This window comes from Microcoleus sp. F4-D5, from assembly GCF_036704885.1.
Taxonomy (GTDB): domain Bacteria; phylum Cyanobacteriota; class Cyanobacteriia; order Cyanobacteriales; family Microcoleaceae; genus Microcoleus.
Genome location: NZ_JAUBSX010000024.1, coordinates 1 through 91778 on the forward strand (window position 1 = coordinate 1; position 91778 = coordinate 91778).

General features: G+C 46.4%; 75 protein-coding genes and 1 pseudogene. 42 read left to right on the forward strand and 34 right to left on the reverse strand.

Features of this window, described 5'->3' with window-relative positions; genetic code table 11:
* A partial coding sequence (locus QUA80_RS13505) for a calcium-binding protein (RefSeq protein ID WP_333425217.1) occupies positions 1 to 735 on the forward strand: 735 nt, incomplete at its 5' end.
* Positions 736 to 856: 121 nt separating this feature from the next.
* Here the strand turns inward: QUA80_RS13505 and phnE are convergent.
* The 3 genes from phnE to QUA80_RS13520 all read right to left on the reverse strand — a co-directional run bounded on the left by phnE (position 857) and on the right by QUA80_RS13520 (position 3638).
* Positions 857 to 1651 (reverse strand): phosphonate ABC transporter, permease protein PhnE, encoded by a 795-nt coding sequence (phnE, locus tag QUA80_RS13510; RefSeq protein WP_333425219.1) that lies wholly within the window; start codon positions 1649 to 1651, stop codon positions 857 to 859.
* A 115-nt stretch (positions 1652 to 1766) separates the two neighbouring features.
* Entirely contained in the window at positions 1767 to 2507 is a 741-nt protein-coding gene (locus QUA80_RS13515) for a phosphonate ABC transporter ATP-binding protein (protein ID WP_333425221.1), read from the reverse strand.
* 156 nt (positions 2508 to 2663) lie between these two features.
* Positions 2664 to 3638 (reverse strand): phosphate/phosphite/phosphonate ABC transporter substrate-binding protein, encoded by a 975-nt coding sequence (locus tag QUA80_RS13520; RefSeq protein WP_333425223.1) that lies wholly within the window; start codon positions 3636 to 3638, stop codon positions 2664 to 2666.
* Between the two features lie 225 nt (positions 3639 to 3863).
* Between QUA80_RS13520 and QUA80_RS13525 the strand changes: the two genes are divergently transcribed.
* The 3 genes from QUA80_RS13525 (at position 3864) to QUA80_RS13535 (ending at position 5805) form a co-directional block, all read left to right on the forward strand.
* The gene (locus QUA80_RS13525; RefSeq protein WP_333425225.1) at positions 3864 to 4850 is read left to right on the forward strand and encodes a threo-3-hydroxy-L-aspartate ammonia-lyase; all 987 of its coding nucleotides are present in this window, start codon (positions 3864 to 3866) and stop codon (positions 4848 to 4850) included.
* Positions 4851 to 5186: 336 nt separating this feature from the next.
* On the forward strand, positions 5187 to 5492 hold the full coding sequence (locus tag QUA80_RS13530; RefSeq protein WP_333287426.1) for a small RNA NsiR4-regulated ssr1528 family protein: 306 nt from the start codon (positions 5187 to 5189) through the stop codon (positions 5490 to 5492).
* Positions 5493 to 5574: 82 nt separating this feature from the next.
* Positions 5575 to 5805: a hypothetical protein gene (locus QUA80_RS13535; protein WP_333425227.1), complete on the forward strand. Its 231-nt coding sequence runs from the start codon at positions 5575 to 5577 to the stop codon at positions 5803 to 5805.
* A 235-nt stretch (positions 5806 to 6040) separates the two neighbouring features.
* Here the strand turns inward: QUA80_RS13535 and QUA80_RS13540 are convergent, their stop codons facing one another.
* Positions 6041 to 6958: an NAD(P)H-dependent glycerol-3-phosphate dehydrogenase gene (locus QUA80_RS13540; protein ID WP_333425228.1), complete on the reverse strand. Its 918-nt coding sequence runs from the start codon at positions 6956 to 6958 to the stop codon at positions 6041 to 6043.
* A 93-nt stretch (positions 6959 to 7051) separates the two neighbouring features.
* Positions 7052 to 7492: an NUDIX hydrolase gene (locus QUA80_RS13545; protein ID WP_333425230.1), complete on the reverse strand. Its 441-nt coding sequence runs from the start codon at positions 7490 to 7492 to the stop codon at positions 7052 to 7054.
* A gap of 237 nt (positions 7493 to 7729) precedes the next feature.
* On the opposite strand from QUA80_RS13545, the gene QUA80_RS13550 reads away from it, so the two are divergent.
* Both QUA80_RS13550 and QUA80_RS13555 read left to right on the forward strand, forming a co-directional pair.
* Positions 7730 to 8650: an alpha/beta hydrolase-fold protein gene (locus QUA80_RS13550; RefSeq protein ID WP_333425232.1), complete on the forward strand. Its 921-nt coding sequence runs from the start codon at positions 7730 to 7732 to the stop codon at positions 8648 to 8650.
* A gap of 11 nt (positions 8651 to 8661) precedes the next feature.
* Positions 8662 to 10341: a phosphatidylglycerol lysyltransferase domain-containing protein gene (locus QUA80_RS13555; protein WP_333425234.1), complete on the forward strand. Its 1680-nt coding sequence runs from the start codon at positions 8662 to 8664 to the stop codon at positions 10339 to 10341.
* 173 nt (positions 10342 to 10514) lie between these two features.
* Here QUA80_RS13555 and QUA80_RS13560 read toward each other — a convergent pair whose 3' ends face one another.
* The 4 genes from QUA80_RS13560 to deoC form a co-directional block, all read right to left on the reverse strand.
* Positions 10515 to 11741, reverse strand: a complete 1227-nt coding sequence (locus QUA80_RS13560) for a glycosyltransferase family 4 protein (RefSeq protein WP_333425236.1) — start codon at positions 11739 to 11741, stop codon at positions 10515 to 10517.
* A gap of 26 nt (positions 11742 to 11767) precedes the next feature.
* Positions 11768 to 13339 (reverse strand): MFS transporter, encoded by a 1572-nt coding sequence (locus tag QUA80_RS13565; RefSeq protein WP_333425238.1) that lies wholly within the window; start codon positions 13337 to 13339, stop codon positions 11768 to 11770.
* 228 nt (positions 13340 to 13567) lie between these two features.
* Positions 13568 to 14443, reverse strand: a complete 876-nt coding sequence (gene recO, locus QUA80_RS13570; RefSeq protein WP_333425240.1) for a DNA repair protein RecO — start codon at positions 14441 to 14443, stop codon at positions 13568 to 13570.
* A 232-nt stretch (positions 14444 to 14675) separates the two neighbouring features.
* Entirely contained in the window at positions 14676 to 15377 is a 702-nt protein-coding gene (gene deoC / locus QUA80_RS13575) for a deoxyribose-phosphate aldolase (RefSeq protein WP_333425242.1), read from the reverse strand.
* A gap of 425 nt (positions 15378 to 15802) precedes the next feature.
* Here deoC and QUA80_RS13580 point away from each other — a divergent pair, with 425 nt between their 5' ends.
* A complete protein-coding gene (locus QUA80_RS13580; RefSeq protein WP_333425244.1) occupies positions 15803 to 16165 on the forward strand; it encodes a hypothetical protein in 363 nt (120 codons plus the stop codon).
* Positions 16166 to 16516: 351 nt separating this feature from the next.
* On the forward strand, positions 16517 to 17539 hold the full coding sequence (locus QUA80_RS13585; RefSeq protein WP_333425246.1) for a tetratricopeptide repeat protein: 1023 nt from the start codon (positions 16517 to 16519) through the stop codon (positions 17537 to 17539).
* A gap of 91 nt (positions 17540 to 17630) precedes the next feature.
* Here the strand turns inward: QUA80_RS13585 and QUA80_RS13590 are convergent, their stop codons facing one another.
* The 3 genes from QUA80_RS13590 to QUA80_RS13600 all read right to left on the reverse strand — a co-directional run bounded on the left by QUA80_RS13590 (position 17631) and on the right by QUA80_RS13600 (position 20523).
* Complete coding sequence (locus QUA80_RS13590) at positions 17631 to 18377, reverse strand: hypothetical protein (protein ID WP_333425248.1); 747 nt, start codon at positions 18375 to 18377, stop codon at positions 17631 to 17633.
* 575 nt (positions 18378 to 18952) lie between these two features.
* Complete coding sequence (locus QUA80_RS13595) at positions 18953 to 19675, reverse strand: pyridoxine 5'-phosphate synthase (RefSeq protein ID WP_015178362.1); 723 nt, start codon at positions 19673 to 19675, stop codon at positions 18953 to 18955.
* Positions 19676 to 19737: 62 nt separating this feature from the next.
* Positions 19738 to 20523, reverse strand: a complete 786-nt coding sequence (locus QUA80_RS13600) for a nucleotidyltransferase domain-containing protein (RefSeq protein WP_333425251.1) — start codon at positions 20521 to 20523, stop codon at positions 19738 to 19740.
* Positions 20524 to 20899: 376 nt separating this feature from the next.
* On the opposite strand from QUA80_RS13600, the gene QUA80_RS33790 reads away from it, so the two are divergent.
* Positions 20900 to 21049, forward strand: a complete 150-nt coding sequence (locus QUA80_RS33790; protein ID WP_445302233.1) for a hypothetical protein — start codon at positions 20900 to 20902, stop codon at positions 21047 to 21049.
* On the opposite strand, the gene QUA80_RS13605 is transcribed toward QUA80_RS33790, so the two are convergent.
* Positions 20981 to 24448: a HEAT repeat domain-containing protein gene (locus QUA80_RS13605; protein WP_333425253.1), complete on the reverse strand. Its 3468-nt coding sequence runs from the start codon at positions 24446 to 24448 to the stop codon at positions 20981 to 20983. The two genes, QUA80_RS33790 and QUA80_RS13605, sit on opposite strands and share 69 nt — an antisense overlap.
* A 428-nt stretch (positions 24449 to 24876) precedes the next feature.
* Between QUA80_RS13605 and QUA80_RS13610 the strand changes: the two genes are divergently transcribed.
* From QUA80_RS13610 to QUA80_RS13625, 4 genes are all read left to right on the forward strand, one after another.
* A complete protein-coding gene (locus tag QUA80_RS13610) occupies positions 24877 to 25737 on the forward strand; it encodes a Tab2/Atab2 family RNA-binding protein (RefSeq protein WP_333425255.1) in 861 nt (286 codons plus the stop codon).
* 261 nt (positions 25738 to 25998) lie between these two features.
* The gene (locus tag QUA80_RS13615; protein WP_333425257.1) at positions 25999 to 27294 is read left to right on the forward strand and encodes a TldD/PmbA family protein; all 1296 of its coding nucleotides are present in this window, start codon (positions 25999 to 26001) and stop codon (positions 27292 to 27294) included.
* Positions 27295 to 27423: 129 nt separating this feature from the next.
* On the forward strand, positions 27424 to 28380 hold the full coding sequence (locus tag QUA80_RS13620; protein ID WP_333425259.1) for a GDSL-type esterase/lipase family protein: 957 nt from the start codon (positions 27424 to 27426) through the stop codon (positions 28378 to 28380).
* Between the two features lie 14 nt (positions 28381 to 28394).
* Complete coding sequence (locus QUA80_RS13625) at positions 28395 to 29093, forward strand: haloacid dehalogenase type II (protein ID WP_333425261.1); 699 nt, start codon at positions 28395 to 28397, stop codon at positions 29091 to 29093.
* Between the two features lie 236 nt (positions 29094 to 29329).
* On the opposite strand, the gene QUA80_RS13630 is transcribed toward QUA80_RS13625, so the two are convergent.
* Positions 29330 to 31102 carry a GmrSD restriction endonuclease domain-containing protein gene (locus tag QUA80_RS13630; RefSeq protein ID WP_333425263.1) on the reverse strand — a complete coding sequence of 591 codons (1773 nt, stop codon included), beginning with the start codon at positions 31100 to 31102 and terminating at the stop codon, positions 29330 to 29332.
* 361 nt (positions 31103 to 31463) lie between these two features.
* Positions 31464 to 31763: a DUF4058 family protein gene (locus QUA80_RS13635; protein ID WP_333425265.1), complete on the reverse strand. Its 300-nt coding sequence runs from the start codon at positions 31761 to 31763 to the stop codon at positions 31464 to 31466.
* 258 nt (positions 31764 to 32021) lie between these two features.
* On the opposite strand from QUA80_RS13635, the gene QUA80_RS13640 reads away from it, so the two are divergent.
* The 3 genes from QUA80_RS13640 to QUA80_RS13650 all read left to right on the forward strand — a co-directional run bounded on the left by QUA80_RS13640 (position 32022) and on the right by QUA80_RS13650 (position 36404).
* Positions 32022 to 34835: a chloride channel protein gene (locus QUA80_RS13640; protein ID WP_333425267.1), complete on the forward strand. Its 2814-nt coding sequence runs from the start codon at positions 32022 to 32024 to the stop codon at positions 34833 to 34835.
* Positions 34836 to 35037: 202 nt separating this feature from the next.
* Positions 35038 to 36159: a glycosyltransferase family 4 protein gene (locus tag QUA80_RS13645; RefSeq protein ID WP_333425269.1), complete on the forward strand. Its 1122-nt coding sequence runs from the start codon at positions 35038 to 35040 to the stop codon at positions 36157 to 36159.
* An 11-nt stretch (positions 36160 to 36170) separates the two neighbouring features.
* Positions 36171 to 36404: a hypothetical protein gene (locus tag QUA80_RS13650; protein WP_333237650.1), complete on the forward strand. Its 234-nt coding sequence runs from the start codon at positions 36171 to 36173 to the stop codon at positions 36402 to 36404.
* Positions 36405 to 36523: 119 nt separating this feature from the next.
* Here the strand turns inward: QUA80_RS13650 and QUA80_RS13655 are convergent, their stop codons facing one another.
* Positions 36524 to 37459, reverse strand: a complete 936-nt coding sequence (locus QUA80_RS13655; RefSeq protein ID WP_333425270.1) for an exopolyphosphatase — start codon at positions 37457 to 37459, stop codon at positions 36524 to 36526.
* A gap of 66 nt (positions 37460 to 37525) precedes the next feature.
* Between QUA80_RS13655 and bioF the strand changes: the two genes are divergently transcribed.
* From bioF to QUA80_RS13685, 6 genes are all read left to right on the forward strand, one after another.
* Positions 37526 to 38698 (forward strand): 8-amino-7-oxononanoate synthase, encoded by a 1173-nt coding sequence (gene bioF, locus QUA80_RS13660; RefSeq protein WP_333425272.1) that lies wholly within the window; start codon positions 37526 to 37528, stop codon positions 38696 to 38698.
* Positions 38699 to 38964: 266 nt separating this feature from the next.
* Positions 38965 to 39114, forward strand: coding sequence for an arginine synthesis PII-interacting regulator PirA (gene pirA, locus QUA80_RS13665; protein WP_172185012.1), 150 nt, complete (start codon positions 38965 to 38967; stop codon positions 39112 to 39114).
* 1025 nt (positions 39115 to 40139) lie between these two features.
* Positions 40140 to 43058, forward strand: a complete 2919-nt coding sequence (locus tag QUA80_RS13670) for an ATP-binding protein (RefSeq protein ID WP_333425274.1) — start codon at positions 40140 to 40142, stop codon at positions 43056 to 43058.
* 17 nt (positions 43059 to 43075) lie between these two features.
* Positions 43076 to 43447, forward strand: a complete 372-nt coding sequence (locus QUA80_RS13675; protein WP_333425276.1) for a response regulator — start codon at positions 43076 to 43078, stop codon at positions 43445 to 43447.
* A gap of 86 nt (positions 43448 to 43533) precedes the next feature.
* Positions 43534 to 44871 (forward strand): response regulator, encoded by a 1338-nt coding sequence (locus QUA80_RS13680; protein ID WP_333425278.1) that lies wholly within the window; start codon positions 43534 to 43536, stop codon positions 44869 to 44871.
* Between the two features lie 152 nt (positions 44872 to 45023).
* Complete coding sequence (locus QUA80_RS13685; RefSeq protein WP_333425280.1) at positions 45024 to 46418, forward strand: ATP-binding protein; 1395 nt, start codon at positions 45024 to 45026, stop codon at positions 46416 to 46418.
* A 347-nt stretch (positions 46419 to 46765) separates the two neighbouring features.
* Here QUA80_RS13685 and QUA80_RS33795 read toward each other — a convergent pair whose 3' ends face one another.
* Together QUA80_RS33795 and QUA80_RS13690 are read right to left on the reverse strand one after the other, a co-directional pair.
* The gene (locus QUA80_RS33795) at positions 46766 to 46948 is read right to left on the reverse strand and encodes a transposase (RefSeq protein WP_445302234.1); all 183 of its coding nucleotides are present in this window, start codon (positions 46946 to 46948) and stop codon (positions 46766 to 46768) included.
* Positions 46949 to 47099: 151 nt separating this feature from the next.
* Positions 47100 to 47294, reverse strand: a complete 195-nt coding sequence (locus tag QUA80_RS13690) for a hypothetical protein (protein WP_333425282.1) — start codon at positions 47292 to 47294, stop codon at positions 47100 to 47102.
* 171 nt (positions 47295 to 47465) lie between these two features.
* Between QUA80_RS13690 and QUA80_RS13695 the strand changes: the two genes are divergently transcribed.
* A complete protein-coding gene (locus QUA80_RS13695; protein WP_333425283.1) occupies positions 47466 to 47816 on the forward strand; it encodes a hypothetical protein in 351 nt (116 codons plus the stop codon).
* A 333-nt stretch (positions 47817 to 48149) separates the two neighbouring features.
* Here the strand turns inward: QUA80_RS13695 and QUA80_RS13700 are convergent, their stop codons facing one another.
* Positions 48150 to 49517, reverse strand: a complete 1368-nt coding sequence (locus QUA80_RS13700) for a TldD/PmbA family protein (protein ID WP_333425285.1) — start codon at positions 49515 to 49517, stop codon at positions 48150 to 48152.
* A 577-nt stretch (positions 49518 to 50094) separates the two neighbouring features.
* On the opposite strand from QUA80_RS13700, the gene QUA80_RS13705 reads away from it, so the two are divergent.
* The 4 genes from QUA80_RS13705 to QUA80_RS13720 all read left to right on the forward strand — a co-directional run bounded on the left by QUA80_RS13705 (position 50095) and on the right by QUA80_RS13720 (position 59624).
* Positions 50095 to 54375, forward strand: coding sequence for a PAS domain S-box protein (locus QUA80_RS13705; RefSeq protein ID WP_333425287.1), 4281 nt, complete (start codon positions 50095 to 50097; stop codon positions 54373 to 54375).
* A 199-nt stretch (positions 54376 to 54574) separates the two neighbouring features.
* The gene (locus tag QUA80_RS13710; RefSeq protein ID WP_333425289.1) at positions 54575 to 55414 is read left to right on the forward strand and encodes a DUF1361 domain-containing protein; all 840 of its coding nucleotides are present in this window, start codon (positions 54575 to 54577) and stop codon (positions 55412 to 55414) included.
* Positions 55415 to 55710: 296 nt separating this feature from the next.
* Entirely contained in the window at positions 55711 to 57675 is a 1965-nt protein-coding gene (locus QUA80_RS13715) for an ABC transporter ATP-binding protein/permease (RefSeq protein WP_333425291.1), read from the forward strand.
* 305 nt (positions 57676 to 57980) lie between these two features.
* The gene (locus QUA80_RS13720; protein ID WP_333425293.1) at positions 57981 to 59624 is read left to right on the forward strand and encodes an NB-ARC domain-containing protein; all 1644 of its coding nucleotides are present in this window, start codon (positions 57981 to 57983) and stop codon (positions 59622 to 59624) included.
* A 75-nt stretch (positions 59625 to 59699) separates the two neighbouring features.
* Here QUA80_RS13720 and QUA80_RS13725 read toward each other — a convergent pair whose 3' ends face one another.
* On the reverse strand, positions 59700 to 61430 hold the full coding sequence (locus QUA80_RS13725) for an NAD(P)H-quinone oxidoreductase subunit 4 (protein WP_333425295.1): 1731 nt from the start codon (positions 61428 to 61430) through the stop codon (positions 59700 to 59702).
* Positions 61431 to 61827: 397 nt separating this feature from the next.
* On the reverse strand, positions 61828 to 62757 hold the full coding sequence (locus QUA80_RS13730) for an ADP-ribosylglycohydrolase family protein (RefSeq protein WP_333425297.1): 930 nt from the start codon (positions 62755 to 62757) through the stop codon (positions 61828 to 61830).
* A 288-nt stretch (positions 62758 to 63045) separates the two neighbouring features.
* Between QUA80_RS13730 and minC the strand changes: the two genes are divergently transcribed.
* The 3 genes from minC to minE all read left to right on the forward strand — a co-directional run bounded on the left by minC (position 63046) and on the right by minE (position 65570).
* Positions 63046 to 63849 carry a septum site-determining protein MinC gene (minC, locus tag QUA80_RS13735; RefSeq protein ID WP_333425298.1) on the forward strand — a complete coding sequence of 268 codons (804 nt, stop codon included), beginning with the start codon at positions 63046 to 63048 and terminating at the stop codon, positions 63847 to 63849.
* Between the two features lie 350 nt (positions 63850 to 64199).
* The gene (minD, locus tag QUA80_RS13740; RefSeq protein ID WP_333425300.1) at positions 64200 to 65006 is read left to right on the forward strand and encodes a septum site-determining protein MinD; all 807 of its coding nucleotides are present in this window, start codon (positions 64200 to 64202) and stop codon (positions 65004 to 65006) included.
* Between the two features lie 204 nt (positions 65007 to 65210).
* Positions 65211 to 65570: a cell division topological specificity factor MinE gene (minE, locus tag QUA80_RS13745; protein WP_333425302.1), complete on the forward strand. Its 360-nt coding sequence runs from the start codon at positions 65211 to 65213 to the stop codon at positions 65568 to 65570.
* A 336-nt stretch (positions 65571 to 65906) separates the two neighbouring features.
* On the opposite strand, the gene QUA80_RS13750 is transcribed toward minE, so the two are convergent.
* Positions 65907 to 67076 (reverse strand): DUF58 domain-containing protein, encoded by a 1170-nt coding sequence (locus tag QUA80_RS13750; protein WP_333425303.1) that lies wholly within the window; start codon positions 67074 to 67076, stop codon positions 65907 to 65909.
* A 282-nt stretch (positions 67077 to 67358) separates the two neighbouring features.
* Between QUA80_RS13750 and QUA80_RS13755 the strand changes: the two genes are divergently transcribed.
* The 4 genes from QUA80_RS13755 to QUA80_RS13770 all read left to right on the forward strand — a co-directional run bounded on the left by QUA80_RS13755 (position 67359) and on the right by QUA80_RS13770 (position 73422).
* Positions 67359 to 68621, forward strand: coding sequence for a PilT/PilU family type 4a pilus ATPase (locus tag QUA80_RS13755; protein ID WP_333425305.1), 1263 nt, complete (start codon positions 67359 to 67361; stop codon positions 68619 to 68621).
* 572 nt (positions 68622 to 69193) lie between these two features.
* Positions 69194 to 70825, forward strand: coding sequence for a polysaccharide biosynthesis protein (locus QUA80_RS13760; RefSeq protein WP_333425307.1), 1632 nt, complete (start codon positions 69194 to 69196; stop codon positions 70823 to 70825).
* A gap of 668 nt (positions 70826 to 71493) precedes the next feature.
* The gene (locus QUA80_RS13765; protein WP_333425309.1) at positions 71494 to 72699 is read left to right on the forward strand and encodes a glycosyltransferase family 2 protein; all 1206 of its coding nucleotides are present in this window, start codon (positions 71494 to 71496) and stop codon (positions 72697 to 72699) included.
* Between the two features lie 528 nt (positions 72700 to 73227).
* Positions 73228 to 73422 (forward strand): hypothetical protein, encoded by a 195-nt coding sequence (locus tag QUA80_RS13770; protein ID WP_333425311.1) that lies wholly within the window; start codon positions 73228 to 73230, stop codon positions 73420 to 73422.
* Positions 73423 to 73614: 192 nt separating this feature from the next.
* On the opposite strand, the gene QUA80_RS13775 is transcribed toward QUA80_RS13770, so the two are convergent.
* The 3 genes from QUA80_RS13775 to QUA80_RS13785 all read right to left on the reverse strand — a co-directional run bounded on the left by QUA80_RS13775 (position 73615) and on the right by QUA80_RS13785 (position 77159).
* The gene (locus QUA80_RS13775; RefSeq protein WP_333425313.1) at positions 73615 to 74169 is read right to left on the reverse strand and encodes an NYN domain-containing protein; all 555 of its coding nucleotides are present in this window, start codon (positions 74167 to 74169) and stop codon (positions 73615 to 73617) included.
* Between the two features lie 193 nt (positions 74170 to 74362).
* Entirely contained in the window at positions 74363 to 75223 is an 861-nt protein-coding gene (gene murI / locus QUA80_RS13780; RefSeq protein ID WP_333425315.1) for a glutamate racemase, read from the reverse strand.
* A 145-nt stretch (positions 75224 to 75368) separates the two neighbouring features.
* Positions 75369 to 77159, reverse strand: coding sequence for an N-acetylmuramoyl-L-alanine amidase (locus QUA80_RS13785; RefSeq protein WP_333425317.1), 1791 nt, complete (start codon positions 77157 to 77159; stop codon positions 75369 to 75371).
* On the opposite strand from QUA80_RS13785, the gene QUA80_RS13790 reads away from it, so the two are divergent.
* Positions 77148 to 77318, forward strand: a complete 171-nt coding sequence (locus QUA80_RS13790) for a hypothetical protein (RefSeq protein WP_333425319.1) — start codon at positions 77148 to 77150, stop codon at positions 77316 to 77318. The genes QUA80_RS13785 and QUA80_RS13790 overlap by 12 nt on opposite strands.
* A gap of 1253 nt (positions 77319 to 78571) precedes the next feature.
* Here the strand turns inward: QUA80_RS13790 and QUA80_RS13795 are convergent.
* Positions 78572 to 79594: an alpha/beta fold hydrolase gene (locus QUA80_RS13795; protein WP_333425321.1), complete on the reverse strand. Its 1023-nt coding sequence runs from the start codon at positions 79592 to 79594 to the stop codon at positions 78572 to 78574.
* 416 nt (positions 79595 to 80010) lie between these two features.
* Here QUA80_RS13795 and infC point away from each other — a divergent pair, with 416 nt between their 5' ends.
* The 3 genes from infC to QUA80_RS13810 all read left to right on the forward strand — a co-directional run bounded on the left by infC (position 80011) and on the right by QUA80_RS13810 (position 84486).
* The gene (gene infC / locus QUA80_RS13800; RefSeq protein ID WP_006635262.1) at positions 80011 to 80547 is read left to right on the forward strand and encodes a translation initiation factor IF-3; all 537 of its coding nucleotides are present in this window, start codon (positions 80011 to 80013) and stop codon (positions 80545 to 80547) included.
* 261 nt (positions 80548 to 80808) lie between these two features.
* The gene (locus QUA80_RS13805; RefSeq protein WP_333425323.1) at positions 80809 to 83850 is read left to right on the forward strand and encodes a HEAT repeat domain-containing protein; all 3042 of its coding nucleotides are present in this window, start codon (positions 80809 to 80811) and stop codon (positions 83848 to 83850) included.
* A 159-nt stretch (positions 83851 to 84009) separates the two neighbouring features.
* Positions 84010 to 84486, forward strand: coding sequence for a Crp/Fnr family transcriptional regulator (locus QUA80_RS13810; protein WP_333425325.1), 477 nt, complete (start codon positions 84010 to 84012; stop codon positions 84484 to 84486).
* A gap of 192 nt (positions 84487 to 84678) precedes the next feature.
* Here QUA80_RS13810 and QUA80_RS13815 read toward each other — a convergent pair whose 3' ends face one another.
* Positions 84679 to 85023: a DUF4870 domain-containing protein gene (locus QUA80_RS13815; RefSeq protein ID WP_333425327.1), complete on the reverse strand. Its 345-nt coding sequence runs from the start codon at positions 85021 to 85023 to the stop codon at positions 84679 to 84681.
* Positions 85024 to 85125: 102 nt separating this feature from the next.
* Between QUA80_RS13815 and prfC the strand changes: the two genes are divergently transcribed.
* Positions 85126 to 86754: a peptide chain release factor 3 gene (prfC, locus tag QUA80_RS13820; protein WP_333425329.1), complete on the forward strand. Its 1629-nt coding sequence runs from the start codon at positions 85126 to 85128 to the stop codon at positions 86752 to 86754.
* An 88-nt stretch (positions 86755 to 86842) separates the two neighbouring features.
* Here the strand turns inward: prfC and QUA80_RS13825 are convergent, their stop codons facing one another.
* Both QUA80_RS13825 and QUA80_RS13830 read right to left on the reverse strand, forming a co-directional pair.
* Positions 86843 to 87106 (reverse strand): type II toxin-antitoxin system RelE/ParE family toxin, encoded by a 264-nt coding sequence (locus tag QUA80_RS13825; RefSeq protein WP_333425331.1) that lies wholly within the window; start codon positions 87104 to 87106, stop codon positions 86843 to 86845.
* Between the two features lie 208 nt (positions 87107 to 87314).
* A complete protein-coding gene (locus QUA80_RS13830; protein ID WP_333169902.1) occupies positions 87315 to 87578 on the reverse strand; it encodes a prevent-host-death protein in 264 nt (87 codons plus the stop codon).
* Positions 87579 to 87970: 392 nt separating this feature from the next.
* Here QUA80_RS13830 and QUA80_RS13835 point away from each other — a divergent pair, with 392 nt between their 5' ends.
* The 3 genes from QUA80_RS13835 (at position 87971) to QUA80_RS13845 (ending at position 89300) form a co-directional block, all read left to right on the forward strand.
* Positions 87971 to 88240 carry a hypothetical protein gene (locus tag QUA80_RS13835; protein ID WP_333425333.1) on the forward strand — a complete coding sequence of 90 codons (270 nt, stop codon included), beginning with the start codon at positions 87971 to 87973 and terminating at the stop codon, positions 88238 to 88240.
* 380 nt (positions 88241 to 88620) lie between these two features.
* Positions 88621 to 88845 carry a hypothetical protein gene (locus tag QUA80_RS13840; protein ID WP_333425335.1) on the forward strand — a complete coding sequence of 75 codons (225 nt, stop codon included), beginning with the start codon at positions 88621 to 88623 and terminating at the stop codon, positions 88843 to 88845.
* On the forward strand, positions 88845 to 89300 hold the full coding sequence (locus QUA80_RS13845; protein WP_333425337.1) for a hypothetical protein: 456 nt from the start codon (positions 88845 to 88847) through the stop codon (positions 89298 to 89300). The genes QUA80_RS13840 and QUA80_RS13845 overlap by 1 nt, the downstream gene beginning before the upstream one ends.
* A 174-nt stretch (positions 89301 to 89474) precedes the next feature.
* Here QUA80_RS13845 and QUA80_RS13850 read toward each other — a convergent pair whose 3' ends face one another.
* The 5 genes and pseudogenes from QUA80_RS13850 to QUA80_RS13870 form a co-directional block, all read right to left on the reverse strand.
* Positions 89475 to 89888: a PIN domain-containing protein gene (locus QUA80_RS13850; RefSeq protein WP_333425339.1), complete on the reverse strand. Its 414-nt coding sequence runs from the start codon at positions 89886 to 89888 to the stop codon at positions 89475 to 89477.
* Positions 89885 to 90235, reverse strand: a complete 351-nt coding sequence (locus tag QUA80_RS13855; protein ID WP_333425341.1) for a hypothetical protein — start codon at positions 90233 to 90235, stop codon at positions 89885 to 89887. The genes QUA80_RS13850 and QUA80_RS13855 overlap by 4 nt, the downstream gene beginning before the upstream one ends.
* Positions 90236 to 90375: 140 nt before the next feature.
* Positions 90376 to 90711 (reverse strand): DUF5615 family PIN-like protein, encoded by a 336-nt coding sequence (locus QUA80_RS13860; protein ID WP_333425343.1) that lies wholly within the window; start codon positions 90709 to 90711, stop codon positions 90376 to 90378.
* Complete coding sequence (locus QUA80_RS13865) at positions 90711 to 90941, reverse strand: DUF433 domain-containing protein (RefSeq protein ID WP_333425345.1); 231 nt, start codon at positions 90939 to 90941, stop codon at positions 90711 to 90713. Before QUA80_RS13865 ends, QUA80_RS13860 begins: the two co-directional genes overlap by 1 nt.
* 257 nt (positions 90942 to 91198) lie before the next feature.
* Positions 91199 to 91778, reverse strand: a pseudogene (locus QUA80_RS13870) (hypothetical protein); the annotation flags it as partial.

The following is a 91778-nucleotide window of genomic DNA, read 5'->3' on the forward strand; positions in this document are numbered from 1 at the left end:
GTATTCACAGGTACGATCGCATCTTCTGGGTCCGGTACTACTGCCAACACTGGTAGCGTTGCCGATTTAACTGCTGCGGGCAACACTTTCCCGATCGCATTTAACAATTTCGGTTCAGGTGCTGGCGGTTACAACTTCACCACGCCTGTGTTGTTTACCGGAGATGCTGCTGCTAACAGCGTCACTGGTACTCAGTTTGCTGACTTCATGAGCGGCGGTTCTGGTGCCGACATTTTCGACGGCGGTTTGGGTAACGACAGCATTTCCGGCGACGATGGTAATGACAGCCTCTTCGGCGGTGGCGGTAGCGATACTCTCAACGGCGGCATCGGGAATGACACTTTAATCGGCGGTTTGGGAACCAATGTTCTCAACGGCGGTGCTGGTTTGGACGTGTTTGTGTTCGGCGGAACTGCTGCTGGCGGCGGGGATTTAATTACCAATTACAGCATTGCTGATGATGTAATTAACCTCGACACAACTGGTTTTGCAGCGTTTACAACCGGATCTGGACCTTTGGGTTCGAGTTTCTACGCTTACAGCAGCACAGTTGGTGTAACTGCGCTCGAAACAACTTTAACCGGGCCGTCGATCATGGCTATCTACGACAGTTTGTCTGCATCTACTAAACTGTATTACGATAGCAACGGTTCTACTGTTGGCGGTAACAGTTTGTTTGCAACTGTCGATGTCAATTTGGGAGTTTCCGGTAATTCTGAATTGTTCTTGTTCTAAACGGCAAGAATCCTAATCTGGATATCGGCGGTATGCACAGGGACACAGCAATGCTGTGTCCCTACAATAAAAAATAAGGACACGGCATTGCTGTGTCCTTATTTTGTTTCTAAACCTGTCTTTATTTGGTTTCCAACCGCTGCCGCCATTTGCTGCTAATAACATCTATCACTGTGACTACAACTAACAGCACTAACATCATGGTTGTTGCCTTGTTGTATTCAAAAGCTTTGATATAATTGACCAATTCAAAGCCAATTCCACCTGCACCGACGACTCCCAACACCGAAGCCGCCCGGATGTTATACTCAAACATCCACAGCGTATAACCCAATGCTAGCGGCAATACTTGCGGGAAAATGCCGTATTGGGCAACTTGCAGCCAAGATGCACCTATGACTTTTAAAGATTCGACCGATCGCGCTTCTACTGATTCGATCGCCTCCTGATAAAATTTAGCTAGATAGCCGATCGTATAAATTGCCAGGGCTAAAGTACCTGCCGGCGCGCCCAAACCCGTCGCCGATACAAACAGCAATCCCAGCACAATTGAAGGAACAGAACGCACCGCATTTTGCACCAAATTTGCCAGCCATTGCAGCCACCTTGGTGCTATGTTGTGGGCGCTGCAAATAGCAACTGGCACGGAAATAACTGCCCCGATTGTCGTTCCCCAAAGCGACATTTGAATTGTCTCGATCAAAGCTTTAATTGCTACATCAATAATTTCGAGATTCGGCGGCCACAAGCGCGAGATAAAATCAGTCATGTAAGGCCAACTGCCGGCCAGGGTTGCTGCATCAATTTCTAGTCCCCGCAGGGCCCAACCGTAAATTACAATTAAGCCTGCTGCTATACCCAGATTTTTGATCCAGCCGTAGTTTTTTGAGAAATTATCTAATTTTTTTTCGGTCATTTGCGTGTATTTTGAGATTTATGTAGAGAGATGTTTTTTGTTTGGTGCAGGGGCTTTTTTTAATGAACCGCAGAGGGCGCAGAGGGCACAGAGGAAGAGTGGAGAAGAGAGGAGTTCACACTTCTACTTTGGGAGGTGTTAATTTGTTAAATTTGTCGGAGAGGTTGTGGCATTTGCCATCATAGACTATCTGACCGGCATCGAGGACGATCGCCCTTTCTGGATAAGTGCTGGCCATTCCTAAATCGTGCAATACTACAACTACTGTCATTCCTTGTTCTCGGTGCAGTTGAGCGAGGATTTCCATTACTTGCTGGGCTGCGATTACGTCTAATCCGGCAGTGGGTTCGTCAGCTAATAAAATTTGAGGAGATTGGATTAAAGCGCGGGCGATGGCAACTTTTTGCTGCTGTCCGCCGCTGAGCTGTCCGGTTTTTTGATAGGCTAGGTCTTTGAGTCCGAAATTTGCCAGCAATTCAAAAGCTCGATCGCGCTGTTTTTTCGGAAAACCCCACAGCGTCTCCCAAGTATTCAAACCTCCCAAGCAACCGCACAGCACGTTGTCGATCGCGGGTAGCTGTTTTACCAACCCGCCGCCTTGAAAAATCAAGCCGACATCGCGCCGAATTCGCCTCAGGGTGCGCGGAGTGATGAGTGTATCGTTAATCCGAATTTCTCCGGTTTTGACGGGAATTAACCCCACAAAAGAACGCAAAAGCGTGGATTTTCCCGCACCGTTCAAACCCAGCAGCGCCACAAATTCGCCTTGTTTAATTTTGCAATCAATTCCATTTAAAATCGGGCGATTTAGCGATGGTGAATAAGCTGTTTCTAATTGGTTGCATTCGATAGTCATGGCGAATATTTATTAACAAATTTGGTTGGTAATTAATTTAATGAACCAGATGGATGCAGGGAGATTTATATTGCGGTAGGGACACGGCAGTGCCGTGTCCCTACGAATTTTAGGTGCAATCTATACGTAACTGTAATTTGCAGAATTGCTATCAGATTACGGTTCGAGTTTGGCGCGCTGCAAAGCTTGGCGCAATGTTGCTAAATGGTTGGTGTGATCGACTTTCACCAAGCGCTGGGAATTGTACAAACTGCGGAACAATTGATTGTTTGCAGGTTCGTTCATTTTCATGAAAGCATTAACCAGCTTTTCCCGCATGGGTGCAGGAACGCGATCGTCAATCACAATTCCGTGGGCTGGAACTCCGGAAACTTTTTGCAGCACTCGCAACTGCTTGCCTTCTGCTGCTGTGATCCAAGGTGGTAGCAAGGCGTATTCCGATACGACTGCAACTTCTGCTTGACCTTTTAAAACTGCTTGCAAAGCGCTGCTGTAACCGTCGCCGTAGGTGACATTTCCGAAGAAACTTTCTAATCTATCCGGTCCTGAAACTAATCCTTGACCGACCAATTCTCCAACTGGGAAAATAAATCCCGAACCGGAAGTTCGAGATGTAAAAGCCATTTTTTTGCCTTTTAATTGTTCGAGAGTTTGCTTTGCCGAACCTTTCGGGCGTAGGGGACTGTCTTGGCGCACTACAAACACTGAATCGTAGGTATTTCCGCCGGAATAATCGCTGCGAACTTCGGCTAAATACATCCGCGCTTTGGCCAATTGTTCTGCTTTTAATGCTGCGCGACCTGCTACAAATGCCACATCTGCTCTGTCGGCCCTCAAAGCTTCTACAGCGGCAGTTTCGTCGCCGATGACTGCTTCTACGGGCATTCCGATTTCTTTGGAAAGTATTTGCGCTACTTGATTGGCTTTATTTTGCAAATCAGTAGCATCTCTGCGGTTGGCAAATACGATTCTAATGCGACTTATAGGAGCTTGTGCTCTCAAATCTCGATCGCCCTTCGGGGTTGTCTCGGCGATCTGCCGTTGTCCCAGTCCGATTGCATTCGCCGTCAAACCCGCTAGCAGCAGCAATCCCGCGCTAGCACCTGCTACCGCTTTTAACTTTAAATTCATTAATCGCTCTCCTATGGCAATACAAACGCAACTTTACTTTTTGATAGTAAGTTGCAATAAGTTTGATTTTAGTCTAAAGCTTTTTGAACAATTAAACGCCACAGCTAATGATAAGAATTTTTAATAGTAATATAATAAAAACTTATAATCTAACGGTAGGAGTGAAGCGGGCAATGCCCACCCTACAAATAGAGTCCTCGATCTTCCCCATCTATCTAAAAATCCATGAGTGCCAATTTTTGTGCCCAAAATCCCTTGCAAGTCTGTTTCGCCGATGTGGAGGCGGCGGCAAATCGCTTGCAGGGCAAAGCTTTCAAGACACCGGTGCTGACTTCGGAAACTTTCAACAAACAGACGAATTCTCAGGTATTTTTCAAGTGCGAGAACTTTCAGCGCACGGGTTCGTTTAAATTTCGGGGTGCTTGCAATGCTTTGATGCAGCTATCTGAAGCCGAAAAACAGCGGGGAGTGCTGACTTTTTCTTCGGGAAATCACGCGCAGGCGATCGCCCTGGCGGGAAAGTTGTTGGGAATTCCTGCTACTGTCGTGATGCCGGCAGATGCGCCAAAAGTCAAGCAAGAGGGGACTCGCGGCTACGGTGCGGAAATTATTTTCTACGATCGCACTCATGTTTCCCGCGAAGAGCTCACAGCCAAAATTGCCGAGGAACGACACTTGACAATAATTCCTCCTTATGATGACGCGCGGGTGATTGCGGGACAAGGTACGGCGGCGCTGGAATTAATCGCAGAAGTTGGGGAGTTGGATTTGCTGCTGGTTTGTTGCGGCGGCGGCGGTTTGCTGTCGGGATGCGCGATCGCGGCTAAAACATTATCGCCGAAATGTAAAGTAATAGGAGTAGAACCGGAACAAGCAGACGATGCGGCGCGATCGTTCCGCACGAAAACGCTGCAAACTGTTACTAACCCCGATACGATTGCTGACGGCGCGCGCACACCATCTTTGGGGAACTTAACCTTTCCTTTGGTGCTGCATTATGTGGACGATATGGCAACAGTTTCCGAAGAGGCAATTCGCAGCACAATGTTTTTTATGTGGGAACGCATGAAGATAGTTGTTGAACCGACGGGAGTATTAGCGGCGGCGGCTTTGTTGTCAGGTGTTGTGAAAGCTGAAAATGCGAGAGTTGGGGTAATTGTCAGCGGCGGAAATGTCGATTTGAAGGAAGCTGGTCAGTTGTTTTCGCTGTAGTTAAGTCCGCCACTTTGTTAGTTCGTCAGTCCGAAACTCCCCTAGGGTTTAAAACCCCCGGCGGACTTCCGGGCAAATGCTAAATATTCATGCAAAGGTCAAATATTCATGCAAACGCCAAATATTTGGGTAAACGCACAACATTAACAGTCCTCGACGCACTGCGACAAAGAAACTGGGTTTTTTACCGAATCTGGGGGCTGCAACGTGTCTTTTCGTAAAAAACCCGGTTTCTGGGCCCCGATGCGTAAGTCCTAATTAATATTGACAAATTTGACTAAAGTAAAGAGTTCTCTGATAAAATGCTTCCACCACAAACTTCCATCTAATAGCACAATGTCTTCAGAAACAAACTCAGCGGCTCAATCTACAACTGGTGCAGATGCGATCGATGTTGCGATCGCCTCTGGAATCGACTTTGACGGTACTCCAATTCCGCAAGCAAAATTAGACCTCTACAAGCAAGTGATGGGATTAGAAGCCGGCAGACAGCGCAGTGGCGTGTCAAATACAATGCGATCGCGCATTGTCCGAATCGGTGTCAAACATCTGCCTCAAAACGAGCTCGATCAAATGCTAGTTGCTGCTGACTTCGCACCGCTGAAAGATAAAGAAGTTGCGTTTTATTACGGGGGAAAGTAATAATTATCTACCCTTCTAGACAGATGAACAGTCATCTCTGGATCGGTCAAACTTGGAACAAATCCTAGCAGAAGGTCAGTTTATGAACACTAACGGTAGTACAGTCATCAGCAACCTCGAGTATGATTTGTTAACAGTTTTGCAAAACAAGTCGGAAGCTTTGAAAGCCTACGATACTTACATGAAAGATGCTCAGGAAATGGGATCTGAGCCTTGTGCTGAACTGTTTCAAAAATTGCAGCAAGCTGACATGGAACACGCGCAGGAAATTCGGCAGCACCTTCAAGAGGTAATGCAGAAAGGCAAGATGTAAAGCTGGTGCAACTCGCTGTGAAGTTATGAGTTAAATAGTTTGGGATTCACAACTCATCTTCAATTCCTTAAATTCTCGATCTACCGAGCGATTGAAACATCTGTCTAACCGCTAGAAAAATCCCGTTTAGAACTCTTAATTCATAACTAGCAACTTGTGAGATCGATCCTTGAAATTTGAGAGACGGGTAAGGACTTAGGCTTGGCTTAAGTCCTTATCTATCTAGCCGCACAGCTTATAAAATCTCCGGTTTCAAAGCGCGTTCCATCAGTGATAAAACGGCTTGTTCGGGAGTAATTTCACCATTTAATAAGCGATAAACTTGACTAGAAACTGGGACTTCTATTTCGCGTCGATTCGCTAGATCGATCAACACATTAGTAGTATTGACTCCCTCAGCAGTGCTCTGCAATTCGTGCAAAATTTGCTCTAGTGATTTGCCTTTAGCCAATCCGAAACCAACCCGATAATTGCGCGATAAAGGACTGTTGCAGGTAGCAAGCAAATCTCCCAAACCAGACAAACCGTAAAAAGTTTCTGCGCGAGCTCCCAAACGAACTCCCACCCGAATCATTTCCGGCAAAGCGCGAGTCAGCAAAGCAGATTTAGCATTAGTTCCTAATTGTAAACCGTCGCAAACACCGGCGGCGATCGCAAATACATTCTTCAAAGTTCCACCTAACTCAGTCCCCAGCGGGTCTTCATTCACATAAACCCGAAAAATATCGGAACTGTAAATATTTTGCACTTGTTTGGCAGCCGCTAAATCCGAACTCGCCGCTACCGTTGCAGCGGGCAATCCTTGCTGAATTTCTTCGGAAAGATTAGGCCCGGAAAGTACCACAATTGAATTGTTGGGAAACGCATTTTGCCAAATTTGAGACGGAGTGCGCGTGCTCGCGGGGTCTAAACCTTTGGTGACGGTAACTATAATTGTACTGGGGCTTAACTGTAACGCAAGCAGTCGATCGACCGTTGCTCCAACTCCTTTCATCGAAACTGCGGAAACAACAACATCCGCACCCGTTATTACAGACTCTAGATTAACAGAACTGCTGCGCGACCACAAATTAACCCGATCGCCTTTTTTGCCTCCCAGATTTGCCAGTGCCGAACCCCAAGCACCTCCGCCTAATATTGTCAAGATTCTCATTGGGAATAGGTAATTGGTAATTGCTAATTGGTAATTGCTAATTGAGCATTGGTTATTTAGTTGTTGTCACCAAAATATGACAACTGTCAACTGTCAAGTGTCAACTGTCAAACGCGGCCGCAATCCATAATGACGGTAACGCCAATAATCTTGTAAAATGCGATCGTGATCGAAACACAATCGATCCGGAATCTGCCAAGATTCAAAAAATTGTAAATTTTTAGCATCGTCGGCGGCTTGTGGTTCGCCAGTAGCGGCAGCCAAGAATACAATACTGATTGTATGTTGGCGGGCGTCGCGATTTGGGTCAGAATAAACGTAAAATTGTTCAATTAATTCTACATTCAAGCTCGTTTCTTCTAAAGCTTCGCGTTTGGCAGCCGTTTCTACTGATTCCCCGTAATCGACAAAGCCGCCGGGAATTGCCCAGCCGTAGGGAATATTGCAGCGTTCGATGAGTACGATCGGGCGGTGCGGGCGATCGGCCAATTCGATGATAATATCAACTGTAGGAGTAGGATTGTTGTATGTCACGAGTTTGTTTAAAATAAGCCTGACTTTAGCATACTAGGAATTGGGCATTGAGAATTGAGATTTGAGAATTAATGAGTTTATATGTAACATATAGCGGTTCGATCTCTCATATGAGGTACGTAGTTGGGCTTTAGCCCTCATAGTTTAAGTGGTTATATAATCTCTAAATCATACCTCATCTTTTTGAGAAAGGCTATATAATCAATCACAAATAACCGTCAACTGTCAACTAACATTATGCCTAAGTGGCTGGGAAAAGTTTTAGGTATCGGTGGCTGTACAATCCTCCTCCTCGGTGCGAGTGGATACTGGTACGTTTTTATTGCCGGAGCACCTCAGTTAGACCCTCCGAAAGTAGTGGCTGATGCTGACTTAAATTTTCAACTCAAAACATATAAAAGTGCGGCTATGAATTCAGACCGCACCTACGGCTTAATTTTGCCGCCCGGGTACGCAAAAAATCCCAAACAGCGCTATCCAGTGATTTTTTTGCTGCACGGCGGGCACGGAGACGCGCGCGCTTATCAGGACAAAGCTGCTGTTACTACTGTGCTTCACGATTTATATAAAAGCAAAAGATTGCCGCCGTCAATTGTAATTACTCCTGACGGGAACGACAAGCGGGGTACGAGTCCTTTGTGGGACCCGCAGTATTTTGACGGGCCGAACGGTAAGGTGGGAAGCGCGATCGGCTCCGAGTTAGTGTCCATCGTAAAATCGCGCTACAGAACGCTGGAAGACCCCAAATTCTGGGCAATGGGAGGACAATCTTCGGGGGGTTGGGGAGCTTTTAATATCGGTTTGCGCTACTTGAATAATTTTAATATTCTGTTCAGCCACAGCGGTTATTTTACCGATCGAAGCGGCAATGCTAACAGTCCTAAATATTTAGTGGAAAAACTTAGTGTTAAAGATAAACAGCAGTTGCGCGCTTATTTGGATGCTGGGGAAGCAGACGCAGACTTTCTGAATTCTACTCAGCAGTTTCACGAGCAATTAAACAGTTTGGGTATTGCTAACGAGTTTAACAAGTTTCCGGGAGGACACGGGATTGTCGGCCCCGATGTTGGTTGGAATTATTGGCACAAGCATTTAGCCGATTCTTTGAGTTATGTTGGAAAACAGTTTAAAATATCGCTGGCCGCACAGAAAAATTAGAAAGGTGAACTGTGTTATCCCAAAAAACTAGGATTGGACTCTGGACTGCATCATTTTTAACCGGATTGGTAGGAGTTATTAACTTGCTGTCTGCTGTAACTCCTAGTTTACCCGATCGCCGAAGTTGGCTAGAACCGTTTTTCCCTTTTCCCGTGCGTGCGGGCGGGCATTTTTTTGCAGCAGTTATAGGATTTATGCTGCTAACTCTGGCAACTAATTTGTTGCGGCGAAAGCGGATTGCTTGGTTGCTGACGGTGGGATTGTTAATCGTTTCTATTGTAATTCATTTAGTCAAGGGATTGGATGTTGAAGAAAGCTTGCTTTCTGGGGTGCTGCTGTTTCAGTTGTTGGTGATGCGAAAGACGTTCACGGCTAAATCCGATCGCCCTTCAATTGCTCGAGGAATCCGGGTTTTGCTGGGGGCTTTGCTGTTTACGCTGGCTTACGGGACGGCGGGTTTTTACATTCTGGATAGGGGTTTTCAAGTTAACGGACAAGCGGTTAATTTTGATTTAGACAGAGCTTTGTTCCAGACTTTTGCCATGTTTTTTACGGCGGACAATGCGGGGTTGGTTCCGAAAACTCAGTTTGCTAACTTTTTTGCCGATTCGATTTATGCTGTAGGTACGGTAACGCTTAGTTACGCACTTTTAATGCTGCTGCGGCCGGTGCTGCTGCGAGATTCGGCAAGTATTTCGGAACGGAATAAAGCTAAAGAAGTTGTAGCAAAATACGGGCGGACAACGCTAGCGAGACTGGCGTTGCTTCAGGATAAATCTTATTATTTTAGTCCTTCGGGAAAAAGTACGATCGCCTACGTCCCCAAAGGTAGAGGCGCGATCGCTTTGGGAGACCCCATCGGGCCTGCAGAAGACCGCAAAGAGGCAATTCTGGGGTTTCAAGAATTTTGCGATCGCAACGATTGGTATCCAGCATTTTATCAAACTTTGCCCGACGCTCTAGAAATGTATTCTAATCTCGGTTTTCGAGTCGTGCAAATTGGCGAAGAAGCTATTGTCAATCTCAAAAATTTTACTCTCAAAGGCAAGGCAAATCAAAACTTGAGAACTGCTATCAACAGACTGACAAAAGCCGGCTATCAAGTCGAATTTTACGAACCTCCTTTAAGTTCGGAATTGATGCGGCAAATGAAACTCGTCAGCGACGAGTGGCTGCAAATGGTTCAGGGTGCGGAAAAAAAGTTTTCGGTGGGTTGGTTTGACGAGGCGTATTTGCGGGAAAGTCGCGCCGCAGCCATCCACACTCCAGACGGTAGAATTAGTGCTTTTGCTAATATGATATCGGCGGGAGATGGGGTAGTTGGAGTTGATTTAATGCGGCGCCGAACTGAGGTGGAAAATGGCACGATGGAGTGTTTGTTTGCTTCGATGTTGCAGTATTGTCAAGAATTGGGATATGAAGAATTTGATTTGGGTTTGTCGGCTTTGGCGGGAGTCGGAGAAGCTGAGAAATCCGGGCGGTTGGAAAAGGTTTTAATTTATCTTTCGGATCACTTGAGCAAGTTTTATAATTTTAAGGGATTGCACAGTTTTAAAGATAAGTTTGGGCCGCAGTGGGAACCGCGTTATTTGGTTTATCCGAGTTTGGGAAGTTTGCCGGATGTTGTGGTTGCTTTGATTCGGGCAGATTCGGGCGATCGGCTTTGGGATTATTTGCGCCCGGGAAGTTAGATAATATAGCCGCTATCGTACCGGTGCGTCGCTGAAAGCATCTGCAAGTTTCATGGAACATCTCACGGCGACGCACCCTACACATTCGTAGTAAGGTGCGTCGCTGAAAGCATCTGCAAGTTTCATGGAACATCTCACGGCGACGCACCCTACAAAACGAGCCAGAAAATCTTTTATGCTAAACCCCGAACTGGTACGCGCTGCTTTTGCAGAACCTCTGCATAAAGCTTTTCCAACTCAGTAATATTCTGACTGAGAGTGTATCGCTCCATCGCCCGTTGGCGTGCTTTTTGACCCAGCAGCATTGCTAACTCAGGATGGTCGCAAAACAGCGGCAGCAAGGTTTGCAACTGACTCCGCACCCGCTGAGTGTTCAAAACTATCCCCGCACCTTCCTCCAATGCCTCGCCGTCAGCACCGGCATCCGTTGCCAAACAAGCTAAACCGCAGGCCATCGCTTCCAGCAGCGACAGCGACAGTCCCTCCACCAAAGAAGGCAAAATAAATACGTCTGCACCCCGCAGAATTTCGATCCGGCGTTCCTCCTCCGCAACAAATCCCAGCCACACAATGCCATCATCTTCGCCGTAAAACAGTTGCAGCGAGGCTGCTAGGGGCCCGTCGCCCACGATCGCCAACACGTTTCCAGGGCCAAAATTGCACTGTTTCCATGCCTTTAGCAAAGCCTCGACATTTTTCTCCTGGGCTATGCGGCCTTGGTAAACAAAAATTCGATCGGCTTTTAATTGCGACTTCAACCCCGAAGGCCCGGGCGAATACTTCACCGCGTCTACTCCGTTGGGAATCACGGCTACCCGTTCTTCCGGCACTCCCAAGCGCACCAAAATATCTCGCTGAATGTAAGAAAATACGATCGTCGAGTCGTAGTTCGCCAAAAACGGGGCGTACAGTTGATACATCAGGTGTTGGGTTCCCGATGTCAAATTCCGCAATTTGCGATCGAACGGCGGGTGAAAAGTCGCTACCAAAGGCAAATTCAATTCTTGACAAATTTCCGGCAGCAGAAAGTCTAGAGGCGAAAGCGTCAGGGAAGCGTGAACCACATCGGGTTTCAGCCGCCGCAGAGATTTCATCAGCACTGTGCGGGATTTGAGAGTCGGAATCGTATAAATTTGCGATTTGTAGTGACACGGTAAAGAGACTTCGTTGCAACTGGCAGACGAAAGCGAATTGGTATATGAGGTTTGAGCAATTCCCTTCCCCCATAAACCATTTGCCATGTTCCATCCCGTATTGTTCCTGTCCAGTGGGGCCGCTTCTTGGGCAAAGTGCAGGAAACTGACCTGGTATCCCCGGTCTAATAGTGCGTTGGTGACTTCCCTGGAGTAAGTGACGTTACCGCAAAAGGGTGATTTTTTTCCTAGCCAAGCGATGTGCATTCCAGTAAATCAGAGTTTGTTATTTTTTAGATTCGATCGACTTTGCTATTACTGCTACGGGAAATATACCAGGTTAAGACACCACCAGCGATCGCTAATCCTGCTAAAGCCAAAAATACTGTCGGCAAACCCAGAAATGTTTCTGCTACCCCGGCCAAACCCAACGGTAAACTCAAAGCGATATTAGTGGCATTGTTTTGCAGCCCGAAGACTTTTCCCCGCATTTCGTCTGGAGTTTCTGCTTGAATTGTAGTCTGCATCGGCACTCCCACCAATGAGGCAAATAAACCCAACAGGGTAATGAACAGCACCGAGAGCCACAAATGGTGTGTAAATGCAGAAAGGGCTATCAGAGCAAGTGCCATGCCAACAGATCCGATTAAACTCAGTTGGGAGTGAGAAAATTTGTGGCCCAGATAGCCGACTGTCGTCGCCCCACCAGCCATGCCGACGCCCACCGCCGCCAGCAAAAAGCCAAATTGCGATGCTTTCATACCCGGGAGCATTTCTGCCAGCCGCACCGCCAGAACTGCCAAGGCTGCAAAAATGGAAAATAGAATAATTAGTTGAATTAAAGCATTGCGGACTTTCGGTTGATCGTTGATGTAACGCAGGCCGTCTCGCAAATCTGCTAGGGGGTGCGGCGGTTCGTGTTCGACTTCGTTTTTTTCGCCTGTTTTCATCGACAGCAACAGCACTCCGGCGAAGGCGTAACTTCCGCCTACTACTAATTCTTTGCCGATGCCGAGTCCGCCGCCGAGGTTGGAAAATAGGGTGTCGGCTAAAGCTAGTAAGGGTTCCCCGACTGCAAAGCCGATAATCACCGAACCCATCATGGTTGTGGTGTAGAGGGAGTTTGCCGATAGCAGGTGGCGGCGTTCCACAATTAGGGGAATTACTGACTGTTCTGCTGGGGCGAAAAATTGAGTTAGAGTCGAGACTAGGAATGTCACTAGCAGCAGCAAGCAGAATCCGAGCGGCAGTTGACCGAGTTCCCAACCGTCAGAGAGCCACAGCAGCACGGGCAATGTTAAAACGAAGGCTCCCCGCAGCAGGTTTGTGGCGACCAGCACTGCTTTTTTCGACCACCTATCGACATACACGCCCGCGGCGGCCCCGAACAGCACTGCGGGAATGGTAAAGGCGATCATGATTGCTGATACCCACCTGCTGATGGTTTGATCTGGCGCTTGAAAGCGGCTGGCCACTAGGGCGATCGTCAGTACGAGATAAACTTTATCTGCTAGTTGAGAGAAAACTTGCCCGCTCCACAATGCTAAAAAATTTCGGTTTTTCAGAACTGGCAGAAATCCTGTTTCTTGTTCGGGAATTTCGGCTACTGCTTCGGAGAGTTCTGCTGCTAGGTCTGCTGTTGGCACCGGGGGGATTGCTTCGGGTTCTTGGCTTTTGCCGTTGCTTGACTCTGTTTCTGGACTTGTGGGATATTTATCCATTTCTGGGTCTTTGACGTTGCTCCATTGTCGATCGACCAAGATGGGATCGGAGCGAAAATCGGGAAAATTTTCTCGTTCTTCCATCTTGTGGTGGGTCACAGCTAACACAGATATTCTCAAATCAGAATCGGACAGTCGCATCATAGGATTTGGGGTGGATGGCCTGGGATGGTGCAGGTTGGGGGGATGGGAATTTAAAATTGAGGTGTTAACCCCTAAGTTTAATAATCTCGTAAATTTATCTATATCTATTATCTGATGTCGCAACAACCTTGAGAATTTACTTGAAATTGCCGGCAGGTTCGGGTATCCCGCAGGCTGGGGGTGCGATTTACTGTGGTTGGTTCACCTATTTAACTCAACACTCAAAATTTAAAACTCAAAATTCTCTAAGTAGGTGTCGATCGAGCTTCCCGAACGAATCGTGCAACCTAAATGATACTGGGCATATTGTCGCAAAATATTTTCTACTGATACCCAAGTTGTTCGATCGGCAATCCCCTCTCCTAGTTCTGGACTCGCCAACTCTTGCAGCGCTGCTAATTCCTTAGCATCGATCTGGAAATTTGTCAAGTGTTTGCTGCCATTGGTTTGCCGGGAACGGGAAGCGGATTTGTACAAGCTACCGATTTGTGAAGAGAGTTCTGCCTCTAGGTTAGCTAGCTCGGACAAGCTGAAGGTTCCTCCAGAGGGTATACTAAACCCGGTTTGCCAGTTCGGATCGGTGAAATTTGGGATGAGCAGGTGTCTGGTGGCGCAGCAGACTTGGACTTGGGGCGCGACGCCTGCTAAGGCTAGCAGGTGAAAAATGCCGTGGCAGAGGTGGGCGACAAGCACGGCGGCGGATTCGATTTCTGTGCGATCGGACAAACGATCCAAACGGCTCAAGTGTTCGCCCAGCAACCAAAAGAGTTCTTCTTGGGGCTCGTCGGAAAGCGCCGTGGCGATCGCCAATTCGGCCAGATATTGCGCCGCTGCGAGTTTTCCGAGGTTGCGGCTCAAACCCGGATGGGATTGTACCGTGTCGGCTTGGGTAATTTTGTCGAGCGATCGGCCTTTGGCAATTAGCAATTCGTTGACGACAAATAATTCGCTTCTGCCGCCAATGGTCGATCGCTGTTTGCGAACACCAGGTGCTACGGCTCGAATTAAGCCGAATTCCCGCGTCAAAACTGTCAGCACTCGATCGGATTCGCCCATGGGCGCACTCTTAAGATTGATTCCAGTTGCTTTGTAAGTTCGAGTCACTCGATTTTAGATTTTAGATTTTAGATTTTAGATTTACTGCAATTACTTCGGACAGTTTCATTGTCCTCGTTGGTCGATCGGCCTGGAACAGTCATTCTACACTTAGCAATCAAAAACTGTCCGAAGTATTGTTATTAGACAGTAGCAAAAACAGTCCTGGACGCAGAACTTTTAGTTATAGGGTGGGTAAGGGCGAACCAATTGCCAATTAGCCATTAGCAATTAGCCCTGGCTAATGACTGATGACTGATGACTGATGAGTTTTGTCTAAATTATCTCGCTGGCGGATTAATTCCGGGCCGCGGGAAGTCCCCAAACGAGTTGCACCCGCGACTATCAAATCTAAAGCTTGTTCGTGAGTGCGAATTCCGCCGGCCGCTTTAATCCCAATGCGTCCCTTCGTAACTTCCTTCAGCAGTCGCACATCGTCAACTTTCGCCGGGCCAAAAAAGCCAGTGTTGGTTTTGATGTAAGCCACACCAGCTTCCATGCAAATCTGGGCCGCTAATTGTTTTTCGGCATCGGAAAGGAGCGAACTTTCGATAATTGCTTTAATGGTGAGATTAGTTTCTTCGCAAATTTGGGCTAATTCCCGGTGGAATTCGTCGATTCTTCCAGCTTTCAACAATCCTAAGTTAACGGAGACATCTAACTCTACGGCTCCATTATCCGCAGCTTCTAGAGCTTCGTAAACTTTCACCGTTGAAGTCGAAGCACCGGTGGGAAAACCTATAACTGTACAGACTTTGGGACGTTTGCCGTGGAGCAGCTCAACTGCTTGTCTGACGTAGGCGGGATACACGCAAACTGTGACAAAGCCAAATCTCTCTGCTTGTTGGCAACAGTGTTCTACTTGCTCTGGCGTAGCGGTGGGGTCGATCAGGCCGTAGTCGATAAAGGGGGCAATATCGATGTCTGGCTGGTTTGCAGCCATTGTTTTTTTCTCCGAAGTAACTACTTTATTAAGTATGTATCGAATTTACCAATCTTCGGCCGAAAGCAGTCCGGGTACAACCCCCCGGATTCATCCGTGAGGTCGCTTTCTCCAATTCTTCAATCTAAAATCTAAAATCTAAAATCTAAAATCTAAAATCGATTGACTTGACTCAGGGCCTGAGCGAGCACAAGTATTTAGTTTGCTGCTCGTACAAAACTCTTATGAAATTTGCTTTATTTATTATACCAAAAAAAATATATTTTGATATCTGTCTTTAGATACATTTTGGATCTTTCTTTAGGTATACTTTGTTAAAAGGAGTTGCGGTAGAGCCTGCGTCAGCTACGCTAGGGCAGAGCCTGGTAGCGTCTACTGTTTTTACTCTTAGTAGTGCTTTAAAAACATCACAGCCAGTGCCAAGCATGAATCATTTAGAACTCGAACAAGAAATTGGAAAGATGGCTAGAGCGATGATGACTCGCAATAGCTTAATTGGTAAAGATTTAATTGCCGATCTCAGAGGGCGGCTGTCTGTTGAGAGTGTAGCTGCTTTGATGATTGTCAGTATTGAGCGTTTGATTTGGTCTGACTGCGAGTCGGTGATCTGGAGTTTGAGTTATTTGATTCCTGCTGACGTGATGGAAGAAATTCGCCGGATTACGGCGCTGGTTGTTTGCCAGCGGTTGATGGGCAAGGGTTTTGTGCTGGGGAAGGATTTTAGTATTGATGCTGCTGGCAGATTGCTGTTGAGCGAGAATGCTAAAACAGCGGTTGTGGTTGCTTGAATTGGGCAAGCAGAAGTAGGAGCTATAAGCGCTATGAGATTTGCAGTTGGACTTTGGGTGTTCGAGCACTCTTTGTGTAACTGCAAACCTAATTCGGGATGCGGTAATAGTTGCCTGATGCACGCAGATTTAAGATTCGCAGCAGCTCTCAAAAACGATGAGTGCGGTTAGCTGAAAGAGCATTTTACGAGAGGAAAATAGTTATTTTTGATTGCCAATTGTTGAGGTTGTTACTGGCAGCGTGTACGGAAGATCGCGCTGTATCAAAATTTTCAGATTTTTAGTGGAATTACCGTTTAAATCCCGGTATTGTTTCAGATAAAATCAGTCTTAAGATAGATGCGAAGTATTATGAACTTAATTCAAAACTTGGAAGCCGCTTGGTATTACCATCTGGGTTCGCGCCACCTCGAAGCTAACGATAATGATGCTGCTCTAGCCAACTTTAACAAAGCTGTGAAGTTGCAATCGGATCATTATAAGGCTTGGTTTGGGCGAGGTATGGCTTTGGGGAACTTAGAACGGCACTTAGAGGCCTTGAAAAGTTTTGATGAGGCCTTGGTAGTGGAGCCGAATGCGAGCTTTGGCTGGCACAACCGGGCTATTGCTTTAGGAAAGTTGGGGCGCCCTTTGGAGGCTCTAAACAGTTTTGACAGGGCTCTGGAGTTTAACCCCTGCGCGGCTAGTATTTGGCACAACCGGGGACTGACGCTGATTGATATGGGGCTTTACTATAAGGCGGTTCTGAGTTTCGATCGCTCTTTAAAATTATACCCGGAGGCTCCTTGGGCGTGGTACAACCGAGGTAATGCTCTGTTGGAACTCAAGCTTTACTATCAGGCGCTTAACAGTTTTGACAGGGCGATCGAGTTTAACCCTGACGATGCCAACGCTTGGTACAATCGCGGTCTAGCTGCCAACTCAATGGGACTTTACAAACAAGCAGTGGCTAGTTTTAGCCGATCGCTCGCTCTGAAACCGGGCAGAGCTGAAGCTGTGGGCGAACGGAGAGTTGCTTTGGGGAAATTAGTAGGTTTAAATCAGACAAATGGCAAGTTCACTCCCACATCAGAGTCTGCCTTTGAAGATTATTTAATTTGGTATAACCGGGGTGTGGAATTGGCGCGAAAAGGCTGCTACTCGGAGGCGATTGCTTGCTACGAAATTGCTTTAGAAATAAATCCTGATTTTGCTAATGCTTTTTACAATAAAGCTTGTTGTTATGCGCTACTGGGATTTGCTGATTTGGCCCTTGACAATTTACAGCGGGCTGTGGAGTTTATGCCTAATTTATACCGAGAGCTAGCTTTAGCTGACTCGGATTTAAGCTGCATTTGGCAACAAGAACGTTTTGAAGCGCTGATCCAAGGTTGATTTTACGCAAAAAAACAGCTCGCCGATCGGGCGAGCTTTTGTGCTTGGGCGGCGCAAATTCGATCGCCCGAAAGTATTTGTGCGATCTTTGCTATTGCACAGAAACTCTGATGGAGGGCCTGACCGGCCTCTTGGCAACTACGATCACCCGGTAAGTGCCGGATTCCGGTAGTTGAGCAAAAGTTTGACCTTCGCCTTGATCCAGGAGTTGTCCCGACGGAGATTCGATCGCCAGATCTAGATTTTTGTTGCTAGCTGTCACCCTGATTGTCTGTCCCTGCTTGCCTTGAACCGTGATGGGCTGGATTTGGTAGCCGGACATTTTGAGTTTGATTGTGGCTTGTTTTTCCTTGAATGCTATGGGAATTGGGCGATCTGGTCTATAAGTCCACTTGGCGTTAAAGTCGCGTCCGAGTACAAAGCTGCTGGTTTCACCTTTCGGGATAACTCGCACGCGGTAGATGCCGGACTCTGGCAACTGGCCAACCCACTGATTGTCTGCTTTTTCAATAACCCCCATATTTTCACCGTTGGGACTGTAAAGTTCGGCTTTCAGTTGTCCCGCCCATAGGGAGAGAGTGAGTTCTCGCCCTTTGATGCCTTCAAAAATATAGGTGGTGGGTTGGTTGATGGTTTCTCTAATTTCCGAGGTTGACATTCGCTCGATGGGTTCTAGCTTTGGAACTGGCGCAGATGTAGGGGGTTTGTTAACGGTTTCTGTAATTTCCGAGGCAGCCATCAGCTCGCTCGGTTCAAATTTTGGGGCTACTGGGCTGGCAAATACTGATTTTGCCGTCATCATCAGTAGCATTCCAGTCAGTAAAATTAGTTTTTTCATGTCGCACTTCCGAGGGGGGTAAGGAGTTGTATATGGTTACTTGTGTTTGCCTGTTTTCACCGGATGGAATTTGGCGATCGCACAGAGGCTACAGGAGGATATAGGATACACGTAAATATCCCGTACTTGCACAAAACCTGCTGGTAGCAAATTGGCAGTGCGGGAGCTAAGTAGTAGCCTCAGTCTGTCGGGACATTTTCATGATACTCCTTACGCATCATCTCATCACAGAATATTAGTAATTTTGTCGAGGCAAATTAAAGCTTTTTCCGAGGTTCTTGCTAAAGAAATCCGCACACCCAAAAAACCCGGTGTCTGGGATTCTAGCTCTGCCTTGCTACTATAAAACGGCTAGCGCCCCCTGGGGGTGACAGCCCGTAGTGTTATTTCATTTTTGACGATCGCCTAATTATGTAGGGCGCGGCCAACCGCACTTTACCATATTTGTAGCGCGCCCCAACATTCTTGTCCTAAGTTTTGATCCTGTATGTTGGTCTGGCCGATTTAGTCAGGATCTCTGATACAAACGAGTTTATCAATACCCAATCTGCCAGACCACACTAGGTTAATTTGTACTACGAACCTGCGAGGATTTTCAGGTAAGCTTGTACTGTGTTGAACAACCCCATTTCTAGCGCTTCTGCAATTAAAGCATGACCGATAGATACTTCGAGTATATCAGGAATAGAGCAAAATTTAGCTAAGTTTTGCAGATTTAAATCATGTCCGGCATTCACTCCCAAACCTGCTGATTGAGCGGCTTGAGCTGCTAAGACATATTGTTGAAAAACAGATTCTACTCTACCTTCGCGAAAAGCAGTTGCGTAGGGTTCCGTGTACAGTTCTACTCTGTCTGCTCCAACTTCTTTTGCTAGTGGCATGAGAGCAGCATCTGCGTCCATAAACAAGCTGACTCTAATGCCGTTGTCTTTTAATTTTTCAATGATTGGTAAGAGCCGATCGCGATTTTCGGGAATATTCCAACCGCTATCGGATGTTAGCACGTCGGGAGCGTCCGGCACCAAGGTACACTGAGCCGGTTTTACGTCGCAAACTATATCCATAAATGGCGGCTGAAACGGATTTCCTTCGATGTTGAACTCGACAGTTAGCATTTTGGCTAATTCGTAAACATCGGTAGCTTTGATGTGCCTTTCGTCGGGGCGGGGATGGACTGTAACGCCGTGAGCTCCGGCAGCAATTACTGTTTTTGCAGCTTCCGTAACGCTGGGGATGCCGATGTTTCGAGAGTTTCTGAGGAGGGCGATTCTGTTGATGTTGACGCTGAGTTTGGTCACGAGATGTTAATCTTTAAGGTTGATGCTACTATATTAATCGCTTTTGGTACAAAATCTTGAGCCTATGGCGGTAGTGTTAGGGTGTTATCAAAGTAAAAATTAGCTTCTGCAAGCGGTAAATTTTCAGCAAAAAAAGCCTCAGCAATTTGCTGTTTTTCTGCCAAATCTTCAAGGTTGGCAATGCAGAAAAGCGGTGCGACGCGATCGACTATTTCGGGCGGAAAGTCTCGGCTGAAATATTTGAGTTCAAAGTCGTATCTGTGCGGACGGTAAATCATGCCCAGCAGTTCGACTAAGGGTAGAAGCGTCCAGTTGTGATAGTTGCCTATCGCATCTACTAAATGTTCGCGATAAATCTCTTTTTTTACCAGAGGTTGCAGCAAATCGAAACGGACTTTAATTTCGTTAAATCTCGACTGCATTGTAGATAAATGTTTGCTTCGATCCAAAAGAGGGGGTACAATTAGATTAGCTTTGTCAAAGGCAATCGGCACTTTCCCGTGTCTCTCTATTTCCAAGAAATCGTTGCGGCTGCTGCGCCGGAAAACGGCGAAATCAATTAGCAAAAAAGGCGGGGTTTCTTTCAGCCGCCAGAAACACTGCGACTGACCGTGCCAAGCGGGTTCGGGAACTCGATATTTGAGTTCGATTTCGCCAATTTCTGCGAGGGTTTTTTCAACAATATCAAAGGTTTGTTGCACGCAGTTATCTTCAACCACAACGGCAATATCGAGGTCTGACCACTCGTCGGTGTATCCGTGTGCTGCTGAACCTCCTTGCCACAAAGCGAGAACAAAATCTAAAGGTTGTAAGGTTGAAACAATCTTTTCGAGAATGATTTGTCTCATGGAATCAAGCGATACTGTTTGTTTTGATTGGGAGCGCCAATTCTGTAAAAGTCGTTTAAAGAAAAGCGCAATTTAAGAATAATTTAGAAGTCATAATTCAGGAGTCATACTAAGGAAGAATAATTCCGGGTTTCTGAATTATTTATTGATAAAATCCGCAGAACAAGTGGCGAGCAGCAATAACTGCTATTTGTTGTGTCCCTCAAATAGGACTGATACATAGAATTTACTGTCTGTTTTCTAGTTTAGCAATTTTGCAGTGGTCATTTCGGATTTATTGATGATTGTTTAAGCTGTGGGTATCAATAACAGCTTGCATCTGGCTCCACGTAAAATCATTCCTGAAGAACTTGTTCCAGTTGCAGCGATCGGCAAAATGGTGCCCAATCGCAATCCCGACAACTGCTTTGCTGAAGCACAAGAGCGTGCAACTTTAACCCCAACAATGGTTTTGGGCTTAAATAATCTGTCGGCTGCGGATGCTTTCTATCGCTTTGCGAGCCGCATTACCTATGTTGCGGTTTAGATCGTTTAGTAAAGAAGTGAGCGCTGCGATCGCCCGTGCATCCCCAAACTTCTCCAAAGCCTTAACAGCATTCCTCCGCACGTTTTTATTCTGATCCTTGAGGACATCAAACAGTCGCAGTAAGGCAGGCTCGCCCAGCTTGACCAAAGACTCAACGGCAGCATCACCTCCGTAATAACTATCCTGGAAAGTTTCGATTAGTGGCTCTACGGCCCGTGCATCCCCAAGATTGCCCAAAGCCTTAGCAGCACTTTCGCTTATTCCCCAAGCTCGATCTTTAAGCAACGGAATGAGCGGCTCGACTGCACTGACATCGCCCAGATTACCTAAAGCCTCCACCGCGCAGAAACGTGCCCAGAAACTACTATCAGAGAGGGCATCCAGAAACGGTAAAAGCGATCGCCGATCGCCAAGTTTTCCCAAAGCTTGAGCCGCCGCCCTTCGCACCCCTTCATCCTCATCTTTAAGTGTTTCAATCAGGGGTTCCACCGCCCGTAAATCACCCAACTCCTCTAGAGCCTGTGCAACTGCTTTACGGGTAGTGTGCGAAGGCAGTTTCAGAGCTTCGATTAGTGGCTCTACTGCTCGCACGTCCCCAATTTTTGCCAAAGCGCTAGCCACCCGCCCAGCATCGTCAAACGCCCTCTCCTTAAGCAATTGGATCAGCGGTTCGACGGCACGGGTGTCGCCTAACTCACCCAAAGCATCAGTAACAGCATTGTAGACCTGGATATTTGAATCCCCAAGAGCATTGATAAAGGGCACAACTATCCGCTCATCGCCCATACGGCTTAAAGCCCTGGCAACCTCGGAACGCACGTAGCTCTCTTGCTCATTTTTAAGAGCGTCGATTAGTGGTTCGATCGCCCGCTTGTCACCAATCCGATCTAAAGACATCGCAGCAAACCGACGCACAGACACGTCAGAGTCATTTAGCAGTGCCGATATCAGCGGTTCTACTGCCCGCGCGTCGCCGATCTGACCCAAAATATAGGCTGTTTCCTGACGCACTTGGCAATCACGATCTTGAAGCAACTCGATTAGCAATTCAACGTTTTGGTTGCCCTTAAACTTGCCCAAAGCATAGACTGCTTGCTCGCGTACCTGGCTATTTTCATCTTTGAGCATATCGGTGAGCGGTTGAATAGCCCGATCGTCCCGCAGCCGACTTAAGGCTCTGATGGCAGCTTCGCGCACTTGCCAATTAGAATCTCTAAGCTGATGGATCAGAGGTTCAACCGCTTTTTTGTTGTCAATCCAGCGCAAAGACTCGATCGCACTCAAACGCACTTTGTCATCTCCGTCACCGAGCGCTTCAATCAGCGCTGGAACTGCGCGTTCATCACCAATGTTGCCCAAAGCCTCAGCCGCACTTTGTCTCACAAAACTATCTTCATTTTTAAGTGCATTAATCAATGGCAATTGCGACAGTTCGCCCAAGTTGCCCAGCGCTCCGGCAGCATCCTGGCGTAGAGGATGATTTGGCTGTCTGAGGATGTCTAACAGTAACTTAACGGCGCTGCTGCCAGTTAATTTATTCAAAGCCTCGACAACGGCCAGACGTGGCTCTTCAACCTTTAGCTCCGCAAACAGTGGGACGTAGCCGCCATTTTCCCTTGCATCGTTACCCATCGCAAAGCCGCACCTCAATTCATTTGAATAGTTAAGTGATTTTATTAGTGGATCGATAGCTCGTTTATCGCCCATTTTGCCCAAAAATCGGGCTATATTTGGGAGCAAATCTGCGCTCCAACCACTGTCCTCAAGCATCTGAATAAACAGTTCAACCAGACGCGGGTCGCTAAAATTGCTCAAGGCTCGAACTGCTTCTGAGCGGACATTCTCCTGAGAGTCTTTAAGCGCCTCAATTAGCGGCAGGGTGGCTCGCACATCACCTAATTGACCTAGAGCTAGGGCGGCTTCGGCACGCATCCAGTTGTACCCATCTCCGGCACCCACACGGTCGTCCTCATCTTTAAGCACTTGGATTAGGGGTTTTACCGCCCGCAGATCCCCCACAGCCGCTAAAATTGTGACGACTTTTTTGCGTACCCATACCGAAACCGAGGCATTCAGGAGGACTTCAATCAACGGTAATACCGCAAGCTCACCCAGCTTGACTAAAGCAGTAATTGTATGTTCTGGCACACGTTCATTGCCTTTCCAATCTTTTAATTTATTTATTAGTGGTTCAACCGCCGGCAAGCCGCCCAACTCACCCAAGGCAAGGGTTGCAGCTTTTTGCATCTCCCACTCCGAGTCATTGAGCGCGTTAATCAGCAAGTCAATAGCTCTCAAGTCCCCCAACTGACCCAAAGCTTTGGCAGCAGAACAGCGTACCGACATACACGGATCGCTCAGGGCGATGCTCAGGGGTTCAACTGCCCGCACATCACCTAGCTCACCTAAAGACTTAGCGGCATTACTACGCACGTTGCGATCGTTATCTTTAAGAGCATCGATCAGTGGCTCAACTGCCTGCCGATTACCTAGATAACCTAACGCAACAGTGACACTACAGCGCACATAACAGTTCGTATCCTTGAGGGCATTAATCAGAGACTCTACTGCCCGCGTGTTGTCGGTGTGCCCAACCTTACCCAAGGAAAACGCAGCTAGTCGGCGCACCTCAGCATCATTATCTTTGAGAGCTTCTATCAGCGGTTCACTCGCCCGCTTATCCCCAAGCTCACCCAAAGCTTGGGCAGCACTCCTACGAACATCAAAGTCAAAGTCCTTGAGTGCCTCGATCAGCGGCAGGGTGGCTCGTGCGTCGCCTAACTTGCCCAAGGTCTCTACGGCTTGAAACCGCACCCATTTATTCTCATCGGCGAGCGCGTTGAGCAACGGTGATAATGCCAGTTCACCAAGCTTAACTAAAGCCTCCGTAGCCGTCCGACGCAGCGCCCACTCATCGTCCCTAAATAGATTGATTAGTGGGTCGATAGCTCGATCGTCACCCATCTCACCCAAAATCCGGGCAGCCGTACCCCGTAACGCAGTACGCTCATCTTTGAGAGCTTGGATCAGGGGTTCAACCGCTTGCTTGTCACCCAGTTGACCTAAAGCGGAGGCGGCACACTGGCGCACTTCCCTCACTGAGTCGTTGAGAGCTTGGATCAGGGGTTCAACCGCTTGCTTGTCACCCAGTTGACCTAAAGCGGAGGCGGCACACTGGCGCACTTCCCTCACTGAGTCGTTGAGAGCTTGGATCAGGGGTTCAACCGCTTGCTTGTCAGCCAGTTGACCCAAAACAATGGCACTACTCTCGCGCACTTCCCAGGCTGGGTGTTTGAGGGTGTCAATCACAGATTCAATACCCAAAGTCCTAACAGCCCTTTGGCACATTTCCACATCTAAGTTTTCGACAGCATTAATCAGATATTCAACCGATATCATAGGTTTTTCCTGTTTACGTCATTGCCGATCGCCACTCTGGCACAAGAATTATCACAGCAGCCCAAAAATATCGATCTAGTAACTACTCCGGCTAAGATGCAGTATGAAGGACAGCTTTATGTAAGACTCCGAAATATTTTATACTTACTTTTTGGACAACAGTTATGCTCTGGGTATTTTAATTGTTGTGCATGATGAGATTTACTAAACTTAACTACTGCCAATATTTATCAAGCAGTTCTCTCAACTATATAGTAACCAACGAGTGCCAAGCATTGCCCAGACAATGTTGAGCAGCCACCGTTTGACCGACCCAGATTGAGGTTAAGGCGATCGCCCGCGATTGATAATCAGCCTTATATTGTCAGAATCAGAAACTTGCCCGCTGTCCGGTAACATGAGAAAGGATTAATTTTTAACAGCGCGGCATGGCTACTATTTGGGAACTCGACTTTTACAGCCGTCCAATCATAGACGAGCGAGAGAAAAAAAAATGGGAAGTGTTGATCTGCGAAAGCCCGCTGAATGTAGGCGACAAAGCCGAATCTCTGTTTCGCTACTCGCAATTTTGCTCCAGTTCAACCGTGAATTCCCTGTGGCTGGCTGGTGCAATTAAAGATGCGATCGCGGCAGCACCGAAACGCCCCGAAAAAATCCGCTTTTTCCGCCGCCAAATGGCGAACATGATTACTAAAGCCTGCGAGGAGTTGGACATTCCCGCAGCCTGCAGCCGCCGCACCCTCGCCCTCAGCCTGTGGCTGGAAGAACGGATGCAAGACGTTTATCCCGCCGAACCGGGCTATCAACCGGTTGTGAACCCGAGCGTTCAATTTGTACCCGAAACGCCAGTTGCGCTGCCGGATGCTTTAATCGGCGAAAAATGGTCGTTTGTGAGTTTGCCGATCGCAGCTTTTGACGAAATGTGCGAGTGGGATATCGGATTTGGGGAAGCTTTCGGGCTGCCGATGACAGGCCTGGGCCCGGAAACGCAAATTCCGGGACTGATTATCTACTCGTCGAGAGCAACAGCTTTGGCAGGTTGGATGTCGGGTTTGGAGTTGGCTTTTATCAAATTTGACAGCGGCCCGCCCGCTAGGCTGGTATTAGATACGGGAGCTAACGATCGCTGGATTTTAGCTAATCTCAGAGACGCAGCAACTGAGAGAGAAGCGAAAGGATTTGAAGCCGCGAAAAAGCAAGCAAAACAAGTACATTTTTTAGCAATTCAGTCGAATCCTAAATCGGAATCTTTTGCAGGATTTTGGCTGCTGCACGAACTAAATATTTAGTCATTAGTCATTAGTTAGCAGTCATCATTCAGCAGTTAACCTACAGTTATTTAGAAAGAGAGTTAACAGCTATATTGACTAATAACTAATGACTGATGACTGTAAAATCTTGTTCTCGCCAATTACACCAGTTTCCCAAAAGAATCTAAGTGTAGCCCCGTGTTCCCAACCCATTTCCAATAAGTTATTGCCAATTCTTGAATCGAAAATCGAAAATCGAAAATCCAAAATTGAATCGCCCATTATCAACCACCGACAACAATGACCAATGACCAATCAGCAGAACAACTGCTAGAATTAGCCACCAAAGCAGGTGCAGAAGCTGCTGAGGTATTGGAATCGCAATCGCTCTCGCGGCCGGTCTTTTTTGAAGCAAACCGCCTCAAACAGCTAGAAACTGCCCAAGCAGAAGGCATTGCCCTGCGGCTGTGGCGGGACGGGCGGCCGGGTTTGGCGGTGGCCTACGGGCCCGTGGAACCGCAAATTTTGGTGGACAGGGCGATCGCGCTTTCGCAACTCAACGAACCGGAAACCATCGAACTCGGCACCGGTGAGAAAGTTGTTTATCCCGATCGCGGAGTGTCGGTGTCGGCAGAACAGCTAGTAAACTGGGGCAAAGAGGCGATCGCGATCGTCCGCGAAGCCTATCCCGAAAGCCTCTGCACCGCCGAACTCGACTGCGAAATCGAAAGCACCCGCTTGCTGAACACCAGAGGCTTGGATTCCAGTCACACCGACACCACCCTCAGCGGTTACTTGTCAGCAGAATTAGTGCGGGGAGAAGATTTCCTCAACATTTGGGAAGGCGAAACCGAACGCGGTACCCTCGACTTAAACACCAGTGCCAAGCGGGTTTTACAGCGTTTAGAATGGGCGAAAGATAATGTTGCTCCCGCCACGGGCCGCGTCCCGGTGCTGTTTACAGCCAAAGCAGCCGACTTGCTGTGGGGGACTGTGTGTGCGGCGTTGAACGGCAAACAGGTACTCGAAGGCGCTTCGCCTTGGAACGATCGATTAGGCCAACAAGTGACATCGCCGCTTGTCACCCTCTCGCAGCAGCCCGATATCGGGCCCTATAGCTGTCCCTTTGATGACGAAGGTACTCCCACTCGGGCGATCGTCTTTATCAACAGCGGAGTGTTGCAGCTATTTTATACCGATCGCACCACCGGTCGAGCCTTGGGCAGCGGCACCACCGGCAACGGATTTCGCCCGGGTTTGGGCAGCTATCCCACGCCGAGTTTGTTCAATGTTTTGATTAAACCAGGTTCGCTTTCGCTAATCGATTTAATCGCTCAATTAGACGACGGAATTATAGTCGATCAAATGCTCGGCGGCAGTGCTGGAATTTCCGGCGATTTTTCAATAAACGTCGATCTCGGCTACCGAGTCAAAAAGGGTCAAATAGTCGGCAGAATCAAAGATACAATGGTAGCCGGCAACGTCTACAATGTCCTCAAACAATTAGTAGAATTGGGAGGAGACTCCGAGTGGAATGGTTCTTGCCACACACCCTCTGTAATTGTAGAGGGATTGTCCGTCATCGGCAAGAGTTAAAGTCAGTTGGCAGTTGTTAGTTGTCAGTTGTCATCAATCATCAGTCAACAGTCAACAGCCAACAGTCAACAATTCCCTATTCCCCATTCCCCCATTCCCCATTCCCCATTCCCCATTCCCACACATAATATGCGTATTTGTTTTATCGGCGATTCTTTTGTAAACGGTACTTGCGATCCAAAATGTCTCGGTTGGACGGGACGGATTTGCGCTGCCGCTTGCGGAAAAGGACACGATATTACCTACTACAATTTAGGAATAAGGGGAGAAACCAGTACCGATATAGAAACTCGCTGGTTCAGCGAAGTTTATTGCCGCTTACCTCACTACAGCGACGGCAGAATAGTATTTTCCTTTGGGGTCAACGACACTTACCTAGAAAACGAAAAAATTCGCATAGAAATTGAGAAATCAATGGAAAATGCCCGCTCTATTCTCACCTCAGCTCAAAAAACATTTCCAGTCTTAATGGTAGGGCCACCGCCAGTTATCGATGCCGATCGCACAAGCCGGATTGCCAACTTATCCGAACTCTTTTCCCAAGTTTGCAGCGAATTAGACGTGCCTTATCTAGATGTTTGCACGCCGCTGCAAACATCCGAAATTTGGCAAAAAGAACTTACCGAAAACGATGGCACCCATCCCCGCGCTGCCGGTTACGCTGAATTGGCTAAAATAGTTCACAATTGGAGCGGTTGGAAAGCGTGGTTTCAAAATATCAATATATCAGAGCAAGAAACAGTAACGCTGTTCCGAGCAGTCGGAAAAAAAGAAATGGAACTGATTAAAGAAAGCGATTTTATGGAATTTCCCCCGCGCTTATCTTTTCAGCCTACTTTTTATCCCGTGCTTCAAAAAGCCTATGCCATACAAATCGCGCGAGATTGGAATACAAAAGATGCAGCATCGGGATATTTCGGCTATGTTACCTGCTTTCGGGTGGCGGCAGAATTTTTGAAAAAATATCCCGTACAAACTGTGGGCAGTTCGAGTCACCAAGAATATTGGATTCCTGCAGAAGAATTGGCTCAATTCAATCAAAACATTGTCGGAAAAATTGAAATTTTTGCTGAATATCAACCTTAAACTAGGAGCGAAGTATGCTTGAATTCAATCAATTTGAAGTTGTGAGCTTTGACTGCTACGGTACTCTGATAGATTGGGAAAGTGGGATATTGTCCGCCTTGAAACAATTGCTGTCAAATCGGGAAATTGATTTCAGCGATGACGGCATTTTAGAGCTTTTTGCTGAATTTGAATCCGAACTAGAAAACCCAAATCATCCTTATATAAGATATAGGGAAATATTGCAAGAAATAGTGAAAAAATTAGGTCAAGAATTTGATTTTGCACCGACAGAAACAGAAATAAATTGTTTGGTTGATTCCGTCAAAAATTGGGAACCATTTCCCGATACCGTTGCAGCCTTGGAAGCACTCAAGCAGAAATATAAACTGGCAGTAATTTCTAATATTGACGATGACTTGTTTGCTGGTACTGCCAAACGCTTAAAAGTTGAACTCGACTGGTTGATTACTGCCGAACAAGTGCGATCGTACAAACCGTCAACTCGCAACTTTGAAATAGCCCTAGAAACAATGGGAATTTCTGCTGACAAACTCCTGCACGTTGCTCAGAGCATCTATCACGACATTGTACCGGCCGCATCAATGGGAATCTCAACAGTTTGGGTAAATCGGCGACACGACAAAACAGGATCTGGGGCAACAATGCCGGCTAGCAGCAAGCCAGATTTAGAAGTCCCCGATTTAAAAACATTGGTGGAAATTATAGGGTAAAAAAATCGCAGATTAACGCAGATTTATAGAATTCATTTGCGTTAATCTGCGTGCATCTGCGGTTAAAAAATCCATCCAATCCTAAATGAAAGTGAAATTATGTGCTGCAAACTGAGATAAAATTCTATGATTGCATAAATTTGCTCTATTTTCCACCAACTCAGTACCGCGGAGATTGCCGTTAACAGAGTCGAAGAAGTTGGAAATTTCGATGTCGTTAGCTGGAGGAGGAAGCCTTATAAAAAATTTCGGAACAACTCCGGATATCCTGGGGGTGTTACTTCTTCGACGTTGGCACCAATCCGTTGATAGTACCTATTGTCATAAATTACAGGAGTTGAACCTCCTTGAATAGAGAATATAACTACAGCTTTTTGATAATAATTTATCAATCTGATATTTTTACCAATGCGATCTTTTACAGATTGCTCAATGGGTTGAGACTGTACTTGTTGTATCAGCCATCTAAAGAAATTATCCAGATTTCCTTGAAGTCTGACAGATTCGTGTTCTATTCCAGTAATCCAAAAATTTCGATATTCTCTACTTTGAATACGGTATAAGTTTTCTACCCTCTTGGCAGTGGCTTCAGTATCTGCAACCCCAACACATACATAACCCATCGCTTTAGGCGAATGATTAGCCATAGCAGTAAGAGTTTTTATTATCTTATCGAAGCTATCTCGATCGAAATCTCCTCTTCCATCTAGCTTCGTAAAACCTTGCTTAAAATCATAAAGAGTTTGCTCAATTTTAGACTGTGTGAGTAACGTTTCAAACTCGGTCAACCAACTATCAGTAGCAGGATCTATTTTTTCTCTAACTTTAAAGGTATTTCTGATAATACCTTTCACAGCAGATATATTGGTAGTCTTGCTAGTAGCACTCCAGTTACCACCTCTAGTAATCTTGATGTACTGTCCTATATTCCTCAATTTACTAATGAGTTCTGGGGAATTTATAACTTCCATATTTTCCACAAACATTAGTTCATAAAAACTCAAAAAAATTACTTGAAAATAACGCGGAAGACTTTGAATATTTTGTTCAAATATCAATTCACTGAACTTACATTCCGACTCTTGCAATACTTTGCGAATCTGGTCATATACCTTGACAAAGCGTTTTCTGATTGTATCGGAATTGACTTTCTGAAGGGATCTTTCTATTTCCTCTTGCTTAGAGCTTTCCTTTAAACCATAAAACTCGTCTAGCACATCAGAACTGCTTCTCGGCACCTCTGGGTATAATGCCATATATGCAACAATATCAGCTACTATCTCTTCATCCTTAGATTCTCTTACCATTTCCTTAGTTAAAATATTATTTTCAATCCAGAAAATGCTATCAACTTTTATGCCATATTCTAGTTGTTTATTGGTAATACTTATAGTTTTCATGTCGTTGAGAAGCAGTATATCTGAAGCGGAGGTATCAGTTCTTATTTCACTTGATATCTTTCGGACTAGATCGGGATAGTAAGCTGTTGCTCCGGATGCTCTAAGTTCTTGCCTCGATAGATATTTACCATTTGAGTTAATCCTTCTAAATACCTCATCAATTTTTTCCTCATCATCAAAGGAGTAAACTGAAAGAGGTAACACATAACTTGCAATCACTTCACAGGATTTCCTGTCGAGAATAGGTGTTTGCTGAAACAGTCTCTCTTGATCTAGACGAGATTTTGACTCTACCATTGTCGCTAAGTCAAAAAACTTGTCCTCATAGTCAAACTCCCCTTCTATGAAAGAAGTAATTGCGTTTAATCTTTGCATACCATCTATAATTTCAAAGACGGCATTTTTTTCTCTTTCAACCTCAGCTAGCAATATTATAGGTACTGGAAACCCTCTTAAAATAGAATCAATAAATGTTCTTTTTTCTTCAATCGCCCAAACAAGTTTTCTCTGATATCTTCTATTTACGTAAAAAAGGTTATTTATATAAAAATTGTAAATTCGCTGAATAGTTTCACTTCGGATTGACAGCTCTTTTTGAACAGAAGACACGGTTTTTCGGGGCGATCGATTAGACATACTTGGAAAAATCTCCTAATTATTTATTTAATCGGTTTCATATTAGCAAGAGAGGCGCTCGCCAGCAACCAGACCACATCAATCGGATGCAATTCGTAAGCTCCTCAATTATATCATTTATGGTGGATGCTTAAACCAGAGGCGAACGAGCACTTACTTTGGAGGGCTGGTCTTGTCTTTGGGTCCGGAATTGTTCCTGCGATCGCTCGACCCTCCCCAACTGTACAATGAGCAGCAAGGTGGGTCATGCTAGCTTTCTCTATCTCTACGATAACGAAAATTTGCGATCGCACTCCTTGTCGCTGTCCTACAATTTTATCAATGACTGCACCCATTAAAAATCACTATCGTCCAGGGCTGGCACAGGCTGCACTAAATAATCAATCGCAAAGTCTACAGTTGCCTCCTCGTAAACCTGTTTCAAGACCTTAGATAGATTCGCCACAGGCTCTTGATCTCCTGACTGCAAAGGAAACAAGAATTGGGGAATCGATTCTCGCATATTAAACGGGTAGAGTTCAGCTTCGAGACCGAGATTAGCCCGACTAACCAAAATCCGGTAGTCCGATGGCGCATGACAAATGTCATGGTTTGCAGTTTCGGGATCGAGTTCAACAACTAGGAAGGCGATCAATTTTGAAAACCAGTAATATTATAGTTGCCTAAATAAACATAAATCCTGTAGAGACAAAGAGGGTTAGTTAAATTTCTATATAGGACGGACGCAGAACATCTAAACCTCCCAAGATATTCTATACACCTTACTCCATATGTAACGTCTTAACTATTTTTTTTTCTAAGTCCCGAGCGAGTTATTGTTTTTGGTGCGTTTGTCCATTTTTTTTGCTAAAGTGCGATCGAGCAGACAGTTCTCAGGCTATCTACGCTATTTATGCCGTACATAACTATCCCTAAACAACTTAGGGAACCTTCCAGGGTCATCAAATCTCAATTGTTTTTACGACCGAAACGCCTCGCTATTTTTGAAGCTTGTCTGATCGGCTTAGTCGCCGGACTCGCAGGCGTTTTGCTAAAATTAGGAGTGGGGTGGCTCGGCAGTTGGCGAGTTGCTACCTCGACAATAATTCCAGCTTGGATCTTACTGCCGGGGGTGGGTTTATGCGGTGGGTTGCTAACAGGTTTTTTGGTTGAACGTTTGGCTCCCGAAACTGCCGGCAGCGGCATTCCTCACGTCAAAGCTGCACTCGGCGGAGTCAATCTTTCCTTAGATTTGCGAGTAGCTGTCGCCAAACTTCTGACCACTATTTTAGCAGTTGGTTCCGGTTTCACTTTAGGAAGGCAAGGCCCGACTGTGCAAATAGGAGCATCTTTAGCAGGCTGGATCGGTCACTTGATGCCAACTTCCCCAGACTACCGCCGACAATTGATTGCTTGCGGTGCTGCTGCGGGATTGGCTGCGGGTTTCAATGCTCCCATTGCAGGAGTTTTGTTTGTAGTTGAAGAACTGCTGTACGACGTTTCGGGATTGACTTTAGGGACTGCGATTATCGCTTCATTTATCGGTGCAGTTGTCTCGCAGCTTTTGGGCGGCGATAGTTTAAGTTTGAACCTTCGCGCCTACCAAACCAGTTTTGATGCTCAGGAAATCCCATTTTACATTCTGTTAGGAGTTTTAGCGGGATGGCTGGGAGCTTTGTTCACCAAAGGGATTATGGCTAGCTTGCAATTTAACAGGCGATCGCTCAAATTAGCTTTGCCTGCGCGAATGGCTCTAGCTGGCATAATCTGCGGTTCAGTAATAGCTTTTCTCCCAGAAACTTTCCGCAACAATACGGGTTTGCGGGAGTTTCTGCTGACCGGTGAAGCAAGCGGGATAACCAGTTTAATTGCTTTTGTTGCTCACTTTTTTCTGACAATTATTTCCGCTGCTTCTGGAGCTCCGGGAGGATTGTTTTCCCCTGCCCTAGTTCTCGGTTCTGCACTCGGTCACATGGTAGGCATTGTCCAGGCAGATTCCCTGGGCATTGGTTTGCCCGTAACTTATGCTTTGGCGGGAATGGGAGCGTTTTTTTGCGCGGTTTCTAGGGCGCCGATTACTGCGGTAGTAATTGTGTTTGAAATTACGGCGGATTTCAAATTAGTGCTGCCTTTGATGATCTGTTCTGTAGTGGCTTATTTAGTCGCAGAAAAGGTAGAAAGTGGCTCGCTGTACACTCGCCTTTTGGAGTTTAACGGCATTCAACTGACAAAGGCAAAAGCTGCGAGCAATACTTTGAGCGACTTGCACGCAGATGACGTGATGCAGCGCCGCGTTGAAACTCTTTCCAGTCTGCTGACTTTCGATGAAGTGATGCAGGCTTTTTCGCGATCGCACCACCGAGGATTTCCAGTAGTTGAAGATGGCAAATTAGTCGGAATTGTCAGTCAAACCGATTTGGCAAATGCCAGCGATCGCAATTTGTCCGGCAACTCGCTGCTCAAAGAATTTATGACTGCACAGCCGATCGCAGTCAAAGCAAGCGATACTTTAAGCGAGGTTTTGTACAGGCTCAACAACTACAATATCAGCCGCTTGCCGGTCGTAGAAGGCCGCCATTTGGTGGGAATTATTACCCGCAGCGACATTATCCGAGTTGAATCCGATCGCCTCAGCGGAGAAACAACCCAGGGCCCGCATCCAGAACCTTCCTATGTTGTCTATCAAACCAGAGCTCCGCAAGTCGGAAACGGCCGCTTATTAGTGCCGCTTTCAAATCCCCAAACAGCACCCGCTTTGCTGCGGCTGGCTGCGGCGATCGCGCGCGATCGCAATTACGAATTAGAATGCCTGCAAATCATCTTAGTACCGCGCAACAGTTCCCCCTCAGAAACCGCAGTGCGGACAACCAAAAGCCGCCGCCTGCTGCAACAAGCCGAACGAATTATTCGCAATTTGAACTTGCCGGTACACACCCAAATACGGGTAGCTCACGACGTGCCTAACGCAATTTTAGAGACAATTAAGGAGCGACATATCGATTTAATTTTGATGGGCTGGCAAGGCGAAACATCCACCACCGGACGCATTTTTGGTGATGTGGTCGATACTGTAATTAGGCAAGCAGGCTGCGAGGTTATTTTAGTTAAATGGAGCGAAAAAATATTAGTAACCCGCAAGAAAAATGAGTTTTCGGCTACTTTTAGCGGGCGGAAATATGCGTCTGTAGAATGGCAGTTAAATGCCGAAGGAGTTGACGGCGCAGACAATTCGACATTGGCGAGATCCTCAGATTCCTCAGCGACTCCTGAGACTGAATTTTCCCCGCCGAATGCTGACATTCCAGCCCCAGAATTGGGACTGCACACGCTGATGGGTTTGCACCGCTGGTTGGTGCCAATTCGGGGCGGTTACAAGCAAGCTGCAGCTTTGCGGCTGCTACCTGCTTTGGTGGCTGCGAGTGCTGTACCGGAGATTAAATTGTGTCAGGTTCACCAGCCTTCTGGTGCAGAACCCGATCGCCGCGAATTAAAGCAAGCAGCGGAGTTTATCAAGCGGCGGGTTAGCTGTTCGATAATAGCGACTTCGGTTTGCGCTAAATCGGTTTCTGATGCTTTAATTGATTTGGCTCAGAACGATCGGTGCGATGCGATCGTCCTGGGAGCGAGCCGCGAAGGGCTGCTGAAGCAGGTGATTCACGGGAATATCCCGGAAGCTGTGGCGCGCGGGTGCGACTGTACAGTCATTTTAGTGCGATCGGCAAATTAGTCATTAATTAGTTGTTATTGGTTACTTGTTACTTATTATTGGTTACTTGTTACTTGTTATTTGTTGGTATTTTAGTCTTCTAGTCTTGTTCCCAGGCTCTGCCTGAGAATAAATACCCGGAGGCTCTGCCTCCAATAACCAATAACCAATCACTAATAACTCATAAGTAATAACCAATAACTCATAAGTATGGTTCACTAATATGGTTCACTTTAACGTAGGATTTCAAAACTTCAACTCTTTTGCTGACATTACCCTGTCCCTGGCAAAAACTTTAGACCAAATGGGAATTCCTATTTCTGTCGAACCCTCACAAATTGCCTCTCACCTCACCCGCAATTCCACCCCAGAAGAAAACCACCTGCTAGAGAAGTGGATGAACACCGCACCATCAGAATTATTTCAGATCAAATGGTCTCATTACTGGAAACCTTTTTTTTTAAAAGAACTCAACGGTCATCTCAACTTAGAACTTTTTGCGATCAATTACGAATTCGCCCAAAACACAGATGATTATGATTACTGGATTTACGATGCTGTCAATAACTTATCTCACAAAATAGCCGTCAGCCAATATTCTAAAAACGTTTTAATAAAAGCTGGATGTCCGGCGGCAAAAGTATCAGTCATGCCTCTAGGTTTCAATCCTTTAATCTCGCAACTCTATTTTTCCAGACCCCCAAAAAACCCAAAAGATGTAAAACATATTCTGCACATGACCAATTCTTTTGATTTGTATAGATTTGGCACGGATCTTGCCATTCAAGCTTTTTTTGAAGAGTTTAAAGATGATTCCAACGTAGAGTTAATCATCAAAGATGGCGGCAAAAATCCTCAAGTTATAGTCGAACATATCGTAAATATAGAAAAAAATTTCGGCACGTTAAAGTCAAAAATTCTGATCGTCCCTAAATTTTGCAATAAAGCAGAACTGGCCGATTTATACTTATCAGCCGATGCCTTTTTAGCTCCCTTTCGCGGCGAGGGTTTTGCGATTAAAATTTTGGATGCCTTTGCTGCGGGTTTACCCGTCGCTATGACTATGTACGGCGGCCCGACTGAGTACGCCAATGCTGATAACTGCTATCCCATTGCTTACGAGCTAATTCCCGTAGGAAAGTGTTACGATACTCAATATCTAAAAATCAGAAATGCTCCTCACTGGGCAGAACCAAATGTTCAGTCTGTTCGCGAACAGTTGCGAAAAATTGTTGAAGACCCGATGCGTTTTCAGGTAGCTCAAAAAGCTAGAGAAACGGCGGATTTATTTAATTGGGAAGCTGCGGCTCAAAAATTGCTAAGATTAATGCGAGAGTTGTTTTAGGAGCGGAAATTATGGGACTCGAACGCAAAATGTTTAGGGGAATGTTTTCCCCAGGGGAAGTGGTACAATTGAAACAGCCTTGTTTTACTCCCGGGCGATTGTTTGAGCCAGGAAAATATAACGCTGATGAGTTGCCAGATGTCGCTTTTGATATGGGTTTGGTAGACCATTTGCCGCCAGTCAAAGGCAAGAGTTCAGAAACTCTCAACGCCCAGAACCCCCCATCTCAAAACCTTAAGGACTAAACTCCCATTTGCACTAAGGACTTCTGTCTTAAAAATCCCAGTTTGCACGAAGGACTTCAGTCCTGAAAATTCAAATAATCAAAGACTCAAGTCCTGACTGCAAAAAAGATTAAGCCAATTTAACCATTTTGCTCTATCTGGGCAATTAACTCTTTCAAAACTTTACTAGCTCGATCGTTCTCAATCTGACAAGTTCCGGCATTTTGGTGTCCGCCTCCGCCATATCTTAACATTAACTCCCCAATATTAGTTTTAGAAGTTTTGTTAAAGATTGACTTCCCAACTGCAAAAACAGTATTTTGTTGTTTCAGTCCCCAAAGTGCGTGAATTGATATATTGCACTCGGGGAACAAAGCGTAAATTACAAAACGATTCCCCGCATAAATAACCTCTTCGTTGCGCAAATCCAAAACAACTAAATTATTATAAACTTGGGAGCAGCGCTGTATTTGATCTTTAAATTTTTCTTCTTGCTCGAAGTAGAGGTCTACTCTTTCTTTCACATCGGGAAGCTGCAAGATTTGATCGATGGTATGATTTTTGCAGTAATCGATTAACTGCATCATTAACTGATAATTGGAAACCGTAAATTCTTTAAACCTTCCCAAGCCAGTTCTGGCGTCCATTATGAAGTTTAACAGCACCCATTCTTCTGGATGCAGAACTTCTTCTTTGGTAAATTGAGCGGAATCAGATTTGTCAACTGCATCCATCATCGCGTCGGAAATATCAGGAAACTTTGCTTTGCCTCCATAATATTTGTACAGCACCCTAGCTGCGGAAGCTGCATAGGGGTCGATGATGTGGTTGATTTTAATTTTCTCGTGTCTGAGAGTTTCGCTGAAATGGTGATCGAAAGCTAGATGAATTCCCTCAACATAGGGTAAATTGGTACTAATATCGTTATTTGTTATTTCGATTTTTCCATCCTGCATATCTTTAGGATGCACGAATTTTATCTCGTCGATCATATCGAGTTCTTTGAGCAAAACCGCACAGACCAGACCGTCAAAATCGCTGCGGGTGACTAATCGGTACTTTTTAGTGAGTGGCATATGCTTCTGTGATAGGGAGGAACTGACCACCAGCTAATATAACTTATTACTCGATCGCTTTCCAATATGAACACAAACCCTTACGGTTGGATAGACAAGGCCCTCGACACAGTTCGCCGCGCCCATTGGTATCGATCGCCGCAATCGATCGAAAGTTGCCCCGGGCCTGTGGTAAAGTTAGCAGACCACTGGTCGATTAACTTTGCCAGCAACGATTATCTGGGACTTGCCGGCGATGACAGGTTAATTCAAGCTGCTATAACTGCAACTAAGGAATTTGGTACGGGTGCGACGGGTTCGAGGTTGCTAAGCGGACACCGCGATTTGCACCGACAGCTAGAACTGGCTATTGCTAATTTAAAACAAACTGAAGATGCTTTAGTATTCAGTTCGGGATATTTGGCAAATTTAGGAGCGATCGCATCCGTTGTCGGCAAGCGCGATTTGATATTATCTGACAAGTACAACCATTCGAGCCTGAAAAACGGAGCCGCACTCAGCGGTGCAACTGCCCTAGAATACACTCACTGCAATCTTGAAGATTTAAAGGCCAAGCTAGAGCAAAATCGGGCGAGATACCGCAAGTGTTTAATTATTACCGATAGCGTCTTTAGCATGGATGGGGACTTGTGTCCGCTGCCGCAGTTGTTAGCTTTGGCCGGACAATTTAACTGTATGGTATTAGTAGATGAAGCTCACGCTACAGGAGTTTTCGGTGCTAGCGGTGCCGGTTGTGCAGAACATTTCGGGTGTACGGGAACACCGCTGATTCAAGTGGGGACACTCAGCAAAGCTTTGGGAAGTTTGGGCGGCTACGTTGCGGGCTCTGCTGCTTTAATTGATTTTCTCCGCAATCGAGCTGCCAGTTGGATTTATACTACAGCATTGACGCCTGCTGACGCGGCGGCGGCTTTGGAAGCTGTGAGAATTGTCCGGCAAGAACCAGAACGCCGACTTCGGTTGCGACAAAATATCGAAACTTTCAAATATTGCGCGATTACCAATCACCAATTACCAATCAGCAATTCCCTCTCCCCAATTTTCACTCTTCCGTTAAAAGATGCAGCCTCCGCTTTAACAGCGGGCAGCAAACTCAAGGAGAGAGGTATTTTTGCTGCGGCGATTCGGCCTCCGACTGTCAGCGCGAGTCGGATTCGGATTTCGCTGATGGCAACTCACGAGTTCGCACACCTTCAGCATTTGGTAGAGGCGCTGGAGGAAGTTTTGAGTTTTGACTAAATGTTGGGTGCGCAGTCCTGCCTTACCCTTTGAGTAAATTTTGGCAGATAGGGAGAATTTCTACTTCAGGCTTCAGCCTTCTGCAGCTCTAGCCTTCAGCCTTTTTTTGTCAAGATATCGCTATTGACTTATGGCCAATACTGTACAGTAGTTTGGTCGATCGGTCAATAACTGTAAATTTTTTGTAAATTTAGATACTTTTTTAAATTTAGCGCTATATTAGAGAAGTAGCAGGTACACCAAATTTAATATAAGGAACGTCCACCATGAACACAAATCGTCAAAACGTAAAAAAAGTCGCAGAAACCCACCGCGCTAACATTCACAAGCAACTGATGCACCGCATAGAAGTAGCGAGATCCAGTGGCAACCAAGATTTGGTTCGGGTGCTTGAAGAGGAAATGAGACAGCTTTAAAAAAGCTGCAACGATAATTTGTCCGTAGTTTGGTTTAGAGGGTTGTGCGAGAAATGCAGAATTCCGGCAACCGCTACCTGTTAAGTTTTAACTCCTCTCTTAGTTGGTAGGAAAAACCCCGGTTTCTTGAAGAAACCGGGGTTTTTTATTGAGAAGAAAGAAAAAAGAAGCAAGAGGGAACATTCCCGGACACCCAAACTCGATCCGTAGGGTGCGCCTCGGTCTACAGAGACTCTACAAATAGCGCAGCGAACCATTTTTTGCGTAAGTTATTAAGTCAGAAGGAAGAGGGAAGAAGGGAGAACAGGAACTATACTGCATTGCTTCTATGTTTACACTATCTGTAGTTGTAAACTGCGCCGAGGCGCACCTGACTAATAACTACAGGACTTACGCCACTGGCACATGGTGAGGGTGCGATCGTACCCATCACTTTAACCTGTCCGGATCGCTCGCAAGTTGACAGTCGCGACTAACGACCAAACTCAATAAGCACGAATGACGTACACTCATGTGTGTGCTGTTCGTTAGAAAATTGAGCAATTTCTTAGGGAACTAAAGCAATTAACCGGGAGAAAATCTTGCCAGTACCTTCAAACTATAATTCAAACAAATCATATTGCTTGCCGCGAACTTGTGTGGGTTAGGCGCTCACAAGTTGAGCCGATAAAAACGGTAAAAAATAGATAGATAGAATTAAACACGGGCTGCTATTAAGTTATTTAATATCGTAAAAAAAGATAGAATTAAACACAGGCTGCTATCGAGTTATTTAATGCAGCAAATAAAACTTCCCGTTCGATGTTTATTGTCTAATTTTTTAGTGGTGGTACACCGAGCTGTGACAGTTGCGTAATTCCTGGTAATATTGAAGACGGATTGAGATAGATTTTCATGGTTTACTAGGAAAGACAGCTTTCCCAAAATTTAAGACTAGCAAAAATGCTTAACGGAAAAAGTTAAAAGCTATCAAGCTGAACATCAGGGTTGCGACAGCAAAATCCCCAAAATAATAGGTAAAACTGATGGCGACAGACATCCGACACCAGCCGGAAAACGGCTACGACTCAGAACCTACTCAGCCTACCCTAAGAAAAAATCTGAACAGGCGATCGCCCATGCGCCTCCAGAGAAGCCTGAGTTCTATTGAAACCTGGGGCTTTGGCATGAGCGGTCATATCGCATGGGTAACGATTGCACCACCAATGTACGCGGCTCTGGGCCCAAATGCAATTTTCGTCTGGCTGCCCGCCGTAGTGTTAGGAGTGATCCTGAACCTACAAGTGAAACGCTTAGGGGAACATTGGCCAGAGATGTCAGGGGGAACGCCGAACTATATCACCAGGCTACTGAGGAACAATCCCTTGCTGGGTAGCTATGCGGCATTTGGTTACTTCCTGAGTTGGGTAGTATATCCATCAGTGAATGCGATCGTCATCACAGACCTCATCCAAGCTAACCTGGAACCGTTGGGGATTCCCTGTCCAAGAACAATTCTCATAGTTGGATTCACACTGATCGCTTATATTGTGGCGTTTAGCGGCACTCGGGCCTTGGGAATACTGCACGCATTTTTCGTTTTCCCAGCAATTGGATTCTTACTGGTGTTTGGCATTCAAGGTATGGGATGGTTAGCTTTCTCTCCAGAGAGTCCCGGACTTTTCCCCAGCAGTTGGCCGACCTTAACCTTTGTGGACTGGGCTAAGTGGTTGTGCTTCGGGATCTACGCTACTTGCGCCTGCGAAACAGCTTCCTCCTTTGTCGCCGACAGCCGTCGTCCCAGTGAAACTTTGCGGTTTCTAAACTTAGCTGCGGGGCTAATTGTGCCCATATTTCTAGCCAACTCCTGGGTACTAATGCGCTTAGCCACCGCTGAAGGACTGGGGGAAGACTCGTTTAAGAATTTATTAGCAGCCGCCGTACCATTTTGGGGTCTGTCAGCTTCATTAATCGTGACACTGTTGTTGGCTTCAAGCTGTTTTCTAGCTTGCGCCACTGCGGTTTCTAACTCTCCCCGAATTTTGTACCAACTCGCTCTTGATGGATATGTTGCACCTGTTTTTGCGATCGTTTCCCGACGAGGTGTTCTGCAACCGGGCTTGATATTTTGCGTTTTAATTAATTTGATCGGTTTACTTTGGATAGATATAACTCGGCTATTGGTGATTGGTTGTGTTGCCTTCATCGTAATGTTGATGTCACTCTATCTCGGACTTTGGCTGCGGCGAGGAGATCCACAAGTGCGATGGCCTTGGTTGGCATTAGGCTTCTTGATTTTTGATGGTGTGGTGTTGCTGGTTGGAGGCTTAGCTTGGAGTCGGGAAGATGTGCTGATTGGGTTGCTGTTTCCTGTGGTTGTTTTCGTAGTGGATGCGGCTATCCGCCGCATTCCCTTTGCACCGTTTCATCCAGAGTGGTGGATTCAGCGTTATCGGCAACAGCGCAAAAGCTTGATACCAGATTTTGTGGCGTTTCAGGTTGTAGTCGCGATTTTACTGATTTGTAGCGCCGTTACCGTTGGCTGGTTGTTCGGTATCCCCTTAGAGCCTAACTCAAGTCTTGCCTCTAATCTTTTGGTAGTGCTAGTCTTGAGTATCACGTTTGTCGGGGTAGCCGTTGCCTGTTGGACGAGCATATCCCAGGTTGTCTTAATGGACGAGGCACGAGAGGGAGCACAACAGCTTTTTACCATTGCCCTAGATGCGATCGTAGTGCTGGATGAAAAAGGTGTAATTCGCCAGACTAATCCCGCTGCTGAAAGCGTCTTCGGAATAGATATTACTAGGCTAATTGGGTCTTACCTGAACAAATTACTACCCGGATTAGCGGCTCAGCCAGAAGAGTGGCTCAGTCGCAGCGAACAAACTCTCAAGTTGTCCAATGGAGACTCGCGCATCCTTGAAGTTGCCATCTCCGACCGATTCTCTCAAGAAGCTTCCCTTTCCAATCAGGATCTGCAAGAATATGTGGCGATCGTCCGCGATATCACCGATCGCAAACAAGCCCAAGAAGCACTGCAAAAAGCTAATGAGGAACTAGAAATCAAAGTCGAGGAGCGAACATCTGAACTCACCCATACTGTGGAACAATTGCAGAATGAAATTGAAGAGCGCCTGCGGATAGAAGAAAATCTCAGAGCTATGCAAAATCAGATTGTTGTCCAAGAAAAACTAGCTTCTCTGGGCAGTTTAACAGCAGGCATTGCCCACGAAATCAGAAACCCGTTAAACTTTGTCAACAACTTCTCAGAACTTTCTGCTGAATTAACCGAAGAACTGTTTGAAAAAATTGAAAATCAAGCAGAACTTTTAGATCCCGAAACCAGTGAAGATATTGCCGAGCTATTAACCGATCTCACCGCTAATCTTAAAAAAATCAATCAACACGGTCAAAGAGCAGACAAAATCGTTGGCAATATGCTTTTGCATTCTAGGGGACAAAGCGGTCACTGGGAAGCTACAGATATAAATAGTTTATTAGCCGAATATATCAATCTAGCCTATCACGGGATGCGAGCGAAGGAAGCTAATTTTAACATTACCATACAAACCGACTATGACAATGACATTGGCGAAGTAGAGGTCGTGCCACAAGACATCGGCAGGGTTTTTCTTAACATTATTAGCAATGCTTGCTATGCAGTCTATAAAAAGCAGCAAGAAACGGGAGAAGAATTTTCACCGCTGCTTGACGTTAGAACTCGAAATCTTGGTGATGCGATAGAAATCCGCATTCGCGATAATGGCTCAGGTATAAAACCAGAGGTACTAGATAAAATTTTCAATCCCTTTTTTACTACAAAGCCACCTGCTGAAGGTACTGGTCTAGGTCTTTCTATCAGTCACGATGTTGTCGTCCAGCAACATCGAGGAGAACTAAAAGTCGAAACCGCAGTAGGAAATTACACAGAATTTATCATCATATTGCCGAAAAAAATAGTCTGACTTAAGGAGTTAAAAAAATGAAAGTAATGGTTGTAGACGACGAGGAAGATATCCAGTCACTGTTCAAGCAGAAATTTAGGAAAGAAATCAAAGCAGGGCAAATTGACTTTCATTTTTCCCTATCAGCAGAGGCAGCTTTGAACTACTTAGAAAACCAGGAAAAAGCGTCTGTTGTCTTAATTTTATCGGATATTAATATGCCAGGAATGAATGGGCTAGAACTGCTCAAGATTCTCAAAGAAAAGTTTCCAGCTCTCAAAGTCTTTATGATTACTGCTTATGGAGATGAGAGAAATTACCAAACTGCAATAGCTTATGGAGCTGATGACTATATTACTAAGCCTGTTAATTTTGATAGGCTCAAAAATAAAATAATCAACTTGGAGTAAAGTCACACTAAAACATATTTGGTAATTGGTACCTTTCCATCCTCTTCTTCTGCATTCAGGGTTCTACTAGCAACTGAGAGACTAATATGTCAGCAAAAATACTTTTTGTAGATGACGAAGAAACATTAGAATATCTAATTTCCCAGGTATTTAGAAAAAATATCCGCACCGAAGGATGGCAGATTTTTTTTGCTAGTAATGGTGTAGAAGCGCTGGAAAAATTGAAAGAACATCCGGATATGGATCTAGTATTGACCGACCTTAATATGCCTGAAATGGATGGCCTGACTTTACTATCTAGACTTAATCAAATAGACCTACCCCTGAAAACAATAGTTATATCAGCCTATGGCGACATGGAAAATATCAGAAATGCCATGAACTTAGGTGCCTTTGACTTTCTAACCAAGCCGATAGATTTGGAGGATTTAAAGATTACCATCAACAAAACGCTGCGCGACGTGCAACACTTAAAAGAAAACCAGCGGTTGCGGGAATCAGAAGCTCGCGCTAGAGAACAAGCTCAGGATTTACAACAAGGTCTGCAAGAGCTAAAAAAGACCCAAGCTCAACTAATTCAGACCGCAAAAATGTCTTCTTTGGGTCAACTGGTTGCGGGAATTGCTCATGAAATTAACAACCCTGCTAACTTTATCTATGGCAATATTAGCCACGTCAGCGATTATATCCAAAAACTACTGAAGCTGCTAAATCTCTATCAGCAGCAGTACAACCCACCCAGTTCTGAGATTGAAGCTGAAATCAAAGCCATAGATTTAGAATTTATGATAGCAGATTTATCCCAAATTCTGGCTTCGATGAAATGTGGTGTTGACCGTATTCACAAGATTGTTTTGTCTTTACGCAACTTTTCGAGGCTGGATGAAGCTAACATAAAGTCTGTTGATATTCACGAAGGGATCAAAAGCAGCCTCCTGATTTTGGATAATCGACTTCAAGCAACGAAAGCGCGTCCAGAAATTCAAGTGTTTGAGGAGTACGGCAATCTGCCTTTAGTGGAATGCTATGCTGGAGAACTCAACCAGGTATTTATTAACATTTTTTATAATGCGATTGATGCTTTGAATGAGTACAATAAACAACAGTCACTAGATGACATCTTCGCTCGCCAACTCGCCATTACTATTCGTACTGTTCTGCTAGAGGAAAACTCCCGTGTCGTCATTCAAATTCGGGACAATGGGCGGGGAATGACCGCAGACGTGAAAGACCGCATTTATGAACCTTTTTTTACTACTAAGCCTGTAGGTCTGGGTACTGGTTTGGGTCTCTATATCAGCTACCAAATTATAGTGGAGAAGCATGGGGGCGCATTGAAGTGTTTTTCCGAGGTGGGCGAGGGAGCGGAGTTCTGGATTGAAATTCCAATCAGACAAACTAAGGCTGAACTTGAGTTGAGCTAATAAATCGGCCTCTACCTAACGAGATAGCCTATTACAGCCGTCCGGTTTGCAATTGTATAAATCAGCCTTTTCATTACTCCTGCCATAATCTATAATAAAACTTAAAGTATATAAATATTATTCTGCTAAGTTAATTAATCAAAGGGGAAAAAATGTCGTATACAACCGAAAGGGTTCGCAATAGGCCAGCTAAAATATTATTTGTGGATGACGAACCAGATTTAGAATCTTTAATTGCCCAAAAACTTAGAAAAAAGATCCGCACAGGAGAATACGAAGTTTTTTTTGCACGTAATGGCGTAGAAGCGCTTTCAAAGTTGCGAGAGGAGCCGGATATAGATATTGTACTGACAGATATTAATATGCCAGTCATGGATGGTATGGCTTTGCTAGCGAAACTTAACGAGCTAGTTAGTATGGTCAAAACAGTAGTTATATCTGCTTATGGCGACTTGGGCAATATTAGAAAGGCGATGAACGGTGGGGCCTTTGATTTTTTGACTAAGCCTATAGATTTTCAGGATTTAGAAATTACTATTAACAAAACTTTGTCCCACGTGCAACAGTTAAAGGAAAACGAGCGCTCCCGCCAAGAAAGAGAGGAGAAATTGCGGCAATCGGAAGTGCGAGAGCGAGAAAAAGCTATCCAACTAGAAGTCGCAATGCAAAATTTACAGCGCACCCAAGCTCAGCTTATTCAGACAGAGAAAATGTCTAGCTTAGGACAGTTAGTTGCTGGTGTTGCCCACGAAATTAATAATCCTGTTAATTTTATTTATGGCAATTTAACTTATGTCAATGAATACAGTCAGAAGCTATTGGATTTAATCAACCTTTACGAACAGTACGATGCCCACAATCACCCTGAAATCGAAGATTTAATTAAAAACATAGAGCTAGAATTTATCAGAGAAGATCTGCCTAAAATGCTATCTTCGATGAAACTAGGGGCTGAACGTATCCGTCAGATTGTGCTGACGTTGCGGAACTTCTCCCGCCTTGACGAAGCTGACATGAAACCCGTTAATATTCACGACGGCATAGACAGCAGTATAGTCATTTTGCAGAGTCGGCTAAAGCCTAAGCCGGATTGTCCACCTATTCAAATTATTAAAGAATACGGAGATTTGCCGAAAATAGAATGTTATGTGGGTCAGTTGAATCAGGTATTTATGAATTTGCTGAGCAATGCAATTGATGCCTTGAATTACTATGACAAAAAACGCAGCATGGAGCAAATAAAAAACGACCCTAGTACGATTACGATTCATACTTCTATACTGAATCACGATTGGGTAAGAATCAGTGTGAAAGACAATGGGCTGGGGATAACCAGCGAGGTAAGAACCCATCTATTTAGTCCTTTCTTCACAACTAAACCTGTGGGTCAAGGCACTGGTTTGGGATTATCTATTAGCTATCAGATTGTGGTGGAGAAGCACGGCGGAGATTTGAAGTGTTTATCACACCCAACACAGCGGGGTGCAGAATTTGTGATTGAGATTCCCATTAGGCAGAATAATCGGGTAGAGATGAAGGCGAGTTAAGGGGAATTAAACAAAAAATCAGGGGAAAGTGCGGTAAAGTCTATAATCGCGATCGCACTTTCCCAATTTCTCTGTAATGTCTGAAGTCTTCCAAACACCGAACGACCTAGCTAAAGCCCTCGGTAGTAGATTTTGAGTCGTTTGTCAACTGTCAACTTGTCATATTATGTCCGGTCGATTGACCGTAATATCCCGGCCGGGCGGGTTTTTGAGATTGGAGATTGTTGGCAGATATTGGCAGGTTTACCCGCCCCTACTTGATGAAGGGCGAAGCGAAGCGGAGGGAATCGACGGGACATAATATGAGGTGTTGGCGAATCTGACTCTTGAGCCTTGACCAACATTTTTCAATTTTGTTGAGGTAGGTGCGAATAGGGTGGTAGGTACAGCAGTTTACACCCGGCATTTTGAATCAGTTGCTCAATCCTCCCCCCTTTATGGAACGCGGCATTATCCATCACCACCACCTGTCCTGCTGTAAGTACGGGAACCCAACAAATTTCCAGCTTTCGTTTCAAACACTGTTCGATTGCACGCGCCGACGACCGTAAAAGGGGCTATCAAGTTTTGCTGCCATGAGGCATTCGGTATCGTATTCACCCGACCCTCCCGCCGAGAAAGATTTGAGTGTATGGAAGCGTTGCCCTCGTTCATTCACTCGCACAATCATACTGGTTTCGGTTATCCATTCGGTGATTCAACAAGATAAACAATCTTGTCCGGGGATAGGGCGGACAACTCGGCTAAAAAAGCTTGCCGCTTGGCTTCATCCCGCTCTGGGAATCCCATAGGTCTTTTTTTTGAGCACGAGCCAACTTTTTTCGACGCCCGTGAAATAGTGCGATTGCTAATGCGATCGTCCCAAAGTTTTGCCATCTCCACTTCGGTTTTATCCCCATGCTTCTTAGCTTGCCTCGCGGAATTTTTCCCAGTCGGTAATAAGAGCGATTATATTAGGATATAAGAATTTACAAATTTTAATGTTCAGGGTTAAAAATGTGCGATATAAACACAACGTAAACGAAAACTATGTTTTGACAGGTTGTCATGGATACACAAAAGTTAGTTGCGGCAATAGAAGCTGAAATAGAGAAAGAGGGTCGATTGCCTGAAGACAAAATCTTCCTCAAGCTTTTAAAAGAGATTTGGCAGGTGGATTGGACGGTATCTCCCTACGATGTGTGGACTCACATGATCGAGTGGGACGTTCCTTATTTTCTGCGCTTTATGGGAATGGACGAAGGAGATGAGGGGGCGGAAGAGCAATTAATCCAAGATTGGATCGCATCAAGGGCACAGTTACGAGCTACAACTACCGGATCTGATTGGAAACAGCGAGTCGCTGCCTTGATGAACGATGTTAATCACTTGAGGCTCAGTGTAAGGCAAGATGCCTAAATTCCAGTAAAGTTATGGCGGCGTAGCGTTTAGTCTTGCATGGCCCTATCGGCTTCTCTTCTACCTTCTAAGGGTTGTAGGTGCAGTTGTAGCGGTTATAAATCGTAATATCATGTCCGTTCAATTAACCATGATTCCTGTAGGGGTTCCCCTCGCCAAGATATTGAATATAAACGGGAAAACCTGTAAACCCGCGCCGGGCTTGAATCGCGGTCAATCGATCGGACATGATATCACTGTCCCGGACTGGCACGTGGTGAGGCGCGATCGCGCCTTCACCACGTGCCAGTTGCGTAAGTTTTGAACTAATAATTAATGACTAATGACTAATGATTATCTTCCTCCGACTACAACATTTTTAATCCGCAAATGGGGGCCGCCGACACTTACGGGCAAACCGCTTTGGCCGCCTTTGCCGCAACCGCCGTAGGCATAAACCGAGTCATTTCCTATAGACTCAATATCCTTTAAAGTCTGAAATACATTGCCGCTTAAAGTGACATCGCTGACCGGTTCGGCCAATTTTCCGTCGCGAATCATGAACCCTTGAGCCGCCGCAAAGGTAAACATTTCGCCGTTGGTTTGTCCTCCCAACATCCGCACTGCATAAACTCCTTCGTCAATGTCGGCAACCATTTCGTCAAAAGAATTTTCGCCAGACTCGATCGCAGTATTAGTCATCCGCACCAAAGGCATAAAAGTAGCGCTCAAAGCCCGGGCATTTCCCGTCGGACTTTCGCCCATTTTTCCCGCAGTCTCGCGATTGTGCATCCGAGCGGCTAAAACTCCATTTTTAATTAAATGCTTGCACTGAGCCGGCACGCCTTCGTCGTCGTATTTCAAAGTTCCCGGCAATCCCGGCACAGTTGCGTCGTCTATTACATTCAATTGTTCGATCGCCACAGGCTTGCCCAAAGTCAACAATTCCTGCATTTTCGGGTTTTCGTAAATGCCGTCTGCTTCCGACAAATGCCCGAAAGCTTCGTGAATAAACACCCCAGACAAATAAGGGTCTAAAATCACCGGATACTGACCGCCTTTCACCGATTTTGCCTCTAGTTGACTGACAGCTCGAACGGCCGCACCTTTAACACGATCTTCAATATTTGTCAACACATCGTAATCCGATCGCGAGTGAATGGACTCAAACCCTTGGCGGACGACACCGCCCTCGCCGCGGGCGATCGCCCCGAAACGCCCGGTCACGTCCAAGCGCTCTTGAGCGATGCAAGTGCCTTGAGAATTCACAAAATAAGTAACCCCGAATCTGTCGCTGTAACCGGCCACTGTCGTCTGAATTCGCGGGTCGTAATCTAACAGCAACTGGTTGTAAGATTCGAGCAATTTCCGCTTTTCGGCTAGAGTAATAGAGCGCGGGTCGCGGCCCAATTCCACCGCTACATAATCTTGAATCGGGGTGACATCTGCTAGTAGAGTTTTTTCGCTGCCAACCAAACGAGACTGCACTACAGCTTCTTCAATGCGGTCTTTTAACTCAGCTAAACCGTTAAAAGTGACAAAACTCCAGCCGCCTTTGTGACAGGCGCGGATGCCGCCGGCGAGACTGAAACTCCGATTGACAGCATCTAACTGAGGGCCGCGAAAACTAATCGCAGTTGACTCGCTTTGTTCGAGGCGAACTTCCAGATAATCCACGCGATCGCGGTAAGGTGCGATCGCTTCCATCAACTGTTCTTGCATCAAATTGCCCCTATGAATGATTAGCCGTAGCGCTGAAAAAAATTATTGCTAACCCTATTTTAGCTAATAACTCCCGTATTTCGGGTGCGCGCTCCGCACCGCTGCGGTGTGGCACGCACACCCTACCCGATAAATGGCGAGTCAACCAATTTTAGATTTTAGATTTTAGATTTTAGATCGATCCGTCCTGAGTCTGCGAAGGAATGAATCCGCCGGGGGCTTATGACCGCATTACTTTCGGTCAGTCGGTTTGAGATTTAAAACCTTGTCCGCAGAATAGATGGTTAGGAATGAGAATTAAATAACTTACAATGCCTGATAGTTCTTGTGGGATGGGCGTCCCGCCCGTCCTTTCCGGACGGGCGGGACGCCCACCCCACTTTCCTTGTGTAAATTATTTAATTCGCGATCCTTAGAGGCAAGCCGATCGCCGATGTTCGGAGGGCGTCCTAGAAGACCCAAAACTCGCGCTCGCTTGCGAAAAGTCCGGTATCCCCGAAATCTTGCATGTGCTCAGAGAAATCGAACTAAACTAAATCTATCTAAAGACGTAAAAAAATACCTTAACCCCCGGCAGATGGAATACTTTAAGGTTAAAAAATTCCAAATTTCACCGTATTTAGCAGGTATTTCGGCATCAATAGCAATTTTGATCGGAGTTGGCATTTTAGATCGATCGGAACAGCGGCGGTTTTTTGAGTACAACCGCGCTAGCGCCCTCGATCGGCTCAGCACAGTCCGTTCTAAGCTGGAAGGCTCTTTGAATGCCCGACTGTTTTTGATGCGGGGTTTGGGGGCTTACCTTTCCAACAATCCAAATATCACCGAAGCCGAGTTTGCAGCGACGGCGAGAATTCTGATCGCACAGCAAGCCGGCATTCGCGCCATAACTTTAGTTAAAGGCACGACGGTCGCTTATATTTACCCGCGGAAGGGAAATGAATCGACGATCGGCGTTGACTTGACGGCGCTACCCGAACAGCGGCAAATGGTCGAAGAGGTCATCAACACTAGAAAAACTTTGCTTGCCGGGCCCGTGAAATTATTGGAGGGGGACGAGACGTTCATCAGCCGATCGCCGATTTTTCTCACTCCCTCGGGTGCCGAGCCCGAAACAGGAGTTTACTGGGGCTTGACAGGCCTGATCATCGACAAAAATTCCTTAATTGAGGAAGCAGGACTTAACGACTCCTCAGCGAAGCTGCAATACGCTCTGCGGGGCAAAGACGGGAGAGGAGCATCCGGCGCATTGTTTTTCGGTGACAGGTCAATTTTTCAGCAGAATCCCGTGATTGTGGAAGTGACTTTGCCCAACGGTTCCTGGGAGTTGGCAGCAATTCCGGCGGGGGGATGGCCTGCGAATTCGCCGTTTCGGGGGTTCCTGCTTTTTGGAGGCGAGTTGCTGGCAGTTTTGAGCGGGGTAGCGGTTTTTAGCTGGGCGTACAGCCGTGCGAAACTGCGTTCGAGCGAAGCTAAGTACCGGCAACTCGTTGAGAATGCTAACAGCGTGATTGTGCAGTTAGACAGTGAAGGCAAGATTACTTTTTTTAACGAGTTTGCTGAAGTTTTTTTCGGGTATTCAGAAGCAGAAATCATCGGCAAAAATGCGATCGGCACAATCATACCGAAAACAGATTTATCAGAAAGTGACCTCGCGGCAATGATTCGAGACTGTTTGGCACAGCCGGAAAAATACTTCCAACAGGAAAAGGAAAACATCCGCAGGAATGGAGAAAGGGTGTGGATAGCGTGGACAAATAAACCTTTACTAGATGCGAAGGGAAATTTGGCAGGACTGCTTTGTATCGGGACGGATATTAGCGATCGCAAACAAGCTGAAATCGCCCTGCAAGCTTCAGAATCAGAATTGCGGGCCTTGTTCGCTGCGATGAACGACGTAATTTTTGTCATCGATCTTGAGGGACGTTATTTAAAAATTGCGCCCACAAATCCCAAATTTTTATACAAACCGCCGGCGGAACTTATAGGCAAAACTCTGCACGAGATCATGCCACCAGAAACAGCAGATTTTTTCTTCAGTCAAATTCAACTTACCGCCGACACAAAACAGACCCATTCCATAGAATACAGCCTGCCAATTAACAACCAAGAAGTTTGGTTTGTCGCTAACATTTGGCCCATGCAGGAAAACACTGTTATTTGTATAGCCCGCGATATTACCGAGCGCAAGCAAGCTGAAAATTGGTTGACCGGTCAAAAACAAATTTTAGAAATGATTGCTAAGGGCGATCCTCTGGGCGATACTTTAAATACTTTAGTTGAAATAATCGAACAGCAATCTAGAGAAGTCATAGGTTCGATTTTGCTTCTAGCTCCAGACGGCAAACATTTGCTGCACGGAGCCGCGCCCAGTTTGCCCGACAGTTACAATGCTGCTATTCATGGCAGAGCCATCGGCCCGGATGCAGGCTCCTGCGGCACTGCTGCCTTTACCCGCCAACAGGTGATCGTTACAGATATTGCCAGCGATCCTTTGTGGAAAAATTATCGCGATTTAGCATTGAGTTTTGGACTGAGATCTTGCTTGTCTACTCCTATTTTCTCATCTCAGGGTCAAGTTTTGGGAACTTTTGGAATGTATTATTCCCAACCGCGGTACCCCAAAAAAATCGATCTGCAATTGATTGAAGCCGCGATGAATTTAGCAGGAATTGCGATCGAACGCAAACAAGCAGAAGAAAGTCTCAAAAAACTCAATCAAGAGCTAGAAAATAGAGTCAAACAGAGAACTGCTCAATTGATGCAAACTGAAGAACGGTGGCAGTTAGCACTCAAAGGCAACAATGACGGAATTTGGGACTGGAACTTGCAAACAGGGGAAGTGTTCTTGTCCGAGCGATTTAAGGAAATCACCGGATACGAAAATAGCTCAATTCTAGATTACTTGGACGAATGGAAAAGGGGCACGCATCCCGAGGATTTAGTCTTAGTACTGCAAGCTCTCCAAGACCATTTAAACAAGAAAACGCCGCATTACATCATCGAATACCGCTGCTGGTGCTACAACAGCTCCTACAAATGGATACTCAGTCGGGGACAAGCTTTGTGGGACGCATCTGGAACAGCAGTCCGCATGGTTGGTTCAATTACTGACATCACGGAGCGCAAACAAGCAGAGGAAGCACTGCGGGAAAGCGAGGCAAAATTCCAAAAGCTGTCTGCTAATTTGCCGGGAATAATTTATCAATTTTTGCTGCGTGCAGATGGATATTCCTGTTTTCATTACATAAGTCCTGCTTGCCGAGAACTTTTTGAGTTAGAACCCGAAGATGTTCTGCAAAATGCGGCTTTGATCAGAAATTTGATTCATCCCGACGACCTCCAAAAGCATGACGAATCTGTTGCTATTTCTGCCCAGACTTTGCAACCTTGGCAGTGGGAAGGACGGATGGTGCTACCTTCAGGCAAGATTCGCTGGTTTCAGATAATGTCGCGTCCTGAAGCTAAAGAAAACGGCGCTGTTCTTTGGGACGGCATCGCCGTTGATGTTACCGATCGCAAAGAAGCTGAGTTAGCTTTGCAAGAAAGCCAGCAGTTCATTAAAAAAGTAGCCGATGCTACTCCCGGTATTTTGTATCTCTACGACTTGGAAGAACAGCGAAATATCTACACTAATACTTCAATGTTCGCGCTTTTGGGCTATACCAGCGACAGCATTACAGCGATGGATTCGCCACTCATTCCTCAGTTAGTACACCCGGAAGATTTGCAGAAAATTATCAAATATCACGCTAGCTTTGTAGGAATTGAAGATGGCGAAACTATGGAGATTGAGTACCGGATGCGGGCAGCATCGGGTCAGTTTTTGTGGCTGCAAAGTCGGGATACTATTTTTAGTAGGAATGCTGACGGTCAGGCTAAGGTAATAATTGGAGTTTCTCAAGACATTACGACTCGGAAGCAAGCAGAATCAGCACTGCGACAAAGCGAGGCGCGAGAAAGAGAAAAAGCTCGAGATTTAGAGTCAGCGCTGCTGGAATTGCGCTCTACTCAAACTCAGCTCATTCAAACTGAAAAAATGTCTTCTTTGGGGCAATTAGTGGCAGGCATAGCTCACGAAATTAATAATCCCGTTAACTTCATTCACGCTAACATCGATTATCTCAAACAGTATACAAAACAGTTGCTAGATCTGGTGAGTCTTTACGAACAGGAGTATCCTGAACCTAATTCAAAAATTGTCAATCGCATTCAAGAGATAGATTTGAATTTCATGGCTGAGGATTTAAGAAAAGTTGTGGGTTCGATGCAGGTAGGAACCGAGCGCATCCGGCAAATTGTGTTGTCCCTCAGAAATTTCTCGCGGCTGGACGAATCGGCAATGAAGCCGGTCGATATTCACGCGGGAATAGAAAGCACTTTGTTAATTTTGCAGCACCGCTTGAAGAGTCGAGACAGCCGCCCGGAAATTGAAGTAATTAAGAAGTTCGGGAAACTGCCGCCGGTCGAGTGCTATGCGAGCCAACTGAATCAGGTGTTTATGAATATTATTGCTAATGGAATTGATGCTATTGAAGAACGATATCAAAAGTTATCGGTTCCACGATCGCAGATCGAGAACGGCCGGATTGTTATTTTCACTGGTCTAACGGCCCAGAAGACTGCGATCGTGGAAATTTCGGACAACGGTACGGGGATTCCCGAGGCGATAGTCGATCGAATTTTTAACCCGTTTTTTACTACAAAACCAGTCGGGAAAGGTACGGGGTTGGGAATGTCTATCGCCCACTCGATTGTGGTGGAAAAGCACAAGGGGAAGATTGAGTGTATTTCGTCGATAGGATGCGGAACGACTTTTCAGATTGAGATTCCGATCCACAAAGTGTATAAAGACTAGGATGCGTCAGTAGATTTGAGATTTGAGATTTGAGATTTGAGATTTGAGATTGACTCGACAGTAGTAGGGTGCGTCAGCAGTTCTTGATTTTCAGGCCCGCAGCGATAGGCTGAGGCACCCTACAAATTAACGACTAAGATAGATTGAAGCTGCTAAGGAAGCGGTGCTGCATCAAACCTTTAATTGTATAAAAATTGACATGATGGGATTAATCCTCGAAGCGCTCGAAGCAATGGGACAGAATGTCCGCTGGATGTCTTGGAATTTGTTTTTGAGTTTAGTACCGCTGGCCCTGAGTTTTTGGCTGTTCCGCAAACCCCGATCGCGCTGGCTGCTGTGGGCTACGGCCTTTCTCTTGGGCGCTACTTTTTTGCCCAGCACGCGCCATGTTTTGGCCTATCTGAAGCACATTGTGCAAGATGTGGGCAAAACTTACGTTTTAGGGGCGATCGCGATTACGCTGGCACTGATGGCTGTAGACATCTGGGTACTGCGGCAGCGCGGAGTTCGCTCTCTCCGCTGGTGGGGCGGTTTTTTCTGGTTTATCGCATTTTTGCCCAATGCGCCCTACGTTTTAACTGATATCATTCACCTGATCGAGCAGATTAAAGAAGGGAATTCGGTGTGGACTGTGACTCTAGCTTTGATCCCGCAGTATCTGGCGTTTATGCTGATCGGGTTTGGGGCTTACGTGCTCTCGGTGATGAATTTGGGTTACTATTTGAAGCAACAGAGTTGGAGTAAATTTATCCTGGCAACGGAGATAACTATACACGCACTTTCGGCGATCGGCATTTATTTAGGGCGATTTATCCGCTTCAACAGTTGGGACATTCTGACTAACCCCGATGCGCTGGTTAACACCGTAATGAACGATTTGATTGGCAAGCGTCCGGTTTTAGTAATGGCTGTAACCTTTTTAGTAATTGCTGGTTTGTATTGGGTAATGAAACAAGTAATTTTAGGAGTTAGCCAGCGATTTTACAGGAGCCAATCGCAGTCCGAGTTGTCCCCCGAAAGCGCGAGTTCTTCCAGCTAGAATGATTTGAGATTGGCTCCACAACTCACGTCCAAACTTTTTTGCTCTCCCGCCCGCCGAATTTCTATACAAGTGTAGCAACAGCCCTGACGATGAGGAAGTTCTTAAGTGTTGAAACTCTTGCTTTTATTGTATAGTGCATAGATGCCTTCAGCTCCGACTGCCGAAAGACTAATGCTATATCAGTCTTTCGGTAATACCCAATTGTTAGCTAAACTCTTGAAGAAATTACTGCGGCAATGGGTAATAAAACTTGATATGTTAGAACAGTCGAAGTAGTTTTGTAAAAAGTAAAGATGAATCGATTTGACCGTCATTTGTGGGAAAGATTTATTGCGATCGCCCAACCTTACTTTTATCCTTTAGAGCCGGGAGGCGGCAGAATTTTTTTAGGACTAGTGGCGCTGTTGTTGATATTTCTGTTCGCTGCGATGTTTGTGGCTGTCAGTATTGTCAGTTTAGGTGCTCAAGTCTTATTTCCAGACGCTTTTAACGGGGTTGCCGCTGGCTTAGCTACTTTGATTAAAGGGATTATCTACTCACCGAAAATTGCGATCGTTGGTTTAATGCTAATTCTCCCAATGGCTGCTTTTGTCTTTTTCAGAAGCAAGTTGATACCGCGCTGGAAGCAGTGGACAATGTTAGCTCTGCTGCTATTTTTGTCGCTGTCAGTTAGCGGGATTAACGTAGTAATTAGCTACATTGGTAACTTTTTTACGACATCGCTTGCGGAAAAGGATCAGACCACTTTTTGGCGCTTTATGTGGGTTTATGCTGGAGTTTTTATCATCGGTACTCCGATAGTGGTTGTTTACCGCTATACCCAAGATAAACTGGGACTGTATTGGCGAGAGTGGATGACTGATAGTTTTCTGGATAGATATTTTCAAAACCGCGCTTATTACGAAGTAAATTCTCAGAAGGACATCGACAATCCAGACCAGCGAATCGCTGAAGATATCAAATCATTCACTAGCACGAGCTTGGATTTTTTGCTGCTGATGTTGGGAGCAGTTATTGATGTTATTTCTTTTACGGGTATTCTGTGGTCTATTTCTAGAAGTCTTTCGATCGGACTAATCATTTATGCTGTCTTTGGCACGGCAGTAATGGTAATTTTTGGCAAAAGGTTGATAGTTTTGAACTTCAATCAGCTCCGCAAAGAAGCTGACTTTCGCTATGGCTTGGTTCACATTCGGGACAATGCAGAATCAATTGCTTTTTACCGGGGAGAAGCACAGGAATCTGTTCAGGTGAAACACCGATTTTTAGAAGCAGTTAGGAACTTTAATTTGCTAATTGGCTGGCAGCGTAATCTGGAATATTTTACACGCAGTTATAGATATGCAACTTATATTATTCCCTCTTTGTTTCTGGCTTCTATCTACTTTGCAGGTGAGATCAGATACGGCGATATTACTCAAGCTGAATTTGCTTTCCGTCAGGTTTTAGAGGCATTTTCTTTGGTTGTATATCAGATTGAAAGCTTGAGTGCTTTTGCAGCGGGAATTAATCGTCTAGCTACGTTTAATGAGTCTTTAAAAGATGAAAAAAAAGCTGTTGAACTCGAAGTCAGGACAATCGATACAGTTATAGGTTCGCAGTTGACGCTGGAACACGTTACTTTAGATACTCCGAAGCATCAAAAGACTTTAATTAGCGATTTGTCGGTAGGCGTGTCGCCAGGGGAAGGACTGTTAATTGTCGGTCAAAGCGGTGCTGGGAAGAGTTCTTTGCTGCGAGCAATTGCGGGTTTGTGGGAATCGGGAACGGGCCGTTTGGCGCGGCCGGAACTAGGAGAAATGCTGTTTTTGCCGCAGCGTCCTTATATGATTTTGGGTAGTTTGCGATCGCAACTTTTGTATCCCAATACCAGCAGCGAGGTTGATGAGGAAAAATTGCGCCGCGTTTTGGCATCAGTAAATTTAGCAGATTTGCCGGACAGATTGGGCGGTTTTGATGCGGATTTAGATTGGGGTGAGATTTTGTCGCTGGGAGAACAGCAGCGTTTAGCTTTTGCTAGATTGTTATTGACGGAACCGAAATACGCTATTTTGGATGAGGCGACAAGTGCTTTGGATTTGAAGAACGAGCAACATTTATACGAGCAGTTGCAAGCCACTAAAACTACGTTTGTGAGTGTCGGTCACCGATTGAGTTTAGTGAAATATCACCAGCAGGTTTTGGAACTTGTGGGCGATGGAAGTTGGAGGCTCCTTTCGGCGCAAGAATACCGCGCTAGTGCGAAGGTTTTTGGGTGATATAGCCCTGCTTTCAGGGAGTGTAAATTTACCCGGTTGTGGGGAAAGCGGTGGGTGGAGGCGCGGTTGGAGATTGATAGTTGGGTTCTGCAGATTAATCGCCGCGCCTCCACCCTATAATAGGTTCTACTAAAGTTGTATTCTTTTTTTGAAGTGGTATCACGATCGATCGTTTGGTATAAATATCTAAAACTGCCCAAACAAAAAGCAAGCTGAACTTTGGCGGATTCGATTTAATTGCTCGCCCGCGAGAACTCACAGAATATAATAGAAGATAGATTTTTAGTACAGGCGAGATTCCTACCTTGACTACTCCGATTCCTCAAAACTTTGTGCAAACGATCGCCAAGGAGCGCGGCGTCACAGATGCCGAGTTAGAAACAGTCTTTATGGCTCTCGACGGTCAATCTACAGCGACAATTGCAACCAAGCTTGGCATTAGCGACATCGCGGTTCGCAAAAGACTCGGCGAAGTTTACAAAAAGTTTCAGATCGGGGGGAACGGCCCTGGAAAGCTTTCGGAATTGAGGCATCAGTTGCTGTTTTCATACCACGCCGATCGGGGAACGAGCGATTTTAGTCGAGGTAAAGGATCTCTATTCAACCTGGCGGCCGCGGGGCGACAGCAAGATTGGGGTCAAGCACCGGATGTTTCGGTTTTTTACGGACGGACCGAAGAATTAACTGCTTTAAAGCAGTGGATCGTCTCAGATAATTGTCGCTTGGTAGCGCTGCTGGGTTTGGTTGGTACCGGCAAAACAACTCTGTCGGTGCAGTTGGCAACACAGGTACAGAATGAGTTTGATTTTGTGATTTGGCGATCGCTGCGATCGACACCACCACCATTCGACTTCATAAGTAACTTAATTGAACTTTTTTCTAACCAACAAAAACCAGATCTGCCGTTAGCGGAACCATCGAAGAGGATCGACCTCAACGGCAAAATTTCGCGCTTGGTCGAGTATCTGCGCAAGCACCGCTGTCTGCTAATTTTAGACGATTTTGAAGCGGTTCTCAGACCCGAAGAACTAGCGGGACACTACCGCGAAGGCTGTGAAGGATATCGAGATTTAATTGTGCGGCTCTGTGAAGTCAATCACAATAGCTGTGTAGTGCTAGTTAGTTCGGAAGAACCTACGGAACTGGCTTTGCTGGGGGGAGAAAAAGTGCGGTCTTTAAAACCTGCGATTTCCGAGGAAATTGCCCGGCAAATTTTCCAAGAAAAAGGTTTATCCGCTCAAGATCGAGAGTGGAAAATCTTGTTATCCCGGTACGGAGGCAATCTGTTGGCGTTAAAGATTGTAGCGACAACAATTCAGGAGTTTTTTGAGGGGAATGTTTTAAAGTTTTTGGAAGCAACGGCGTTATTTATTGAAGAACATATCAGCAATTTGCTGGCCCAACAGTTCGATCGGATGTCGAGTTCTGAACAAGAGATTGCCTACTGGATGGCTATTGCTCAAAACCTGATTTCTCTGGCGACTTTGCGAGAACAGATGTTGGTCAGTTCCTCGCTTTCGGATTTGCTGAAAAATCTTGATTCTCTGGGTCGTCGGTCGCTGATTGACAAAATCAGTGAGGGCGGGGAAACAGTTTTTATGCTTCAGCCTTTGATCGTGCAATATGTGACCGACCGATTAGTCGATCAGATTCGAGCGGAGGTTTTGGAGACGGTGAAGACGCAAGAAATAGAAAGAATGGGGCTGTTGAAAACTCACAATTTGAGCGTCTATATTGCTAAAGGAGAAAGGGGGAAAGAGGCTCGAAACCGCTCTATTTTAGAATCTGTTAAAAATCGATTGCAAGTGTTGTTTTTGAAGACTACAGGCTTTGAAGAACCGCTCAATATCTTGAAGAAAGTTGCCTCCGATCTGGAGGATAAATCCATGCTTGAGGTGGGATATGCTAGGGAGAATCTGGCGGCAATTATTTCGGAACTTCAGTCTTAACAAAAAAACAAAAAAGCGATCGCCCTTTGACAAAAGCGATCGCCCAATTTTCAACACAAACAGAATTCGATAAAATTATTTGACAATTCCAAAAAGGGATGCAGATTCAGACCCTGTAATTTTGCCCAAAGTCGGAGCTTTTTGAGCTTGGGCAATTTTGGGAACCAAAAATCCCTTCGCATAAATCTGAGGATTGTCCTGAGCGATTTGGATGTAAGATTGGCGGACTGTGGCATTCACCGCCACAGTTTTCGCGTCGTAGACTTGCATCGCCATTTTGGGATAAAAACCAATGCCGACAATCGGTATCAAAAAGCAAAATGCGATCGCCACTTCCCGAGGTTTAGCATCAATAAACGGTGCATCACCAGGCAAAACGCAACTATTACCAAAACAAACCGCTTCATCCAGATTGTTTCTCTGATTCTGCAAATTTAGATCCTCAAGGTCGCAAGCCGCCAGTCTCCCGCAGTTGTAAAATAATTGTCGCAGCATCGAGAGCAAATAAATCGGCGTCAAAATCAGTCCCACTGCCGCCAGGAACACTGTCACCGCGCGGAAAGAACCGCTGTACATATCGCTAGTTGCGACGCCGACAAACACTGACAATTCGCTAGCAAAACCGCTCATTCCGGGGAGTGCCAAGGATGCCATCGCGCCTGCGGTAAACAAGGCAAACACTTTCGGCATGACTTTTCCAATCTCGCCCATCTCGTCCATGATCATTGTATGGGTGCGATCGTAAGTAACGCCAGCCAGGAAAAACAATACTGAGGCGATTAAACCGTGGGAAATCATTTGCAACAGCGCCCCGTTGATTCCCAAATCCGTGAAGGAAGCAATACCCAACAACACGAATCCCATGTGAGAAATCGACGAATTCGCTAAGCGGCGCTTCATGTTTGATTGGCCGAAGGAATTCAGCGCGCCGTAGATAATATTGACTACGCCGAGCACCGCCATAATCGGTGCAAAGTAAACGTGTGCTTGGGGAAGAAGTTCCAAATTCAGCCGAATGAGTCCGTATCCGCCCATTTTCAGCAATACGCCGGCCAGAATCATCGACACGGGAGAAGATGCTTCACCGTGGGCATCCGGTAGCCAAGTGTGGAAGGGGAAAATCGCCAGTTTCACACCGAAGGCAATTAACAATCCCGCATAAAGCAGTAATTCTAAACCCAGTGGGTAGTCCTTCAAGCCTAGTTCTACCATGTCGAAGGTGGGGGTGCCTCCGCCGTAGAATGCCATTGCTAAGGCAGCTATCAAAATAAAGATGGAAGCGCCTGCGGTGTAAATCAAGAATTTGGTAGCTGCGTAGCGGCGGTTTTGTCCGCCCCAAATCGAGATTAGCAGGTACACCGGAATTAGTTCTAGTTCCCAGACAATGAACAGCAGCATGATGTCTTGGGCGACGAACACTCCTATCTGTGCGGAGTACATCACCAGCATTAAGAAGTAGAAGAGTCTCGGCTTGCGATCGACTTCCCATGCAGCAAAAATAGATAGCGTCGTCACCAATCCCGCCAACAGTACCAGCGGAACTGACAGTCCGTCAACGGAAACAGACCAGTTGAAGCCTAAAGAAGGTATCCAGGAATATTGTTCTACGATTTGGAAACTAGAGATACTCGGATCGTAATGAGTCCAAAACACCCAGCACATTAATACAAAATCTGCAATACCTACGCCTAGCGCATACCAGCGGACGGTTTTGCCGTCTGTATCGGGCAGAAAAGGGATTGCGAGGGAAGCTAGCAGGGGTAGGATGACAATTGCGGTCAGCCAAGGAAATTGATCCGCTATCATGATAGTGAGAATAAATACTTAGTTGGAAGTTACCAAGATTATAATACTAAATTTAATCAAAAATTAAGATTTGTAAATAAATCTTTTTTTTTTTGAAATCTGCGGAGTAAATCCGCTAAACACAACTTGCTGCAAAAGTCAAGAAGTTTTGCAGTTATGAGTCAGGAGTCAATCGATTTTAGATTTTAGATTTTAGATTTTAGATTGACTTGCGCGAGATAAATGCTCTTTCTTGAGGATTTTCGATTTTCGATTTGGGATTGATTCCACGGATCGATCGCGTGGCGGGTACCATCTAGGAATTCTTGGTCAGGAGTCATGAGTCGCAGTTTAGCGGTTGACAATTACCGATGACCGATTACTCTGTTGCCATGCAGTGCAAAAGTGTGGTAAACATTCAGCTCGATCGCGATAAAGTCAAGAGCCGATCGGCAAAAGATGCAATTAAAGGGAGATACGCCAATTGCGATCGCCATTTTTCCGGTATTCCCCCCTCCCCGTAAAAAGCCCCCGCCAACTGTCCGTAAACCGCACCAGTAGTATCCGCGTCGTCGCCCAAATTCACAGCCAACAAACAGCCTTCGGCAAAAGAAGAACTGTTGTAAAACGCCCAAAGTGCCGCCTCCAAAGACTTGACAACATAACCCGTACCTTTAATTTCAGGAGGTTGTCGCAATTTAAAAGAACCCGCCGCAATCTCATCAATCTCTGCTACCAGCGGATTTGCTGCCCAATAGCCAGAAATCGGACAATATCTTTCCGAAAGCAACACATCTTTAGCAACCCCATTCACAGCCCCCGCAATTAAAGCACCAAAATAGCGGCAAGCATCCACACAAGTAGCAGCACCGTGAGTAGTTCGAGAACTTTCTCCCGATTTTTCTATTACTTCTAAAGGATTTTTAGCATAAAACAAAGGCACCGGAGCCAAGCGCATAATCGAACCATTTCCAGCCGTCCCAGCATCCGTAGAACCGCAGAAAGGTTTTCCTGTATTTTTAAACTCCCAAAGTGCTTGTTGAACCGTATTGCCAATATCAAAACATTCACCCGTACTGCTCAAATGTCCGTCTCGCTGCCACTTCAAATATGTTTCTAACTGATGGACTGGATCGAAACCTTGTTTCTCAATCAAACTTTGAGCCAAACAAAGCGCCATCGAAGTATCATCAGTCCACTCGCCCGGTTGCAGTCGAAACGGGCCGCCGCCAACCATATCGTTAATAGGCGCAAACGTTCCGGGGGGATGGAACTCTAAACTTGTTCCCAAAGCATCGCCAACTGCTAAACCTAGAAGACTGCCGCGATAACGTTCTATTTGTTGCATATAGTAATTAGGAATTGGTCATGGGGAATTGGTAATGGGTAATGGGGAATTGGTAATGGGTAATTCAGGATTTATGCACCGATCGAAGAAACCGGGTTTTTTACCGAATTTGCGGGTTGCAACGAAGTATTTTTGTAAAAAAACCCGGTTTCTAGACCCCCATGCGTAAGTCCGATAATTCTCTAAAGTGCGTGCGGAGTGTCCTGGTAATGACGAATGACTAATGACTAATGACCACTCAGGCTAATATTGATGTTAACCTGTCCCTACCAGAGATCAAACTGTCCCATGACACCCGATGCCTCCGCCGCAGCCGCTGCTGCCGCCCCTCAATTAACACCCGAAGTCAGCTTAGAGTTGCAAGTCCGACTCAAGACAGAAGATGGACAGCTACTGTTGCTACTCCCCCCAGAAACCAACAGCGAACCCGCAACAGCTTCCGCCTCGACTTGGACTGAACTTTGGCAGCAGCTAAAAGTCAGGCTGAATGCAGGAGAACGCTTTTGGCAGCCAAACGCAGAAGTACAATTGATGGGGAGCGATCGACTTTTAGATATCCGCCAACTGCAATCCATCGCCGATGCCCTCTCCGAAGTGGAACTGCAACTCAAACGAGTCCACACCAGCCGCCGCCAAACCGCCGTAGCAGCAGCAACGGCAGGTTATTGTGTAGAACAGCAGCCTCCGGTTTCTCCCCTGAATAAAGCCGCAGCCGAAAAACCGCAATCGCTGGCGGAACCTTTATATTTGCAGATGACAGTGCGATCGGGCGTAGAAATTCGGCATCCAGGTACGATCGTACTTTTGGGAGACGTAAATCCCGGCGGTTCAGTCATCGCCGGAGGCGATATCCTAGTTTGGGGCCGTTTGCGAGGTGTCGTGCACGCCGGTGCCGGTGGCAACACCAAAAGTGTGATTATGACCTTGCAGATGGAACCGATGGTGATTAGGATTGCTAAGTATGTTGCCAGAGGTCCAGAAACCTCACCCGCTCAGTTTTTCCCGGAAGTCGCCTACGTGACGCCTCAGGGGATTAGGATCGGCAGAGCCTCTGATTTTGACAAATCGCAGTTAATCGGGGGTAATGAATAATGGGTAATTGGTTATGGGGAATGGGTAATTAGTCATTTGTGATGGGTAATTAGTAATGGTAATTAGTAATACTATTTCTCTTTCAAGCCTGCACTTGATAATTTGGGTAGGGGCTAAGCTTGTCACTAAAGGACGATGTAAAATTTAAGTGCAGATTCAGAGAAAATCGGTAGAACAAGAAGAGTTAGTTATTAGGTGTGAATGTTGAGTTAATTCACTGAATAACAGATTGCTGCTAAATTACCAAAGAATAATTCCTAATTCTCAACCAACAATAAAATCGATTGCCCATTACCAATTACCCCTTGCCAATTCTCAATTCCCAGTTACCAATAAATCTAAAATCGCTTATGGCTCGCATTATTGTTGTTACATCAGGGAAAGGCGGGGTAGGAAAAACCACCTCCACAGCTAATCTCGGCATGGCTTTAGCTAAGCGGGGGCGCAACGTTGCCGTAATTGATGCCGATTTCGGTCTCAGAAATTTAGACTTGCTGCTGGGCTTAGAAAACCGCATTGTTTACACGGCATTAGAAGTTCTCGCAGGAGAGTGCCGGTTAGAGCAAGCTTTGGTGAAAGATAAGCGGCAGCCGCGCTTGGTGCTGTTGCCGGCTGCACAAACTCGGATGAAAGATGCCATCAGCGCCGAGCAAATGAAGCAGCTTGTGGGGATGTTGGGAGCAAAATACGACTATATTTTGATCGACTCTCCTGCTGGAATTGAACAAGGTTTTCAAAATGCGATCGCCCCGGCTCAAGAAGGCATCATTGTTACCACTCCCGAAATCGCTGCTGTCCGCGATGCCGATCGAGTCATCGGCCTGCTGGAAGCCAACAACGTCAAGAAAATCAACCTGATCGTCAACCGGATCAGACCCGCAATGGTGCTGGCAAATGATATGATGTCGGTGCAAGACGTGCGGGAAATCCTCGCCATTTCGCTGTTAGGCGTCGTTCCCGACGACGAGCGCGTCATCGTTTCCACCAACCGAGGCGAACCATTAGTATTGTCGGAAACGACCTCTTTAGCTGGAACTGCCTTCGACAACATTGCCCGCCGCTTAGAAGGCGAAAAAGTTGAATTTCTAGATCTCAATCCCCGTCGGGAAAACTTCTTTACTCGCCTCCGCAAGTTCTTAAACACTAAAATTATGTGATGTGCTGATTGGCGATCGGTTTTCAACCGCAGCAAGTGCATCACAAAAAACTGGCCGAGATTTTCCCCGAGTGATACCAGTTTCTCCAAAAAAATGAAACTGTATGTCAACTCCAAACTCTTAGGGAATTAGTGATTCCCCAATCGAAAATCGAAAATCGCATGACGTTTTCTATGCCTAACCCTTGACAAACCAGCCCGACCCATGATACACACACTTCTCGAACGACTTTTCCCGCGCACCCCTGACAACAGCCGCGACGAGGTAAAACGTCGCCTAAAACTGGTTCTAGCTCACGATCGCTCTGAACTCAGCCCAGAAATGGTTGAGTCGATGCGCCGAGAAATTCTAGAGGTGGTATCTCGTTACGTGGAAATCGATACCACCGGGTCTGAGTTCTCGCTGGAGAGCGACCAGCGGGCCACCGCACTAATTGCCAATCTTCCGATCCGGCGAGTCAGGCTCGAACATCCACCGGAGAAGGTTCCCCAGAATGTGCCCCCGAATCGACCCGAATATGTACCGGAGTATGTAGTCGAAACTCTCCCCGAAACGAGAGATTAACAGGAATTGAGATTTTATTGTCAGGCAAGGAGTTCGATCGAGCCGATCGCCATTTAAATTAAACTATCTCTCTAGAATTAAAATATTGTGGTGGGCACTCTTAGCCGGCCCAAAATATGTGATGACAAAGGGGAAAACCTTCTGATATCTGAAAACTCATGAAGTCAATCTTCTAGGAGTTAAGCATGGGGCCGCAGAAACCGGCTTTCTTACGAAAAGACGCCTTGTAAGACGCAGATTTGGTGGTAAAAAACCCGGTTTCGAGGAGTCGTAGTCCGTAAGTGCTGTCTTCATCACTACTCGCTCTTTCCAGAAGAGCTTGCCTCCCGGACTATCTTAATAACTAATCGCTCTTTCCAGAGTATCTTGTAACTGAAGTTCTAACGGTCGGTCAGGGCGAATTTTCAAACCAGGTAAATCGTGTTTGACTAAAGTTTTTTCGCCGGTTTCAGCAGTTGCCGACGGCCAGAGTACCCAGCGGCTGCCTGGGGAAAGAGTGCTTAAAGTTGCAGAGTTTTGAGTCAGCCAAATTATCGGCAGTTCCGGCCGATTCTCAACCGCATCTTCCCCAGCATTAACCGCCGCTAAAGTTTCCAAAACTACGCGGTTCCCCGAGACGAGTCCTGTCCCGGCCGTCCAAAGTTTGACGTTTAACAGGCGCTTGCTAGCATAGAAGTACAGGGATGCAGCTACAGTCACGGCTCGTTCAAATTCTTCTGGCTGCCACGCCGCAGCGCTGTCGAGAGCAATAATAATTTCTTGACCGCCTGCTGCAACTTCTAACTCTCTCACCCGCAGTTCTCCGTAGCGGGCGCTGGTGCGCCAGTGAATCAGGCGGGTGGGGTCTCCGTGGCGGTAATGTCTGAGGTTGCGGGTGAGACCTTCGGTAGCAGTTTGCGATCGAGTGCGATTGTAAAATTGCGGGCTGTCTTCTTGACCGATGCGATCGATCAAAGGGCAAGTGCTCAACGGCAAAACCTGCGGATAGACAACCGCCACCGCTTTGACTGGGCGACTGCGCCGGCACCAAAACAACCCTAAAGGCGCTGCCGTCCTCAAGTTTACCTCTTGCCAGCGATAGACGCCCCGCTGCCGGACTTCCAGGTAGTATGTATGCACGTGCATACTCTCAGGCTCTATGACCTCGATCGGGCGCACAATCGGTTCTCCGAGTACAAACGGCAAGATGTCTACCACTTGCAACAAAGTCTTAGGTTCGCGGGCCCGATTTTCGATTTCTAGTTCGACGGTGATTCGATCGCCCGCACTCACCGGTTCGATGGGGCGGCGGCGGACTTCCAAGGCGCGAAGCGATTTTGCTGGCAAAACCGCTGCTACTCCCAACAGCGCCAAACCCCCACCGCTGAGCACGTACAGCCATCCAGACATTGTATTAGTCGCCGACCCAAAAAAGAAAACCGTCATCCCCAAGAGCAGCCAGCCCGCGTAGGCGGGGGTAACAGCGCGATTTTCGAGCCAGTCGGCAATTTTGTGACCGATGTTCATAGGAGTTTAAATTGTTAATTACTCGATCGCCCCATCAAGCCTAATTGTAAAATATTCTCAGCATTTAGCACCGAATTAGCTGCGAGCCATTAGATTAGAAATCGGGCATTTTTTCGCAATAAATCTACATTGACCTCGCCCAAAAACGGATACAAGCCCCCGACACTGAGTCAGGCTCGATACCCAAATTTTAGACTCTAGTTCATGCTCCCAGATTAATCTCTGGAGTAAATCTAAAATCTAAAATCTAAAATCTAAAATAGACTGACTGGAGAGCAAAAAATGAACCCATTAAACAATCCTACACCCCTTCAACCAGAGGCTCAAGCCCGCCGACGAACACCGCCGCCGCCGCCGCCCTTGGCTGTAACACCCGCGCCTCCTGCGCCCCCAGTCCAGCAGCGGCCAGTCGAGACACCCGTCAGCACGATCGAACAAATGGTCAGAGATGCCCATAGCGCCTCGGCTTCCGACATTCACATTCGAGTCGGCCAAGTACCTCGATTTCGGATTCGGGGCGTCATGCAAGTAGCAACTAACCACCCCAAAGTAACGCCAGAAATTTTTGAAAATTACCTAGCCGAAATTCTCACCCCCGAACAGCGAAAACAGTTTGCAACTACCAAGGAATTAGATTCAGCAATTTTTTACCCTGGTTTTGTGCGGTGTCGGCTAAACTGTTTTGATTCCCTCAGCGGCGGTGCCATTGTATTGCGGTTGATTAGTTTGGAAATACCTACTATCGATTCCTTGAGGTTGCCAGAAGTTTTCAAAAATATCATTTTGCGATCGCAGGGATTAATATTGGTTACAGGACCGACCGGTTCGGGGAAATCGACAACCGTAGCTGCGATGATCGACCACCTCAACCAGATGGAGCAGAAGCACGTAGTTACAATTGAAGACCCGATCGAATTCATTCACCCTTCTAAAAAATGCTTGGTCAGCCAGCGGGAAGTCGGCTTGCATACCCACGAGTTTCAGCAGGCTTTGCGGGCTGTTTTGCGGGAAGATCCAGATGTAATTCTGATTGGGGAAATGCGCGATCGCGTTACCATCAATACAGCATTGCAAGCAGCTCAAACTGGTCACTTAGTATTGGGAACTCTCCACACTCGCAGCGCCATTAACGCTATTAATCGGTTGTTGAACCTCTATCCGCCCGAGGAACAACAGGCGATGCGGATTCAAATTTGCGATTCTCTAGTAGCGGTAATTGCCCAACTTTTGCTGCCCACAGTTGACAACCGTCGGGTAGCAGTTCACGATATTTTGATAAATACACCTGCCATGCACGATTACTTGATGAAAGGTGCTGATGATGAAGCTTTCCGATTAATGGAACACGATACTTACGAAGGAATGCAGATTATCAACCAGGGTCTTTACAAACTGGTGCTTGAAGGCAGAGTGACGATCGAAGAAGCGGCCAAAACTTCTCCCGAACCCAGCGATTTAGACCGCCGCTTGCGGACCGGAGGCTACGATGTTGGGGACGCTCGCGGCTTTGAAGGCAGCAAAAAAGAACGCACTGTTCGCGCCTAGTAGCAGCACACATACAGGGGTAGCCACAGCACTACCCCACCCATCCAGCAGCAATCTTTTGAGCAGACGCAAATATTGGCATTATTATGCGTATTATTACTTAAACCTTTTAGTTTGTTTAGTAGCAAAAAATACATTTTTAAAATTAATAAAATGCTATTATCAATCTCAAGTATATTGTTAAGTTTTTTAAACACCGACCCTACTTTACATTAACTTTAAAATTGCGTGAAAACTCGCAGGTGATTACAAAGAAATGGTAAAGATCTGTTCTGAGTATTGCCAACAGTCAGCAACTTAAGTTTATAGTTGTAGAGACAAATTTTGGACAGAGAAGGTTCCGACTTTGCCGATCGCAAAAGTAAGCAGGTAAAAAAGCGCTTAATAAAACTACAAGTAGGCTTAAAACAAGTAATTAGTAGCAGAGCCGATCGCCTATCTTTCCGATTAAGTAGCTTTCAGTCTAAAAAATCCTAAATCCAGACAGGCTTTTCAAGATTCTGTCCATCAAAAATCTGTTTAACAATTTTGAATCAGCAACCGCATTCCTAGAAATTAAAGGAGACCAAAAAGTGAAGAGTGCATTTAACCCCTCAGAAATGTTTGAAGGTGCCAGCAAAGCAGAAATCATCGATCGCATCCAGCAGCTAGTTCCCCCGGGTTCCCCAGAACCGCAAGATCCTAAAATCCTCGCGGCATTACAAACTCTCACCGCACAGCTAATCGCAGCTTATCAAGCCGACGGACAATTAGAAAGCGAACCATTTAGCGACGTGCGGGGTCGCACCATTCACCTATACAAATCCGCAGTCAGTAGCAAAATCAAAGGAAAAAGCATCCTCATCACCGGTGGAGAAGGATGTGTGGGCAGTTTCTTAATCGAAAAACTCCTCGAACTAGGCGCAACGAAAATCATTTCCGCAGACAGCGCCCGATGTCAAAACCCCGAAGAAAATCTCCCGCTTTTTACCAGAGAAGGTGCGGTAACTTTCTATGCCGCCGACATTCGCAACTTCCAGGCGCTCAAACACATATTTGAGGTAGAAAAACCAGAAATAGTTTTTCACCTAGCAGCCCAACGCCAACCCGGACTAGCTGAAATCAAAATCAGAGAAACAGTTACAACCAGCCTGTTAGGATGTAAACACATCATCCAACTCTGCGAAGAATACGGCATAGAACACTGCGTATTCTCTTCCACAGGCAAAACATCTCGATATTTTACAACCGAAGTTTACGCCGCCTCGAAGAAGTTTGCCGAATGGCAATTTGCCAAAGCAGCTCAAGAAGGAGATGTCACTTACGGGATGGTTCGCTTTACTCATATGTTGGAAAATAGCTTGTTCTGCGAGCAAATGTCCAAAAAAGTACAGCAAGGTAAAACTGTCAACGTTCACGCTCCCCACCGCTACGTAACCGCTCAAAATCTTGTCGAAGCCGTACATTTATTGCTGAATTCGTTGGTTGTATCCGTTCCCGGAAAACTGAAATTTGTCGCCGTGAGCAATCTCGGGTGGCCGACAGAAACCTTGGAAGTAGCCCTTTATAAAATTCTTGAATCAGGCAAAAACCTGCCGATTTATTTTCAAGGACTTTTGCCGGGATATGAAGAACCGTTTTTCCTTGGACAGTTTGACTGGAAAAAGCCTACAGACATTCACCTGCTAATTAATGTGTTGGAAGATCCTTTTAGAATTGTTGATGATGCTGGCGACATGGTGACTGTAGAATTAGCTCCTTTTTCTTTGCGCGTGTTAGATAAACAAGTGTCGAAGCTGGAAAGCTTAATCGGCGATCTAGATTTCCCGGAAGTGCAAATCAAGCACGCTCTTGTCGCAGCGGAAAAAGAAGTGATTGCTTCCTCTTTTGCGTGGAGTTCCCCCGCAGACTTGTTGAAGATTTTGCAGTGGGGAATCCATCCGAAAAAATTGCAAGGTTACGGAACGGAAATCGCTGACTACAGGGAGATTATCGAGCTCATCCTGCAAGGAATATACGGGCGGCTTAACCAAGAAGTCTTGAACACTGCTGGAGTTACTGCTGATGAATTTGATGACTTAGTTGAGAGTCTTTCTACGCTGGATTCTATTCAAGCAGAAGTGGGATATTTGCGATCGGTGTCGAGATATATCAGAGAATTTGCGCCCCCCGCACAGTTCACCACCAAAAAATCTGAACCTTTTGCTATCCCCGATGCAGCGTAGCTTGAACGTAGTTTTGAGTTTGGAGATGGCTTCCTGAATGCCCACCCACAGGGGATGAATGAGTTATATCAATTCCGGTTGCACGAGCGAAATGATTGTTGACTGTAGAAGGAGGGGTCGAAAAACTGAATGGTTGAGTGTTAACTGTTGACTCGATTTTATGATTCCTATGCAACCGGATTTGATGTTAAACATCGATTAAGTGTTTAGTTGATTGAAAATAGAACACCCAGAAACCTGGTTTCTTTTAGAAACCGGGTTTCTCCAGTTTGGGCTTCTTTGAGGTTTAATTAAATTGAGTGACTTAACATTGTCATAAGTGACATGATATGATATTACAGCGTATTCCAGGTTTATGAAGTAGGAACACGGCGCCGTGCCGTGTCCCTACGGCGGGATAGATCGATAGGCGGGTGTCCTTCATAAACGTGGAATCGGCTGTATTTGCGATCGCACAACCGCAATCAAATTAATTTGTAGTGAAGACGCCAGTCCTAGTAGTTTTATGAGGACTTAAGTCTTTACAACAAAGGTGATAACGGTGATTTTTTCAGGGCATGATACGATCGTACTTTAGATAGCTTTGTGCATTGAGTTAACCAAGGTGTAATTAGATTAAATAAACTCAATGAACCCCACGAATCAAATTAAATTAAGGTACTAGAATTGTGGAAATTAATCAGCTACTGTTCCTATTGATTGATGTTGTGCTATGGGCGATCGCCCTGATCCTTCTCATTCCCGTTGCAGTTCTATTTCTAGAATGCAGTGCAGCTTTCTTCTCCGGCTTCGGGTCTACAGCAGAAACTAATGCGCCCCGCCCCAAAGTAGCAGTTTTAATTCCTGCCTACAACGAAGCAGCAGGAATTGCCGCCACCATCTCCACCATATTGCCGCAGCTAACACCTCAAGACCGCCTGTTAGTGATTGCTGACAACTGCACGGACGCCACGGCAGAAATCGCCCGCAACTGCGGTGCAAGTGCGATCGAGCGACAAGACACACAACGCAAGGGCAAAGGATACGCACTGGATTTCGGCTTGCGGTCGATCGAATCCGACCCCCCCGAAGTAGTCATCATGGTTGACGCAGACTGCATCTGTCAGCCAGACTCTATAGAAAAATTAGCCCGGGTTGCAGTTGCCGAACAAAGACCAGTGCAAGCAACTTATCTCATGGAACAACCACCAAATCCTACTCCTAAAGATTCCATTTCTGCTTTAGCATTTCTAGTAAAAAACTTAGTTCGTCCCAGTGGGTTAAAACAGTTAGGATTACCATCATTACTAACAGGTACTGGCATGGCTTTTCCCTGGTCGATTATTCGATCGGTTTCCCTAGCTAGCAGCAATATTGTTGAAGATATGCAGATGAGTTTGGATTTGGCGATCGCCGGACACCCAACAGTATTCTGCCCCGAAGCAAACGTCACCGGGTGTTTGCCGCAGCAGCAGCAAGCAGCTAAAAGTCAAAGAACCAGATGGGAACACGGTCACATACAGACATTGTTAACTCAAACTCCCCGGCTGACAGCAGCTTCAGTCGAGCAAAAACGTTTTGACTTATTGGCGATCGCCCTCGACTTATCCGTCCCTCCCCTATCGCTGTTAGTAGCTATCTGGCTAGCTGCTTTTGCAGCATCCATACTAGCAACAATTATCGGAACATCCCCGATTCCTGCGATATTGTTAGCTGTACAAGGACTGCTAATTTTAGTTTCAATTGTCAGCGCTTGGGCAAAATTCGGGCGTGCCGATATTTCCGGCGCAACTCTTTTATCCGTACCTTTTTACATCCTGTGGAAAATCCCTTTATATCTGGGTTTTCTCCTGAAGCGGCAAACCAAATGGGTGCGGACAGAACGCGATGTTTAGTATTCGGTAGTATTCGGTAAGGTGCGTCAGCCAGATAGTTGAGTCAACTCGAAAATATAGTTGTTGACGCACCTTACGATGAATAAACTGATAAGCAAAAAACTATATATTTAGTATTTGTATGATGCCTCAGGTTGGAAAATCAGATGGGTTATCTTTGTCAGCAGCAGTAGGCTGTCGTAAAGAGACTGAAATCCGTAGGAATTATATTTTGAAGTATTTCTCTAAAGCTAGCCCAATGAACAAGCTGATATATGATTGCATTTCTGCACTCTAAATAATCCTGTATAACAATTCTCGTGCAACAGACTCACGAACGTCGCTGGTTATGAGTTCCAGGTTATTAGTAGCCGCTGAATCGGAATGTTATTTCGCCAGCGCAACAAACACAAAAAATCTGAAGCTGGAAAATTCCAACTTCAGACTTTTACTAACTCCCCGGGTAGGATTTGAACCTACGACCAATCGGTTACACTTATCCCAACGTTTCCGAAGGGGGCGGACTATTTCATCATCCCTACAAATCATGTGTGCGATCTGTCGTCGGATGTCGGGCGCTCTGAGATTTATTGGTTAGGCTCCTCATCTCTAGTCTCTGCACCTTTCCGGCTACTTGCGATCGCAACCGCTGCCTTTCGCCAGACTTGGCTCAAGATTGCCGCCACCCGAAGTGCTGCGGTTTCCTTGAATTCACCCGATTTTTCAGTACCCGTTACCGGATAGAGCTGCTATGTCACTAGGGCTTTTGGTTGATGCCAAAGGCTTGCATTCATTACAGCCGACCGCTCTGCCACTGAGCTACCGAGGATTGGGGGTTTTTGTTACCCACAATTACTAACAATAGCTGAACTTACTCGATTTGGCAAGGCCTTTGATAAACTTTTTTTTTGTCAGACAGCGAGCGGGTTTCAGCAGCTAATGCAGGCCCATTCTCAACTTGGCGAGGCGCTGCTGGGATTCCGGATCGAGGGAACTGGCGAGAAAGCGACTGGAATTTTGTTTGCGGGATTTGTGCCGGCGCTCGCTGCGGCGGGCGGTGGATTCTACGTCAGCCGCTAGTTGTTCGGCGGACATCCATTCGGCACCGTAGCCGACTACGGTCAATTGCTGCGCTCGGTCTGAGGTGGCGACTATCATGCGGCATTTGCCTTTGACCGATCGCAACTCGTAGCGCAAACTAGCACAAGATTTTTCAATATAGGTATCTGCTGTCTGACCGAAGTCAGTGTAGTGCACTGATAAATTTTTAGTAATAATTTCTTTAACGCCGGGAGTATCTCGATAGTGCGCGTCAAACACCAGTCGAGCCTCAAAATCTTGAACGGCGCTGTAGTTAACCAAAACCTCAATCAACTCGCGGCGAGCTGTTTCGAGTTCGTCGCGATCGCGCTTCTCTCGAAGTCGAGGCCAAAGTCCAATTATGTTATAGCCGTCTACAAGTAAAACTGCTTGCGATACGTAGGGTGACATGGTTCAAGGCTGAATAGCTCCAGCGCGTATAGGACATTATTTGCATTGTTTATCAAAGCTTTTGTTGCATTTTATTACAAATTGATGTGTTATTGCTAGCTTCGATCGCAATAATTAAACCCCCCAAAGCCAGCTTTACCTGGGTTTTGGGGGGTTAGATTTGCTCTATCAAACAACCGATAAATTTGCGGGATTATTCTGCAGATTCCAGCGATACAGGCGATGGCTTACGCCCCGCTTCGCTACGTACAACTGTCGGCAGGGATATTTTCTCAACAGCAGGAGTACAACCCAGCCACTGCACCGACAACTGGGCAAACTGCTGCGGAGGGCCGCTCACGCAAAAACGAGTCGGCAGCGCACTACCAGAATTCCGCAGCCCCAAAACCTCCAACTCTCTAGCAGCAGCAGCCACCACCCGCACCGCAGGATCGATCGCAGTCACCCCAGCAGGCAAAAGCGATCGCAGCACCGGAGCCAACAGCGGATAATGAGTGCAGCCATAAATCAGCGTATCGATGCGCTGCTGAATCAAAGGAGCCAAATATTCGCGAGCCACCTCACAAGTATAAGGGTCGTGAATCCGGTTTTGCTCCACCAGCGGCACAAAAGCCGGACAGCTAACCTGCCACACCCGACAAGAATCGTCCATCTCCAAAATCGCATTTCGATAAGCATTGCTAGCAGCCGTAGCAGGAGTTGCGATGACCCCGATCCGCTTGCCTTGCTGCACCGCAGCCTGCGCCCCCGGCAGAATTACTCCCAGCACCGGAACATCAAATTCAGCCTGCACCATCTCCATCGCCAAAGCAGAACTGGTGTTGCAGGCCATAATCACCATTTTCACATCCTGTTCCACCAACCAGGTCATAATTTCGCGGACAAACTCCACAATTTCCGACGCTGCGCGAGTGCCGTAAGGCAGCCTTGCCGTATCACCAAAATAAAGTATCGATTCGTTGGGCAATTGTCGGTACAACTGGGTCAAAACAGTCAAACCCCCCACGCCGCTGTCAAAAATACCGATTCTTTGTTGTCCAGAGTCTGTTGTCATTTGTTAATTGTCAATAGTCGGTTGTCACTTGGCATTGGGCAGTGGTTTGTTGGCAGCGGTCAGTTGTCAGTTGCTAGCAATAACAAATAACAAACAACCAATTACCCATTACCAATTACCCATTACCAATCCCTGCGGCAATATATTATCTTTGTTGAAGATAAAGCAAAATGCCGCGAGCGATCGAAGCCGCCATTTGACTGCGGTAAGCTGGGTCAGAAAGCCTAGCAGCATCCTCAGCACCCGTCACAAAACCCACCTCCAGCAAAACAGAAGGCATAGAAGTCTTCCTCAAAACATAAAATCGCGCCTGCCGAACTCGGCGGTCAGTCGCCCCCGTCCCCTCCAAAATACTGGCGTGAATCACCCTCGCCAAATCTTGACCGTTATTGAAATAATAAGTCTCAATCCCACTGATATCCGGCCGACTCATATTAATCGCATTAGCGTGAATGCTGACAAACAAAGTAGCATTCACCCGTTCCGCCAAAGAAACTCGGGGTTCCAGGTCGATTTCGCTGTCGTCAGTCCGAGTCATCACCGCCTGCACCCCCTGCTGTTCCAGCAGCCGCGCCACCTGAAAAGAGATATCTAAAACAATCTCTTTCTCCTGAATGCCTTGAATGCCCACTGCCCCCGGATCGCGGCCACCGTGGCCCGGATCGATCGCTACGACGGCGCGGCGGTTAGAAGCTTGGGGCAAATCCTCAGTTCCGAAAGTCCTTCTCGGCAAAGGTTGCAGGCTGGGAGTGCGAGTCGCAGACGGCTGCGCGCTAGCATTCGATCGCAACTGCAAAGACAGCAACTGCGGACTCGGCCTCGTCACCCTGCCTACCTGTACCCCCGATCGCGGCTGCACCCAAATCACCACAGTCTCCGCGTCTTCTTGGCTGGCAGTAAACGATACAGGACTGTTGGCATCGAGCTGAGGAATTTGCCCCGCCAGGGAACTAGAGGCGATCCTGATCCAGTAAGCTCTCGACCCCTGATCCCACCCGCTGGTATAGGAGACTTGGCGGTCAGTTCTCACCACCAGTTGCGTGCCGTTACTGGCTAAATCTATTGACTGAACTCTCGCCAAACTACCTTGTGCTTGTCTCGCCGGGGGATCTACAGCCAGGCGGCGGGAAACCGACGGCTGTCTTACACTTCCAGGCAATAGCACAACCCCGCCCAAATTGCTCACAGACGCCCGCCACTGAGCATTAGAATTCTTCATCCGCAAAGTCACGCGGGTAACGGGCGGGTCTGTTGGCAGTTGCCGGACTTCAATCTTGTCAACCCCGTGCTTGCCGTTCGTTTGAGGCTGTTGGCTGCTCAGACCAGGAGCTAAAGTAGCTCCTTCTATATCGAGGGTGGCAATGTCCCCGGCCCGACTTTGTTCAAAATTAATTTGGGGCCTGCCGCCCGCCGTCCCGACTAAAAAACCGTCCGCCGTCACCTGAACGTTCTGAACTACAGTCGCCTCTACCGACTGAGCTTGGCGTGCTGAAGGTTGAACCGATAACCTTTCTCCCCCAGGCTCTGAAATCGAATTTTCCGTTCCTCCCCGCACCGGCGTTGGCAAATCCACCGTCCACTCGCTCGCAGAAATCCCCCGGAATTTTACTTGTTCAGGGTCTAGAGTAAACCCGTCTCTGATCTCGACCACAATTCTGGTGGTATCGTTGTCAAACTGCCCTACCCGTACCGATTCGATCGCCCCTGAGAGCGGTTTGCTGACCGACGGACGACCCAGACTCGTCCCCGGCAAGTCGATTACCAACCGCGTCGGGTTGAAAATCAGTTGAGCCTTGGGTTGTACTCCCCCGTCTGTTGTAATGTAAAGCCGGTTCTCTGAAGCATCAAACCGCCAAGATTGCAGTCTAGCTGCTTCGGCGGCTCCGGCGAGCAAAAATACACTTAAGAAACTCGGTAGTAGCCAGTGGAATTTCACGACAGTTTTTTCCTCGTTTGCGTTACTGCCAAAAGCTGGAAAGGCACTGCTTGCCCGATCGGCTTTCAGCAGTTAGCCGCCAGCAGACCGGGGGCTGGGAGCCGTCAGTTGTTGGCTAAATTGACTTTTTTATGCGTTAACAGGCTCCGAAATGCCTGATTGTGGCATTTTTGAACTTTCCCGTATAGTTGGGGGCGATCGGTTGTAAGCTGACTGAAAGATTGTTGGCACAAGGTAAGGTATTTATTTTTAGGAGCAAGAAACAAGGTGTTTCTTGAAGCTATAAGGTACAAGTTAGAATCTAGAATTTTACCGTTTTTCAAGAGAGGGGTTTCATAGCTCTTTAATATTCGCGAAGCTTGTTGCGGCAACGGTTATAATCCGCTTTACATTTGTGTTTTGTTCTAACTTTTCCTAAACTACCTCGATAACTTAACAACTTACCTCGGGAACAATCCGGATTTCCAAGATTTAGGTAACTTTTCAATGCCGCCAAATTTTAGTTCCAGACCAAATGGCATATTCTTTGGGAAAAGCCTTTTTGCTGACAGCTTGAGAGTTAAATACAACTACATAGCGCCCCTGCTCTCTTTTTTTCGGGATTGTTTAGTCAGGCATTTTCGGTGCTGCTTAAAACTTAGTTGGGCCATCGCGATCGCGCCCGCCAATTTGACACTATGATAGCTAGTCCATGTTTTCAGCAGTAACCGGAGAGTTTTGTGTGTTACTTTGGCGGGTAATGCTTTGTCATTTACACTCTTTTTGAGTGCACGATCGACAGCCAGAGCATTGGTTGGTTGACCTGAGAAAAAGTTTTGACCGTCGGTAGATCTAGTTATGGCAGTTGGAGAGTTTTTTCGATCGCAAAGACAATCGATCGGCTTGTGGGTAAAACCTGTGATTTGGTTTGATGACTTGCCTTTCGACTAACTGCATAACAGGGATGTGTACTACCAGTTAGAGAAGATACACTATCTTGGTGATTGTGTCAATCTCTGACTTGCTCAAACAGCAACCATCAATAACAGTAGATAAATGACATCACAGAAAGACGGAGACTTGCTTTCTAGCAGGAGTCGCCCACAGCAAAAAAGTTTTTAGGTTAGTTCAAGCCTCCAGATAGCGGTTGTGGAGTCAATCTCGAACCTCAAATCGACTGACTCTCAAGAGAGGGAATTTTTGTAATCTAGCAACCGCCCTGACGGTTAGGACATTCTTAATTGCTGAAACATAAGCGGTCGATTGCGCCTTCCCCCGGACTTCTTTTTACCCGGTCAGCTTCGCAGCTACAGCCTTCAACATCTGCTATACCGTACTACTGGGTGCGATCGAGTTCTAGCAACTTTATTTTTGAGCCAGATCGATACCCGCAAGTTATTTTTTCCATTAGCAACGCACCGCCCCGTGTCCGATCAACAGCGCTGCAATTTGCTCTTGCCCGCAGGTACAAAATTCCGCTTCATCCAGTTCAAAATTGCTTGATTTACTTGTTCGGGGCATTCATCCTGGGGACAGTGGCCCGCATTATCTAATTCAACTAGCTCTACATAATTGGGATTGCATTCGACAAATTGGTGGGGTCGGGCGAACCGAGGGGGAACCATCCGGTCTTGTTTGCCCCAAATTAACAGCATCGGGATTGTTAAATTTCGCATTACTCTCTTGACACTGGGGCAAAACTGTGAACTGCCCACAGCTTTAAATAAAGCGCAGAAGGCGCGGGCCGCTCCCCGATCGCCCGCAGGCCCTGCTAGAATTTCTACTAATTCGTCGGTGACAGCTTCGGGGTTGGAGTAGGCAAAGCCAACCCAGCGGCGGACAAAGGAAGGCTTGCGGGCAAAATAAAACAAAGGCCTGAGTACGATCGGGGAAACAAACAAACTTTCTACAGCTTCGATTGCCGGCAGCAGCCATCCGGGCACCGCCTCGGCTCGCACAGAGGGGTCTGGGAGGCTAATCATCACCGTGCCGGCCACCATGTCCGGGTGAGCCGCCGCTGCCGCCAGACAAATCAGCGAGCCGATCGAGTTTCCTGCCAAGACTACCGGCTCTCTGATAAAAGTCTGCCAAAAATCATAAACTTGATCTACCCACAAAGACACCGAGTAGTTGACCGGAGCTTTTTGGGAAGCGCCAAACCCCAACAAATCCAAAGCGTAAACCGTGTGGTTTTCGGCAAGGAAAGCGAGATTTTGCCGCCAGTGCCCGATCGAAGCTCCAAAACCGTGCAGTAAAATAATCGGCGTTCCCGATGAGGCCGGGGCAATTGCCTCGGCCTTAGAATCTTGAAATTTAATCGCCGCCTGATGGGCAGCCCTATCAGGCCGCAAATAACTGTAGCGAGTTTGCCAACCCCGCCACACCCAGTCTCGTTGAGTTCCCACCCGTTGGTGCCACAGCAGAGAATTTGTCAATTGTGCCTCAGCTCGCAACATAAATTTACACTTGCTTATACATATTCTACAAGGCAAATCAGGTGACTTGGGGGACTTGCCAGACCCGGCTTGATGGGGTAGGAAAAGCCTTTTTACCTCATCGTTAACCTTTTACCGTGAATTTTTGACGGTTTTGTCATCAATTTGGCCTGGGGGCGGGCGATCGTGTGTGAAGTTAAAATAAAACTAGGCAGAAACTCAGCCAGACTGAGTAGAATAGCAAGTATTGTAAGACTTCATTTACGATCGTCCAAATATTCCCCAAAGATGAATCTGAGGGGAGAGAGGGCGCGGTACTACGTCCGGTAAGGGTAACATCTTACAAAACAGTTCGATCGTCCAACTGAAATATTGGCCCTTCAAAGCTGTAACTATCAAGAAGCTTCGCTATTAAACTACTGCTTGTAAAACCATTCATGCCTGTGATTGAAAGAAGACAAAATCGCAATCTACCTCAGATCAACGAAAACATTCGATACCCCAAAATCCGGGTAATCGATACCGACGGCGCGCAACTAGGGATATTGACGCCTGCAGAAGCGCTGCGCCTGGCAGAAGAAAAAGAACTCGACCTGGTACTTGTCAGCGACAAAGCTGACCCACCCGTATGCCGGGTAATGGACTACGGGAAGTACAAATTCGAGCAGGAAAAGAAAGCGCGAGAAGCAAAACGGAAGCAGCACACTGCCGACGTGAAGGAAGTGAAGATGCGCTACAAAATTGAAGAACACGACTACCAAGTGCGCCTCAAACTAGCAGACCGCTTTATCAAATCTGGGGACAAAGTAAAAGCCACGATCATGTTCAGAGGTCGGGAAATCCAACACAGCAACCTAGCAGAGGACTTGCTCAAGCGCATGGCCACAGATTTGCAGGAAATCGCAGAAGTGCAGCAAGCCCCGAAAAAAGAAGGACGGAGTATGATGATGCTGCTGTCGCCCAAGAAAGTATAAAAAGATAGTCATTAGTCATGAGTCATCAGTCAATAGTAATAGACTGGTGACGGTGGACTAATGACCCCGCCCAAAAACGGATAGAAGTTTCCGACTTTTGTCGTGGAGGGCAAAAAATTTTAGACCCTAGTTCGAGCTCCTAGATTCGTCTGTGGAGTAAATCTAAAATCTAAAATCTAAAATCGACCGACTGGCGATCGCTCCCCTGCCGGATATCGGTGAAAGGCTACCACAAATGGGGATATTAACGCACTCTTAAGCATGGAAAATTTTCAAATCAGCGCTTGGGCGGGAGCAGGACAAAGAGTGCTACGGTCGCTGAACTTGCGATCGGAAGAAGTAGAGCGAACCGTACTGATGTTCCTCGTCTACACTCTAACCTCGGTCGGGCTGATCTGGCTGGAACTGAGCACAGTAGGTCTGTTTTTAGACGAGTACGGTGCAGACAAAATGCCCTTTATCTACATAGCCAGCGCCTTTATCGGTTCTGGCTTGGGATTTGTCTACTCGTGGCTGCAAAAAATCCTGCCGCTGAGGCGCACCGTCGTAGTTGTTCTGGGAATGATGTCGGTACCGCTATTTTTGTTTCGATTCGGCATCGGCTACGAAAATACTAAGATAGCTGGCATCAGCATCGCTTTTATTACTATTTTTTTGATGTGGCTGTGGGTGGAAGCTTGCTACGTCCTCAACGACCTCAACACTTCCATCACTTCCAACCAACTGTTTAACATTAGAGAAATCAAGCGCACCTATCCGCTAGTCAGCAGCGGCTATCTAGTGGCTGGAGTAGTCAGCGGGTTTTCTCTGCCTGTTTTGCTGTACTTAGTCGGACTCAAAAACGTTACCCTCATATCGGGGTTGATGGTGGCGACAGGCTCCGTTTTACTTTACTACCTCACGGAAAAATACCGCCAAGCATTCCCGGAAACGGCTCACTGGACGGATGACGACGAAGACGACCAAGAAGAATTTACCGCCCGCAAAGTTACAGGCCCGCTCCAAAAATACGCCGTACCTCTAGTCAGTTTCTTCGTCCTCGCAGAAGTCCTCTACGTCCTGGTAGATTTCCAATTCTACAGCCAGCTAGAATACCAAAACCCGGGGGACGGAGCTAGCTGGATCGCTAGCTTCCTGGGCATTTACGAAGGCATACAAGGCCTGTTTCAAGTGGCGACTCAGTGGTTCGCTTCGAGCCGGTTGGTGGAAAGAATCGGTGTATTCGTGACGGCGATGATTTTGCCGGCGGGTATCGCTATACTCGGGGTGCTGACCATAGGAGCATCCCTCGGCCAGCTAGTATCTGTGTTCATCGGGCTGATACTGCTGAGATTTTTAGACGAACTGCTGCACTACACGCTGTTGGAAACCGTTAGCCCGGTTTTATTTCAACCGATTCCAGACAATATTCGATCGGGCATTCAAACTCTGGTCAACGGTGTAGGCGAACCTTTGTCCTGCGGAGCTACAGGGGTCGGCATCCTGATTATGCTGTGGGTGACGCAGAAGATACTCCCCCAGCAAGAGGAAAAGGCATTTCACGACCAGCAAAGCTTGATATTTATTGGCGCGATCGTCATATTGGCGCTGTTGTGGGTGTTTGTGGTCTGGCTGATCCGGTCTCAATACGTGGGTTTGTTGGTCAAAAGTGCTGAACGGGGGCGCTTGGGGGTCACTGACGTTGACCTCAAAGCTCTCAAGCGCGCAGTGGTGGAAACTTTGGAACAGCCGGGGGGCGAAGATGAAAAGCGCTCTTGCATTGAACTCCTGACGCAAATTGACCCCAAAAATGTCGGAGAAGTTCTGGCCCCTCTCCTCGATTCGCTGCCGGCGGTTTTGCAGCGCCAGAGCTTGGAAACTATGCTGCAACACCCGAGCCCCGCATACTTAGATGCTGTCCGCGCGCTTTCGCGGCAATCCTTGCCCCCCGAGGTGCTGGCCTTGGCTTTGCGCTACATCTGGCTGACGGAAGCTGAACCGAATATCGACAGCTTGCGGCCTTACTTGCAGCCGACGGTCGATCCGGTAGTGCGGGGTACGGCGGCTGCTTTAATTATGAGAAGGGGCGATCGCCAGCAAAAGGCAGAGGCTACTAATACGCTGCGGCAAATGCTGACGCACAAGCAAGAGCGGGAACGTGTTATGGGGACGCGGGCTCTGGGAGAAGCTGATTATTTGCAAGGACTGCGGCTGCACATCCCCAATCTGTTGCAAGATGAATCTCTGCGAGTGCGCCGCGCTCTGTTAGACGTGATTTCGTCTACTCATTCGGAAGAATATTATCCTTCGCTGCTGCGCGGACTCGGTTACAAATCGACTAGAGAAGCGGCTTTGCAGGCTATAGTCAAGCTTCACAACGATGCGATTCCTTTGCTCGTGCATTTGGCTGAGGATATCCACAAGTCGGATTTGATCAGGTTGCAAGCTTGGACGGCTCTGGGTCAAATTGGGACTGTGGAGGCGATAGACATTTTGGTGAGCAATTTAATGACGGCTTGGGGCACGACGAGGCGCAATATCCTCCGCATCCTGTTGAAAATGCCTTCAGAAGCGGGGATAGAAGGGGTTCTAGACCGGATCGGCCGCAGCGGCTTGGAAACTCTTATCGAACAGGAGTTAATGTTTATCGGTCAAATTTATGCAGGTCTGGTAGATTTGTCTGGATTAACAATCTACGGCAATTTCTCAGAGCCAGATGCCAACAGCGCCGGGAAACCTGCGAACGATACGGCTCAATTGTTGCAGCGGGCTCTGTCGGGATTGGAAGCTGATGCTAGGGAGCGGTGTTTTTTGCTGATGAAGTTTCTTTATCCGCTGGAAACCATACAAGCCGCTGCTTTCAACATCGCTTCGGGCCAACCTTCTTTGGTTGCTAGGGGATTGGAAATTCTCGATAATACTGTGGATATAGCTAGGAAGCGATCGCTGATCAATTTGTTGGATCAGCACTCGGAAAGAGAAAAATTGAGCAATCTCTCCGAATTGATGGTTTACAAACCTCTAGCCCCTAGCGATCGTTTGCGCCGCTTGCTAGAATTGCGCCACTTCCTTTCGGATTGGGCTTTGGCCTGCTGCTTTCACTTGGCGAGGGAAGCGCGCTGGAGCCTTACGGCTCAACAAACTCTCGTTTGTCTGCAGCACCCGACAGGTTTTGTCCGCGAAGCAGTGTTAGCCTATTTGAAAATAGCTTCGCCGCGGGCTTTGGTCGAATTGTTGCCCAGGCTGCAAAATGACCCCGATAATTTGGTATCAGCTCAAGTTGAAGAGATGATGGCAGAGTTGGGTGCTGGGGGAAAAAGGTAAAGAAGGAAGAAGGAAGAAGGAAGAAGGAATAGGGAAAAGGAAGAAGGAACAAAAATAAACTATCCGCAATGCCCTGTGCCGGTCAATTCCCAATGCCCAATTCCCAATGCCCAATTCCTCTTTCTTTGTTTAAGTTTAAATTAATCACTGCATCGCACTATGTTAACCAGCGTCGAACGCCTATTGTTGGTCAGGGAGGTTCCGATTTTTAAGGAACTGCGGGATGATTTTCTCGTGCGTCTAGCATCGGTAATGGATGAACTTTCGTTTCCTGCCAAACACAGGATTTTTACGGAAGGACAAGAAGGTCGATCGCTCTATATTTTGGTATCGGGAACGGTGCGGGTTCATATAGGCGATCGGGATTTGGCACAGTTGAAAGCGGGGGCTTGTTTCGGGGAAATGTCGCTGTTTGATGCGGAACCTCGATCGGCTTCTATTTCTACTCTGGAACAATCAGAGTGTTTGATGCTGACTCAAATGCAGCTCTACGATGCTATTGATGAGACGCCTGGAATTGCTGTGAATATTATTCGCTTGCTGTCGCGCCGGATTCGCGAGTTGAATCAAAAGTTGAATGCTAAAGATGCGGTTATGCCGCCGACAGAGACTGCTAGAGTTGCTGAAATGCGATGAAAGTTGGGAATTGGGAATTGGGAATTGGCCCGCACAGGGCATTGGGAATTGCGCTTTTATAGCATTGGGCATTGCGGAAAGTTTATTTTTCTTCCTTCTTGCTTCTTCCTTCTGTTCTCAAACAATTAAAAACCCGATTTATTCAAGCAGAAATCGGGTTTTTGAAATCGATGGTGAAGCGCGATTTGCTGTCTAAACTATTCGGAAAATAAAAGGGTAGCGGTAAGGTTGGTTGGGAGTTTGCAAAACGTGGAGGATAGCCATTATTGTCAGTCCCCAGTGCAGCAGATAACCTATTGGCACTAGGATAAAGCCAGCAAGACCGAAAGTGACGACAGTTAACGCCACAATTACGGCGCTGTACACCCATACATTAAGGTGAAAATTGATCGCTTCTGTGGCGTTTTCTTTGACAACGGGGTCATCTGATACTAACAATACAGCGATCGGGGCTCCGATCGAGAACAGTAACGTACTGAAAAAAATCGCCCCGTGGCATACCAGTGATAGCAGCTTCCGCTTGTCGGAGTCGTACATATTATTTTTGTTCCTTGACTTTAGTGATAATTTTACCTTTAAAAGCAACTGTAGCACAGGCTATAATGGCGATCGGGTGATGATTCCCCTACCTAATTTGTGATGACAACTGAACTCGAAACTGAACTGCTAACTGCTACGCGGCGCCGGCGCAACTTTGCTATTATCTCGCACCCCGACGCGGGGAAAACTACTTTGACAGAAAAGCTGCTGCTTTACGGAGGTGCAATTCACGAAGCAGGTTCTGTGAAAGCGCGGCGGGCTCAGCGACACGCTACATCTGATTGGATGGCGATGGAACAGCAGCGGGGAATTTCTATTACTTCTACTGTTTTGCAGTTTGAGTATAAAAAATATCACATTAATCTGCTCGATACTCCGGGACACCAAGATTTTAGCGAAGATACTTATCGCACTCTGGCGGCGGCTGACAATGCGGTGATGTTGGAGGATGCTGCTAAAGGTTTGGAACCGCAAACTCGGAAGTTATTTGAAGTTTGCAAGCTGCGAAGTTTGCCTATTTTTACTTTCTTTAATAAGCTCGATCGCCCTAGCAGAGATCCTTTGGATTTGTTGGACGAAATAGAGAAGGAATTGGGGTTGCAGACTTATCCGGTAAATTGGCCGATAGGTACGGGCGATCGCTTTAAAGGTGTTTTCGATCGCAGAGGGCAGAAAATTCATTTATTTGAGCGGACTAAACACGGTTCTCGCGCTGCTGTTGATACCGTCATCGAATTGGGCGATCCGCGCATTGAAGATTTGTTGGAACAAGACCTTTACTATCAGCTCAAAGAAGAGTTGGAACTGCTGAATGAGTTGGGAACTGAACTCGATTTAGATTTAGTTCGGGCGGGAAAAATGACGCCTGTTTTCTTTGGCAGCGCGATGAGCAATTTTGGGGTGGAACTGTTTTTAGATGCGTTTTTAGATTACGCTATGAAACCGATCGCGCGCAAGAGCAGCGCCGGAGAGTTGCCGCCAACTTATGAAGACTTTAGCGGGTTTGTGTTTAAATTGCAAGCGAATATGGACCCGAGACACCGCGATCGGGTGGCGTTTATTCGGGTTTGTACGGGCAAGTTTGAAAAGGACATGAACGTGACTCACGCTCGCACTGGTAAAACGGTGCGTTTGTCAAGACCTCAAAAGTTATTTGCTCAGGATCGGGAGTCGATCGATGTTGCGTATCCGGGCGACGTGATCGGTTTGAACAATCCGGGGGTTTTTGCGATCGGCGATACTATTTACACCGGCCAAAAACTGGAATATGAAGGGATTCCCTGTTTTTCTCCCGAACTTTTTGCTTTTTTGAGAAATCCCAATCCTTCTAAGTTTAAGCAGTTCCGGAAGGGCGTTTCTGAGTTGCAGGAAGAAGGTGCAGTGCAAATTATGTACTCGGTTGACGAGTCGAAACGCGAGCCAATTTTGGCGGCTGTCGGACAGTTGCAATTTGAGGTGGTGCAGTTCAGAATGCAGTCGGAATATAATGTGGAAACGACGATCGATATGTTGCCTTACAGTGTAGCTCGTTGGGTTGACGGGGGTTGGGAAGCGCTGGAAAAAGTTGGGCGGCTGTTTAATACGGTGACAGTGAAAGATATTTGGGGAAGGCCTGTTTTGCTGTTTAGAAATGAGTGGAATTGCCGACAGGTGGAAGGAGAACACCCTGTTTTGAAGTTAAATGCGATCGCCCCTGTGGTGTCTGGTTTGGCTGTTAGCGAGGAGTGAGATTACCGCAGGCAAAGGACACAACACTGTTGTGTCCATACAAATGATATTTATTCGGCTTAAATACGCCGGATATAAGAAGTTACAATCACGGCTCTAACAGTTTTTCTAAGATGGTGTAAATGTCTTTTTTGTCACCATCTTTACGTCTCCCTAATCCCACGACAACAACTAGAACTCGATCTTGTTCGACTTGATAAACTATACGATAGCGCTGTCCAACAGCTCGGATGCTGCGAAATCCTGATAGGTTATCTACAAGGGCTTTGCCTTGCTTTTGTGGTTCAACTTTTAGTCGATCGATGCGATCGCGCAATTTTTCCTGTTCTCGTCGATCTTTGACCGAAAGCATCCAGGATACAAGCCCCCGGATTCATCCGTCCAGAAATAAAAAACCTGTATCCGATAAAGGATCCCCCGAATTTATCCGTGGGGTCAATGCTTCAATTCTAAAATCTAAAATCTAAAATCTAAAATCTAAAATCGATTGACTGCCTCCAACATTTCCAGTGCCAGTGGCGTAAGCTGGATCTCATATTCGATCGCATTTTCTTCGCGATTCATAGTCCCAATTTTGCTTTGGCATTTTCCCAGGAAATAGTTTCGCCTTGGCGTGCTTGGGTGATGCTTTGGCGCAATTTGGCAACGAATTCTGTATCGGTGAGAATATCTAAGGTTTCTAACAGTTCAGTCAAATGCGTGTAGCTGATTGCAGCCATCACGGGAACGCCATCTTGAGTGATGATGATAGGCTCATTGATAAGTTCTTGGGGTAGGTTTGGAAGCTGCTGCTGTGCTTGGGCAATGGTGAGTCGTTTGGACATGGTTGTACTAAAGCAACATTACTTTTAATTTAGCATTTCGGCCCAACTAACTGGTTTCGGGCCGCTGACGCTGGTAACGAGTAAATCCAAAATCTAAGATCCAAAATTTAAAATCTAAAATCGGTTGACGGCTGGCCCCCTATGCGGCTACGCTTTGAAGTGAGAGGTTGCTTGCTTGTAGAGGAGGCAGCCCGCGTCGCCCAAAAATCTAGTTGCACTGCCCAAAGCTGTTGGTAGCAGCAATGGACAGCATAACCGCCAAACTGATCACAGCAGTCTGGAGGCTAACGGAGCATTTTAACATCCTCTGTAGCCGCCCTGCTATGTCTTGAAATGCGGGGCGGCTGGGTTTTTGGGTTTTTCTAGAAAACCCAAAACCAGGAGAACATATTATGTCACAGGAATTCGTGCCTGACGACAACAAATCCCAATGCCCAAATGACGACTCAGCAGCAGTATGCGAACAGGAAGTGGTGCTGTTAACGGTTGTCGGTTCGCCGAAGGGTGTCAGGGAAACCATACTCACTTTGTACCGCCTGGGATTTGCAGAAGTGGGCGACTGGAGTCCCGTACAGCGTGCGGCGAACCCGAAGCAGGTGATGAGCGTGCTGATCCGTCGGAGGCGGGCTGATGGTATATCGCCAAGACAATCTGGGCGGTAAGCTGCAAGGTTAAGTTCTTTTTAGCGCTTACGCATGGATGGCCAGAAACCGGGTTTTTCCCTTGAATACTGCGTTGTGACGCACAGATTCGGCCAAAAACCCGGTTTCTTTGAGGAATGACGCATGGGTGGCTAGAAACCGGGTTTTTACGAGAACACTTGGTTGTGATTCGTAGATTCGGCCAAAAACCCGGTGTCTTTGGTCGGAGTGCGTCAGTCCTACAACAGTGAAAGCCTTGGAATAAAGAGGGTATTAAAGCATGATTGGGTATTATCATAAAATAAATCAACTCTAAAGATGCGCCTTGACACAGTGCTGCAAACACCGAGCCAAGACGACTTCTCCAATGTTGTAGAGCCAACACAGGAGCTATATCAATAATGACAAATAACGATCCAAATAGGTGGCTGCGCTACGATTCAGAGAGGGATATCTCCCGACACAGCGCCACCAACCCGCAGAAATGCCGGGATATGCAAAAGAAGTATGGCTGGAAACTGATCGACATTGAGGAAATCGAAAATAACTACATTTTTGAAGTTGATTGCGTGTTCAAAGGGAAAACAAAATTTCCCAACTATATCGAAGAAAAGGAGGAAGAGTGATGCAAAAATACATTGTTTTTCAAGCTGAGTCAGGTGAAGATGAAGGCTGGAGAGAGAGAAAACTCCAACACAGCCAAGCTCTAACTTTTATTATTGCAGAAAACTGGGATTCTTCTGAGGAACCGATTCCTGAACCGGGATATCGCCCTGTAGAATTTGTGCGGGTGGAGTCAGAACACGATCCACAGGAGCACGCACACAATACTCATTATCGCGTCAGCGATTGGGAAGTTGTGCGGGTGCAAACATACACGCCTGATATTCCAACTCCGATGAGCGAGTATGACGTAATTGTGATGTGTTACTGTCGGTACAACCCGATCGATGCTCCTCTGAAATCGATGCCGAAACGAGAGGTATCGATCGATTCTTTTGGCGGCGATGAAGTGGCTTACAAGCAATACCTGGAATCGGAAAAGAGCAAGAATTATGCGCCATCAGGTATCAAGTCTTAGGGCTGACGCGCGGGTGGTCAGAAACCGGGTTTTTCCCTTGAATAATTCGTTGTGATCCGTAGATTCTGCCAAAAACCGGGTTTCTTTGTCGGAGTGTCGCCCAATTCGTAAGGTGCGTCAGTTGGAAAACCCTAATTTTTATGAGTAAACTAAAGACTGACGCACCCTACAAGCTTATCTCAAACGTTTTAATAACTCTTTAGGTGATAGAATTGGTAAGGTGGCATCAGCGAAATCTCCTGCATCGCGGGTTACAATCGCCTCCAAGTTATCTGACAGCGCACAAGCTAACTGCACGGCATCTTCAAAATCGGTTAAATTAGATGCAAATGCTATTTCCAAAACGTGCCGATCGACGGCAGATACTTTCATTAATGCTAGTGTTTCAGCAATAGCTTGCCTAGCGCGATCGAGGCTGCGAGTTTGCCTTCTGACTATATAGAAAATATTTGTTAAGGTTGTTGCCGTTACATATCCCTCAATTTGCTCATTTTCGATCGCCTCAAATAAAGCATCAGCATCCTCTACAAACGGTTCTCGTTCTAGCAAACTATCGAGGATAATGTTGGTGTCTATTAATACCTTCATTTTAGGTATTTCTCCACCAAACGCTCTTCTAACATGAGGGCAACTTCGGCATCTGTTGGAGGTGGCATATCAGTTTTTGCTAGCCCTCTGAGTCGCTTTGCCGCACCTTTGCGATCGCGCCGCAATCTAATTTCAAATTCGTCATTTGTTGCGGGTGGTGTATCAGTTTTTGCTAGCCCAGTCACGGGTTCCACAAAATCATCCAGCAGAGGTTGGCGGGGTCTGAGTTCCTGTCTGATGGACTCAACAATCGCGTTGACTAGAGCTAATCTGTCGGTAACTGATAGTTTGTGGGCTTCTCGGCTTAATGGCAGCCAAGGAATTTGGGGTATTTGCGATTCGTTCATATTTATATTTTGATATTTTCTGGGTCTATATTAGCAAATTTGGGACTTACGCGCGGGTGGCCAGAAACCGGGTTTTTTCGATAATTCTTGGTTGTGATGCGTAGATTCGGCCAAAAACCCGGTTTCTTTAAACGTTTTTATTAAAACAAACTGATAATACCGCTATTAGGAGTGTCACTTAAAACTGCGATCGCATCATAGTTTTCTCTTAGTAGCCTCTCGATATCCCGCGTCGAGCAATTTCCGCGCCGTATCCAAATTACCTTGGGAGGAAATCCCAACAATAGACTCAATTCGCTAAAATCCGCATCCTTGGTAACGACAATATAGTCATGCTGACGAGCATACTCCCAAACTTCGCGATCGGGTGCGGTAGGTAATCCAATTGCATCAACATGAGCCGAATTCGGATAAATGTCAGCAAGGAGATTGATGAGACGAGGAGAGAGATTTTGGTCAAATAACAGTAGTTTCATCACCGAACAACTAACATAAACTGCTCTCGTTTAGCTGCGAAACTCAAGCAAGCTAAAATATCCTGTTGCGTGAGATAGGGAAAATCATCTAGGATGTCTTGGTAAGTCATCCCAGAAGCAAGATATTCCAACACGTCATAAACCGTAATTCTCATACCTCGAATACAAGGTTTACCACCTCGCTTACCCGGTTCGATCGTAATGATCTTAGCGATGTCTTGTTCTGACATGGCATTTTTCCTTTAGCTACTGTTTTCAATTTTAACATCAACAAATAGCGATCGGTACTTACCCCGTAGTTTCTTTGAAGGCTGACGCATGGGTGGCCAGAAACCGGGTTTTTCCCTTGAATACTTGGTTGTGATTCGCAGATTCGGCCAAAAACCCGGTTTCTTTGTCGGAGTGCGTAAATCCTCTGAACTTTTGGTGTAAGTTAAGTGGACACATCCTCCTCCTTAATGCCGCGTTTTTACTCGTTCTCATCGAGCTAACTGCTGACAGTATCGTCACCCAAATTATCGAGAAATTCTTGCAGCGAATCGCGCCAATTGCGAACCCTATCGTCATTAGGAGCAATGGCTAAAGATCGATTAAACATTTCCAGCGCCTCTTGCAAATTCTTGAGTGCTTCCTGTCCCTCAGATAATTCTGCCTGTAACACACCCAGTATTTTTAGCGCAATCCCTTTGTTGTTGAGAGCATAGTTATCATCCGGTGCAATAAGTAAAGCAGAATTCAAGGCTGCGATCGCCTCTGAGTAAGACTGTTTTGCCGCCTCAAATTCACTTAGCTGTACCTGCAAATCACCCAGACTTTGCAGCGCAATCCCTTTGTTGTTGAGAGCAGCGATATAATCCGGTGCAATAAGTAAAGCAGAATTCAAGGCTGCGATCGCCTCTGAGTAAGATAGTTTTGCCGCCTCAAATTCACTTAGCCCTGCTTGCAAATCACCCAGACTGTGCAGCGTAATCCCTTTGCGGCTGAGAGCAACGATATAATCCGGTGCAATAAGTAAAGCAGAATTCAAGGCTGCGATCGCCTCTGAGTAAGATAGTTTTGCCGCCTCA

Excerpts from the sequence above, each read along its gene's own strand:
- phnE (WP_333425219.1), bottom strand. The coding sequence starts at position 1,651 with ATGACCGAAAAAAAATTAGATAATTTCTCAAAAAACTACGGCTGGATC.
- QUA80_RS13515 (WP_333425221.1), bottom strand. The coding sequence starts at position 2,507 with ATGACTATCGAATGCAACCAATTAGAAACAGCTTATTCACCATCGCTA.
- QUA80_RS13520 (WP_333425223.1), bottom strand. The coding sequence starts at position 3,638 with ATGAATTTAAAGTTAAAAGCGGTAGCAGGTGCTAGCGCGGGATTGCTG.
- QUA80_RS13525 (WP_333425225.1), top strand. The coding sequence starts at position 3,864 with ATGAGTGCCAATTTTTGTGCCCAAAATCCCTTGCAAGTCTGTTTCGCC.
- QUA80_RS13530 (WP_333287426.1), top strand. The coding sequence starts at position 5,187 with ATGTCTTCAGAAACAAACTCAGCGGCTCAATCTACAACTGGTGCAGAT.
- QUA80_RS13535 (WP_333425227.1), top strand. The coding sequence starts at position 5,575 with ATGAACACTAACGGTAGTACAGTCATCAGCAACCTCGAGTATGATTTG.
- QUA80_RS13540 (WP_333425228.1), bottom strand. The coding sequence starts at position 6,958 with ATGAGAATCTTGACAATATTAGGCGGAGGTGCTTGGGGTTCGGCACTG.
- QUA80_RS13550 (WP_333425232.1), top strand. The coding sequence starts at position 7,730 with ATGCCTAAGTGGCTGGGAAAAGTTTTAGGTATCGGTGGCTGTACAATC.
- QUA80_RS13560 (WP_333425236.1), bottom strand. The coding sequence starts at position 11,741 with ATGCACATCGCTTGGCTAGGAAAAAAATCACCCTTTTGCGGTAACGTC.
- QUA80_RS13565 (WP_333425238.1), bottom strand. The coding sequence starts at position 13,339 with ATGATGCGACTGTCCGATTCTGATTTGAGAATATCTGTGTTAGCTGTG.
- deoC (WP_333425242.1), bottom strand. The coding sequence starts at position 15,377 with ATGGCTGCAAACCAGCCAGACATCGATATTGCCCCCTTTATCGACTAC.
- QUA80_RS13580 (WP_333425244.1), top strand. The coding sequence starts at position 15,803 with ATGAATCATTTAGAACTCGAACAAGAAATTGGAAAGATGGCTAGAGCG.
- QUA80_RS13585 (WP_333425246.1), top strand. The coding sequence starts at position 16,517 with ATGAACTTAATTCAAAACTTGGAAGCCGCTTGGTATTACCATCTGGGT.
- QUA80_RS13590 (WP_333425248.1), bottom strand. The coding sequence starts at position 18,377 with ATGAAAAAACTAATTTTACTGACTGGAATGCTACTGATGATGACGGCA.
- QUA80_RS13600 (WP_333425251.1), bottom strand. The coding sequence starts at position 20,523 with ATGAGACAAATCATTCTCGAAAAGATTGTTTCAACCTTACAACCTTTA.
- QUA80_RS33790 (WP_445302233.1), top strand. The coding sequence starts at position 20,900 with ATGGTGCCCAATCGCAATCCCGACAACTGCTTTGCTGAAGCACAAGAG.
- QUA80_RS13605 (WP_333425253.1), bottom strand. The coding sequence starts at position 24,448 with ATGATATCGGTTGAATATCTGATTAATGCTGTCGAAAACTTAGATGTG.
- QUA80_RS13610 (WP_333425255.1), top strand. The coding sequence starts at position 24,877 with ATGGCTACTATTTGGGAACTCGACTTTTACAGCCGTCCAATCATAGAC.
- QUA80_RS13615 (WP_333425257.1), top strand. The coding sequence starts at position 25,999 with ATGACCAATGACCAATCAGCAGAACAACTGCTAGAATTAGCCACCAAA.
- QUA80_RS13620 (WP_333425259.1), top strand. The coding sequence starts at position 27,424 with ATGCGTATTTGTTTTATCGGCGATTCTTTTGTAAACGGTACTTGCGAT.
- QUA80_RS13625 (WP_333425261.1), top strand. The coding sequence starts at position 28,395 with ATGCTTGAATTCAATCAATTTGAAGTTGTGAGCTTTGACTGCTACGGT.
- QUA80_RS13640 (WP_333425267.1), top strand. The coding sequence starts at position 32,022 with ATGCCGTACATAACTATCCCTAAACAACTTAGGGAACCTTCCAGGGTC.
- QUA80_RS13645 (WP_333425269.1), top strand. The coding sequence starts at position 35,038 with ATGGTTCACTTTAACGTAGGATTTCAAAACTTCAACTCTTTTGCTGAC.
- QUA80_RS13650 (WP_333237650.1), top strand. The coding sequence starts at position 36,171 with ATGGGACTCGAACGCAAAATGTTTAGGGGAATGTTTTCCCCAGGGGAA.
- QUA80_RS13655 (WP_333425270.1), bottom strand. The coding sequence starts at position 37,459 with ATGCCACTCACTAAAAAGTACCGATTAGTCACCCGCAGCGATTTTGAC.
- bioF (WP_333425272.1), top strand. The coding sequence starts at position 37,526 with ATGAACACAAACCCTTACGGTTGGATAGACAAGGCCCTCGACACAGTT.
- pirA (WP_172185012.1), top strand. The coding sequence starts at position 38,965 with ATGAACACAAATCGTCAAAACGTAAAAAAAGTCGCAGAAACCCACCGC.
- QUA80_RS13670 (WP_333425274.1), top strand. The coding sequence starts at position 40,140 with ATGGCGACAGACATCCGACACCAGCCGGAAAACGGCTACGACTCAGAA.
- QUA80_RS13675 (WP_333425276.1), top strand. The coding sequence starts at position 43,076 with ATGAAAGTAATGGTTGTAGACGACGAGGAAGATATCCAGTCACTGTTC.
- QUA80_RS13680 (WP_333425278.1), top strand. The coding sequence starts at position 43,534 with ATGTCAGCAAAAATACTTTTTGTAGATGACGAAGAAACATTAGAATAT.
- QUA80_RS13685 (WP_333425280.1), top strand. The coding sequence starts at position 45,024 with ATGTCGTATACAACCGAAAGGGTTCGCAATAGGCCAGCTAAAATATTA.
- QUA80_RS13690 (WP_333425282.1), bottom strand. The coding sequence starts at position 47,294 with ATGGCAAAACTTTGGGACGATCGCATTAGCAATCGCACTATTTCACGG.
- QUA80_RS13695 (WP_333425283.1), top strand. The coding sequence starts at position 47,466 with ATGGATACACAAAAGTTAGTTGCGGCAATAGAAGCTGAAATAGAGAAA.
- QUA80_RS13700 (WP_333425285.1), bottom strand. The coding sequence starts at position 49,517 with ATGCAAGAACAGTTGATGGAAGCGATCGCACCTTACCGCGATCGCGTG.
- QUA80_RS13705 (WP_333425287.1), top strand. The coding sequence starts at position 50,095 with ATGGAATACTTTAAGGTTAAAAAATTCCAAATTTCACCGTATTTAGCA.
- QUA80_RS13710 (WP_333425289.1), top strand. The coding sequence starts at position 54,575 with ATGATGGGATTAATCCTCGAAGCGCTCGAAGCAATGGGACAGAATGTC.
- QUA80_RS13715 (WP_333425291.1), top strand. The coding sequence starts at position 55,711 with ATGAATCGATTTGACCGTCATTTGTGGGAAAGATTTATTGCGATCGCC.
- QUA80_RS13725 (WP_333425295.1), bottom strand. The coding sequence starts at position 61,430 with ATGATAGCGGATCAATTTCCTTGGCTGACCGCAATTGTCATCCTACCC.
- QUA80_RS13730 (WP_333425297.1), bottom strand. The coding sequence starts at position 62,757 with ATGCAACAAATAGAACGTTATCGCGGCAGTCTTCTAGGTTTAGCAGTT.
- minC (WP_333425298.1), top strand. The coding sequence starts at position 63,046 with ATGACACCCGATGCCTCCGCCGCAGCCGCTGCTGCCGCCCCTCAATTA.
- minD (WP_333425300.1), top strand. The coding sequence starts at position 64,200 with ATGGCTCGCATTATTGTTGTTACATCAGGGAAAGGCGGGGTAGGAAAA.
- minE (WP_333425302.1), top strand. The coding sequence starts at position 65,211 with ATGATACACACACTTCTCGAACGACTTTTCCCGCGCACCCCTGACAAC.
- QUA80_RS13750 (WP_333425303.1), bottom strand. The coding sequence starts at position 67,076 with ATGAACATCGGTCACAAAATTGCCGACTGGCTCGAAAATCGCGCTGTT.
- QUA80_RS13755 (WP_333425305.1), top strand. The coding sequence starts at position 67,359 with ATGAACCCATTAAACAATCCTACACCCCTTCAACCAGAGGCTCAAGCC.
- QUA80_RS13775 (WP_333425313.1), bottom strand. The coding sequence starts at position 74,169 with ATGTCACCCTACGTATCGCAAGCAGTTTTACTTGTAGACGGCTATAAC.
- murI (WP_333425315.1), bottom strand. The coding sequence starts at position 75,223 with ATGACAACAGACTCTGGACAACAAAGAATCGGTATTTTTGACAGCGGC.
- QUA80_RS13795 (WP_333425321.1), bottom strand. The coding sequence starts at position 79,594 with ATGTTGCGAGCTGAGGCACAATTGACAAATTCTCTGCTGTGGCACCAA.
- infC (WP_006635262.1), top strand. The coding sequence starts at position 80,011 with ATGCCTGTGATTGAAAGAAGACAAAATCGCAATCTACCTCAGATCAAC.
- QUA80_RS13805 (WP_333425323.1), top strand. The coding sequence starts at position 80,809 with ATGGAAAATTTTCAAATCAGCGCTTGGGCGGGAGCAGGACAAAGAGTG.
- QUA80_RS13810 (WP_333425325.1), top strand. The coding sequence starts at position 84,010 with ATGTTAACCAGCGTCGAACGCCTATTGTTGGTCAGGGAGGTTCCGATT.
- QUA80_RS13815 (WP_333425327.1), bottom strand. The coding sequence starts at position 85,023 with ATGTACGACTCCGACAAGCGGAAGCTGCTATCACTGGTATGCCACGGG.
- prfC (WP_333425329.1), top strand. The coding sequence starts at position 85,126 with ATGACAACTGAACTCGAAACTGAACTGCTAACTGCTACGCGGCGCCGG.
- QUA80_RS13825 (WP_333425331.1), bottom strand. The coding sequence starts at position 87,106 with ATGCTTTCGGTCAAAGATCGACGAGAACAGGAAAAATTGCGCGATCGC.
- QUA80_RS13830 (WP_333169902.1), bottom strand. The coding sequence starts at position 87,578 with ATGTCCAAACGACTCACCATTGCCCAAGCACAGCAGCAGCTTCCAAAC.
- QUA80_RS13835 (WP_333425333.1), top strand. The coding sequence starts at position 87,971 with ATGTCACAGGAATTCGTGCCTGACGACAACAAATCCCAATGCCCAAAT.
- QUA80_RS13840 (WP_333425335.1), top strand. The coding sequence starts at position 88,621 with ATGACAAATAACGATCCAAATAGGTGGCTGCGCTACGATTCAGAGAGG.
- QUA80_RS13845 (WP_333425337.1), top strand. The coding sequence starts at position 88,845 with ATGCAAAAATACATTGTTTTTCAAGCTGAGTCAGGTGAAGATGAAGGC.
- QUA80_RS13850 (WP_333425339.1), bottom strand. The coding sequence starts at position 89,888 with ATGAAGGTATTAATAGACACCAACATTATCCTCGATAGTTTGCTAGAA.
- QUA80_RS13855 (WP_333425341.1), bottom strand. The coding sequence starts at position 90,235 with ATGAACGAATCGCAAATACCCCAAATTCCTTGGCTGCCATTAAGCCGA.
- QUA80_RS13860 (WP_333425343.1), bottom strand. The coding sequence starts at position 90,711 with ATGAAACTACTGTTATTTGACCAAAATCTCTCTCCTCGTCTCATCAAT.
- QUA80_RS13865 (WP_333425345.1), bottom strand. The coding sequence starts at position 90,941 with ATGTCAGAACAAGACATCGCTAAGATCATTACGATCGAACCGGGTAAG.